Annotated in this window: 115 protein-coding genes, 3 tRNA genes, 3 pseudogenes and 1 riboswitch (1 of these 122 running past the window's edge); of the genes and pseudogenes, 37 read left to right on the forward strand and 84 right to left on the reverse strand. The window is 47.4% G+C overall.

Annotation, left to right across the window (positions count from 1 at the left end; translation table 11 throughout):
• A partial coding sequence (locus tag INF29_RS00005; protein ID WP_193483986.1) for an IS3 family transposase occupies positions 1-454 on the forward strand: 454 nt, incomplete at its 5' end.
• A gap of 348 nt (positions 455-802) precedes the next feature.
• Here INF29_RS00005 and INF29_RS00010 read toward each other — a convergent pair.
• The 6 genes from INF29_RS00010 to INF29_RS00035 form a co-directional block, all read right to left on the reverse strand.
• Positions 803-1,111 carry a DUF6809 family protein gene (locus INF29_RS00010; RefSeq protein ID WP_193483987.1) on the reverse strand — a complete coding sequence of 103 codons (309 nt, stop codon included), beginning with the start codon at positions 1,109-1,111 and terminating at the stop codon, positions 803-805.
• A 228-nt stretch (positions 1,112-1,339) separates the two neighbouring features.
• Complete coding sequence (rlmH, locus tag INF29_RS00015) at positions 1,340-1,819, reverse strand: 23S rRNA (pseudouridine(1915)-N(3))-methyltransferase RlmH (protein WP_022364248.1); 480 nt, start codon at positions 1,817-1,819, stop codon at positions 1,340-1,342.
• Between the two features lie 13 nt (positions 1,820-1,832).
• Positions 1,833-2,621 (reverse strand): MBL fold metallo-hydrolase, encoded by a 789-nt coding sequence (locus tag INF29_RS00020; RefSeq protein ID WP_072847943.1) that lies wholly within the window; start codon positions 2,619-2,621, stop codon positions 1,833-1,835.
• A gap of 86 nt (positions 2,622-2,707) precedes the next feature.
• A complete protein-coding gene (locus INF29_RS00025; RefSeq protein WP_087988605.1) occupies positions 2,708-3,967 on the reverse strand; it encodes a UDP-N-acetylglucosamine 1-carboxyvinyltransferase in 1,260 nt (419 codons plus the stop codon).
• A gap of 159 nt (positions 3,968-4,126) precedes the next feature.
• Positions 4,127-4,840, reverse strand: a complete 714-nt coding sequence (locus tag INF29_RS00030; RefSeq protein ID WP_087988559.1) for an SDR family NAD(P)-dependent oxidoreductase — start codon at positions 4,838-4,840, stop codon at positions 4,127-4,129.
• Positions 4,841-4,987: 147 nt separating this feature from the next.
• The gene (locus tag INF29_RS00035; protein WP_207728090.1) at positions 4,988-7,618 is read right to left on the reverse strand and encodes a calcium-translocating P-type ATPase, PMCA-type; all 2,631 of its coding nucleotides are present in this window, start codon (positions 7,616-7,618) and stop codon (positions 4,988-4,990) included.
• 108 nt (positions 7,619-7,726) lie between these two features.
• On the opposite strand from INF29_RS00035, the gene INF29_RS00040 reads away from it, so the two are divergent.
• The 3 genes from INF29_RS00040 to INF29_RS00050 all read left to right on the forward strand — a co-directional run bounded on the left by INF29_RS00040 (position 7,727) and on the right by INF29_RS00050 (position 8,925).
• The gene (locus tag INF29_RS00040; RefSeq protein ID WP_193483988.1) at positions 7,727-8,314 is read left to right on the forward strand and encodes an MntP/YtaF family protein; all 588 of its coding nucleotides are present in this window, start codon (positions 7,727-7,729) and stop codon (positions 8,312-8,314) included.
• A gap of 81 nt (positions 8,315-8,395) precedes the next feature.
• A complete protein-coding gene (locus INF29_RS00045) occupies positions 8,396-8,650 on the forward strand; it encodes a hypothetical protein (RefSeq protein WP_087988556.1) in 255 nt (84 codons plus the stop codon).
• Positions 8,647-8,925: a hypothetical protein gene (locus tag INF29_RS00050; RefSeq protein ID WP_022364254.1), complete on the forward strand. Its 279-nt coding sequence runs from the start codon at positions 8,647-8,649 to the stop codon at positions 8,923-8,925. Before INF29_RS00045 ends, INF29_RS00050 begins: the two co-directional genes overlap by 4 nt.
• A 125-nt stretch (positions 8,926-9,050) precedes the next feature.
• Here INF29_RS00050 and INF29_RS00055 read toward each other — a convergent pair whose 3' ends face one another.
• The 3 genes from INF29_RS00055 to recD2 form a co-directional block, all read right to left on the reverse strand.
• Positions 9,051-10,535 (reverse strand): DUF1846 domain-containing protein, encoded by a 1,485-nt coding sequence (locus tag INF29_RS00055; RefSeq protein ID WP_072847949.1) that lies wholly within the window; start codon positions 10,533-10,535, stop codon positions 9,051-9,053.
• Positions 10,536-10,678: 143 nt separating this feature from the next.
• Entirely contained in the window at positions 10,679-11,434 is a 756-nt protein-coding gene (locus INF29_RS00060; RefSeq protein ID WP_193483989.1) for a ComF family protein, read from the reverse strand.
• On the reverse strand, positions 11,431-13,677 hold the full coding sequence (gene recD2 / locus INF29_RS00065; RefSeq protein WP_193483990.1) for an SF1B family DNA helicase RecD2: 2,247 nt from the start codon (positions 13,675-13,677) through the stop codon (positions 11,431-11,433). Before recD2 ends, INF29_RS00060 begins: the two co-directional genes overlap by 4 nt.
• 153 nt (positions 13,678-13,830) lie before the next feature.
• Here recD2 and INF29_RS00070 point away from each other — a divergent pair, with 153 nt between their 5' ends.
• The 10 genes and pseudogenes from INF29_RS00070 (at position 13,831) to INF29_RS00120 (ending at position 22,159) form a co-directional block, all read left to right on the forward strand.
• Entirely contained in the window at positions 13,831-14,412 is a 582-nt protein-coding gene (locus INF29_RS00070) for a TetR/AcrR family transcriptional regulator (RefSeq protein WP_193483991.1), read from the forward strand.
• Entirely contained in the window at positions 14,409-15,263 is an 855-nt protein-coding gene (locus INF29_RS14985; RefSeq protein WP_330608222.1) for a DUF2871 domain-containing protein, read from the forward strand. The genes INF29_RS00070 and INF29_RS14985 overlap by 4 nt, the downstream gene beginning before the upstream one ends.
• An 81-nt stretch (positions 15,264-15,344) precedes the next feature.
• Positions 15,345-15,995: pseudogene (locus tag INF29_RS15180) on the forward strand (hypothetical protein); the annotation flags it as partial.
• Between the two features lie 141 nt (positions 15,996-16,136).
• Positions 16,137-16,685: a biotin transporter BioY gene (locus INF29_RS15185; protein ID WP_072847955.1), complete on the forward strand. Its 549-nt coding sequence runs from the start codon at positions 16,137-16,139 to the stop codon at positions 16,683-16,685.
• Between the two features lie 5 nt (positions 16,686-16,690).
• Positions 16,691-17,734 (forward strand): biotin synthase BioB, encoded by a 1,044-nt coding sequence (gene bioB, locus INF29_RS00095; protein WP_193483992.1) that lies wholly within the window; start codon positions 16,691-16,693, stop codon positions 17,732-17,734.
• Positions 17,652-18,377 carry a dethiobiotin synthase gene (gene bioD, locus INF29_RS00100; protein WP_193483993.1) on the forward strand — a complete coding sequence of 242 codons (726 nt, stop codon included), beginning with the start codon at positions 17,652-17,654 and terminating at the stop codon, positions 18,375-18,377. The genes bioB and bioD overlap by 83 nt, the downstream gene beginning before the upstream one ends.
• Positions 18,350-19,552: an adenosylmethionine--8-amino-7-oxononanoate transaminase gene (bioA, locus tag INF29_RS00105; protein ID WP_193483994.1), complete on the forward strand. Its 1,203-nt coding sequence runs from the start codon at positions 18,350-18,352 to the stop codon at positions 19,550-19,552. The genes bioD and bioA overlap by 28 nt, the downstream gene beginning before the upstream one ends.
• A 67-nt stretch (positions 19,553-19,619) precedes the next feature.
• The gene (locus INF29_RS00110; RefSeq protein WP_193483995.1) at positions 19,620-20,201 is read left to right on the forward strand and encodes a helix-turn-helix domain-containing protein; all 582 of its coding nucleotides are present in this window, start codon (positions 19,620-19,622) and stop codon (positions 20,199-20,201) included.
• 319 nt (positions 20,202-20,520) lie between these two features.
• Positions 20,521-21,555, forward strand: a complete 1,035-nt coding sequence (locus tag INF29_RS00115; RefSeq protein WP_193483996.1) for an ABC transporter ATP-binding protein — start codon at positions 20,521-20,523, stop codon at positions 21,553-21,555.
• Positions 21,556-21,571: 16 nt separating this feature from the next.
• Entirely contained in the window at positions 21,572-22,159 is a 588-nt protein-coding gene (locus tag INF29_RS00120; RefSeq protein ID WP_193483997.1) for a hypothetical protein, read from the forward strand.
• A 67-nt stretch (positions 22,160-22,226) separates the two neighbouring features.
• On the opposite strand, the gene bilS is transcribed toward INF29_RS00120, so the two are convergent.
• From bilS to INF29_RS00155, 7 genes are all read right to left on the reverse strand, one after another.
• Positions 22,227-22,715 carry a flavodoxin family protein BilS gene (bilS, locus tag INF29_RS00125; protein WP_193483998.1) on the reverse strand — a complete coding sequence of 163 codons (489 nt, stop codon included), beginning with the start codon at positions 22,713-22,715 and terminating at the stop codon, positions 22,227-22,229.
• Position 22,716: 1 nt separating this feature from the next.
• The gene (bilR, locus tag INF29_RS00130) at positions 22,717-23,826 is read right to left on the reverse strand and encodes a bilirubin reductase (RefSeq protein ID WP_193483999.1); all 1,110 of its coding nucleotides are present in this window, start codon (positions 23,824-23,826) and stop codon (positions 22,717-22,719) included.
• Positions 23,819-24,247, reverse strand: a complete 429-nt coding sequence (gene bilQ / locus INF29_RS00135) for a bilirubin utilization transcriptional regulator BilQ (protein ID WP_193484000.1) — start codon at positions 24,245-24,247, stop codon at positions 23,819-23,821. Before bilQ ends, bilR begins: the two co-directional genes overlap by 8 nt.
• Before the next feature lie 117 nt (positions 24,248-24,364).
• Positions 24,365-25,231 (reverse strand): hypothetical protein, encoded by an 867-nt coding sequence (locus INF29_RS00140; protein ID WP_193484001.1) that lies wholly within the window; start codon positions 25,229-25,231, stop codon positions 24,365-24,367.
• Positions 25,232-25,591: 360 nt separating this feature from the next.
• Entirely contained in the window at positions 25,592-26,764 is a 1,173-nt protein-coding gene (gene metK / locus INF29_RS00145) for a methionine adenosyltransferase (protein WP_087988540.1), read from the reverse strand.
• 97 nt (positions 26,765-26,861) lie between these two features.
• A riboswitch (SAM riboswitch) is annotated at positions 26,862-26,961 on the reverse strand.
• Between the two features lie 149 nt (positions 26,962-27,110).
• Positions 27,111-27,611 (reverse strand): DNA-deoxyinosine glycosylase, encoded by a 501-nt coding sequence (locus INF29_RS00150; RefSeq protein ID WP_193484002.1) that lies wholly within the window; start codon positions 27,609-27,611, stop codon positions 27,111-27,113.
• Between the two features lie 143 nt (positions 27,612-27,754).
• On the reverse strand, positions 27,755-29,392 hold the full coding sequence (locus INF29_RS00155) for an FAD-dependent oxidoreductase (RefSeq protein ID WP_330608224.1): 1,638 nt from the start codon (positions 29,390-29,392) through the stop codon (positions 27,755-27,757).
• Positions 29,393-29,755: 363 nt separating this feature from the next.
• On the opposite strand from INF29_RS00155, the gene INF29_RS00160 reads away from it, so the two are divergent.
• The 3 genes from INF29_RS00160 (at position 29,756) to INF29_RS00170 (ending at position 33,131) form a co-directional block, all read left to right on the forward strand.
• Positions 29,756-30,691: a copper amine oxidase N-terminal domain-containing protein gene (locus INF29_RS00160; protein ID WP_193484003.1), complete on the forward strand. Its 936-nt coding sequence runs from the start codon at positions 29,756-29,758 to the stop codon at positions 30,689-30,691.
• Positions 30,692-30,886: 195 nt separating this feature from the next.
• Positions 30,887-31,663, forward strand: a complete 777-nt coding sequence (locus INF29_RS00165; protein WP_054329041.1) for an EFR1 family ferrodoxin — start codon at positions 30,887-30,889, stop codon at positions 31,661-31,663.
• A gap of 4 nt (positions 31,664-31,667) precedes the next feature.
• Positions 31,668-33,131 carry a polysaccharide deacetylase family protein gene (locus INF29_RS00170; RefSeq protein WP_193484004.1) on the forward strand — a complete coding sequence of 488 codons (1,464 nt, stop codon included), beginning with the start codon at positions 31,668-31,670 and terminating at the stop codon, positions 33,129-33,131.
• 53 nt (positions 33,132-33,184) lie between these two features.
• Here the strand turns inward: INF29_RS00170 and INF29_RS00175 are convergent, their stop codons facing one another.
• The gene (locus tag INF29_RS00175) at positions 33,185-33,577 is read right to left on the reverse strand and encodes a metal-dependent transcriptional regulator (protein WP_072848075.1); all 393 of its coding nucleotides are present in this window, start codon (positions 33,575-33,577) and stop codon (positions 33,185-33,187) included.
• Between the two features lie 430 nt (positions 33,578-34,007).
• On the opposite strand from INF29_RS00175, the gene INF29_RS00180 reads away from it, so the two are divergent.
• Positions 34,008-34,727: a DNA alkylation repair protein gene (locus INF29_RS00180; protein ID WP_193484005.1), complete on the forward strand. Its 720-nt coding sequence runs from the start codon at positions 34,008-34,010 to the stop codon at positions 34,725-34,727.
• A 140-nt stretch (positions 34,728-34,867) separates the two neighbouring features.
• Positions 34,868-35,290 carry a hypothetical protein gene (locus INF29_RS00185; protein ID WP_193484006.1) on the forward strand — a complete coding sequence of 141 codons (423 nt, stop codon included), beginning with the start codon at positions 34,868-34,870 and terminating at the stop codon, positions 35,288-35,290.
• A gap of 279 nt (positions 35,291-35,569) precedes the next feature.
• Here the strand turns inward: INF29_RS00185 and INF29_RS00190 are convergent, their stop codons facing one another.
• Together INF29_RS00190 and INF29_RS00195 are read right to left on the reverse strand one after the other, a co-directional pair.
• Positions 35,570-38,104, reverse strand: a complete 2,535-nt coding sequence (locus INF29_RS00190) for a heavy metal translocating P-type ATPase (protein ID WP_193484007.1) — start codon at positions 38,102-38,104, stop codon at positions 35,570-35,572.
• A gap of 12 nt (positions 38,105-38,116) precedes the next feature.
• Positions 38,117-38,380, reverse strand: coding sequence for a metal-sensing transcriptional repressor (locus INF29_RS00195; RefSeq protein WP_072847985.1), 264 nt, complete (start codon positions 38,378-38,380; stop codon positions 38,117-38,119).
• A 160-nt stretch (positions 38,381-38,540) separates the two neighbouring features.
• On the opposite strand from INF29_RS00195, the gene INF29_RS00200 reads away from it, so the two are divergent.
• The 3 genes from INF29_RS00200 (at position 38,541) to ppk1 (ending at position 42,205) form a co-directional block, all read left to right on the forward strand.
• Positions 38,541-39,017, forward strand: coding sequence for a pyridoxamine 5'-phosphate oxidase family protein (locus INF29_RS00200; RefSeq protein WP_193484008.1), 477 nt, complete (start codon positions 38,541-38,543; stop codon positions 39,015-39,017).
• Between the two features lie 163 nt (positions 39,018-39,180).
• Positions 39,181-40,104 carry a Ppx/GppA phosphatase family protein gene (locus INF29_RS00205; RefSeq protein ID WP_193484009.1) on the forward strand — a complete coding sequence of 308 codons (924 nt, stop codon included), beginning with the start codon at positions 39,181-39,183 and terminating at the stop codon, positions 40,102-40,104.
• The gene (ppk1, locus tag INF29_RS00210) at positions 40,094-42,205 is read left to right on the forward strand and encodes a polyphosphate kinase 1 (RefSeq protein ID WP_193484010.1); all 2,112 of its coding nucleotides are present in this window, start codon (positions 40,094-40,096) and stop codon (positions 42,203-42,205) included. Before INF29_RS00205 ends, ppk1 begins: the two co-directional genes overlap by 11 nt.
• A gap of 120 nt (positions 42,206-42,325) precedes the next feature.
• Here the strand turns inward: ppk1 and dusB are convergent, their stop codons facing one another.
• The 23 genes from dusB to INF29_RS00325 form a co-directional block, all read right to left on the reverse strand.
• On the reverse strand, positions 42,326-43,288 hold the full coding sequence (gene dusB / locus INF29_RS00215; protein ID WP_087988527.1) for a tRNA dihydrouridine synthase DusB: 963 nt from the start codon (positions 43,286-43,288) through the stop codon (positions 42,326-42,328).
• Between the two features lie 113 nt (positions 43,289-43,401).
• A complete protein-coding gene (locus INF29_RS00220; protein WP_072847990.1) occupies positions 43,402-44,169 on the reverse strand; it encodes a type III pantothenate kinase in 768 nt (255 codons plus the stop codon).
• A gap of 19 nt (positions 44,170-44,188) precedes the next feature.
• Complete coding sequence (locus INF29_RS00225) at positions 44,189-44,965, reverse strand: type III pantothenate kinase (RefSeq protein ID WP_072847991.1); 777 nt, start codon at positions 44,963-44,965, stop codon at positions 44,189-44,191.
• Between the two features lie 94 nt (positions 44,966-45,059).
• Positions 45,060-45,704, reverse strand: a complete 645-nt coding sequence (locus INF29_RS00230) for an ECF transporter S component (RefSeq protein ID WP_243184047.1) — start codon at positions 45,702-45,704, stop codon at positions 45,060-45,062.
• Positions 45,705-45,923: 219 nt separating this feature from the next.
• Positions 45,924-46,298 carry a DUF6145 family protein gene (locus tag INF29_RS00235; RefSeq protein WP_072847992.1) on the reverse strand — a complete coding sequence of 125 codons (375 nt, stop codon included), beginning with the start codon at positions 46,296-46,298 and terminating at the stop codon, positions 45,924-45,926.
• A complete protein-coding gene (locus INF29_RS00240; RefSeq protein WP_193484011.1) occupies positions 46,298-47,266 on the reverse strand; it encodes a biotin--[acetyl-CoA-carboxylase] ligase in 969 nt (322 codons plus the stop codon). Before INF29_RS00240 ends, INF29_RS00235 begins: the two co-directional genes overlap by 1 nt.
• Before the next feature lie 101 nt (positions 47,267-47,367).
• Positions 47,368-47,769, reverse strand: coding sequence for a thioesterase family protein (locus tag INF29_RS00245; RefSeq protein ID WP_022254215.1), 402 nt, complete (start codon positions 47,767-47,769; stop codon positions 47,368-47,370).
• A 17-nt stretch (positions 47,770-47,786) separates the two neighbouring features.
• Positions 47,787-49,757, reverse strand: coding sequence for an ATP-dependent zinc metalloprotease FtsH (ftsH, locus tag INF29_RS00250; RefSeq protein WP_143710717.1), 1,971 nt, complete (start codon positions 49,755-49,757; stop codon positions 47,787-47,789).
• A 261-nt stretch (positions 49,758-50,018) separates the two neighbouring features.
• A complete protein-coding gene (hpt, locus tag INF29_RS00255; RefSeq protein ID WP_054329029.1) occupies positions 50,019-50,549 on the reverse strand; it encodes a hypoxanthine phosphoribosyltransferase in 531 nt (176 codons plus the stop codon).
• Positions 50,533-51,906, reverse strand: coding sequence for a tRNA lysidine(34) synthetase TilS (tilS, locus tag INF29_RS00260; RefSeq protein WP_193484012.1), 1,374 nt, complete (start codon positions 51,904-51,906; stop codon positions 50,533-50,535). Before tilS ends, hpt begins: the two co-directional genes overlap by 17 nt.
• A gap of 103 nt (positions 51,907-52,009) precedes the next feature.
• The gene (locus tag INF29_RS00265; protein WP_193484013.1) at positions 52,010-54,400 is read right to left on the reverse strand and encodes a SpoIIE family protein phosphatase; all 2,391 of its coding nucleotides are present in this window, start codon (positions 54,398-54,400) and stop codon (positions 52,010-52,012) included.
• Between the two features lie 124 nt (positions 54,401-54,524).
• Positions 54,525-54,791 (reverse strand): helix-hairpin-helix domain-containing protein, encoded by a 267-nt coding sequence (locus tag INF29_RS00270; protein WP_087988521.1) that lies wholly within the window; start codon positions 54,789-54,791, stop codon positions 54,525-54,527.
• A 9-nt stretch (positions 54,792-54,800) separates the two neighbouring features.
• Positions 54,801-55,793 (reverse strand): ATP-binding protein, encoded by a 993-nt coding sequence (locus INF29_RS00275; RefSeq protein WP_193484014.1) that lies wholly within the window; start codon positions 55,791-55,793, stop codon positions 54,801-54,803.
• Between the two features lie 15 nt (positions 55,794-55,808).
• Positions 55,809-56,747, reverse strand: a complete 939-nt coding sequence (locus INF29_RS00280; RefSeq protein ID WP_193484015.1) for a DnaD domain protein — start codon at positions 56,745-56,747, stop codon at positions 55,809-55,811.
• Between the two features lie 253 nt (positions 56,748-57,000).
• A complete protein-coding gene (locus INF29_RS00285; protein ID WP_087988518.1) occupies positions 57,001-58,041 on the reverse strand; it encodes an MraY family glycosyltransferase in 1,041 nt (346 codons plus the stop codon).
• A gap of 50 nt (positions 58,042-58,091) precedes the next feature.
• Positions 58,092-58,718, reverse strand: coding sequence for a uracil phosphoribosyltransferase (gene upp, locus INF29_RS00290; RefSeq protein ID WP_193484016.1), 627 nt, complete (start codon positions 58,716-58,718; stop codon positions 58,092-58,094).
• Between the two features lie 14 nt (positions 58,719-58,732).
• Complete coding sequence (gene rpiB, locus INF29_RS00295) at positions 58,733-59,161, reverse strand: ribose 5-phosphate isomerase B (RefSeq protein WP_022254205.1); 429 nt, start codon at positions 59,159-59,161, stop codon at positions 58,733-58,735.
• Positions 59,158-60,219: an L-threonylcarbamoyladenylate synthase gene (locus INF29_RS00300; protein ID WP_193484017.1), complete on the reverse strand. Its 1,062-nt coding sequence runs from the start codon at positions 60,217-60,219 to the stop codon at positions 59,158-59,160. The genes rpiB and INF29_RS00300 overlap by 4 nt, the downstream gene beginning before the upstream one ends.
• A gap of 4 nt (positions 60,220-60,223) precedes the next feature.
• A complete protein-coding gene (locus INF29_RS00305; protein ID WP_193484018.1) occupies positions 60,224-60,724 on the reverse strand; it encodes an SEC-C metal-binding domain-containing protein in 501 nt (166 codons plus the stop codon).
• 344 nt (positions 60,725-61,068) lie between these two features.
• A complete protein-coding gene (locus INF29_RS00310) occupies positions 61,069-61,479 on the reverse strand; it encodes an adenine nucleotide alpha hydrolase family protein (protein WP_087988515.1) in 411 nt (136 codons plus the stop codon).
• 486 nt (positions 61,480-61,965) lie between these two features.
• Positions 61,966-62,457, reverse strand: a complete 492-nt coding sequence (locus INF29_RS00315) for a cellulose binding domain-containing protein (protein WP_193484019.1) — start codon at positions 62,455-62,457, stop codon at positions 61,966-61,968.
• 27 nt (positions 62,458-62,484) lie between these two features.
• Positions 62,485-63,267: a peptidylprolyl isomerase gene (locus INF29_RS00320; RefSeq protein WP_243184048.1), complete on the reverse strand. Its 783-nt coding sequence runs from the start codon at positions 63,265-63,267 to the stop codon at positions 62,485-62,487.
• Positions 63,268-63,361: 94 nt separating this feature from the next.
• Positions 63,362-64,420 (reverse strand): undecaprenyldiphospho-muramoylpentapeptide beta-N-acetylglucosaminyltransferase, encoded by a 1,059-nt coding sequence (locus tag INF29_RS00325; protein ID WP_087988513.1) that lies wholly within the window; start codon positions 64,418-64,420, stop codon positions 63,362-63,364.
• Between the two features lie 169 nt (positions 64,421-64,589).
• Between INF29_RS00325 and INF29_RS00330 the strand changes: the two genes are divergently transcribed.
• The 3 genes from INF29_RS00330 to INF29_RS00340 all read left to right on the forward strand — a co-directional run bounded on the left by INF29_RS00330 (position 64,590) and on the right by INF29_RS00340 (position 66,342).
• The gene (locus INF29_RS00330) at positions 64,590-65,099 is read left to right on the forward strand and encodes a ferritin-like domain-containing protein (protein WP_193484020.1); all 510 of its coding nucleotides are present in this window, start codon (positions 64,590-64,592) and stop codon (positions 65,097-65,099) included.
• A gap of 72 nt (positions 65,100-65,171) precedes the next feature.
• Positions 65,172-65,582 (forward strand): HIT family protein, encoded by a 411-nt coding sequence (locus INF29_RS00335; RefSeq protein ID WP_072848006.1) that lies wholly within the window; start codon positions 65,172-65,174, stop codon positions 65,580-65,582.
• Between the two features lie 244 nt (positions 65,583-65,826).
• A complete protein-coding gene (locus tag INF29_RS00340; RefSeq protein ID WP_072848007.1) occupies positions 65,827-66,342 on the forward strand; it encodes a CarD family transcriptional regulator in 516 nt (171 codons plus the stop codon).
• Positions 66,343-66,380: 38 nt separating this feature from the next.
• Here INF29_RS00340 and INF29_RS00345 read toward each other — a convergent pair.
• The 12 genes and pseudogenes from INF29_RS00345 to INF29_RS00400 form a co-directional block, all read right to left on the reverse strand.
• A tRNA-Leu gene (locus tag INF29_RS00345) sits at positions 66,381-66,465 on the reverse strand.
• A gap of 63 nt (positions 66,466-66,528) precedes the next feature.
• The gene (locus tag INF29_RS00350) at positions 66,529-67,182 is read right to left on the reverse strand and encodes a DUF3267 domain-containing protein (RefSeq protein ID WP_193484021.1); all 654 of its coding nucleotides are present in this window, start codon (positions 67,180-67,182) and stop codon (positions 66,529-66,531) included.
• Positions 67,143-67,577 carry a hypothetical protein gene (locus INF29_RS00355; protein ID WP_193484022.1) on the reverse strand — a complete coding sequence of 145 codons (435 nt, stop codon included), beginning with the start codon at positions 67,575-67,577 and terminating at the stop codon, positions 67,143-67,145. The genes INF29_RS00350 and INF29_RS00355 overlap by 40 nt, the downstream gene beginning before the upstream one ends.
• Entirely contained in the window at positions 67,571-67,852 is a 282-nt protein-coding gene (locus tag INF29_RS00360; protein ID WP_193484023.1) for a hypothetical protein, read from the reverse strand. The genes INF29_RS00355 and INF29_RS00360 overlap by 7 nt, the downstream gene beginning before the upstream one ends.
• Before the next feature lie 102 nt (positions 67,853-67,954).
• A complete protein-coding gene (locus INF29_RS00365) occupies positions 67,955-68,233 on the reverse strand; it encodes a hypothetical protein (RefSeq protein WP_193484024.1) in 279 nt (92 codons plus the stop codon).
• A 77-nt stretch (positions 68,234-68,310) separates the two neighbouring features.
• Positions 68,311-68,395, reverse strand: a tRNA-Leu gene (locus INF29_RS00370).
• Between the two features lie 189 nt (positions 68,396-68,584).
• Positions 68,585-70,051, reverse strand: a complete 1,467-nt coding sequence (locus INF29_RS00375) for a recombinase family protein (protein ID WP_193484025.1) — start codon at positions 70,049-70,051, stop codon at positions 68,585-68,587.
• Positions 70,048-70,401 carry a helix-turn-helix domain-containing protein gene (locus INF29_RS00380; protein WP_193484026.1) on the reverse strand — a complete coding sequence of 118 codons (354 nt, stop codon included), beginning with the start codon at positions 70,399-70,401 and terminating at the stop codon, positions 70,048-70,050. Before INF29_RS00380 ends, INF29_RS00375 begins: the two co-directional genes overlap by 4 nt.
• A gap of 688 nt (positions 70,402-71,089) precedes the next feature.
• A pseudogene (locus tag INF29_RS00385) lies at positions 71,090-72,339 on the reverse strand (MFS transporter).
• A 343-nt stretch (positions 72,340-72,682) separates the two neighbouring features.
• Complete coding sequence (locus tag INF29_RS00390; protein WP_193484027.1) at positions 72,683-73,408, reverse strand: class I SAM-dependent DNA methyltransferase; 726 nt, start codon at positions 73,406-73,408, stop codon at positions 72,683-72,685.
• A 92-nt stretch (positions 73,409-73,500) separates the two neighbouring features.
• The gene (locus INF29_RS00395) at positions 73,501-73,797 is read right to left on the reverse strand and encodes a nuclear transport factor 2 family protein (protein ID WP_330608226.1); all 297 of its coding nucleotides are present in this window, start codon (positions 73,795-73,797) and stop codon (positions 73,501-73,503) included.
• Positions 73,766-74,620, reverse strand: coding sequence for a helix-turn-helix domain-containing protein (locus tag INF29_RS00400; protein ID WP_193484028.1), 855 nt, complete (start codon positions 74,618-74,620; stop codon positions 73,766-73,768). The genes INF29_RS00395 and INF29_RS00400 overlap by 32 nt, the downstream gene beginning before the upstream one ends.
• A 298-nt stretch (positions 74,621-74,918) precedes the next feature.
• Between INF29_RS00400 and INF29_RS00405 the strand changes: the two genes are divergently transcribed.
• The 3 genes and pseudogenes from INF29_RS00405 (at position 74,919) to mobV (ending at position 76,964) form a co-directional block, all read left to right on the forward strand.
• The gene (locus INF29_RS00405; RefSeq protein WP_193484029.1) at positions 74,919-75,329 is read left to right on the forward strand and encodes a cysteine-rich VLP domain-containing protein; all 411 of its coding nucleotides are present in this window, start codon (positions 74,919-74,921) and stop codon (positions 75,327-75,329) included.
• A gap of 109 nt (positions 75,330-75,438) precedes the next feature.
• Positions 75,439-75,835: pseudogene (locus INF29_RS00410) on the forward strand (replication initiator protein A).
• A gap of 187 nt (positions 75,836-76,022) precedes the next feature.
• Positions 76,023-76,964 (forward strand): MobV family relaxase, encoded by a 942-nt coding sequence (mobV, locus tag INF29_RS00415; protein ID WP_193484030.1) that lies wholly within the window; start codon positions 76,023-76,025, stop codon positions 76,962-76,964.
• A 347-nt stretch (positions 76,965-77,311) separates the two neighbouring features.
• Here the strand turns inward: mobV and INF29_RS00420 are convergent.
• From INF29_RS00420 to INF29_RS00455, 8 genes are all read right to left on the reverse strand, one after another.
• Positions 77,312-77,399, reverse strand: a tRNA-Leu gene (locus INF29_RS00420).
• An 89-nt stretch (positions 77,400-77,488) separates the two neighbouring features.
• Positions 77,489-78,073 (reverse strand): lysine exporter LysO family protein, encoded by a 585-nt coding sequence (locus INF29_RS00425; protein ID WP_191343903.1) that lies wholly within the window; start codon positions 78,071-78,073, stop codon positions 77,489-77,491.
• Positions 78,070-78,351, reverse strand: a complete 282-nt coding sequence (locus tag INF29_RS00430) for a LysO family transporter (protein WP_072848013.1) — start codon at positions 78,349-78,351, stop codon at positions 78,070-78,072. The genes INF29_RS00425 and INF29_RS00430 overlap by 4 nt, the downstream gene beginning before the upstream one ends.
• A 5-nt stretch (positions 78,352-78,356) precedes the next feature.
• Complete coding sequence (ltaE, locus tag INF29_RS00435) at positions 78,357-79,388, reverse strand: low-specificity L-threonine aldolase (protein ID WP_087988506.1); 1,032 nt, start codon at positions 79,386-79,388, stop codon at positions 78,357-78,359.
• Positions 79,389-79,393: 5 nt separating this feature from the next.
• Positions 79,394-81,022: an ABC-F family ATP-binding cassette domain-containing protein gene (locus tag INF29_RS00440; RefSeq protein ID WP_087988505.1), complete on the reverse strand. Its 1,629-nt coding sequence runs from the start codon at positions 81,020-81,022 to the stop codon at positions 79,394-79,396.
• 175 nt (positions 81,023-81,197) lie between these two features.
• Positions 81,198-82,079, reverse strand: coding sequence for a BAR domain-containing protein (locus INF29_RS00445; protein ID WP_193484031.1), 882 nt, complete (start codon positions 82,077-82,079; stop codon positions 81,198-81,200).
• A gap of 259 nt (positions 82,080-82,338) precedes the next feature.
• A complete protein-coding gene (locus tag INF29_RS00450; protein WP_193484032.1) occupies positions 82,339-83,199 on the reverse strand; it encodes a DUF58 domain-containing protein in 861 nt (286 codons plus the stop codon).
• Position 83,200: 1 nt separating this feature from the next.
• Entirely contained in the window at positions 83,201-84,163 is a 963-nt protein-coding gene (locus INF29_RS00455) for an AAA family ATPase (RefSeq protein ID WP_193484033.1), read from the reverse strand.
• Between the two features lie 318 nt (positions 84,164-84,481).
• Between INF29_RS00455 and INF29_RS00460 the strand changes: the two genes are divergently transcribed.
• Positions 84,482-85,744: an AI-2E family transporter gene (locus tag INF29_RS00460; protein ID WP_072848019.1), complete on the forward strand. Its 1,263-nt coding sequence runs from the start codon at positions 84,482-84,484 to the stop codon at positions 85,742-85,744.
• A 95-nt stretch (positions 85,745-85,839) separates the two neighbouring features.
• Entirely contained in the window at positions 85,840-86,724 is an 885-nt protein-coding gene (locus tag INF29_RS00465) for a CPBP family intramembrane glutamic endopeptidase (protein ID WP_193484034.1), read from the forward strand.
• A gap of 211 nt (positions 86,725-86,935) precedes the next feature.
• Here INF29_RS00465 and INF29_RS00470 read toward each other — a convergent pair whose 3' ends face one another.
• Both INF29_RS00470 and INF29_RS00475 read right to left on the reverse strand, forming a co-directional pair.
• Positions 86,936-88,519, reverse strand: a complete 1,584-nt coding sequence (locus INF29_RS00470) for a permease prefix domain 1-containing protein (protein WP_193484035.1) — start codon at positions 88,517-88,519, stop codon at positions 86,936-86,938.
• Positions 88,506-88,844, reverse strand: coding sequence for a PadR family transcriptional regulator (locus INF29_RS00475; RefSeq protein ID WP_072848022.1), 339 nt, complete (start codon positions 88,842-88,844; stop codon positions 88,506-88,508). Before INF29_RS00475 ends, INF29_RS00470 begins: the two co-directional genes overlap by 14 nt.
• A gap of 135 nt (positions 88,845-88,979) precedes the next feature.
• On the opposite strand from INF29_RS00475, the gene INF29_RS00480 reads away from it, so the two are divergent.
• On the forward strand, positions 88,980-89,333 hold the full coding sequence (locus tag INF29_RS00480; protein WP_193484036.1) for a TIGR04076 family protein: 354 nt from the start codon (positions 88,980-88,982) through the stop codon (positions 89,331-89,333).
• A gap of 18 nt (positions 89,334-89,351) precedes the next feature.
• The gene (locus INF29_RS00485; protein ID WP_072848024.1) at positions 89,352-89,588 is read left to right on the forward strand and encodes a putative signal transducing protein; all 237 of its coding nucleotides are present in this window, start codon (positions 89,352-89,354) and stop codon (positions 89,586-89,588) included.
• A 220-nt stretch (positions 89,589-89,808) separates the two neighbouring features.
• On the opposite strand, the gene trmB is transcribed toward INF29_RS00485, so the two are convergent.
• From trmB to INF29_RS00500, 3 genes are all read right to left on the reverse strand, one after another.
• On the reverse strand, positions 89,809-90,465 hold the full coding sequence (trmB, locus tag INF29_RS00490) for a tRNA (guanosine(46)-N7)-methyltransferase TrmB (protein ID WP_072848025.1): 657 nt from the start codon (positions 90,463-90,465) through the stop codon (positions 89,809-89,811).
• An 82-nt stretch (positions 90,466-90,547) separates the two neighbouring features.
• Positions 90,548-91,786, reverse strand: a complete 1,239-nt coding sequence (locus INF29_RS00495) for a hypothetical protein (RefSeq protein ID WP_193484037.1) — start codon at positions 91,784-91,786, stop codon at positions 90,548-90,550.
• Positions 91,787-91,934: 148 nt separating this feature from the next.
• The gene (locus INF29_RS00500) at positions 91,935-92,399 is read right to left on the reverse strand and encodes a CYTH domain-containing protein (protein WP_193484038.1); all 465 of its coding nucleotides are present in this window, start codon (positions 92,397-92,399) and stop codon (positions 91,935-91,937) included.
• Positions 92,400-92,572: 173 nt separating this feature from the next.
• Here INF29_RS00500 and INF29_RS00505 point away from each other — a divergent pair, with 173 nt between their 5' ends.
• Positions 92,573-93,121 carry a DJ-1 family glyoxalase III gene (locus INF29_RS00505; RefSeq protein WP_072848028.1) on the forward strand — a complete coding sequence of 183 codons (549 nt, stop codon included), beginning with the start codon at positions 92,573-92,575 and terminating at the stop codon, positions 93,119-93,121.
• Here the strand turns inward: INF29_RS00505 and INF29_RS00510 are convergent.
• Positions 93,096-93,515 carry a hypothetical protein gene (locus INF29_RS00510; protein ID WP_193484039.1) on the reverse strand — a complete coding sequence of 140 codons (420 nt, stop codon included), beginning with the start codon at positions 93,513-93,515 and terminating at the stop codon, positions 93,096-93,098. The two genes, INF29_RS00505 and INF29_RS00510, sit on opposite strands and share 26 nt — an antisense overlap.
• Before the next feature lie 81 nt (positions 93,516-93,596).
• Between INF29_RS00510 and INF29_RS00515 the strand changes: the two genes are divergently transcribed.
• Entirely contained in the window at positions 93,597-94,118 is a 522-nt protein-coding gene (locus INF29_RS00515) for a DUF6648 family protein (protein ID WP_084730494.1), read from the forward strand.
• A 412-nt stretch (positions 94,119-94,530) separates the two neighbouring features.
• Here INF29_RS00515 and spo0A read toward each other — a convergent pair whose 3' ends face one another.
• From spo0A to INF29_RS00540, 5 genes are all read right to left on the reverse strand, one after another.
• A complete protein-coding gene (gene spo0A, locus INF29_RS00520; RefSeq protein WP_330397805.1) occupies positions 94,531-95,499 on the reverse strand; it encodes a sporulation transcription factor Spo0A in 969 nt (322 codons plus the stop codon).
• Positions 95,500-95,942: 443 nt separating this feature from the next.
• A complete protein-coding gene (locus tag INF29_RS00525) occupies positions 95,943-96,824 on the reverse strand; it encodes a DMT family transporter (RefSeq protein WP_193484040.1) in 882 nt (293 codons plus the stop codon).
• A 10-nt stretch (positions 96,825-96,834) separates the two neighbouring features.
• Entirely contained in the window at positions 96,835-97,101 is a 267-nt protein-coding gene (locus INF29_RS00530) for a metal-sensing transcriptional repressor (protein WP_054328990.1), read from the reverse strand.
• Positions 97,102-97,221: 120 nt separating this feature from the next.
• Entirely contained in the window at positions 97,222-98,100 is an 879-nt protein-coding gene (rsmA, locus tag INF29_RS00535) for a 16S rRNA (adenine(1518)-N(6)/adenine(1519)-N(6))-dimethyltransferase RsmA (RefSeq protein ID WP_147569953.1), read from the reverse strand.
• A gap of 15 nt (positions 98,101-98,115) precedes the next feature.
• Complete coding sequence (locus INF29_RS00540; RefSeq protein ID WP_242970036.1) at positions 98,116-98,616, reverse strand: COG2426 family protein; 501 nt, start codon at positions 98,614-98,616, stop codon at positions 98,116-98,118.
• 204 nt (positions 98,617-98,820) lie between these two features.
• On the opposite strand from INF29_RS00540, the gene INF29_RS00545 reads away from it, so the two are divergent.
• A complete protein-coding gene (locus tag INF29_RS00545) occupies positions 98,821-99,684 on the forward strand; it encodes a MurR/RpiR family transcriptional regulator (RefSeq protein WP_022254183.1) in 864 nt (287 codons plus the stop codon).
• A 111-nt stretch (positions 99,685-99,795) separates the two neighbouring features.
• Here INF29_RS00545 and INF29_RS00550 read toward each other — a convergent pair whose 3' ends face one another.
• The 8 genes from INF29_RS00550 to yycF form a co-directional block, all read right to left on the reverse strand.
• Positions 99,796-100,080 carry a Nif11-like leader peptide family natural product precursor gene (locus INF29_RS00550; RefSeq protein WP_022254184.1) on the reverse strand — a complete coding sequence of 95 codons (285 nt, stop codon included), beginning with the start codon at positions 100,078-100,080 and terminating at the stop codon, positions 99,796-99,798.
• A 63-nt stretch (positions 100,081-100,143) separates the two neighbouring features.
• The gene (gene feoB / locus INF29_RS00555) at positions 100,144-102,171 is read right to left on the reverse strand and encodes a ferrous iron transport protein B (RefSeq protein ID WP_243184049.1); all 2,028 of its coding nucleotides are present in this window, start codon (positions 102,169-102,171) and stop codon (positions 100,144-100,146) included.
• Positions 102,172-102,173: 2 nt separating this feature from the next.
• Positions 102,174-102,398: a FeoA family protein gene (locus INF29_RS00560; protein ID WP_087988492.1), complete on the reverse strand. Its 225-nt coding sequence runs from the start codon at positions 102,396-102,398 to the stop codon at positions 102,174-102,176.
• A 111-nt stretch (positions 102,399-102,509) separates the two neighbouring features.
• Entirely contained in the window at positions 102,510-103,370 is an 861-nt protein-coding gene (gene yycI / locus INF29_RS00565) for a two-component system regulatory protein YycI (protein ID WP_193484042.1), read from the reverse strand.
• 26 nt (positions 103,371-103,396) lie between these two features.
• Entirely contained in the window at positions 103,397-104,851 is a 1,455-nt protein-coding gene (locus tag INF29_RS00570; protein ID WP_193484043.1) for a hypothetical protein, read from the reverse strand.
• 42 nt (positions 104,852-104,893) lie between these two features.
• Positions 104,894-105,325 carry a hypothetical protein gene (locus tag INF29_RS00575; protein WP_087988489.1) on the reverse strand — a complete coding sequence of 144 codons (432 nt, stop codon included), beginning with the start codon at positions 105,323-105,325 and terminating at the stop codon, positions 104,894-104,896.
• A gap of 144 nt (positions 105,326-105,469) precedes the next feature.
• Positions 105,470-107,272: an ATP-binding protein gene (locus tag INF29_RS00580; RefSeq protein WP_143158914.1), complete on the reverse strand. Its 1,803-nt coding sequence runs from the start codon at positions 107,270-107,272 to the stop codon at positions 105,470-105,472.
• 15 nt (positions 107,273-107,287) lie between these two features.
• A complete protein-coding gene (gene yycF, locus INF29_RS00585) occupies positions 107,288-107,992 on the reverse strand; it encodes a response regulator YycF (RefSeq protein WP_022365475.1) in 705 nt (234 codons plus the stop codon).
• Between the two features lie 206 nt (positions 107,993-108,198).
• On the opposite strand from yycF, the gene INF29_RS00590 reads away from it, so the two are divergent.
• Positions 108,199-109,176 carry a membrane lipoprotein lipid attachment site-containing protein gene (locus INF29_RS00590; protein WP_193484044.1) on the forward strand — a complete coding sequence of 326 codons (978 nt, stop codon included), beginning with the start codon at positions 108,199-108,201 and terminating at the stop codon, positions 109,174-109,176.
• Between the two features lie 35 nt (positions 109,177-109,211).
• Positions 109,212-110,273, forward strand: coding sequence for a hypothetical protein (locus INF29_RS00595; RefSeq protein ID WP_193484045.1), 1,062 nt, complete (start codon positions 109,212-109,214; stop codon positions 110,271-110,273).
• Between the two features lie 223 nt (positions 110,274-110,496).
• Here INF29_RS00595 and INF29_RS00600 read toward each other — a convergent pair whose 3' ends face one another.
• From INF29_RS00600 to INF29_RS00610, 3 genes are all read right to left on the reverse strand, one after another.
• Positions 110,497-111,834: a glucose-6-phosphate isomerase gene (locus INF29_RS00600; RefSeq protein ID WP_191343884.1), complete on the reverse strand. Its 1,338-nt coding sequence runs from the start codon at positions 111,832-111,834 to the stop codon at positions 110,497-110,499.
• Between the two features lie 47 nt (positions 111,835-111,881).
• On the reverse strand, positions 111,882-112,991 hold the full coding sequence (locus tag INF29_RS00605) for a G5 domain-containing protein (protein WP_072848043.1): 1,110 nt from the start codon (positions 112,989-112,991) through the stop codon (positions 111,882-111,884).
• A 187-nt stretch (positions 112,992-113,178) separates the two neighbouring features.
• Positions 113,179-115,343, reverse strand: the 3' portion of a protein-coding gene (locus INF29_RS00610) for an acyl-CoA dehydratase activase-related protein (RefSeq protein ID WP_193484061.1). It continues 2,113 nt past the right edge of the window; the window shows 2,165 of its 4,278 coding nt (coding positions 2,114-4,278); the start codon falls outside the window, past its right edge; its stop codon occupies positions 113,179-113,181.

Genomic DNA, 115,343 nt, shown 5'->3' on the forward strand with positions numbered 1-115,343 from the left:
CAGTCTGTTCGGGCAAAAACTGTATCTGTCCGCCCTTCTGGATTTACACAGCAGTTATCTGATCAGCTATACCATTTCAGAGCGTCCTGTTCTAAGTATGGTAACGGGTATGCTGGATAAGGCTTTTGAAAACCTTCCCAATGGAACAGGTTTGATTCTCCATTCCGATCAAGGATGGCAGTACCAAAACAAATATTACCGCCAAATGCTCAAACAAAAAGGAATCCGGCAAAGTATGAGCCGAAAGGGTAACTGTCTGGACAATGCTGTCATGGAAAATTTCTTTGGATTGCTCAAGAGCGAACTTCTCTATCTTCAACAGTTTCAATCTATGGAACATTTCAAGCAGGAACTGGTGGAATATTTAGATTATTATAATAACCATCGAATCAAAGCAAAGTTAAAGGGCTTGCCACCTGCAATTTACAGACAACAAGCCCTTCTGGCTTCTTAAACAATTTTAATTTGAAAATATTGTCTAACTTTTTGGGTTCAGTTCATCATATAAAAGATTTCAGCTTTTTTGTTTCACAAAGGTTTGATTGGGTCTGTTTTCTTGCAGAGAAACTGTGCGACCGGAATCCTAAAATCAAAAGGATTCCAGATATTCTATTTTTGATGTGGATTGTTTTCCACAAAATCAGGCAGTATCTCGGAAAACAGCTGTCTTTCCACAGGAATCCGGCAGTAAAATCAGACAAAACGCACCTTTTTTCTACTCTCACGAAAAAGTTATCCACATTTCCACATTTCATGCTGTGGAAAACACAATTTTTTATGTGGATAATATCCACTGTGTTGTTTATAACTCTGTGGAAATCTGGGGAGGAAACTTCTCCTTTGCTGGCGGAGAAAGGACTTCTATCATGATCCCTGCCCCCAGACGAAACCCCTTGATGAAACTTTCTGCCATTTCCAATGGAAACAACGCCAATTGTTCATCCATGACTTCCTCCAGTTCTTTCCGCTGTTCTTCCGTCAAGGTGCGCCGCAGAGATTCATAATGGCGCAGATGCTCCTGACGCTTGGCACGACAGTCTGTCAATGTGGGGGTAAACTGTTCCCATGGGGCAATTTCCCCGTCGTAGAGTTGATGTAAAATGGATTTCATGATATTCCCTCCCTATGCAGCATTTTCTAAATCCATTTTATCAATATGCATTTTCTTTGTATATCACAAGTTTTATATTACATTTTATAATATATTTTTGATTATAAATTCAAATGACCAATAACCTCATTTTTTCCAAAATAAAAACAGAGTCTGCGTTTCCACAAACTCTGCTCCATTCTTTTCGCCCCTCGTCAAAGGCTTGAATGAAATGAGCCTTTGACGAAATTATTTATGATAAGGTTCTTTCCGGTTAATCCGCTCTGCCCGATAAATCTGTTCCAGCAAAATCACCCGCATCATCTGATGGGGGAATGTCATGGCAGAAAAACTCAGGGCAAAGTCTGCCCGTTTCATGACCTCTTTAGACAATCCCAGAGAACCGCCGATAACAAAAGCCATATGGCTCACACCGCCAACGGCTTTCTTTGCCATAAAGTCTGCCAGACCTTCAGAAGTCAATCCTTTTCCCTCAATGGCAAGGGCTACCACAAAGGCGTCATCCTTAATGGCTTTCAGGATGCGCTCCCCTTCTTTTTTCTTCACTTCTTCTTCCTGTGCCGGGCTCATGGTTTCCGGCGCTTTCTCGTCGGGCAGTTCCACGATTTCCAGTTTATGATAGCGGCTTAAGCGCTTGCTGTATTCCGCGATGGCGTCCTGCCAGTATTTTTCTTTCAGCTTGCCCACGCAAACAATGGTAATCCGCATGGCTTCTCCCTCCTCAAATGGTGACTTTTGCCCCGTTGGAATTTCTGGCAGCCATATCCATTTTCAATGCGCCGCCCAGTTTGATGCGGTTTTGCTCCAGAATTTCTGCCACCGTTTCATAAGCAAGGTAGGGGCTGTTATTTTCTTCGCTCAAATGTCCCAGAAATATATGTTTCATTTTTCCGCTCATGATTTCCGCCAAAAGTGCGCCTGCGGTACGGTTGGACAGATGCCCTCTTTCCCCCAGAATACGCTGTTTCAGATTCCAGGGATACCGCCCTTTTTTCACCATTTCCTCATCATGGTTGGATTCCAGAAGCAAAATATCGCTGTCGGTAATATTCTCCCGAATGGTATCTGTCACATGTCCAATGTCTGTAGCCACAGTGATTTTCTTTTCTCCCGCAAAAACGCTGTAGCCCACTGGTGCTGCCGCGTCATGGGGAATGGCAAAGGGTTTCACACACAGATCATTGATGACGCAAGGCTCCCCTTCGTATACAAAACGCTTATTGCGTGGGGCAATCTTGCCCAGGCTGCCTTCCATGGCGTCCCACGTTTCCATGGTGGCATAGATGGGAACGTCAAACTTTCTAGAAAATACCCCTGCTCCCTTCACATGGTCAATATGCTCATGGGTGATGAACAAAGCATCAATCTGGTCACCGGTGAGGGACAGTTTTTCCAGCCCTTCCAGTATCCGTTTGCCGCTGACGCCTGCATCAATGAGAATTTTCGTATGTTCTGTGCCCATAAAGATGCTGTTGCCGCTGCTGCCGCTGGCAATGGTACAAAAATCCAAGGGATTCCCCTCCTTTCCAAAATATTCCATAAAAACAGCCGCAAAAGTTCCGCCTTCCGCTCCCTCTTACGGCTGTCAAAAAGTTCTTATGCTTTCACACGGGTGATATTTGCGCCCAGTGCATTGAATTTATGTTCGACTTCTTCATAACCTCTGTCGATGTATTTCACGCCGTCAATGACGCTTTCGCCTTCTGCTGCCAGTGCTGCCAGAATCATGGCTGCCCCTGCACGCAGGTCTGTGGCTGTCACATTTGCCCCATGGAAACGGGGAATGCCGTCAATGCGGGCAACTCTGCCGTCGATCTGCACCTGTGCGCCCATCTTCCGCAGTTCGTCGATGTACTGATAACGGTTGTCCCATACGTTTTCTGTAATAACGCTCTGTCCCTGACAAACGCTCAGCAGTGCCGCAATCTGGGGCTGCAGGTCTGTGGGGAAACCGGGATAACTCATGGTCTTGACATTTGCGCAGTGCAAAGGTCTGTTTGCTGTAACGCGGATGGAATCGTCATGTTCCTCGATGGTCACGTTCATTTCATCCAGCTTTGCTGTCAGAGAATCCATGTGCTTGGGAATGATGTTCTTCACCAGCACATCGCCGCCGGTAATGGCTGCAGCAATCATGTATGTTCCTGCCTCAATCTGGTCAGGAATGATGGTATACTGTGCGCCATGGAGTTTTTCCACACCTTTGATACGGATCACATCTGTACCAGCGCCTTTGATATTGGCACCCATCATGTTCAAATAGTTTGCAGTATCTACAACATGGGGTTCTTTTGCCGCGTTTTCAATGGTTGTCACGCCTTCTGCCATGGAAGCAGCCAGCATGATATTGATGGTAGCGCCTACACTTACCTGGTCCATATAAATAGATGTGCCCACCAGTCTGTCTGCATAAGCACGAACCATGCCGTTGCCTTCTTCTACCGTTGCACCCAGTGCACGGAAGCCTTTCAGATGCAGGTCAATGGGTCTGACACCAAAGTTGCAGCCGCCGGGCAGCGCAACTTCCGCTTTTTTGTATCTGGCAAGCATGGCTCCCAGGAAATAATAAGAAGCTCTGATCTTCTGTACTTCTTCAAAAGTGGCACAATGGGCTGTTCCCTTATCACAGTCGATTTTCAATGTATGCCCATTATCCAAATAGGTGCATGTGCCACCCAGTTTTTCGATGGTGTGACAGAGATTGTTCACATCCTCAATGCGGGGCAGGTTTTCCAATACACTGACGCCCTCTGCCATGATAGCTGCGGGAATCACTGCAACAGCCGCGTTTTTGGCACCGCTGATGTTGACTTCCCCTACAAGACGTTTACGTCCCTGTACAATCAATTTATCCATAAACAACATTCATCCTTCCAAATCATTCGCCAAAGGACTTTCTAAATTTCGCCTTAACATTCAGATTATATCACGAAACACCCCTACTGCAAAGCTTTTTTTGCTTTGTTTCGGGCTTTTGCGCCTTTAAAATCCTTTGTCCGCCCAAAAAGGACAAATTCATTCCACATAAATCATTCTCTTGGTCATGCCGCCGTCTACCACCAGATTGATGCCGTTGATAAAATCACTTTCTGCTGCCGCCAAAAACAGACATGCCCGCAGAATGTCGGCAGGTTTCCCCACCCGTCCAGAGGGATGCTGTTTATGGTCTGCTTCCGTCAAAGCGTCATAATCTCCCGTTTCAATCCAGCCGGGGCTGATGGCGTTCACTGTCACCGCCGTATCCGACAAAGATACACAGAGGCTGTTGGTAAGAGAAACCACGCCGCCTTTGGATGCGCCGTAAGCCTCCCATCCCGCTTCGTTCTGGTGCCATCTGGTAGATGCGATGTTGATGATTCTGCCGTAATCCGCCCCTTCATTGGCACGAAGGAAATTTTGACAGCACAAAAAAGTCCCCCGCAGGTTCGTATGAATCACGTTGTCGAATTCCGCTGCTGTCAATTCCCATGGGGATTTCTGCAAATGACTGATGGCGCCGCAGTTCACCAGCACATCAATGACGCCGTACTTCTGCCGCGCATGTTCAAAAAACTGTTTTATGTCTGTTTCCTGCCGTAAATCCATGGGCAGGTATACGATGTTTTCTCCTGTAAAATCCGCTGTTTCGGGCAAGTCCGTAGCAATGACAAAATACCCTGCCGCCGCAAAGCCTTCCGCCAGCGCATGTCCGATGCCGCCTGTGGCTCCCGTAATAACTGCCTGCTTCATGGGAACCCCCTCCTCTCTATACAGTTTCATTATACAACAAAAGAAAGGCGGCAAAAAGGCAAAATTCTGCCAAAGTGTCTTGGCAAAAATTGACACGTCTTTACGCAAAGAAATACCCAGCTCTGCCAAGCCGGGTATTTCTGAAGTTTATTTCTGTTTTGGATGCCATACAGCTTTTTCCAGTTCCACCAAAGGCAAAGGTGCCAGCGCAAGAGCCGCTGTCAACAGCCATTGTTCCCCATTCAGGGGCACCACCTGAAAAACACCAGCCAGCGGCGGCATCATAATCACAACGCACTGCAAAGCTACCCCCACCACAAACGCCATAAGAAGCCACTTGTTAGAGCAGAAAGGCAGTTTCCCCAGAGAGCCTTCTCCCCGCATATTGAAAGCATGTACCAACTGAGAAAGAGAAAGTACCGCAAAAGCCATGGTACGCCCTACGGCATAGCCATTCTCCTGATCGAAATACACATGCCCAATGCCGAAAGCCAGCAACGCCAAAACGCCAATCATAACCCCTTCTAGCAGGATTCTGCCGCCAAGTCCATCCCCAAACAAACTGCCCGTATTTTTCCGCGGCGGGCGTTCCATGATGTTTTCCTCTGCTGGCTCCATGCCAAGGGCAATGGCAGGCAGGGAGTCCGTCACCAGATTCACCCACAAAAGCTGGATGGGCAAAAGAGGTGCTGCCCAGCCCAAGAGCATTGCCACAAAGATCGTCAAAATCTCCCCGATATTGCTGGAAAGGAGGAAATGGACAGCTTTGCGGATATTGTCGTAAATGCCACGTCCTTCCCGTACCGCTTCCACAATGGTGGCAAAGTTATCGTCCGTCAAAATCAGGTCTGACGCACCTTTTGCCACTTCTGTACCGCTTTTGCCCATGGCACAGCCGATGTCTGCCGTTTTTAGTGCCGGTGCATCGTTGACGCCGTCCCCTGTCATGGCAACCACATTACCCCGTTTCTGAAATGCTTGCACAATGCGGACTTTATGCTCCGGTGCCACTCTGGCAAAGACCGTGCAGGTTTCCGCCGCCGTTTCCAGTTCCTTGTCGCTCATTTTGTCTAGTTCCGCCCCTGTGACAGCGCAATCCCCTTTCTGGTAGATACCCAATTCCCGACCGATGGCTTCTGCCGTCAGCACATGGTCACCTGTAATCATGACAGGACGGATGCCTGCCTGTCTGCAAAGATGTACCGCCTCTTTCACTTCCGGTCTGGGCGGGTCTACCATGCCTGCCATGCCCGCAAAAACCAGATTCCGCTCCAAAGCTTCTTCTGTCAAAGGGGGTTTTTCCGACCACTGCCGAAACGCCACTGCCACCACACGCAATGCCTGTGCCGCCATTTCCCCATTGACCATCCTTGCCATGCTTTTTCGCCTATCGTCAAAGGGAACCTGTCCACTGCCCTCCATGCAGAAGCCACATTTTTCCAGCAGAATATCCGGCGCGCCTTTTGTGACAGAAATCCAGCCATCCTCTGTCTTATGAAGGGTAGTCATGCGCTTTCTCGCCGAAGAAAAAGGAATTTCTCCCACCCTTGGCATGTCCCGCCGGAGGGCGGCAAAGTCAATGCCCATGCTTTGTGCGTATTCCCCAAGGGCTTTTTCCGTCGGTTCCCCCTGCAAATTCCCATCAGACACATTGCAGTCATTGCAGAGGGCAAAAAGATTTGCCACCGTTTCCCGCAAGTCCTCATTCTTCGGTTCTCTATGGCTGTAATCTGTCCATGTAGTGACCTGCATACGATTTTGGGTCAATGTACCCGTTTTGTCAGAGCAAATGACCTGCGCGCCGCCCAATGTTTCCACTGCCGACAGCCGCCGGACAATGGTATGTTTTTCCGACATACGGGATGTGCCCATAGCCAATACGATGGTCACAATGGCAGGCAGCCCTTCAGGAATGGCTGCCACCGCCAAGCTCACTGCCGTCATAAACATGGAAAAAGGCGGTTTCTCCTGCAAAATCCCCATGCAAAAGATAAGCGCACAGATTGCCAGAGCCCCAATGCCCAGCTGTTTTCCTGTCTGTTCCAGTTTCTTCTGCAAAGGCGTCATACTGTCAGATGTATGGGAAAGCATAGCGGCAATGCGCCCCATTTCCGTATCCATGCCCGTTGCTGTCACCAGCACTTTTCCTTTGCCATAAACCACATAACCTCCAGCGAGCACCATATTTTTCCGGTCACCTGTTGCCGTTTCTTCAGGCAAGCCGCCTACTGATGTTTTTTCTACAGGCAGTGCTTCCCCTGTCAGGGCGCTTTCTTCTGTTTTCAGACTGCGGCTTTCCACCACACGTCCATCAGCACAAACAGCGTCCCCTGTTTCCAGCAGCAGCAAATCCCCCGGCACCACTTCCGCCGCCGAAATTTCCCGCACAATGCCGTCCCGAATGACACGGGCATGGGGTGCTGCCATTTTCTTCAGGGCTTCCAGCGCCTTTTCCGCTTTGCTTTCCTGAAAAAGCCCCAATGCGGCGTTGAGCACCACAATTCCCAGAATCATCACCGCATCCAGCACATCATTTTCTCCGCTCAACCTAGAAATGACCACAGACACCACTGCCGCTCCCAACAGCAGCAATATCATAAAGTCATCAAACTGTGCCAGGAACCGCCAGAACAGACTTTTTTTGCCGTCCGTTTCCGCCAGTTCATTCCTGCCTTTTTGCGCCAGCCGCTCCGCCGCCATTTGGGAAGTCAATCCCTGTTTCTCGTCTGTTTCCAGACGACGTGCCGCTTCTTTCGTTTCCATTTGCCACCAATTCATATCCTCACCCGTTTCTCTCGTTGTCTTTGGTTGTCCTGCTTTTCCATTCTATGCGCCTATGACCAAAAACATGACTGCGGCATATCATAGCCACAGGAGGTGTTTCCCATGATTCTTTCCTTTCTGCTGGCACTTTCTCTCAGTCTGGACGCACTAGGCGCAGGTATGGCATGTGGACTGAGGCGAATTTCCCTGCCTATTTTCTCCCGCATCGTTTTGGGGTTGGAAACGGCTGGGCTGTTATTTCTTTTTCTCAAAGCAGGTACCTTTCTGGCTGCCTGTCTGCCGCCCCACTGGGCAGAACGAGGGGCAGCGTTATTTCTGGTGGGCTTTGGTCTATTTCTCTTGCTTCAAGGCTGCCGCAAACAGACAGACAGCCCCTCTCCCCTGAAATTTCTGCGCAGTCCTTCCCAATGTGACACGGACGGTTCTGCAGTGCTGGAAGCCGGAGAAGCTTTGCTGTTAGGTCTGGTGCTTTCTGCCGATGCCTGCGGCGTTGGGCTTAGTGCTGCTGCGGCAGGTTTTTCCGTATATTGGCTGCCTTTTTTCGCTGCTCTTTTACAGACATTTTTCCTTTCCGTGGGCGCAGGCGCAGGAAAACGGCTTATGGAAGCGGCACCCATGGCGGAAAACCGCTATACCCTTTTGTCCGGCGGCATTTTCCTTGCTATGGGGCTGCTGCGGCTGTACTGGTAGTCAGACATTTATTCTTTTCATTTTGGAAGAAATATGCTATGATGGAAAAAAGCGTAAGGACGGCAAACAGGAGGCGATGACATGTTCACATCTTTCAACAGCGTGGAACTGATCACAGTTTCTTCACTGGAAGAACAGACCAAGCTGCGGAATCTGCTGACCCAAGGGGGCGTGGAACACATGGTGTCAGTGAAAGATCCCCATCAGACCAGCGGTTTTTTTCCTGTGCCTGATCCCGAAACCATGATGACACAGCCCATGGCTTATACTTTTTATGTGCATAAAAAACAATTGCAGCAGGCAATTTCTCTGCTGGAACAGGAGGGGTTTGTATGATTAACGTATTCAACAGAAAAGAAGTCTGTATCACTTACGACATGGCAGAACAGGCACGTGTAAGAGATATTTTGAAACAAAACAACATTGAGTATGATCTGGACACCAAGCGCATTGAATCTCCGTTGGGTGGACAAAGCCTCATCAGCTCATCCACTTCCCCTCTGGGCGCTCAGGTCAGTGTCAACAGCGACATGAGCAATCGCTGTCTGGAACACAAAGTATATGTCAAAAAATCTGACTATGAACTTGCGAAAAAATTGATTGAAAAATAAGCATACAAATGCCGGATGTTCCTTTCGGAATATCCGGCATCTTTTATATAACAGAAAAGCCGAAAATCTCTGCATCAACAGAAATTTTCGGCTCTTTTTTATTTTTTGAAATAGACTGTGACAGATTAACCGTGGAACAGCTTTTTGGTCTGATAAATGGGTTCACAGGTCAGGTTCACACCCAGTTTCTGGAACACATTTTCATCTACCGCGGAAAGGATAACGGAAGAATGGACTTCGCAGCATTTCAGTTTTTCCAGCTGCTGCATCGCCAGTTCCGCTTTTTCATCTGTTGCAGCACAGATGCACAGGGCGATCAGAATTTCGTCTGTGTGCAGTCTGGGGTTATGGTTGCCCAGATGGGACACTTTCAAATGCTGGATGGGTTCGATGATGGTGGGAGAAATCAGCTTCACATCGTGATCCAGATTTGCCAGTTTCTTCAGTGCGTTCAGCAGCATGGCAGAAGACGCGCCCAAGAGAGAGCTTGTCTTGCCGGTAACGATGGTGCCGTCAGGCAGTTCGATGGCTGCCGCAGGTGCGCCGGTTTCTTCGGCTCTTTTCATGGCTGCTGCCGCTACGGGACGGTTGTCCACGCCAGTGCCTGCCTGTTTCATCAGCAGTTCCAGTTTATAGATGGATTCTTCGCCGCCGTTGCCTTTTCTCTGTTCACACAGGGCTTTGTAATATCGGCGGATGATTTCATTTCTGGAGGCTTCTTTGACTGCTTCATCATCGATGATGCAGTTGCCTACCATGTTTACGCCCATGTCTGTGGGGGATTTATAGGGAGATTCCCCGTAAATCTTTTCAAACATAGCGTTCAGTACAGGGAATACCTCTACATCACGGTTATAGTTGACAGTGGTTTCGCCGTAAGCTTCCAGATGGAAGGGGTCGATCATATTCATGTCGTTCAGGTCAACGGTAGCCGCTTCATAAGCCAGGTTGACAGGGTGCTGCAAAGGTACATTCCAGATGGGGAATGTTTCGAATTTCGCATAGCCAGCCTTGATGCCACGTTTATTTTCATGGTACAGCTGGGACAGACAAACTGCCATTTTGCCGCTGCCGGGACCGGGTGCTGTTACAACCACCAGAGAATGTTCTGTTTCGATATATTCGTTTTTGCCGAAGCCGTCTTCACTAACGATGAGGGGCACATTGCTGGGGTAGCCGGGAATGGTGTAATGACGATACACCTTCAGACCCAGATTTTCCAGTTTCCGCTGATAAGCCACTGCGCTTTCCTGACCGTTAAACTGTGTCAGTACCACGCTGCCCACATACAGACCGTAGCCGCGGAAAGCGTCGATGAGGCGCAGTACGTCCATGTCGTAGGTAATGCCCAAGTCGCCGCGGACTTTGTTCTTTTCAATATCACCGGCATTGATGACCAGAACGATTTCTACGTCCTCTTTCACCTGCACCAGCATGTTGATCTTACTATCCGGCTTAAAGCCCGGCAGTACCCGGGAAGCGTGATAGTCGTCGAAAAGCTTGCCGCCGAACTCCAGATAAAGTTTGCCGCCAAACTGTCCGATTCTTTCTTTGATGCGTGTTGACTGCATCTGCAAATATTTGTCGTTATCAAATCCAATCCGTACCATTTTTTAATCTCCCAAATCTATTGTCACATCCGTTAACTGTTTCATTTACGGTACAAAATTATACTATTTTTTTTCACGATTTACAAAGGAAACCTTGATTTTTTTCGAAAATCTCCCACTTGCATGAAAACTTTTGTCATTTCTTAGGTTTTTTCTATGGAATTCTGTTCAAAATCCTCCTCTTTGCAGACTACCGATAAGCAGTATATACGAACCTCCGCCGCTCCTGCCCGCAAAAGGGTACGTGTACACTCCTGTAGTGTGGTGCCTGTGGTGAAGATATCATCCAGCAGCAAAACATGTTTTCCTGCAATGACATCTTTCTTTGCCACGCCAAATACGTTCTTCAGGTTTTCTTTTCGCTGTGCCGCCTTCAGACTGTTTTGGGGCAAAGTATCCACAAGTCTTTCCAATACACCGGGCACATGATGCATTCCCGTTTCTTTCGCCAGTCCTTCGCAAAGAATTTCTGCCTGATTGAATCCGCGAAACCGCAGTTTATTGACATGGAGCGGTACTTCCGTCAGCACATCTGCCCATGTTGCCCAGCCAGGATGCTCCTGCAAAAGATATTCCGCCATCAAATGACTGAGCCGCTCCCCTTCATGGCGATACCCATGAAACTTAAAAGCGGCAATCTCCTCCTGCATGGTTTCATAGGAAAATGCCGCTGTGCCCGCTGTAAAAAGAAAATCCTTATGGCGGCACCGATGGCAAAGAACGTCATTGTCCACAGGTCTGCCGCAGATACGGCATTTTTCTCCTGTGAGAAAAGGCGGGTTCGCCAGACAATCGGGGCACAACAGCCGTTCTTCTTTCTCCAAAGGCAAAAGACTGCCGCATACAGCGCATCTTGGCGGAAAGAGAAATTCCTTCAGGGTTTCTTTCACACTTCTCATTCTCCCGCCTCCGCCATAAAGTCATAAAGATTCCGTATCCGCTGGGCAAGACCTGTATACCGTCCCACTTCTCTGTCGTTGTTTACCATGGCGGAAATGGTTTCCTGTATGCCCACCAGCACCACCAGAGTTTTGGCACGGGTCACCGCTGTATAAAGCAGGTTCCTTGTCATGAGCATAGGCGGACCGCTGTGAACAGGAATGATGACAACAGGATACTCACTGCCCTGAGATTTATGGATGGTGATGGCATAAGCCAGTTCCAGTTCTTCCAGCTGGGAATAATCGTAATCCACCACTTTTCCATCATCGAAAACCACCTGCATGGTTTCGTTTGCATCATCGATCTCTCTTATCATACCCGCATCGCCGTTAAATATGCCTACGCCTTCATCACAGCGTTTTCCCATGGCGTTATACATGCGCCAAGCAATATTATAGTTATTTTTGATCTGCATGACCTTGTCCCCTTCTCGGAAGACAATCTGGCGGAATTCTTTTTCCGCCCGTTCCTTAGAAGGCGGATTCAAAGCCGCCTGCAAAACAGTGTTGAGATTCTGCACACCCAAAACGCCTTTGCGCATGGGCGTCAGCACCTGCATATCTCTAAGACCGTCGCAGCCTGTAAACTTGGGCAAACGAGTCAGTACCAAATCCCGGATGGTACGCACCACATCTTCCCCGAAAGCTCTTTTCACAAAAAAGAAATCTGTGCCATTTTCATTGAGGACAGGGTCGTCCCCTCTGTTGATGCGGTGAGCATTCATAATGATGGCGCTTTCCTGTGCCTGACGGAAAATATGCTCCAGTCTGACTACTTTCAGCCGTTCACTGCGAATCATGTCTTTCAGTACATTGCCGGGGCCAACGGAAGGAAGCTGGTCCACGTCCCCTACGAAAATCAGACGGGTTCCCGGTGCCACCGCCCGCAGCAGGGCATGCATGAGCATAATATCCACCATGGAGGTTTCGTCAATGATGATGACATCCGCTTCAATGGGATTTTCCTCGTTTCGATCAAAGGTCTGTCTGCGGACATCTTCTCCCAAAAAGGTGCTTTCCAGCATACGGTGAATGGTCTGGGCTTCTACACCTGTGGCTTCGCTCATGCGCTTTGCCGCTCGTCCTGTGGGCGCCGCCAGCACTACCTCACAGCCCTCGTCTTTTAACAATCGCAGAATGGTATTGATGGTGGTGGTTTTCCCGGTACCGGGGCCGCCGGTGATAATGAGAACACCGCAGCTCATGGCTTCCAGCACTGCCGCACGCTGTTCTTCCGCCAAAATGACACCTGTTTTCTTTTCCATGCGGGCAATCTCATTGGCAACACCTTCCATATTGGTGCACATATACTCCTGGGAAAGTTCCAGCAGCCGTTTTGCCACTGCCATTTCCGCATAAAAATAAGTATTCAGGTATACGCTGTCCACACCGTTCATGGTTTCCTGCCAAATTTGGCTGTCCACCTGCAATTCCCGGATAGCGTTTTCCACATGGTCGGGATGGAGCTGCAACAATTCTTTTGCCTGCTCCATAAGGCTTTCTTTAGGCAGATAGCAATCCCCGTTGGATGCCGCATTGGTGAGGATATATTTCACTGCCGCCTTCACCCGATTGGGGTCGTCAGGGGAAATGCCTGCCGATGCTGCCATTTTATCCGCCATACGGAAGCCAATGCCCCAGATGTCGTCTGCCAGCCGATAAGGGTTATGCTTCACCACTTCAAAAGTACGGGATTTATATTTCTTATAAATCCGCATGGCATAAGTAGGGGAAACGTCAAATTCCTGCAAAAACAGCATAGCTTTCCGCAGTTCATGCTGTTCCCGGAAAACATCGGAAATCCGCTGGGCTTTTTCATAAGTCAGCCCTTTGATTTCCGCCAGCTGTTCCGGCTTTTCCTCAATGACATAAAAAGAGGCTTCTCCAAAACGGTCTACAATTTTCTTTGCAATCTTCGGACCAATGCCTTTGATGAGTCCAGAAGATAAATATTTTTCAATTCCGGCGCAGGTGGTAGGCATGGATTTTTCATAGCTAGTCACTTGAATCTGTCTGCCATAGAGGGGATGGATGGACCAATGCCCGGTAATCTCCAGACTTTCCCCAGCGTGAATCTGGGGCACAATGCCCACGCAGGTCACCTCGTCATCCTCTGTTTCCAGCGCAAAAACCGTATAGCCGTTGTCGGCATTTTGATAAATGATGCTTTCTACTTCGCCTGTGATACGGATTTCATCCATGTCCTTCCCTCCTTTGCCGCACAATATAAAAAGTATAGCACATTCTCCATAAAAAGAGAACAGCCGTTCCCAAAATTCCCCCGAAGCCTTGACAAAATCCAAAAATCATGTAAAATGAACATTGTTCAACTTGAAAAGAAAAGGAGGGATTTCATGCACCCAAATGTAACTTCCAAAGAAAAACTGCTCCTTGCCGCCAAAGAACTGGCAAAAACAGAGGGGCTTTCCGCTTTGCAGATGCGTTCACTGGCTTCTGCCGCAGGTGTTGCCGTTGGTTCCGTTTATAATTATTTTCCCAACAAAAACGCCCTGCTGACAGCAGTGGTTGCCAGCATCTGGTTTGATATGTTCCATAATGACACCGAAGCAAATACTGGGAATATGGGCTTTTGTGATGCTGTTTCCCATTTGTTTTCTCAGATACAGAAAGGTATTTCCGCGTATTCAGACTTTTTTGCCGCCCATCGGGTGATTTTCGATGAGGGAGAAAAAGAAAACGCCCTGAAGCTGCGGGAAAACACTTTCTCTCATATTGAAAAAAATCTGCTGAACGCGCTGGAAACCGACCCGCGTATTCGCCCCGATGCCTTTGACGGCAGTCTGACACAAAAAGCGCTGGTATCCTTTACATTCACCCACCTGCTGGCACTGTGGAGCAGTGGCGCAAAAGACTGCGATACCCTCATTACCATTCTTTCCAAACTGCTTTATGGAAATCAGAAGGTGCGTCCATGATACCTAAAAAATACTTATTGCTGCTGGCTGGGCTTGTCTGGGGTGCGGCTGGTTTCAACATCCTGCGGCTTGGGCTGCTGGCTTATGTTGGATTGGTGAAACCCTTGTATCTGCTTCTGTCTGCTGCCGTTTTCGTGATTTTTCAGAAAATGGTATTCGGCAAACTGGTACAAAAACACACTGCCCGCATCCTTGCCTATGACGCGCCAAAAGTCTGGTTCTGGCACTTTTTTGACAGGAAATCCTTCCTCATCATGGCGTTTATGATGACCATGGGCATTTCCCTGCGGAAATTTTCACTGGTGCCCATGGACTTCATTGCTTTTTTCTATACTAGTTTGGGGGCATCCCTGCTGCTAGCCGGGATACTGTTCCTGCGGCAATTTTTCCTGACACTGACTGACAACACAAAGGAGGTTTTCCATATGGATTTTCAAAAACTGATTTCTACTTCTTTCCGCTATGCCATTGCTGGGCTGGCATGCGGCGTATTTTACCGTGAATTTACAAAGTTTAACGCTTTTACAGGCAAAACCACACTGGCATTCACCCATCTGCATTTTCTGGTCATGGGTACACTGCTGTTTCTGATTCTGGCAGCCATTGCTCTTCATACAGATTTGGCGGAACAGGCGCGTTTCCAGCAGTTCCGCAAGGTCTATGCCGTTGCCCTGCCTTTTATGGTTGTCATGTTCTTTGTCCGCGGCATCCTGCAGGTATTGCAGACACCCCTTTCCACAGGGGCAAACGCTGCCATTTCCGGCATCGCGGGTATTTCCCATATCCTTATGACAGCCGCGCTGGTGCTGCTGTTCCTGGCTCTGCGCCGCTGCACACCAAAAAAGGCATAAGCATGAAACCCACTTCTTTGAAGTGGGTTCCTTTTGAAAATAACTTGAACAACGTTCATATTCATGAACAGGAGGTTTTTTATGCAGGCAATCATGGAAACTTTATTCGATATATTCTATCTCACCAGCGTCATCACACTAGGTATTCTCATGGCGAGCAGAAAACAGGCTCAAAAGCAATATCGCCTCTTTGGCATCATGGCAATTTTACTGGGCTTTGGTGATGCCTTCCATCTCATTCCCAGAGCCTTTGCCCTTTGGACAACGGGGCTGGAAAACCACGCCTTTTCTCTGGGCATGGGCAAACTGATTACATCCATCACCATGACCATCTTTTATGTGATTCTCTACCATGTCTGGCGGATGCGCTACCACATTACAGAGAAAAAAGGGCTGACTGCCATCATTTATATTTTGGCGTTTCTCCGCATTATCCTCTGTCTTTGCCCTCAGAACGCATGGACAAGCCCTGCCGCGCCTTTATCCTGGGGCATTTACCGAAACATCCCCTTCACCATCATGGGGATTCTCATCATCATCCTGTTTTATCAAAGCACCCGTCAGCATCATGACAATTCCTTCAAAAATATGTGGCTGACCATACTGCTTAGTTTCGGATTTTATATCCCTGTGGTGTTGTTTGCCGATACCATCCCGCTCATGGGTATGCTGATGATTCCCAAAACACTGGCATACCTCTGGACTATCTGGATCGGGTATCAGACCATGAAAAAAAGAGGCTTAATCTCTAACAGACCATATTCTTTGGTCTGTTTTTTTATTCCGATTGTAAACCATTATTATTTAATATTGTTGACAATAAAATTTCCCAGTGCTATATTGAAACACAAAATTTGCAAAGGTGGTGTTTCTTTGACTCTCACAAAAACGAAAACGCAAATCCTCTGCGCCCTTTTTGCGGCGCTCATTGCCATTGGGGCGTTTCTTCGGGTACCGGTGCCGCTGGTGCCTTTCACCCTGCAATTTCTCTTCACCACTCTGGCAGGACTTCTTTTAGGGAAAAAAGCCGGCAGTGCCGCCGTGTGGCTTTATGTACTGCTGGGGCTTGTGGGACTGCCCATATTTGCAGAAGGCGGCGGCATTTCCTACATCTTCAAGCCTACCTTCGGCTATCTCATCGGCTTTGGTCTGGGCGCTTATGTGACAGGCTTTCTCACCGAACAAAATACCTCCTATAAACAGCTCATTCTGGCAAACTTTGCCGGACTGTTGGTGGTATATCTTTGCGGCATGGCTTATTACGCTGCCATCAGCGCTTTTTACCTCCACAACCCCATTGGATTATTCCCCTTGTTCCTCTACTGCTTTTTGCTGGCAGTGCCCGGGGACATTGTCCTTTGCGTTGTTGCGGCAATACTGGCAAAGCGGCTCATTCCCATTTTCAGATACGACAGGAGATGAATTTCATGGATACATTGGAAACATTGACACAACAGGTCATGAGCGGACACAAAGTCACCAAAGAAGAAGCCCTCTGGCTTTCTAAACAACCCTTAGAACCTCTGTGCAGACAGGCAGACAAGATTCGCCGTCATTTCTGCCAAAACACCTTTGACCTGTGCACCATCATCAACGGCAAAAGCGGCAGATGCAGTGAAAACTGCAAGTTCTGCGCCCAATCTGCCCACAACCACACAGACGCAGACACTTACCCCCTGCTTTCCAAAGAAGAAATCCTCGCAGATGCCAAAAAACAGGCGGCGCAAGGGGTTTTGCGGTATTCCATCGTCACTGCTGGAAAAACTCTTTCTGACAAAGAAATCGACAGCATGTGCGACACTATTCGGCAAATCCGGCAAGAAACCACCCTCTCCATCTGTGTTTCCTTCGGTCTTTTGACAGAATCCCAGTTTCGCAGACTGAAAGAGGCAGGTGTAAGCCGTGTCCACAACAATCTGGAAACATCGGAAAAACATTTCCCCAACATCTGCACCACCCATACTTTTGCCGACAAAGTGTCTGCTATTCAAGCGGCACAACGGGCAGGGCTTACCGTATGCAGCGGCGGCATCATGGGCATGGGCGAAACCATGGCAGACCGCATCGACATGGCACTTTCTCTCCGAGATTTGGGTATCACCAGCGTTCCCGTTAACGTGTTGAATCCCATCCCCGGCACGCCTTTTGGGGAATATCCCACTTTGTCAGAAGAAGAAGTCCTGCGGATACTTGCCCTTTACCGCTTCCTTTTGCCTGCCGCTTCCATCCGTATGGCTGGTGGACGAGGACTTTTACCAGATGGGGGAAAAAGCTGTTTCCTCTCCGGCGCCAATGCCGCCATTACCGGGGACATGCTCACCACCGCAGGCATTACGGTACAAACGGATTTACAAATGCTCACAAAACTTGGATACGAGGTGAAACTGGATGAAACAGCTAATGATCATCGGCACAGATACGGACGTAGGCAAAACTTACGTCAGTGGGCTGATATTGAAAAAACTCCATGAAAACGGCAAAAAAGCCGCTTATTTCAAAGCAGCCATGAGTGGCAATATCCGTCTTTCTGATGGTTCCCTTTTACCCGGTGACGCGGACTTTGTGAAAACCACTTCTGGCATTTCCCAGTCCCTTGAGGATATGTGCCCTTATGTATACGAAACTGCCGTTTCTCCTCATCTGGCGGCACAGATAGAAGGAAATCCCATCGAATGGGAAACGATACAAGAAACATACGATACCCTTTGCGGCACATACGACTTCGTCACTGTGGAAGGCTCCGGCGGCATCCTCTGTCCCCTGCGTCATGACGAAACTACTTCTTTTTCTCTGGCGAACTTTGTCCTGTCCCAGCATCTTTCCTGTCTTTTGGTGGCGGATGCAGGACTTGGCACGCTGAACCATGTAGGCTTGACGGCGGCATATTTGAAAAGCCAGAACATCCCCTTGCAGGGCATTATCCTGAACCGCTTCCAGACAGGAAATCTCTTGCATGAGGACAACAAGGGCATGTGCAAAATCATGACAGGCGTTCCCGTCATTGCCTGCATCCCAGAAGGAGCCGCAGACCTGCCCATTTCCATTGAAACCCTAGTATCCCTTTATACAGAAAGGAAGGAAAACCTATGCTCTGGTATCCCTACACACAAATGAAAACCATGGAGCCGCCCATTGAGATTCTGGATGCCAAAGGCGTCTGGCTTTACACAAATGAGGGAAAACTCATTGACTCCATTTCCTCCTGGTGGAGCGTCATCCATGGCTACAGCCATCCGAAGCTAAACGAAGCCATCCTGTCACAGGTACCCCATTTTTCCCATATCATGCTGGGCGGTCTGACCCACAAGCCCGTACAGGAACTTTCAGAAAAACTGGCAAGCTGGCTTCCCGGCAGTCTGAACCACTGCTTTTTCTCCGACTCCGGCAGTGTTGCAGTAGAAGTTGCTCTAAAAATGGCATTGCAGTATTACATCAATCAGGATGACACCCAGCGCACCATGGTCTTGGCACTGGAACACGCCTACCACGGGGACACCTTCAAAACCATGGAGATAGGCGATGACCCGGATTATCACTTTGTGCTGAACGCCTACGGCAAAAGCCCCCATGTGGTACATATCCCAACCACTATAGACGCCCTGGAACAGGCTTTTGCCAAATATCATCAGAAACTGAACTGCATGATCGTGGAACCCCTTTTGCAGGGAGCCGGCGGTATGCGCATGTATGATATTTCCTTTCTGGAACGTGCCAGAGAGCTTTGTGACCAGTATGGTGTGCTTCTCATTTTTGACGAGGTTGCCACAGGTTTTGGCAGAACAGGACACCGCTTTGTTGCTGATGTGGTAGAGCCGGACATTTTGGTGCTGGGAAAAGCATTGACAGGCGGCTATCTGGGACACGCTGTCACCGTTGCCAATGACAAAGTTTTTTCCGCTTTTTATGACGATAATCCTGACCATGCCCTTATGCATGGGCCAACATTTATGGGAAACGCCTTGGCTTGTCGGGTAGCATTGGCTTCTATTTCCTTATTTGAGGAAGAACATACCATGGAGAAAATCCATCGCATTGAGGAAATCACCCGCCTTGAAATGGCAGGCTTCACAGACCCACGCATCTGGGAAATCCGCATCATGGGAGCCTGTGTTTGTATCGAAGTATCTGACTCTGCTGTTTTGGAAGGCTATACCGCCTTTGCCCGTGAGCGAGGGGTTTTCAGCAGACCTTTTCTTTCTTATCTCTATGCCATGGTGCCCTACGTCATTTCTGAAGCAGAACTGGTGCAGGTGTTAGACACCATGAAAGCATGGTTCCGTCAAAACTGACTCTACGCTGCGGCGGTTGACCTCTCCTGCCTTTCTGGTATCATATAGGACAGGAGGTGCATCCAATATGGATACGGAAAAAATCGGCGCACTGCTGCGGCAGCTGCGTCTGGAGAGAGGCATGACACAAAAAGAAGCAGCCCTTGCGCTGCAAATCAGCGACAAGACCATTTCCAAGTGGGAACGCGGGCTGGGATGTCCGGACATTTCCATGCTGCCGTCCCTTTCCGCACTGTTTGGGGTACCCATCGAAAAACTGCTGGCAGGCAATCTGCCAACATCATTTCTGGAGGGAAACATGAAAAAATCGAAATATTTTGTCTGTCCTCACTGCGGCAATCTGACTTTAACCACAGGGGACGCTTCCATTACCTGCTGCGGACGCAGTCTGGAACCCATGACAGCCAAAAAGGCTGAGGAAAGTGAAAAATTCCATGTAGAAGTCATTGAAAACGACTGGTTCCTCACCACAGACCACCCCATGGAAAAAGAAAACTACATCTCTTTTGTGGCATTTGCAACGGGAGATAAAGTGCAGCTCTACAAGCAATATCCCGAATGGGACTTGCAGCTACGGATTCCCAAACGTGGGCATGGCACCTTATTCTGGTACAGCACCACAAAGGGATTTTTCTATCAATATCTTTAAAAGAAAAACAGCTGGAATCTATACAAAGGATATGGATTCCAGCTGTTTTCATTTCATCAGAATGACCACAGTATTCCGTTTTTATGACATTATGCATCCAATATACAGTCTTTTTTCTGTACATATCTCTCTCACCTTGTAAAATCAAAGATTTTTCCCTTTCTTTTTGTCCCTTCGCACTTCAAAATATACACCTTTAAAGAATCTTAAACAAAAATTACGACTTCATAAATAGGAAAAATAGAAAAACTATATTATATTAGTGTCCAGTTAATATTTGCCATTACGGAAACAAGAAAATAAAAAAGGCGGGAATCTCATGGAATATATTTTACAAACGAACAATCTGTCGAAAGTATATGGAACAAAAACAGTCTTAAATGATGTCAGCATTCACGTACCAAAGGGCTCTATTTACGGTCTGGTGAGAAAAAACGGCGCAGGAAAAACGACGCTGATGCGTATCATCTGCGGTCTGACACAGCAAAGCGCAGGCAATTACACATTATTGGGAAAATCAAATGATGATTCTGCACGCAACCGCATGGGGATACTCATTGAAAAACCTGGTATTTACGAACACATGACAGCAACAGAAAACCTTCGTTACTTCTCTCTGCTCTTTGGCATTCCTTCTCCTGATTATGACAAAATTTTGAAAATGGTGGGCTTGCAAAACGCAGGCAAAAAGAAAGCCCGTACATTTTCTCTTGGTATGAAGCAGCGTCTGGGCATTGCCATTGCGCTGTTAGGCAATCCTGACTTCCTGATTTTGGACGAGCCTATTAACGGTCTGGATCCGGAAGGCGTATACGAAATGCGTAAAATGCTGGAGGAATTAAATCAGAAGCACGGGATCACCATTCTCATTGCCAGCCACATTTTAAGCGAACTGTATAAGCTGGCAACAAACTACGCCATCATTGACGGCGGACGTCTGATCGATGAATTCAGTAAAGAAACATTGGAAGACGCATGCAGCAGCAGTGTCCAGATTTCCGTGGAACCTGCTAGTATGCAGGACGCAAAGACATTGATCGCGTCCCGTTATCCTGATGTGCGCTGTGAAGTCCTTTCCAATCACAGCCTGCGTCTGCATGAAAAAATGAATCTGGCTGATCTGAACCAGTACCTGGTGGAAAATAAAGTGCGTGTATGCGGTTTGGGCGCAAACGATGAAGATATGGAAAAATTCTTTGTAGAAAAACTTTCAAGGGGAAAGCTGTATGACAAATTTAATTCGTGGACATATTTATCAATTAAAAAAGGATCGCTTCTTTTACGGATGTCTTGGGATCGGGCTGATTTTCCTGGCTGTCTCCATCCGGATTTTCCTGTTGGGCTTTACGTCTGACACGGGAATGACCAGTATGATGCAGACATTCCTTGGCGGCGATATGGTTCTTTATGCATTTATGGTACTGGCAGCCAATATCATTGCAGAGGTTTATCGTTCCGGCGCCATGAAGAACATCGTCGGACGAGGCATTTCAAAGAAGAACTACTATTTATCTATGGTCTTTACCATTTCCGGCACATACGTACTGGTGATGCTGGTGCTGTCCATTTTTATGGGCATATTCGCCATGAGCAAATACGGTATGGGGACCCTTGAATACCCTGCATATTTTGCTCTTTCTATCGTAGCAAAAATTCTTTTTGTCATGGCACATATCAGTTTTGCCGTTACCATGGCTGTTCTGACACAGAATGTTATCACAGGCGCTATTTTCGGTTTCCTTGTGCCCTATATCCCGCAGGCTGTGGAAATGGTCCTTGGCATCTTTAAGATTCATATCAGCCTGGACTTTATCAAGCTTTCTGCACACATGCCTTCTGTTTATGAAGCATCCAATCAGTTATCCACATTTCTGCCCTGCTTCCTTGTAGCAGGCGGTTATCTGGTTTTATCTTTCCTCATTGGTTTCCAGCGTTTGAAAGGTCAGGATATCAAATAATCAAATCATACAGAAAGCCAAAAAGACTTGTTGACTGCACATACAGTCAACAAGCCTTTTTTATGTATCATGCCAAATCCTGCACCAATTTTGTCAATGCCGTTAAATCATCCTCATTGGGGTGAGCCAATGCTTTCTGGAAATTTTCCAGCATCATATCCCGTTTAGGAGATGGCTCCATGGCCGCGTAGCGTTCCCGTACCACATCAGGCATTTTCCCCTGCCACATGAATGTACCAATGATTTCACAAGAAGCAGGCACATTTGTCCGTACCCGTTCCAAAATCTGTGTAAAGTACGCCGCACTGCCGCCAAAACCAGCGGTGCCGAAAAGGAATACCTTTTTGTTTTCCAGTGTCTGCAAAAATTCACCCATCTGGCTGTCACAGGTACCTTTATCTGTCCAGAATCCCGCAAAAATCACATCTGCGGAATTTGCTGCAACATGAGGCGCGCCGCAGTAGACACAATCCAATGTGGGCAGTGTCTGACGAATGGCTTCTGCCAGTTTTCCTGTATTTCCTGTTCTGCTGCTGTAACAAATGGCATATTTCATATCATTTTCCGCCTTTCTCATAAATACAATGGGTACCTTCATGGCGCATCATGCCGCCCAGACAATCTTTATTGCAGCGGACACACCGTCTGATTTCTTTTTCTCGTCCTGATAAAACTTTTTCCGGCCACTGAGGGTCTGCCAGAAGCTGACGGCTCATGGCAGCACAGTCGATTCTGCCTGTTTTCAGCTGTTCTTCCACAAAAGCCGGACTGGTCAATCCGCCTACGCCGCAGACCGGCAGGTTTGTATACTGTTTCACGGTATCGCAGAACCCCAGAAAACAGCCTTCTTCATGAAAATATGGGTGGTTTGCAGGAGGAATGGTATCAGACAAAGAAGCGTGGTTTGCCAGTGATACATGGAAACTGTCTGCCCCTGCCTTCTCCAGCATGGGAACCACTGTTTTCAATTCATCCTCTGTAAATCCTGCTTTGCCGTATCTGGGCTGTTCCATACGGACTGCCAGTTTCACATCAATGGGCATATCCGGCAAGGCTTTCCGCACGGCTTCCACAGCTTCCACCAGGAATCTTGCCCTGTTTTCCAGAGAACCGCCATAGCTGTCTGTCCGCTGGTTGAACAGGGGAGAAGCAAAACTGCCGCACATTCTGTCTCCATGGACCTGCATCACATCAAAGCCAGCTTTCTTTGCCAGCACTGCCGCATCCCCAAACGCATTGATGATGCCGCGTACCTTTTCCACAGGCATATTGGTAATATATGGTCCCACAAGGTCGTTAATCATCTGCCGCAAATCATCCTGAGAAAGTTTCCCTGCCTTCACCTGAGGCGCATACTGCCGCAGTGCCCCGAAATCTGTATCATCCTGATGGAGCTGGGCACAGATTTTACAGCCATACTTATGGGCTGTTTCCGCCAGTTTCTCATAAAAAGCAAAGCCGCTTTCTGTATAAAGGTTGTTTCCAAAGGGCATGGACAGCACCGGCACATCACCGATGATAATCATGCCGCAACCGCCGGCAGCAATCTTTTCGATTCGCTCCAAATAAGCATCATTAGGCACTCCCAATGTGGTAGGCGCAAAAACAATGCGGTTTTTCAAAGTCACATTTCCCAATTTCACAGGGCTCCCAATGGTTTCATACATGACGCATCTGCCTCCTTTCGGCAGCGATTTTTTTCATGGTTCCCATGAGCTCCGCTTTCTGGGACGGTGTCAAATCTTTCAGAACTTCTTTGTCCCACTTGGCAAAAAGGTCATAGCTGGTACGGAATACCTTTTCCCCTTCTTCTGTGAGCGTCACCATTCTGGCTCTGCGGTCAGCAGGATTTCTTTCCTGCACCAGAAAACCTTTTTCCTCCAGCTTTGCCAACGTTCTGGCGCAATAGCCCGCATCCATATGAAGGGCTTCCGTCAGCTCTTTGGGAGAACACTGGGGATGTTTTCCCGCATACAAAATAAAAAACAGCAATCCCTGTGTCAGACCCATTTCCTGCAATTTTTCGTTGCAGAATTCCGTGAAGTCTTTCCGCAGAGAAGTGATGAGATATGCAAATGTATCAAACATACAAACACTCCTTTCATTTACTTGACTTTGTCAAGTATATGTTATTTATCTGACTTTGTCAAGTATTTTGCCATAAAAAACGGAAACTTCCTTTTTCGGAAAGTTTCCGTCTGTTTTTTATCCAAAATAATATCCAATGGCAAGAAGGTCTGCATCATCAGCTTCCACTTTCTGAATGGCTTCCACATAGGAGCCATTTCCAGCGTCCCCGCTGCCAGTTTTGCAGTAAACATCTCCGGTGCTTTTTTCCACCAGAATATAGGGCAGATTTTCCATGCCTTCGAACAGGTAATATCCCGCAATAACATCTTCCGACACATGCAGCGCGTCAATTTCTGCCGCCAGCTTCTTGGTGATTTTCGGGTCAATGGGTATATCCTCATGGACATAACCCTGTTCCTGCTGGGCTTCCAGACAGGATGTGAGGACTTCTTTCGCCTTTTCCAATCCTTCTTCCTCTGTCAATTCTGTTTCCCGGAAATCTACACTGATGAGGGGATTCTCCAAAGGCATAACACCTTTTCGCATATATGTCACTTCTGCCCCCAACGCCTCGGAAACATCCCGGAGGGGCAGCATTTTGCTGGTATCCAATGTGCTTTCCTTACTGCTGACAGTCAGCTTCTGATTGCCTCTAACCAGCAAAAGACCGTTACCTTCTTCCCGCAGTTCAAATCCCATATCGTTGATGAGCACCCACAAGGGCACATAAGCCGTATCCTTTGCAATGAGTACAGGCGCATCCACATATTTTCCATCACACAGAAGGAAAACATGCTTCTCCCCTTCTTTCAAATAAAAGAGAGGTTCCTCCTCCACGGTAAAGCCATACTTCCAATCACCGGATGCATAGTCCTCGTCCGTATTGTCTATGGTGCATCTATATTCCGGCGGAGAAAGTTCTTCCTGCTCCGCCCCAAAAACAGGAGTCTGCCAAAGCATGATACAGGACAATAAAGCCGCAAAGCATCTTTTCTTTTTCATGGGGCATCCTCCTTTCCTTGTATTTTCGCACAATATCCTAGTATCATTTTCTCTTTTTCAGGCGAAAAAAACAAGGCGAATCCCATGAAATATATTGACATTTCTTTTAACTTTTTATTACAAAAGTTCATAAATAGAAAAAACCTGCGCAAAAAAGCAAATTTCCCTTAAGAAAACATTGGGTTTCCTTTTTCTTGATTTCTTAAGGGGAATTGCGACGGCTATCTTCAGAAGAAAACATATCAAATAAAAGCTTATAAAAATAAGCAAGCTGGAATCCTCTATATCATAAGGATTTCAGCTTGCTTTGTTTTCTTATGAAGATGCCTCTAACGCAGGTTCTTTACATATTTTTCAAAATCAGATCTGGAATACGTCTGTTTTGTCTGTCTTTTCCCAAGGCAGATCCAGGTCTGTTCTGCCGAAATGACCATAAGCTGCAACCTGTTTGTAGATAGGTCTCAGCAGATCGAAGTTCTTGATGATCGCAGCGGGACGCAGGTCGAAGTTGCGCTGTACCAGTTCTGTGATCTTATCATCGGAGATTTTGCCTGTACCGAATGTATTTACCAGAATGGAAACAGGTTTTGCAACGCCGATAGCGTAAGCCAGCTGTACTTCACATTTGCTTGCAATGCCGCTTGCAACGATGTTTTTCGCAACGTATCTTGCTGCGTAGCATGCGGAACGGTCTACCTTTGTGGGGTCTTTGCCGCTGAATGCACCGCCGCCGTGAGCAGCGTAACCGCCGTAGGTATCAACAATGATCTTTCTGCCTGTCAGACCGCTGTCACCCTGAGGACCGCCAATAACGAATCTGCCTGTGGGGTTGATGTAGTATTTTGTGTTTTCATCCAGCAGGTTTGCATCGATAACTTTCTTTACAACGTGTTCGATGATGTCTGCACGAATCTGTTCCTGTGTTGCTTCGGGGTCATGCTGTGTGGAAACAACAACTGTATCAACACGAACGGGTTTGTCGTCTACATATTCTACTGTTACCTGTGCTTTACCATCGGGACGCAGATAAGACAGTGTGCCGTTTTTACGTACTTCTGCCAGTCTTTTTGTCAGTCTGTGGCTCAGAGAGATGGGCAGGGGCATCAGTTCTTCTGTTTCGTCACAAGCAAAACCGAACATCATACCCTGGTCGCCAGCGCCTGTATCAAATTCGCTGTCGTCTTCGCCTGTTTTGTTTTCCAGGGCTTTGTCTACACCCAGAGCGATGTCAGGAGACTGACCGTGGATGGATGTGATCACGGAGCACGTGTCGCAGTCAAAACCATATTTTGCACGGTCATAACCAATCTGACGCAAGGTATCGCGAACGATGCCTTCTACATCAACATAAGCGCTTGTGGTGATTTCACCCATTACGAAAATGATACCTGTTGTGGTGCATGTTTCGCAGGCAACTCTTGCTTTCGGGTCTTTTGCCAGGATTGTGTCCAGAATGGCGTCGGAGATCTGGTCACAGATCTTGTCGGGATGTCCTTCTGTTACGGACTCAGATGTGAATAATCTTCTGCTCATAATTTCCTCCAGTTTGTTTTTTGTATTATCAAGTTTCAGTCGTTCTTTGGGACGCTGTAAAAGGCATAAAAAAAAAGCCGCAGGGCTTTCTCATTCTTACTCATCTTCCGCAAAACTGCGGGGGAATTGGCACCGATGCGTTTCCGCCGGTTGCCGGGTGTCACAGGGCCCTGTCCCTCAACCACTCTTGATAAGTTTCCTTATTGACTTCTGTGGTATTGTAGCAGGTTCTGCCCTGTCTGTCAATGTTTTTGGCGCAAAAATCCCAGTAAAATCGTACACTTTTCCGATATTGTATAATTTTTCCCGAAATTCCGCGCCCTTTCCATGCAAAACGCCCATAGGATTATCCCAGATATGGCTCCATAGCTTCCCGCCATGCTTCTTCCAAACGGCTCAAAGACCATGCCGCATTGGCTGGGCTGGTGGAAGGCAGTTTCACGGCAGAGATACCTGTCTTTGGAAAAAGGTATTTCCGATATAATTTTTCCGCTGTTGCGCCATTTGCAAAAATGGGGATATTCCCTGTTTGCTCCAGAATGGGTGTCAAATCCACAGGCACTACATCTTTGATGGAGCTGTCACTGCTGCCAACGATGGTGCATCTCTCCACCACATCATAAAGGGCAATGCCGTGGCGCAGGAGCATTTCTGTTTTTTCTTCCTTTGTCACAGGGGTTTCCTCGCCGCAAAGGATGGCAATGAGTTTCCAGAAACGATTCTGAGGATGTCCATAATAAAAGTCGTTTTCTCTGGATTTTACAGAAGGTACTGTGCCCAGAATGAGCAAACGGCTGTTTTTGTCGAAAATAGGCGGAAAGGTATGCTGTACGGTGATGGGTTCCATGGATGATTCTCCTTTGCTTACTTTTGCTTTATGATACGGCTTTTCCTATGAAAAGGCAAGCAAAAGCACATCTATCCTTATAAAAACAGGGCAGTCAGAACCCTTTGATTCCAACTACCCTTCTTTTCTATAAGATAGGTTCATTATTTTCCTTTCACAGGAAGTTCATTGAACCACAGACCGCCTTCTACCACGGTAGTATCGGTATAGCCGAAATATTTCAATCTCTGCTGGAGCATATAAGCACGTTTGCTCTTTGTGCAGATGATCATCAGTTTTTCGTCTTTGTCTACATCTTCCAAAGGTCCATGTACCTGTGCCACATCCACAAATTTTGCATTGGGGATGGATGGTGCCTGTGCCGCATCCAGCACGCGGTATCCTTCGCCTCTGTTTTCCATATATTCCGCAGGAGTCATGGATTCCAGATCCCCATTCATTTTGTTCAGCAGGATATTCACTGCCGCTACAAAAGGATGGATGGCTGTGGAGAAAGGAGGCGCATAAGCCAAATCCAGATTTTCCAGCTGTTCCAGTGTCGCACCCAAGGAAATGGCTGTCACACCGATATCTACCATTTTATCTACAGCGCCGGGACCCATAACCTGAATGCCCAGCAGTTTCTTTGTATTCTTGTCCACAATGAGTTTTGTGATGAAGTTATCCGCACCGGGGTAGTAGTGAGCTTTATCGTCATTGACTGCCACAACGGTTTCCACATCATAACCTGCCGCTCTGGCTGCCGCCTCATTGAGCCCTGTTCTGGCTGCATTGAGTCCGGGCAGTTTCACAACAGCTGTCCCCAGCACGCCAGCAAATTCTTTTTCTCTGCCAGCCAGCACTTCTGCCAGCACACGTCCTTCCATATTTGCCGCGGAGCCCATGGGCGCCCACGCGCTGTTACCTGTCAAACGGTTGGATACCACCGCACAGTCCCCAGCGGCGTAAACATCCGGCAGATTTGTCCGCAGAGATTTATCTACCAGAATGGCGCCGTTTTTGGCAAATTCCAGACCGGTTTCTTTCAAAAATGCAGTGTTGGGACGGATGCCCAGAGAAAGCACTACCACATCCGCAGGGATCAGCCCCTTGTCTGTCTGTACGCCTTCTGCTTTTTCACTGCCTGTGATACCTTCCATTTTTGTGGAAGTGGAAACATGGATACCGACCTTTTCCAGATGTCTTGTGCCATAAGCGGCAAATTCCGGGTCAAAACCGGGCATCACCTGAGGTGCCATATCCATAACAGTTACATCTAAGCCCTGTTCCAGCAGGTTTTCCGCTACTTCCAGACCGATGAAGCCGCCGCCGGCAACAACAGCTGTTTTTGCGCCGCTGGCTTTCACATAATTTTTCAGACCTTCCGCATCATCAGGAGTGCGCATGGTAAATACGCCTTTCAGATTGACCCCCTGCAAAGGTGGAACGATGGAGGAAGCCCCTGTGGAGATGACACATGCGTCATAAGGATAAACTTCTTCTTCGCCTGTTGCCAGATTTTTCGCTGTTACAGTCTTTCCCGCCGCATCCAGTTTCACCGCTTCTCTGCCTGTCAAAACCTTTGCCCCTGTGAGGGCCGCGAATTTTTCCGGTGTATTGACAATAATCTTTTCCCGATCTGTGATGACATCCCCTACATAATAAGGAAGACCACAGCCAGCGTAAGAAATATCTGCATCTTTGGTGAGGATCAGCACTTCCGTATCAAAGCGCAGACGTTTCAGTTTCGCCGCTACCTTTGTACCTGCTGCCACACCGCCTAAAATCAAAACACGCATCATAATCCATTCCTCCAATCCCATTGATCTGTCGTTTTCTTGGATTCAGTATAGTCCTTTTCCCACCATTCCTTCCGTAACTAAGTCACAGGAAATAACCGCAAATTTTCGCCCATATGGCACGAAATATGCATAAAATGATTTTTTCAGTGCTGAAAATCATATTTTTTCTTTGGCAAAAACCCTGGATTTACGGGCTTTTTTCCCATTGTTCACGTTATTTTTTCGATTTTTCAAAAATTTTTTCAAAAACTTTGGAACTTTTCAAAAAAAGCTCCCGTCTGAATAAGCGTAACAAACAATCAACAAAAAAAACAACGCAAAAAACGAAACATACATTTTTTTGATTAACAGGAGGAATTCACTATGAAAAAGAATCTGAACAAAGTATTGGCACTGACACTGGCATTCACTGTTGTAGGCAGCACAGCTGCATACGCAGAAGTGATGAAAGGCGAAGCAACAGCAACACCCGTTCCCATCAGCGCAGAAGCTGACGATCAGGCAGAAGTATCCGCTTATATCAGCAACACAGGCAAAATCACAGAAGTAGCTGACACAGAAGACGGCAACAAAGTATTCACCATGTACAACGAAAACGGCGGTCTGCGTTTTGTAGTAGCACCCACAACAACCATCGTTGACAGAGAAACAGGCAGCGTGATCACAGCTGACAAACTGACAGAAGGTATGGAAGTTGCAGTCATCTACAGCGCAATGGCACCCATGGGCATGAGCATGCCTCCTTACATGGGTCAGGTAACAGCAGTGGTTGCAAACGCTGACAAAGGCTCCATCTCCGTTGGTCACTTCAACGATGACCTGCTCAACGAAAAAGACCTGCTGCAGCTGAACATTTCCGAAGATACTACCATCCTGACAACTCTGGGTACAAAAAGCATCCTGAGCGCTGACGATGTAAAAGGCAAAGATGCTGTTGTATTCTACGACATTACAACAAGAAGCATCCCCGCACAGACAAATCCTTCTCTGGTACTGCTGCTGGAAGAAAGAGAAGCTGCAACAGAAGATACTGAAGAAGCTGCTGTTGATACAAGATCCGTAGAAGCACCTGAAATGGTAGCACTGCGTGACGCTGCAGAAGCAAAAGGCTACAGCGTAAAATGGCAGGGCAAAACAGCTCCCGTTGTACTGGAAAAAGACGGTATGACCGCACAGATCACACTGGGCAGCACAACATATGTTGTAGAAGGCGACATGGCAATGACATCTTCCGCTGCTGCTGAACTGACAGACGGCGTACTGTACGTATCCGCTGACGTTGTGGAAAACCTGAAATAATGACCCCTCCTCCCATTGGGAGATGTAAAGAAGCCATACTTCCTTTAGGGAGGTATGGCTTCTTTTTGCGTCATGGAAATTTGTTTCGAAAAATAATGAAAAACTTTAATAAATTCGCAAAACTATCCACACAAAAATATGATATGATAATACTATCTTAAAAAAACATCAATACCGATCGGGGAGGTTATTTATATGGTTTTTTATTTTTCCGGCACCGGAAATTCCTATCATGTAGCGAAAAAACTGGCTGAAGGTCTTGGCGAGAAAATGATCGACATGGCAAGAGCCACAAGAGAAGATGCTTACGAATATACCCTGAAAAAAGGGGAAAAACTGGGCTTTGTGTTCCCTGTTCACGCTTGGGCGCCACCCCAGATGGTAGAGCAGTTCGTTCAGCGTCTGGAACTGTATTATGAAGAAGATGTTTACACCTATGCTGTCTGCACCTGCGGGCAGTCTGCCGGGGAAACCATGTCCATTCTGGAGGCTTCTCTGGAGGCAAACGATCTTTCTCTGGACAGCGGCTATTCCGTGATCATGCCCGATAACTATGCCGTATTGTTCAAAGCGCCTTCACCGGAAACCCAAAGACATCTGCTCCGTCAGGCAGACGAAATCGTACAGCTTATCCTGCGGGCAGTAAAACTGGAACGGAAAGACTTCTTCCGTGTGAAAAAAGGCAAAGGCGGCACATTCCTCAGCAATGTGGTGAACCCTCTGTTCCGCCGTTTTGCCACCAAAACAAAACCCTTCTATCCCACTGTGGACTGCATCGGCTGCGGCATCTGCGCCTATGTCTGTCCTTCCGGCTGCATCAAAATGACAGCAGGGGTTCCCGTTTGGGAAGAAGACCATTGCTACATGTGCATGTCCTGTTTGCAGCACTGTCCCAGACAGGCCATCCAGTATGGCAGACGCACCGCAAACAAAGGACGTTATCTGCACCCCGATTACCGCAAAAAGGAGTGATCCCATGAAAAAACATAGATTTCTGGCAGCTTTCACCGCCTGCACCCTGCTGGTGCTGACCGCTTTTGGCTCCTTTACGGAAGCCGCCGCTGCGGACAGCCGCACAGCAGCCCTGACCACCCAGGCAGAAAGCTACTTCAATTTCCATAAGGATACCCAGCACTGGGGCGAAACAAAGACATACGTCAGCGCAAAAGAACCTTTCTCCTATGCTGTGCAGTATCCTGTGACAAATCAGGCAGCTTTGGATGAGCAAATCATCAAAACCCTGAAAACAAAGGCCGATGCTTTTGAAACCGCCTATACCAAAGCGGCAGAAGAAAAAGCTGAGGAAAAAACACCCAGCAAATACACAGGCACCCTCATCATTGGCTATGATTCCTACATCACCAAAGACAACATTGCCAGTGTATCGTTTCTGGAAACACGGAAAATCGACGGTGCCTATACAGAACCGGCATCCTGGAGCACATATCTGTTTGATGCCACAACAGGCAAAGCACTGACAGCCGCGGACATTTTCCGAGATTCCTACCGTGAGAAAGCATCCGCTTATACACTGGATTACTTTCAGAAACACGAAACCTACGGCAAGCAGCTTTTCGGCAATTACAAAGCCCTTCTGGCGCCGGAAAGCGATGTGTTCAGCACATTTGCTCTGACTGACGACAGCGTGATTTTCTACATTGATAAATATGAGATTCTTCCCGGCAAGTGTGGTGCCATCCGACTGGAAATCCCCAGAGAGGTGTTCAAAGGTTCCTTCCTGACAGACCCTGAGGAAGTTCCACCCGTTGTGGAAGAACCTGCCCAGCCTGAGGGAACCACAGAAGAAACCGGACGGGTCATTGACCCCAACAAGCCCATGGTGGCATTGACTTATGACGACGGTCCTTCTCCTACAGCCACCAACGCCATTCTGGATGTGCTGGAAAAATACAACGCAGTGGCTACCTTCTATGATGTGGGCTATCGTGTGGCACAGTATCCCGATGTGGTGAAACGGGAAGCAGCCCTGGGCTGTGAAGTAGGTAGTCATTCCTATGACCACAAGGATTTCAAAAAACTTTCTGCATCCCAGATTCAGGCAGACGTGAAACAGGTCAATGCAGCCTTCGCCAAAGCAGGCGTGAAACCTACCTCTTTCCGTCCTCCTTACGGCAACACAAACGCCACCGTACAGGCAAATGTTCCCCTGCCCATCGTCACATGGTCTGTGGATACACTGGACTGGAAGACACGGAATGTGGACAGCATCCTGAAAGAAGTGAAAGCAGCAGGCAATCTGGACGGCAAAGTCATCCTGATGCACGGCATCTATGACACCACCGCACAGGCAACGGCAAAACTGGTGCCTATGTTGCAGGAACAGGGCTACCAGCTGGTGACCGTTTCCGAGCTGATTCAATACAAACACAACGAAACACCAAAAGCTGGAAAACTTTACGGCTATTCTTATTTCCAGTAAATCTACATAAAAAGGCGTTCTGCGGAAATTCTCCGCGGAACGCTTTTTCTGCTTTAAGATTCTTTTTGTTTGATTTCGTCCAGACTTTCCTGATGATGGCGCTTCATGCAGGCGAAGGTTTCCTCGCTGATGATATGCTCCATCCGGCAAGCATCTTCCAGGGCTGTTTTTTCCGAAACGCCGATGCGCATGAGGGACGCAGCAATGACACAGTGCCGTTCATAGGTGGCTTCTGCCACTTTTCTGCCTGCTTCTGTCAAGGCGATTTTGCTGCGGTCTGTGACGGTGATATAACCTTCTGCCCGCAGTTTCTTCATGGCATTGCTGACACTGGGCTTGCTGAATCCCAATTCTGTGGCAATGTCGATGGCGCGGACGTAGCCTGTTTTCTGCTGCAAAATATATATGGTTTCCAGGTAATTTTCCATGGATTCTCTTGTTTTAATCATTTTCTCACCCCAAAGTTAAACTTGTTTCTATGGTAACAGAGTTTTCCCAAAGATACAACTGCAAATACAAAACTTTCGGTTTTCACAAAAAATTTTACACTTTCCATTGACAATTTACGGAAAATATTGCATCATAAAGATACGTATACAGGCATCATACACCTGTATATCAAAAATGCTTGTTTCTGCGCAATATCGTCCTCTCCTGACGGTTTTGCGTATTGAATCAAACTTTTCATCTCTTCATGTCATTGTCCCTCCGTACATGGAAAACTCCCCCCAATTCCGTTTTTCATGTATTGACAATGACAGCCCTTTCAAAGGAGACGGCAGTTTCCCCCCAAAACAAACTGCCGTCTTTTTTGTTGTCTGAAAATGCATTTTTGAACCAAATTTTTACATATTTATAGAAACAGGAAGTGATTTTATGCATGCGATGCCGGAGCGCTGGACACCGGAAACCTACAACGATTTTCTTGCGGAATTGAAACAGGAGGCAGACGAAGCCTACCGCCTGTTTAACGAAAAACTGCTGGCTTCTGAACTGCCCACTCTGGGACTGCGACTGCCTTTTCTGCGCAAAACGGCAAAAGCCATTGCCAAAGGCGACCCCAGAGGATTTTTGGCTGTCTGCGGCAAAACATACCACGAAGAACGGCTTCTTTACGGGCTGGTGGCTGCGGAACTGCCTTACGCGGACTTTCTGCCCCACAGCGATAAAATGGCAAAATATCTTGTGGAAAACTGGGCAATCTGCGATACCTTCTGTTCTTCTCTGAAAAAGGTACTGTCCTACAAAGCCGACAAAGCCCATTATTTCCGCTACATCTCCGTGTATCTGTCCTCCCTGAATCCATGGACCGTACGGGTGTGGCTCATCGTCATGCTCCACCATTATCTGACTCCCACCACCATCAATACGGTTCTGACACGTACGCTGGCAGTGGACTCAGACTTCTATTATGTCCGCATGGCACAGGCATGGCTTCTGGCAGAAGCATGGGTGAAATTCCCCGAAGAAACAAAGAAAGCTGTCCTTGCCGCCAATTTAGACCCTTGGGTATTCCGTAAATTCGTACAAAAAGCACGGGAATCCAGACGGGTTTCTGATGAGGACAAGGAGTATCTGAAAAGCCTGCTTCCATAAAAACAAAAAGCTTGTATTTTCAGCTTGTTGCTGAAAATACAGGCTTTTTTTGATGCACTTTCCCCATTGACATTTTTCTTTTTTGTTTCGTACACTGACCTTATCTATGAGATATTGATTTCGGAAAGGAGGCTGGGAATATGAACGGACTTCGCAATCAGCCTTGGTATCCCCTTTTGCCATTGGTTCCCATCCATATTCTGGCTTACCTCTGCAATTTCACAAACTGCTTCTTCAACGCCACGCCTACATTCTTTGGCGTTGGCTTCAGCCTTCTTTATGTGGGACTGTGCTTTTATCTGCTGTTCCGTTTTCGGCAAAACACTTTCTGGCTGAAATTCTATGCCATTTTTTCATTGATGTTTTTTGCCAGTCTTTGCGTTTCTTATCTGGAGATTTCCTTTGGAAATGTGGACAGCATCGCCTTTGTCCTTTCCCTGCTGTTTGTGCCTGCCTATTACGGACTGACAGGGATTCTTTATCTGGAAATCATGGTTCCCTGCCTGCTTCTGCTGGAAGGGCTGCTTTGCCTGTATTTTCTCCATAAAAGAAAAAGCATATAAAAAAGGAAATCTTCTATAATCAGAAGATTTTCTCGAACTGTCAAAAAACTACATTTTACACTTTTTTCAAGAATGCGGAAGGGCTTGGGAAACGAAGCGTTTCCCAACTGGAATCCACAGTCGGAATTCACTTCCGACGAGAAAAAGCAGGAATTTCAAGGCTTTTTAGCCGATGGAATTCCTGCTTTATACTTCTGTCTACTCGTCAAAGGCTTGAATGAAATGAGCCTTTGACGATAGGGTTTCGGCTTTTTCGACACCCTAGATTTCCTTTTTTCTTTACTGAATATCTACCACTTCGTAGCCTGCGTCTGTAACAGTCTGCACCAGTGTTTCATCGCTGACCTCTTTAGACAGTGTCACCGTTGCGCTTTTGCCTTCCAGACTTACTTCCGCTGTTACGCCTTCCAGATCGTTCAGGGCTTTTTCCACTCTGCCTGTGCAGTGATTACACATCATACCTTCGATTTTCAATACTTTTTTCATACCAATTTCCTCCTTATGTGTTGGTTCTTTTTGTATATCTTCTTTCGGCAAAGCCGTTGTTGTCTTCGCGTATTTCGGGCGGAAGAGCCGCAATCTAAGAGCATTCCCCACTACAAAAGCGGAGCTGAAACTCATGGCCGCAGCCGCAAACATGGGATTCAGTTTCCATTCCAGCAGAGGATAGAAGACCCCAGCCGCCAGAGGGATACCGCAGGCATTATAGAAAAATGCCCAGAACAGATTTTCTTTGATATTGCGGATGGTGGCATGACTCAGTTCAATAGCTGTCACCGCATCCATGAGGTCGCTTTTCATTAAGATAATATCCGCGGATTCCATGGCAACGTCTGTACCTGCACCAATGGCAACACCTACGTCCGCACGCATGAGGGCAGGAGCGTCGTTGATACCGTCGCCAATCATGGCAACTTTTTTGCCCTGTTCCTGCAAACGGCGCACTTCCCGTTCCTTATCCTGAGGCAAAACTTCCGCAATGACCTGAATATCTAATTCCTTGGCAATGGCTTGTGCTGTCCGTTTGTTGTCCCCTGTGAGCATGACCACTTCAATGCCCATCTGATGGAACGCGTCCACAGCGGCTTTGCTGGTAGGCTTCAAGGTATCCGCCAGTGCCACAATGCCCAGAAATGTTTCATTTTCCGCAAAGAACAGAGGGGTTTTTCCCGCTTCTGCCAGTTCCACGGCTTTTGCTTCCCATTCTCCCAGCTGGATACCTCTTTCCTGCATCATTTTCAGGTTCCCAGCCAGAATATGTTTTCCTGCCACATCGGCTTCCACGCCTTGCCCTGCCGTTGCGGTGAGGTTTTCCGCCTTTTCAAAAGCTACTTCTTTTTCTTTGGCATAAGCAACGATGGCTTCTGCCAAGGGATGCTCCGAAAGGGCTTCCACTGCCGCCGCCTGTTTCAGCAGACGGTTTCGCAGAATACCTTTTGCCAGCACCACATCAGTGACAACGGGCTTGCCTTCTGTCAGAGTCCCTGTTTTATCCAGCACCACCGTCTGCACCTGATGGGCAATTTCCAGACTTTCGGCGGATTTTACCAGAATACCATATTCAGCGCCTTTGCCTGTTCCTACCATGATAGCCGTCGGTGTTGCCAGACCCAAAGCACAGGGGCAGGAAATGACAAGCACCGCAATACCGATGGACAACGCAAAGGAGAAAGGCTGATTTCCAGCCACAAACCAGATGACTGCCGCCAGAACAGCAATGGTAATAACCACGGGCACAAATACACCGCTGACTTTATCTGCCAGTTTGGCGATGGGTGCTTTGGATGCCCCTGCTTCTTCTACCAATGCGATGATCTGGGACAAAGTGGTGTCTTTGCCGACTCTTGTAGCCGTCATGCGGAAATAACCGCTTTTGTTGACAGTCGCACCGATAACTGTATCGCCCACCTGTTTTTCCACAGGGATACTTTCCCCTGTGATGGCGCTTTCATCCACTGCGGAAAAGCCTTCCATGATTTTACCGTCTACGGGAATCCGCTGTCCCGGTTTTACGATGATGGTATCCCCTGTCACCACTTCTTCCACAGGGATTTCCTGTTCCACGCCATCCCGCAGGACTGTAGCTGTTTTCGGTGCCAAGTCCATGAGTTTGCTGATGGCTTCAGAAGTTTTCCCTTTGGAACGGGTTTCCATATATTTTCCCACGGTAATGAGGGTCAAAATCATAGCGGCAGATTCAAAATACAGCTCCATACCGTAATGATGAGCTGTCATCAAATCCCCATGCCCCATAGCATAAGCCATAGAATAAATGGCAAATACGCTGTAGACCACAGAGGCGGCGGAACCCAGTGCAATGAGGGAATCCATGTTCGGCGCGCGGTTCCACAAAGCTTTAAAGCCTACCACATAATATTTCTTGTTGATGATGAGGACGGGAATGGTCAAGAACAGCTGTGTCAAAGCGAAAATCATGACATTTTCGTCCCCCAGCAAAATGGCAGGCAATGGTGCCCCCATCATATGTCCCATGGAGATATAGAACAAGGGAATCAGAAAACAAAAAGATGCGATAAGCCGCCGTTTCATGTGGTGCATTTCTTCCGCTGCCACATTTTTCGGCGCTTCCTGCGTTTTGGTTTCTCCCTGTACCGATGCGCCATAACCGCCGCTTTCTACCGCATGGATAATATCTGTGGTACCAAGGGCGTTATCGTCATACTCCACCACCATACTGTTCTGGAGCAGGTTTACGTTGACACACTGGACACCTTCCAGCTTGCTGACGCTTTTCTCCACATGGGCAGAGCAGGCAGAACAGGTCATACCCGTCACGTCAAATTTTTGTTTCATGGCATTTCCTCCTTATTTCAGTATTTTGCCCAGCATAGCCACCAGTTCATCTACCTTTTCTTCTTTTTCGGCATCGGTGGTGGCTGCTACCACACAGCCCTTTAAATGGGCTGTCAAAATTTCTTTATTGGCTTTATTGAGAATGGCTTCCACTGCCATAAGCTGCTGGGAAATGTCCATACAGTAGCGGTCATCCTCCACCATTTTCAAAATCCCATCCAGCTGTCCTCTGGCTGTTTTCAGCAATTTCGTAATCTTATCTTTATCTGCACGCATGGTAACACACCTTTCCCTCTTTATACCCTCCCCCCTAGGGGGGTATCCTTTCTGAGGACAGTATATCATACCAAAATGGTAGGTGCAATACCTTTTTGATATTTTTCTTTCTTTTTTCCCATACAGTTGTATAATGGATAGAAAAAAGGAGGTAATACATATGTCTACAAAAAACACACCTTTACGCAGAAAAGACCGCTTGAGAACACAGGAAGAAGCCAGAGCCATTATGGAAAGCTGTGACTTTGCCGTATTATCCACCACAGACAATGAAAACATGCCTTATGGCGTACCTGTTTCCGTAGTTCTGGAGGAAAATCACCTCTATTTCCACTGTGCCAAAGCCGGTCGGAAACTGGAAAATATCCAGCAAAATCCCCATGTTTGCCTGACTTTTGCCAAATTACGTCTGGTAGATGGCGAAAATTTCACCACACGTTATGAAAGCGTCATTGCCGAAGGCACCGCTGCCATTATAGAGGAAGAAACAGAAAAACGCCATGCCCTCCAGCTTCTCTGCCGCCGTTACACCCAGCACAGCGACGAAGAAATCGACGCATACATCCAGCATTACTTTGCCCAGACAGGGGTCGTGCGGATAGATTTGGAAAGCATTTGTGCAAAAGCAAAAATTTAACATTTTCGAAGGCTGAAAAATGAAGGATTTAACATTTCATCGCAACATATTTTCCACAGATTTCTTATAGATTTTACATAGATTTAACAGAAATAAAGTAGCAGACTTAACAAATCAAAGGCAAAATAATAGTGAAAAAAGTAGAAAACGAGGGGAATTTAATTTGTACGCAGTTATTGACATTGGCTCCAACACCATCCGTTTGGTGCTTTATAAAATCGAAAACAATCAAATCAAATCATTGCTCAACAAAAAAAGCCCTGCCGGTCTGGCAGGTTATATCAATAAAGACCGCTGCCTGAAAAAAAGCGGTATTCGTAAGGCTGTTGCAGTCCTTTCCGAATTTAAGGAAATTCTGGATCATATGACCATTCAGGAAGTTTTTCCCTTTGCCACCGCTTCCCTGCGCAACATCAACAACGCACCGGAAGTGCTGGAAGCCATTCGGGAAAACTGCGGCTTTGAAGTGCGCATCCTTTCCGGCGAAGAAGAAGCTATCTTCGACTATTACGGCGCACTGCAGGCCATGGAAATGGACAAAGGTCTGCTGACCGACATCGGCGGCGGCAGTACCGAGCTGGTATTCTATCAGGATCACGCCATCCAGCGGGCAACTTCTCTGCCTATGGGCTCTTTGAACCTGTACCAGCAGTATGTAAAAAATCACCTCATTGCGAAAAAATCCGAATTACAGCAGATTCAGAAAGAAGTGCGCAAAAAATTACAGGAATTACCGCCTCAGAAAGCGGTCATTTCCGACCTGTGCGCCATCGGCGGTTCTGCCCGTGCGGCAATGCAGATGGTGCAGGCTGTTTCCAAAAAGAAAAAGGAACAGCCCCTCCCTTATTACGATCCTGCCTGTCTGAAAGCCATTCTGGACAGTGCATGTGATACACCCGATATTTTTATCAAACAACTGCTGAAAACCGCGCCTGACCGTATCCATACGTTCCTGCCCGGTATTACAGTTTTATATACCATTGCTGAGTTTTACAACATCTCCCGCATTACCACCATCAACTATGGTGTCCGGGAAGGTTATTTGTACTATTTGTTAGAACAGAGGGGGAAAATCCATGGGCGCTAAAAAATATCCGTTCACTCAAAACCGTGAACTTTCTTGGCTGCGGTTCAATGACCGTGTCCTTAGTGAAGCCATGGATGAAACCCTGCCTTTGCTGGAAAGATTGAAGTTTATCTCCATCTTCACCAGCAATTTGGATGAATTTTTTATGATCCGTGTGGGCAGCCTTTTTGACATGATGCATGTCAAAGCCCATGCCATCGACAACAAATCCGGTATGACCCCCAAAGAACAGCTGGAACACATTTACCGCGCTGTGCGTCCCCTTTGCGAAAAGCGGGATAAACTCTTTGGCAGTATTCAATTGCAGCTTCGCGCCCATGGCGTTTCTCACCTTGCCTATGAAGAACTGGAATCTGTGGAACAGAAATATGTGAAGCAGTACTTCAAATCTTCCGTCTTGCCTATCTTATCTCCGCAGATTGTGGATACCCACCATCCGTTTCCACATCTGCAAAATAAAGTCATCCATGTATGCGCGATGCTGAAATTCAAAAGCAAACAGGTCTTTGCCGTCATTCCCGTGCCTCAGGCACTGCCTGAAGTTTTGTTCCTGCCGGGAATCGACGTGCGTTACATCCGTATGGAAGACATCATACTGGAATTTATGGACCAAGTTTTCGATAACTACACCGTCGATGAAAAGGTTTGTATCTGCATCACCAGAAACGCGGATATCAACCCCGACGATGAAGCCTTTGACGTAGGCAGCGACTTTCGGAAAAAAATGAAGAAAGTGCTGGGACAGCGGCGGCGGCTGGCGCCTGTGCGTATGGAGATCTCCCATTCTATCAGCGAACATTTCATCTCCTATCTTTGTGAACATCTGACACTGACACCTGCCATGATTTACACCACATCCGCCCCTATGACCATGGGATATGTATTCTCCCTGGCGGATAAGCTCACCGACACCAAGCGGAAAGCGTTGACCTACCCTGTTTTTAAACCACAGTATCCTGCCCGCATCCACAAAAACGAAAGCATTTTGCGGCAGGTGCAGAAAAAAGACATCCTGCTTTCCTATCCCTTTGAAAGTATGGAGCCTTTCCTGCAAATGATCAAGGAAGCATCCAATGACCCTACGGTCATTTCCATTAAAATTACCATTTACCGTCTGGCTAGAAAAACCAAACTGGTGGAATATCTCTGCAACGCGGCGGAAAACGGTAAGGACGTTACCGTCCTCATCGAGCTGCGGGCACGTTTTGACGAGCAGAACAACATCGACTGGTCTGAACGTCTGGAGGAAGCCGGATGCACCATTATTTACGGCTTTGAGGACTACAAAGTCCATTCCAAACTTTGCCTCATCACCAAAAAAGAGCGGGGCGAAATCCAGTACATCACCCAGATTGGTACCGGCAACTACAACGAGAAAACGGCTGAAATGTACACAGACCTTTCTCTGCTGACAGCCAATCAGGAAATCGGTCAGGATGCCAATATTTTCTTCCAGAACATGGGCATCGGCAACCTCATGGGCAGCTACAAAAACCTGCTGGTTGCCCCTGTGAGCCTGAAAACCTCTGTCATGCGCCTCATTGACGAGGAAATCGCCAAAGGAAATGACGGACGCATTTTCCTGAAGCTCAATTCCCTGACGGACATTGACATCATCGAAAAGCTGAAAGAAGCCTCCTGTGCAGGGGTGCAGATTCAGATGATGATCCGCGGCATCTGCTGCTTACTGCCGCAGGTTCCCGGCATGACAGAAAACATCCGTGTGTTCAACGTGGTAGGACGTTATCTGGAACATTCCCGTATCTACTGCTTCGGCAGCGGCAAAAACGAGAAAATGTATATTTCCTCCGCCGACTTTATGACCAGAAACACGGAACGCCGTGTGGAAGTGGCAGCACCCGTTTATGACCCGGACATTCAGGCACAGATCCACAATGTCATGGATGCAGCCAAATCCGATAACGTGAAAGCGCGTATCCTCTGTGCCGACGGGGAATACATCAAGAAACCCTTTACTGGCACTGCCGTTGACAGCCAGCAGCTTTTGATGCAGCAGGCACAACAGCAACAGACAACTCCATCCGAACTGCCGCAGAAAGAAGGCTTTTTCTCCCGTCTGCGCCATCGGATTTTCAAATAGACAACATCTCCCTATCTTCGGGCAATGTGATTTCATCGCTGCACATTGCCGTATATACCAAAAAAGACGTGAACTTGAGGAATCTCTTGTCCACGTCTTTTCTTATTTCTTTTGCATTGCTTATTTGCCTGCCAGATATGCACGCAGCAGTTCTTCCATGGCTTCATAGCTTTCCATGAAGTTCATTTTCCCACGAAGCTCAGAAGCACCGGGCAGTCCTTTCATATACCAAGCCATGTGCTTGCGCATTTCTCTAACGCCGATATACTCCCCTTTGTAGTCAATGAGCATACGGGCATGGCGCAGGGCTTTCTCCACCCGTTCTTCTGCTGTAGGCTCCGGCAGAAGCTCTCCTGTTTCCAGATAATGAATGATGCGCTTAAACAGCCAAGGGTTCCCCTGAGCGCCTCTGCCTACCATAATGGCATCACAGCCTGTATAGTCCAGCAGTGCCTTAGCATCCTGAGGTGTAAACACATCCCCATTGCCAATAACGGGAATGGAAACGGCTTCTTTCACCTGACGAATAATATCCCAGTCGGCTTTGCCGCTGTAATACTGTTCTCTGGTGCGTCCATGGACTGCTACCGCCGCTGCGCCGTTGGCTTCTGCGATTTTCGCAACTTCCACAGCGTTGATATGGTCGTCGTCAAAGCCTTTACGGAATTTGATGGTAACAGGCTTCTTCTGGCTTTCCACCAGAGATTTTACAATCTGCCCCACCAGTTCCGGTGTCTTTGTAATGGCGCTGCCTTCCCCGTTTTTGACGATTTTCGGCGCAGGGCAGCCCATATTCACATCAATGATATCAAAGGGGTAAGGCTCGATTTTCTTGCCCATTTCCCCCAGAATTTTCGGGTCAGAACCGAAAAGCTGAATGGCTGTGGGGCGTTCTGCCTCCTCTACCTGCAACAGTTCTGTGGTGTTTTTGTTGTTATATAAAATGCCTTTTGCGCTGACCATTTCGGAATACACCAGACCGCAGCCCATTTCCTTGCAGAGCAAACGAAAAGGCAGGTCTGTGACCCCAGCCATGGGCGCCAGAAAAACATTGTTGTCCAATGTCACATTTCCAATTTTCATTTTCTTCCTCCAACATGCGATTTCTGCCCACTTTTCGGGCTTTTCCTATCCTATCATATCAGAAAAAAACAGGCAAGACCTGAAAACAAAATTTCTGTCTGCCTGTTTTGGATTTACTTGTTTTTGTGATACAGAATTTTCAGACCTTTCAGTGTCAGAACAGGGTCCAATACATCGAAAATCTTACGGTCAGGGTCGATGACTCTTGCCAGACCGCCTGTGGCAATGACCTTCATATCCGGCATATTCAGCTCTTTTTTCAGCTGGTCAATGATATAAATGGTCTGTCCAATATGCCCCAGCACCAGACCTGCCTGAATACTGCCCACTGTGTTTTTCACAATGATGGACTTTGGCTTTTTGATTTCAATCTTCGGCAGCTGTGCCGCACGCTGTGTCAATGCATCTGCGCAGACAGAAATGCCCGGTGTGATGAGACCTGTGATAAATTCGGATTTTTCATTCAGTACGTCAAAGGTATTGGCTGTGCCGTAGTCAATGACCACTGCAGGACCGCCATAAATTTCATTGACTGCCACCAGATTAACGATACGGTCTGCCCCAACGCCTTTGGGGTTGTCACGTTTAACAGAAATGCCTGTTTTCATGCCTGCACTGACAATCATAGGCTCAATATGGAAATATTTCCGAATGCCCTGTGTCAGAGAATACATGATATCCGGCACAACAGAAGAAATGATGACCGCGTCAATGCTGCTTGCCTTTACATCGGAAGCGTCAAAGAGGGAATGGATAAAGATACCCGTTTCGTCTGCAGTTCTGACACCGGCTGTTGCCATACGCCAGCACTTAATAAGTTTATCCCCGCGGTATACCCCCAAAACATAGTTGGTATTCCCTACATCAATTACCAAAAGCATGTATATTTCCTCCTAAAAATCATCTTCTGTTCCGATTCTTTTCATAAAGCAGGCGCAAGCCCTGCAATGCCAGAACCGGGTCGTATACATCGAAGATTTCTTCGTTTTCATCAATGACTTTCGCCAGACCGCCTGTAGCGATGACTTTCATATTCGGCAGATTCAATTTGTCCTTAATCTGCTGAATGATATAAATGGTCTCACCAATATGCCCCAGCACCAGACCTGCCTGAATACTGTCCACTGTATTTTTCGTAATCAGTGTTTCAGGACGTTTGATTTCAATCTTCGGCAGCTGAGCCGCTCTTCTTGTCAGAGCGTCTGCGCAAATCTGCACGCCGGGTGCAGTGATGCCTGTGAGAAATTCACCTTTTTCACTGACAACGTCAAAAGTTGTGGCTGTGCTGTAATCCACCACAATGGCAGGACCGCCGTAGAGTTCATAAGCCGCTACGAGATTGACGATACGGTCTGTCCCCATTTCCTTAGGGTTTTCCATCCGCAGATTGATGCCTGTTTTCATGCCGGCACGAACCACCATAGGCTCTCTCTGCAAATATTTTCGAATGCCGCTCAACAGGGAATACATTACGTTTGGCACTACGGAAGATACCACAACGGCGTCGATTTCAGAAATATCCATACCGGAGTGGACAAACAGCATCCGCAGCAGCATACCTGTTTCATCGGAAGTACGGCTGCTGAGGGTGGAAAGCCGCCAGTTTGCCACCAGCTTGTCCCCGTCAAAGACGCCCAATGTGCTGTTGGTATTGCTTACATCAATGACTAAAATCATGCTTGATCTCCTCTGCTCAAAAAAATACCTTTCTCAAAAAACGGCACGGGAACCCGTTCCCGCGCCGTAAAAACATCATTTCTATTTCTTTCTCTTAAGCCCGTCTTTTATGTACGGCTTTGCTCAGAGCCTTGGAAACGATACCGCCTGCAACACAGCTTGCGGGCATTTCCAACGCACCGTTGACACCTACGAACAGTACCACAAATACCAGAGGGTTTACATTGCCGAAAGTCTGGTTCAGACCCTGAATGTAATCTGTGTTCCAGAACAGCAGAACCAGTGTGCCCATGAAGAACAGGGTGTTCAGGAACGCTGCCAGAAAACCGCCTGCAAAATAACTGAAGGTATTGGTACGATCTACTTTATGGATCAGCTGGAACAAAACACCGGTAAGCCAGCCCATGAGTGCACGGGTAGGTACACATACCAAGAAGGTGTACAGGGGACTGATGCTGAACAATGCGCTGGTGAAAGCGCTGGGTGCTGTCAGTACCTGATAAAAGCTGGTTGCGCCAAAGACAAGTCCCAGCCACAGCCCTGCTTTGGGACCGATGATCATGGCACCGATGGCTACAGGGATCATCATCAGGGAAATGGAAAGCCCCAATGTACGGAAGTATCCCAAAGGTGTAAAGGACATGACAATCAGAATCGCTGTCATCAGACCAATGCTGGTCAGTTCGCCAACAGACATCTTGCTTTTGGCTACGGGTTTGTTTACAACTGTTTCGCTCATATGTATTTGCTCCTTTCATTCTCATTCTTATAAGATATAAGATGATATGGAAAATAGTAACCGTTCCGCGTTTCAGCACAGACGCAGTATATTTGCCCTCCTATGGGACATAACATCTTCGGCTGTTTTCCTGCCGTTTCGCGTAACCACCATACATTATAACAGCAAATGAAAGGATTGCAACGTTTTTTTGCAATTTTTTGTTATTTTTTATACAAACTATTTATTTCCAGTTTCTTTTTCTGCCTTTTTCAGCAATTCTTCCTTAATCTTTTCCCCTTCTTCTGTGAAATATACCGCATACCACAGTTCCAGCGCTTTCAAAAGTTCCTTTTTTTCCCGCTGAAGGCGTTTGATTTCCAATTCCGCACCAATATCGTCAAAATCGAAATCGTCCTCCTGCTTCACAGTTTCAAAATACAGTTCCCCGTCTTCATTGAATCCCATCAAAAAGGTACAGCCCAGTTTCTGCGCCAATACCACACAAATGACCCGCACTTCTTCCTGAATGCTCTCGGGGAGGGCCTGAAACTCCGGCTCCAAAAAATATTTCTGTTCTGCATAACTGGCTGCCGCCAATACTTTTCTTTCCATTAAATCACTCCTCGAATGGACACTTCTCCTGAAAATACCACTTCTTCTTTCCCGTTATCCGCCCGACGCACCAGCAGTTCTCCTTCCGGTGTAATGTCTAAAGCTTCAGCGAAAAACGGCTCTCTGCCCAGCACATGGACTTCCTTGCCCAATGTGATGCAGTGTTTCCGATAATCCTCCAGCATGGCAGCAAAACTGCCTGTCCGCAGGAAGGTTTCATAATGCTCCTCCAGCCGCTCCAGCACCTTATGCACCAGACGGCGGCGGGAAACGGTCTTACCGCATTCCAAATACAGACTGGTGGCAATCTCCGCGATTTCCGGCGGAAAAGATGCTGTGTTCACATTGATGCCGATACCGGGAATGACAAAATGCACCTCGCTCATTTCGCAGTCCATTTCCGTCAAAATCCCCACAGCCTTTTTGCCGTTGATGAGAATATCATTGGGCCATTTGATACCAGCAGAAAGACCTGTTTCCGCTTCAATGGCCTCTGCTGTTGCCAGCCCGCACAAAAGAGTCAGCACAGATGCCTCCGTCGGTGCAATCTGGGGACGCAGCACCAGACTCATCCAGATGCCTGTACCCAAAGGGGATTCCCACACTTTTCCCCGTCTGCCGCGGCCTGCTGTCTGTTTTTCTGCCACCACCAAGGTGCCTTCCGGCGCACCTTCCAGTGCCAATTCTCTGGCACGGTTGTTTGTGGTGTCTGTTTCTTCATAGAAATAAATGGACTGTCCCATGGTCTTTGTTTTCAGTCCCTGTTCCAGTTCCCGTTTGTTGTACATGGTTTCAGGATTGGTGAGTCGGTATCCCCGATTTGTCACCGCCTCGATTTCATAGCCTTCCTCCCGGAGCTTCTTAATGCCTTTCCACACTGCTGCACGGGTGATGGAAAGCTCTCTGCCGATGTCCTCTCCCGAAAGGAACCCTTCCTGTCGCCGGAGCAATTCCAAAATGCGATACATATCCATGCCTCCTTTCCGACTGTAAAACTGCCATAACTGCAAACGTCAGGAGGGGGTTCCTCCTGACGTTTTTATGTCGCTTTGTTTTTATCCGCAGCTTCTTATTTTTTTCCTTTTTCGTTTACACGGCTCAGGAATTTTTTCAGGTCGATGATGGCACGGCCATGTGTACCTTCACAGATTTTGTCTACTTCGTCATAAGCTTTTACAGCGAATGTCAGCAGTTTGCCGTTTACTTCTGTCAGTTCTGTAACCACACGTACTTTCATGCCTACAGGTGTTGCTGCCAGATGTTTGAAATCAAAAGTTGTACCAACTGTTTCCCAGCCATCGGGCAGGAAAGGTGCGACTGTGCCGATTGCTGTGCCTTCGATCCAGCTCAGCAGCTTAGGAGAAGCGAATACGGGCACTTTGTCATTACCGAAATGAGAAGCTGTATCGCTTTCTTCCACGATGTATTCTCTTTCATAGGTCATGCCGGGTACGATGTTGTTAAATTCCATTGTAAATATCCCCTTTCTTATGCTTGTGTGGTTGTATCTTCCTCTGCCGCAGCAGATGTAGTTTCTGTGGTTTCTGTTGCTTCTGTAGTTTCTGTTGCTTCCCCTTCAACGGGTTCTTCTGTCTGGTTTGCCAGACCCAGGATTTCCGCTCTCACATCCGCATCAAAGAGTTTGCGGAATTCGTCGCCGGTCACTTTTTCTTTTTCTACCAGCAGTTTTGCGGATGCATGAAGCACTTCCATGTTTTCCTGCAGGATGCGGATAGCTTCGTTATAAGCTCCCATGACGATGCGTTTCACTTCTTCGTCGATGGTGGTTGCAACGGCTTCACCGTAGTTACGGGTGTGACCCCAATCTCTGCCGATGAACACTTCGTTGCTGTCTTCCCCAAACTGGATAGGACCCAGAATCTCACTCATACCGTAACGGGTTACCATGCCTCTTGCCATGGCTGTGGCACGTTCGATATCGTTGGAAGCGCCTGTGGTGATGTCTTTGATGACCAGCGCCTCTGCCGCACGTCCGCCCAGCAGGCTGATGATTTCCTGTTCCATATACAGCTTTGTCATATACATCTTATCCTCACCGGGCAGTGGCATGGTGTAACCGCCAGCCATACCTGTAGGGATGATGGAAATGCTGTGAACAGGGTCCAGTTCGCTGAGAACTTCAAACAGAATCGCATGACCGCTTTCGTGGTATGCGGTGATATATTTTTCCTTGTCGGAAATGACTCTTGTTTTCTTTTCGGTCCCCACACCGATTTTGATGAGGGCTTTCTGCAAGGATTCCATGTCGATGGCTTTCTTGCCGTCTCTTGCAGAAAGGAGCGCCGCTTCATTCAAAAGGTTTGCCAGATCCGCACCGGTAAAGCCTGCTGTGGTCTGTGCCACAACTTTCAGGTCAACTTCAGGTGCCAGGGGTTTGCCTTTGGAATGTACACGCAGAATGGCTTCTCTGCCCTTTACGTCGGGACGGCCAACATAAACCTGACGGTCGAAACGACCGGGACGCAGCAACGCAGGGTCCAGAATATCTGCACGGTTGGTTGCTGCAATGATGATCACGCTTTCGTTGATGCCGAAACCGTCCATTTCAACCAGCAGCTGGTTCAATGTCTGTTCTCTTTCGTCGTGACCGCCGCCAAGACCTGCGCCTCTGCGACGACCCACGGCATCGATTTCGTCGATGAATACGATACTGGGTGCATTTTTCTTTGCCTGATCGAACAGGTCACGAACACGGGATGCACCTACGCCGACGAACATTTCTACGAAGTCGGAACCGGAAATGGAGAAGAAAGGCACGCCTGCTTCCCCTGCAACTGCTTTTGCCAGCAGTGTTTTACCAGTACCCGGAGGACCCACCAGCAAAACGCCTTTGGGGATTCTTGCGCCCAGGTCTGTAAATTTCTTGGGGTTGCGGAGGAACTGCACCAGTTCTTCCAGTTCGGCTTTTTCTTCGTCACAACCAGCAACATTATCGAATGTCACTTTGTTTTTGTCGTCTACACCGCTCATTTTGGCTTTGCTCTTGCCGAAGGAGGCCATTTTGCCGCCGCCTCCCTGCATTCTGCCCATGAGCACTACAAAGAGCACAACCATGACGATCATCATGATCAAAGAAGGCAGGATTGCAGAAAGCATATTGCTGGGTGCATTGGGTGTCACAATCTGGATGTCGCTGCCCTCTGCAGGCATCTGGCTCACTTCTTCCATGAGCACATCCACGCTGGGCACGTTCACTGTCATTTTGGTACCGTCATCCAGCACAGCTGTAGCAGTGCCATAGTTAGATACTTCTTTGCTCTTAGTAACTTCAATGGTTTTGACATTATCCTGATCCAGTTCACTGATCAGATCACTGTAATTATAGACCTTCGTTTCTTCCGCAGGCTGCATCAATCCTTTGCCGCTGAAGGCCAAAGCAGCTAAGATGATTACAAAAATCAACACATATAAGCCTGCTGACTGCCAATATTTTTTCAAAGGCTTCCCTCCTAAAATGCTTAATTTTTTTGTTGACGCTGTCCAAATGAGCCAGCATATCAATTTATAATTCTAGCACATCTTCCGCCAAAAGGCAATGTTCCTTTTGGGAAAGAATTCGTAAAAAAAGCCGATTTTTCCTATGCCTGTCCAAAATCTGCCTTTTCTTAAAATTCCATGAGAAACGGCTCTTTCCTGCCAAATAGAAAAGCACGGAATTTCCGCCTTTCTGACAGAAAAATCCGCGCTTTTTATTTTTGATTATTCTTCTTCGAAATGTACCACGCCTACGTAGTCCAGGTTTCTGTATTTCTGTGCATAGTCCAGACCATAGCCCACAACGAAAGCATCGGGGATGGTGAAGCCTACGTAATCCACAGGAACTTCTGTCACACGACGATCGGGTTTGTCCAGCAGTGTGCAGAGTTTCAGTTTCTTAGGATTTCTCTGGATCAGCAGTGTGCGCAGTTTGCTCAGTGTTCTGCCGCTGTCGATGATGTCTTCTACCAGCAGTACGTTTTTGCCTGTGATGTCTTCATCCAGGTCGCGCAGGATTTTGATATGACCGCTGCTTTCTGTACCGTCGCCGTAGCTGGATACATCCATAAAGTTCATGGTAACAGGCATTTTCATTTTCTTAGCCAGTTCTACCAGTGTCACAACGCCGCCTTTGAGGACGCATACCATTTCCACCTGTTCATCGCCAAATTCTTCGTATACTTCCTGAGCGATCTCTTCCAGGCGTTTGGTGATTTCTTCCGCTGTGAACATGACTTCAATTCTTTCTTTCATTGTGATGAGCCTCCGTAATTCGAATCCATACATATTGTGTCGTTTGGGCGTCAGGAGCAAATTTTGCCGATGTCCGTCCGCCGTAAATCCAGACGATGTCCCTGCCGCAGGCAATGAGAGGGATGCTGCCCCTTTCATCCGCCGGGATCTTCTCGTCGATGAAAAGCGATTTCAGTTTTTTGGTGCCGCCGGGCAAAGTGATCTGATCCCCTGCTTTTCGGGTACGGCAGCACAAGTCCTGTGTTATTTTATCATAATCAAAGACGTTCGTACAGCCATCAAGGGGAATTTCTTCCCTTTTTCCTGAAAAAACGCCGCTTTCCACCAAAAGCTCCGCCTCCTGCACAAAAACGTCCGTCCCCCAAGGGATAGCATAGGAAAATCCTGCCTGTTTCTTTTCCGCTCTGCCAAAAATCAGCCTGTCATACTGCCGATATACGGTAAGTCCTCCTGCCGTTTTCACGGAAGTGCCGCTCTGTTTTGCAAGCAGGCTTTCCACATCCTGCAAATGCACATGGGAAATATTTTTGCTGCTGCCCAGCATATCTGCCATGGCGTACCGCAGGACACGCATCCGCAAAGCAGGGTGGAGGGCAGAAAGTTTCTCACAGGACAACGTAACGGGATGTTCACTCTGTTTTGTCTCTGCATAAGCTGCCTTTGCCGCCTGTTCCAGAAAATCACTGTCCGCTGCCAGAAGTGCTGCTGTTTCTGCCAGATGCGCCGTACTGCCGCTGTGGACTTCCTCCAGCAAAGGCAATACCTCATGACGGATTTTATTCCGAGTATATGCCGTGTCTTTGTTGGTGCTGTCCTCCTGATACAGGAGCCCGTTTTCTTTGCAGTAGGCTTCGATTTCCTTCCGGCTGCAAAAAAGCAACGGGCGGATGATGTTTCCTCTCACTGGTGCCATACCCGTTAAACCAAGAAGCCCCGTACCTCTGCAAAGACGCATGAGCAAGGTTTCCGCTTGATCGTTTGCATGGTGGGCAACAGCGATCTGCCCATTTTCTCCTGCTAATTTTGAAAAAGTTTCGTACCGCAGGATTCTGCCCATTTCTTCGGTGCTTCTGCCCTGTTTTCTGGCTTCTGCTGCCACATCAAAGGAAACCACCTGACAAGACACGCCAAGGGATTGAGCAAAGTTCATAGCAAAAGCCGCATCTCTATCTGCTTCTGCGCCTCGCAGACCATGATGAATGTGAACCGCCTGCAACTCCCATCCATAGTGAGGTGCTAACCGCCGCAATATATGGAGCAGGCACACGGAGTCCGCACCGCCGGACAGCCCTACAATAACTCTGCCGCCTTTTGCCATATGATATTCTTCTATGGTACGCCGCACCTGTTCCAGCATATTCCTCGCCGCCTTTCTGTGAAAACTTTACACGAAAACCGCCCTGCCGTCAATGAAAATCCAAAAAGGCGCAAAACCACAGCCTGTGATTCCACGCCTTTTCTCACGCAATTTTCTTCCAGAATCTTGCCGCCTGCACCGTCATGTCGTCCGGCTCTTTCTGACAATGCTTCTGCGCCGCCTGTAATATAAAATCCGCCGCGTCTTGGGGATTTGCAAAGCCCTGCGGCAAAAATTTCTCCTCCAGCCATTGAGCTGTCTGCCGCTCTCCTCCAAAAGCATCGGTGATGCCGTCAGTCAAAAGGAGAATCAAGTCCCCATCCTTCAGACGCATGTCGTTTTTCTCCACACGCACCTGTTCCAGTATCCCCGCAGGCAAAGTATGGGCATAAACGGAAATGACCCGATTTCCCCGGCAAATAAAAGAAGCCACCGCTCCCAGCTTGATGAACTCCGCCTGTCCATCATAAAGGTCAATGCTGCAAATATCCAGCGTAGCATAATTTTCCTCGGCACGCCGCAGAAGCAAAGCGGAATTGATGAGCTGTACCGCCAATTCTCTGGAAAATCCTGCCGCCGCAAACTGTTCCAAAAGTTCAATGGCAGCCTTGCTTTCTGCCGCCGCTTTTTCTCCTGTGCCCATACCGTCAGATACCGCCAAAAGAGCCGTTCCTCTTTCGCTTTCCAGAAAAGAAGATGCGTCGCCGCAGGGCTTGCCCATTTCTCCTGCCGCAAAAGCCGTTGCCGCCGTCAACGCAAAAACAGGAGCTTCCACGAAGGTCAGCACACAGCCTTCTCCTTCCAGATGGCATACATTTTCATCCACCTGTTCCATCTGCCGCCCCAGCGTCTTCCGCACCACAGGCAGGATAGCTTCCCGACAAATACCTCTGCCGTTGCACCCCCGCACCACCAGCCGCACCTGTTTGCCTCTGCCGCCTTTCTCCTCGGTGACCTGTACTTCCCGTACACGGATGCCTGCTTTCCGCAGGGCAAGGGTGAGGCTTTCCTGTAAATTCTCCAGAATGATGCAACCTGTATCCATCTGTCCCGTCAGTTCCTCCAGAATACCGCCTACAGCGTCCAACTGCTGTCCCACCAGATTCCGGCACTCCTGTAATCTGCCTGCCCAGACCAAGTCTTGCCGGTACCGTTCATAGACAGTGCATACCGTTTGGGCAAAGGCTTCTTTTCGTGGACACATTTCCTGAAACCATGGTGGAAGCTGTTCCGTAGTGACCCGTCCTGCCCCATCACAGCAGGACAAGGCGGAAAATGTCATGCTGTAAGTGCGATACACTTCCTCATCCCAGCAATAATGTGCCATGCCGCAGCTTTGGCAGACCTTCTCTGCCACCGTATCCACCAAGGCGGAAATTTCCTGTTTTCTCGTTTCTTCTTCGCCGCCGAATACCTTCGCCAGACCATGAAAAGCCTTCCCAAAGCCCCGCAGACGTTCCTCCGCCATTTCCCGCATCTGAGTATAGCGGTCTTTTGCCGCGTTTGCCTGCCAAAGTCCACCAGCCCCTGTCAGTATCTTTTTCGGCAGAAACAAAAACACCAAAGCACCGGCTCCCAGCCAAAGAAGCTGTTCCTTATTTTCAAATACAGGCTCGCCGTAAAAACTGAACAGCACCGCCGTCATCCAGAAAGCCAGCCCAGCGAACAGCATTCCAACATCTTTCAGGCATCCAGCCAACAATCCACCTAACGCCAGCACCGCAAAAAGTGGCAGATTCCCGACACCGCAGACAAAAAGCAGAAAACCCATAAGGGCACCTGCCGCCGCGCCGCCGCCAACACCTTCCCGCCATGCGGCAATGAGCAAAAACAACGCCGTCAGCACAGGAAAAAGCCTGTCCTGCAAAAAAGGCAGTTCCATCTGTGCCGCACCCGTCAAAGCGCCGCCCAGTATCAGAAGCACCGATAAGGTTTCCTCCCGGCTCCACACCGCCGTTCGTTTCGGAGCAAACAGCACCCCTGCCCCTTTCTGCACCAACAGGGAAATGCCAAGCACCATGGCACTTTCCACCCCTGCCACCACAAAATAAAATGTCAGTCCGCCTTGCCCAACGGCGTAAAAGCATCCGCCCAACGCCACGGCAAAGGCACCTAACAGGGCTTTTTTCAGGGTTTCTTCTGCTGTGACAAAACGACCCAATGTCAAATGAATGAGTGTTGCCGCCAAAAGCACCGCTCCATGCTTCAATGCCACACCATTTCCCATGCCGCCTAGTGCCGCCGCTGACAGTGCCAGCCAAAATACCCGACCACTGCCGAGAAACACCGTCAATATGCTCATGGCAAGGGGATGTAAAATCTGCAATACTTCGCCGCCGCTCCAAAGATACACCATCGCCCATAAGGTGCCGTATCTTCCTGCCTGTGCCAGAGAAGTTTTCTGTTTCGCCTTAGGTGTAGGCGCAGGACGCAGGGCTTTCCCCAAAGGGGGCAATTTCTGTTCCGTTTCCAGTAAAATTTCCGTTTTTTCCATGTCTCTTTCCCTCCATAGCCATAGTTTACGGAAATATGCCTGTTTTTTTTGGCGAAACCTGTCTTTATCGTCCTGTTTTTTCCGACAAAAAAAGCCGTCCTTATTTCCTAAGAACGACTTTCTGTTATCTTTCCGGGTATGGGTGGTCTTTCCAGTACCACCATTTCAATTTTTCCGGGTCTTTCTCCTCATTTTCCGCATAGTAGACCGCCAATCGCCATACGTACAGGGCGCAGGGGTCCACCCGAAAGCCCTTAGCAGCACAATCTTTTTCATAAATTTCCTGAGGGTCTTTTCCTTTCAGGTCTGCAATGGTATGGATGCCCTGCTGTTCCAGATAGGACGCCATTTTCGGTCCTACGCCGGGAATCTGGCACAACTCACTTTTCATGGCAATCCCTCACTTTCGGAATTTCTTCACCACACGAATATCATCCCCGAAGAATTTCAGCACTTTATACTCCCGCAGACGGGAAGTGATACGGTCTGAATACTGATTGGTGATGTCCTCAGGGTTCAGGTTTGTGGAAATGATAACGGATTTATTCTTCAATTTCCGGTCATTGATGAGACGGAACAGTTCCGACGCTGTAAAGAGGGTAGCAAACTCTGTGCCCAAGTCGTCGATGATGAGCAGGTCTGCCTCCAGCAATTCCTTGTCCCATTCTTCTTTCTCCGCGTCTTCATCCTTGGAAAAGCGGATTTCTTCCAGTTTGCGGAACAGCTGCCCTGCCGTCAGGTACAGCACCACATAGCCCTGATCCAGCAGTTCCTTAGCAATACAACTGCACAGGAATGTTTTTCCCAAGCCTGTTGCGCCGTAAAGGAGGAGGTTCTGTCCCCCATCTGCGAAGCTTTCCACAAAAGCCAGCGCCTGCCGCAAAATCTGCATGGCGTTTTCTCTGGGAGAAATACCTTCTTTTTTGGAAACCTGCTCACTGTAGAGCCGCACATCAAAATGGTCGAAATTTTCCACTTTCACAATATCCCGCACATTGGACTGGTCATAGAGCTTGTCCATGACCTTCTGTTTTAGACAGGTGCAGGGCACGTTATCCACATAGCCTGTGTCCTTGCAGGTTTCGCAAACATATTCCAGCTCCATATCTGCCGGAGTCAAGCCGATGCTTTCCAATAACATCCGCCGTTCTGTCTGCAATTCTTTCTGTTTTGCCCGCATTTCCACCAGGGCATCCTGCATATCGCCAGGCTTCAAAAGCACCAGTTTTGCGGTCTGTACCCCCAGCATGGAAAGGGTTTCGTCGATTTCCCGCACACGGGGCAAACGGCGGTAGATTTCTTCTTTCCGCTGGCGGAGTTTTGCCGCCTGTTCTGTCCGCAGAGCGTCATATTCCCGCAGGATTTCTTTATAAATCTGTGTTCTGGTTGCCAAAATTTCTCACCTGCCTTACCATTCTCGTTGTTTTTCCCGTTCCAATCGTTCCAGTTCGTTATAGTCCCATTCCCGCTGGGTGTAGTTGATGAAACGATTCTGTCTTTGAGGCGCTGTCTGTCTGGGCTGCTCGGAAGCCTTCTGCTGGGCGCGTTTTGCTGCAAAGGCTTCATCCAGCTTGGCAATATCCTCCTGACTTTTCACCCCTGCCTGATGCCACTCACGCAAAATCTTATCCGCATAGGCAAAGCTGACGCCGCCGGTACGCATGATGGTACGCTCGCAAGCCGTTACCACCACATCCAAGGGTAGTTTATACTCTCGCAGCCATTTTTTCATATACGTTTCTTCTTCCGGCGCAGGCAGACGTTTTCCCTGACCGAAAGCACGCATGATGGCGCCATAGCCCTCCTTGCGCATCTGCAAATATTCCTCCACGGCTTCCAGAGAATCCAAGCCTTCCTCTGCCCAGCCCATGGCTACTTTTTCGATATAATGCATCCCCCGTTTGCCACGGGAAACGCAATAAGTCAAGAGCAAATCAATGACTTCCAAAGGCAGTCCCAGCCAGTCATAAAAGCTGAACAGGGTCGCCATATCGCCGCTGGAAAGGGTCTTGCCCAATTTCTGCTGAGCAGACTGGAACAGCCGCTTCACATCCTCCCGTTTCAGATAACAGGACAATTCCGCAGGGGAATACTGGGGGCGTTCTGATGGGATGGCTTTTGACTGGGACACCTGCGCCGCTTCTTTTGCGAAACAGTCCCGTTCCTCCCAATACCGCCATGCTTTCAGCACATCGCTTTCCAGTATTTCCAGTTTTTCCGCGATTTCTGCTGCCGAAGTCTTGCCTTCTGCCGCTTTTGTCATCAAAAAGACGGACACATACAGCGGGGGCGCTTTTGGCACTTCTTTTTCGATAAAATCTTTCAGAATACGGATTTCCTCCGCCATATCTCTCCCTCCTTTTCTCTACGTATACAGGGTTATTATACTACAAAACCCTTCCCTTCACAATAAAAGAGGAACCTGCTCAGCAAGTTCCCATTCAGAAAACATTGTCTTTCTTTTTCCGATTTCTGAATGGGAACTGCGATGGCTTTCTTCAGAAGAAAACATATCCCATCAAATCTCATCACAACAAGAAAGCTGAAATCCTCTGATTTCAGCTTTCTTTGTTTTCTTATGAAGAAGCCCCTAAAGGGCATCACTGATTTTTATTTTTGATGTGGGCATTGAAATAGTAAATGATGAAACTCAGTACCACCACTGTCAGCAAAGCCACCACGAAGATACGGGAGTCTTTGACGGCAATGAAGATGGCAAGCAGTCCCAGAAAAATACTAATGGCGTACATGATGAGTACGGCCTTTTTCTGACTGAAACCATGGTCGATGAGTTTATGGTGCAGATGCCCCCTGTCTGCCTGCATGATGGGCTGATGTTTCGCCATACGACGAAGCATGGCAAAAATGGTATCAAAAATAGGCAGACCAATACAGAAAATACTTACTACCAGCGCCAGCAGGGCATAGCCTTTGAACACGCCCAGAATACTGGTTACTGCCAGCACAAAGCCCAAAAATGTGGAGCCTGTATCCCCCATGAAAATTTCCGCAGGGTTAAAGTTACGGGGCAAAAAGCCCAGACACGCACCAGCCAAAGCCGCAGTCAGCACCACCGCTGTGGTGGTACCTGTCATGATGCACAGCACCATAAGGCTCAGGGCCGCAATGCCTGTTACCCCTGCCGCCAGACCGTCCAGACCGTCGATAAGGTTTACGGCGTTGGTAACCCCAACGATCCACACCAGCGTAATGGGAATACTTAATTTCTGCAATGTTGCCGTTACAGGCCACAGTACAATCTGAATCTGTGTGCCAGAGAAAATCACGATCAGCGCCGCTACAATCTGTACACAGAATTTCAGTTTTGCCGGCAGGTCTTTCATATCGTCGATCATGCCCAGCACCGCAATGATGCCAGCGCCTACGATAAAGCCCACAAACTGTTTGGGGCTCATGCTGCGGTCAAAGAAATAGACCATGAGCACGGTAACGAGAAAGCCCAGCACAATGGCAACGCCGCCCATACGAGGCATGGGTTTTTTATGTACCCCTCTGTCTTTGGGATAGTCAATGGCGCCCACTTTTGCGGAAAGCCATTTTGCGAAAGGTGTTGTCACCAGCGTAATGGCAAAAGCGCAGGCAAAAGCCGCAATATATAACAACCAGTTATGCTCTACCAAAAAAATTCACTCCTAACCCTTTCGGCAAGCGCCGAAAAAAGGAACCCAGTTTATTTCGTACCGAAAATACGGTCACCGGCGTCCCCCAGACCCGGCACAATATAGCCATGGTCATTCAGACATGTATCATAAGCCGCTGCGTAGATATCTACATCAGGATGGGCTTCCTGTATCTTTTTCACGCCTTCGGGCGCAGCCAGAATACACAGGAAAATGATTTTCTTTACGCCTTTATCCTTCAAAAATCCGATGGCAGCTTCCGCTGTACCGCCTGTTGCCAGCATGGGATCTGTCAGAAAAACGGTTCTTTCTTCCACATCGGCAGGCAGTTTGCAGTAATATTCCACAGGCAGCAGTGTATTGGGGTCACGATACAGACCAATATGACCGATCTTTGCTGTGGGCATAAGCCGCAGCAGACCTTCTGTCATGCCGATACCTGCACGAAGAATAGGCACAATGGCAAGTTTTGTGTCGATGGTGCGGCACTGTGCCACATCCACCGGTGTCTGTACCTGGATTTCTTTCAAGGGCAGGTCTCTGGTAGCTTCATAGGAAAGGAGCATGGCTACTTCGCCGATGATTTCACGAAATTCCTTTGCGCCAGTTTCTGCATCACGCAGCATTGCCATTTTGCTCTGGATCAGCGGATGTTCCGATACGAATAATTTACTCATGGATTTCCCCTTTCTCAATCTTCGATCTGTTTGATTCTTCTGATATGGCGTTCATCATTGGAAAAAGGTGTTTCCAAGAATGCTTTTACGATCTCCAGTGCCAGACCAGGACCTGTCACACGTGCGCCCATAGCCAGAATGTTGGCATCGTTATGTTCTCTGGTTGCTTTTGCGGAGAACACATCGCCGCACAGTGCTGCACGGATGCCTTTGACTTTGTTTGCCACAATGGAGATACCGATGCCTGTGCCGCAGATGAGGATGCCTTTTTCACATTCGCCGTCTGCTACCGCATGGGCAACCAGTTTGCCATATACGGGATAATCCACGGATTCTTCGGAGAATGTACCGTAATTTTTATAAGGAATATTGTTTGCGTCTAAATAAGCGATGACTTCCTTCATCAGAGGGAAACCGCCGTGGTCACAACCAAGTGCTATCATTTTTCTTCTCCTTTCGCTTCAATGAAACGGTAACCGGCAGACTTCTGGAGCCGGTTCATGATTGCCAGCCCTTCCCCTTCCAGCGGGAATACTTCCGCGTATACCGTATCTGCTTCCAAGAAATCGAATTTGCGCAATACTTTAAACAGATTGGCGCCCACTTCCTCCAGATTTTTCCGACTGCCTACAGACAGGACAATGTCCGCTGTATAGCCGTCTTTGGATTCCTCTGTGGCAAGCACGCCGACTTTTTTCCCTGCTGCTTTTTCCTGTGCCGTCAGGGCATTGATCTTCGCCTGAACCCCTTCTCCACGCACCAGATACACTTCCGCTCTGGGGGAATAATGGGTATACTTCATACCGGGGGCTTTGGGACGCAGTCCTTCCTGGGGTTTCTGCAAAATGGCAGGGTCTACGGTCACTTCGCCCACAAAAGGCTCCATCATTTCCTTTGTGATGGCACCGGGACGCAGAATCATCGGAGGGGTCACGGAAACATCCACAATGGTGGATTCCAGTCCCCATTCTGCCGCGCCGCCATCGAGAATCATGTCAATCTTCCCATCCAGATCGAAAGCCACATGGGACGCCCTTGTGGGGCTGGGCTTGCCGGATGCGTTGGCACTGGGTGCCGCAATGGGCAGACCTGCCGCACGGATCAGCGCCATGGCAACAGGATGTGAGGGAAAGCGCACCGCTACCGTATCCAGTCCGCCAGTGACGGAATCAGGCACAATATCCGTTTTTGGGAAAATCATGGTCAATGGACCCGGCCAGAAAGCATCCATAAGTTTCTGCGCCGCCGCAGGAATCTCCCGCACAATGGGACGCAATTCACTGATTTGGGAGATATGCAGGATCAAAGGATTGTCGGAAGGACGACCTTTTGCCAGATAAATGCCTTTGCAGGCTTCACTGTCCAGACCGTTGCCTCCCAAACCATAAACCGTTTCTGTTGGGAAAGCAACCAGACCGCCTCTTTTGAGGATTTCAGCGCCTTCTGCGATGATGTCTGCATCGGGCTGCAGGGGGTCAACCTTGCGCAAAATGGTTTTCATAATCTTACAGGTTTGCTCCGCAGCATTTTTTGTATTTTTTGCCGCTGCCGCAAGGGCAAGGGTCATTGCGTCCGATTTTTTCGCCTTTGACGATGGTTCTGGAGCGTTTCTGTTCCAGTGTCAGACGTTTTCTTGCGTCTGCGTCAAAGATGCCGTCCCACTGGGGCAGCTGATACAGGTGTTCTGCATGGTATTCTACCATTTTCTTGAACAGACGTTCAAAGTCGATGTCCAGCACGATAGCTGTATCTTCTTCCAGTGTTGTCATTTCGTAAGGTGTAGGCAGTACATCGTTGATGCCATCCACGAAAGCCACGATTTCTTCTGTGGTCATGGAGAAACGTTCTGCCAGTTCTTTCACAGTACCTTCCAGCTTTGTCAGCTTATTTGCCAGAATATATTCATAGATGTGCTGTTCCTTGGGCAGGTATTCATCCCAAATCGCATCCACACTTCTGCCTTCTTTGGAAAATGCTTTTTCCATCCAGCTTTCATACAAACTCATATCATTTCTCTCCTTTAACTTTATCATCCATTCTTTCGCAAAAAACTTGCTCTTTGCAATCATAATATAATTTTGCCTGATTTGCAACAAAAAATAGCAATTCCGCCTCTGTGGCTCCTAAAAATCCGCAAAAAAACACAGGTACACTGTAAGGGGCATCTTCAGAAGAAAACAAAAAAAGCTGAAATTCTTATCATAACAGAGGATTTCAGCTTTCTTATTTTATGGAGATATTGGATATGTTTTCTTCTGAAGACAGCCGTCGCAATTTCCCTTAAGAAATCAAGAAAAAAATGCAATGTTTTCTTAAGGAGAATTTGCTTAAGCATCCTGTGTTTTTTCGGTCATACTGCCGCAGCAGCCAATTCTCTTTCGGAAAGCAAGCAGGTGCCCGGCGGCAAAAGTGCCGCAATCCGCTCCAGCAATTCTTTCCAGATGGATTTTTTCTCTTTTTTCACCGGCGGCTCCAGCAGCACGCCTGTGATGTCTTTTTCTCTGGCAAAGCGGCTGATGTAGGCTGCCACGTCCTGCTCACAGCACAGGCAGACCTGCCCGCCCAGCCGGCACCCATAATCAGCCAGCCGCTGCATTTCGTACATTTCTCCGCTTTCCAGTATATTTTCGCCCTGCGCTACATGCAAGATGTATAAATCCCCGTTGCCTGCCTTTGCGGCATCTTTGGCCAGTTCCATGAATCTTTTGGATTCTTTCCCCGCCGTTACCAGCACCAGTATGTTTTCTTTTTTTGTTTTCATGAAGGTTGCCTCCTTACATCATTCGCCAGTTTCCCTGTATGGCGAAAATTTTGTTTTTCAAAAGCTACCATACACTCCATGTTTATCATAACCCATAAATCTTAGAAAACACCGATGGTTTCTCTTAATTCTTTCTTACAAAACAAAAGAGAGGACTGGCTTTTGCCAAATCCTCTCTCAGGGTGTCGTCAAAGGCTCATTTCATGGGGACCTTTGACGAGTAGACAGAAGTATAAAGCCGAAGTTCCATCAGCTAAATGCCTTGAAACTCCGGCTTTTCCTCGTCAGAAGTGAATTCCGACTGCGGATTCCATTTGGGGAACCCCACACCGCAAGAGATGCGGACAGCCATTTATGGCTGGCATTTGCGAAGCAAATGTGTTGACCCTTTTGTTCCCCAACCCCTTCCGCGTTCTTGAAAAAGTGTAAAACTTAGTTTTTCTTCAGTCTGAGATAGAATCGGCTTTTGCCATATCCTCTCTGCTTTTATTCTTCTGTCAGGGTATCATCCTGCAAAGATTCGTCATCTAACTGGTTCTGTACATCGCTGTCATCCAGCACATCTTCTGTATCACTTGTCACATCTTCCGCAGGCATGTGTGTCACAGAGGGAGTACCATTTTCCAGTGTAAATGTAATGGTGTCGCCGTCTTCCAGCACAACATTGTCCCAAATCTGTTCTGTACCGTCTGTGAATGTCATCTGCACCTGCCAGCCGTTTTCCACCGCAGGCACCATACCATTCAGGGTAACAGGGACGGAAAAACCGTTTTTCCATTCGGATTCCTTCAGCATATTATCTGTCCAATCGTCTTCTTCTGTGGGACGAATTTTCAGGGCAGATGCGCCTTCCCCTGTTTCATTGATGAAAGTCATGTTGTAGGAAACTTCCTGCTGGGGCACTTCTTCTTTCCCACAGCCGGCAAAAGCCGCAACAGCACACATCAATGTCAATACCAAAACCAGTTTTTTTCTCATATTCCAAATCCTCATTTCTATCTTTCTTTATTCTGCTGTGTAGGGTTCAAATGTGATGCTGTTGATGATCACATCTTCCAGTGGTTTGGAATTTTCATCCACATCCACAGCAGCAATGGCATCCACTACATCCATTCCTTCAATGACCTGACCGAAAATGGTATAAGGGTTGCCGTAAACATATTCCAAATGCACTGCGCCGCCATGTTCCCGATAATAATCCATGACGCTTTCGGGATAGAGCTGGCTGAGTGTATAAAATTCATCGCCAATGGTAACGCCCATTTCTTCTTCGTTGTTGTCACGAGCATCTTCCAGGGCTTTCAGATAATCCTCTGTGACAGTCTTTGCCTGCACAATGAAGAACTGGCTGCCGTTGGTGTTGGGTCCTCTGTTTGCCATGGCAACAGCGCCGTTATAAAAATGCAGGTTCGGGGAAACTTCATCCTCGAAGTCCTCTCCCCAGCAACTTTCACCGCCAGTGCCTGTGCCTGTCGGGTCGCCAGTCTGAATCATAAAGTCCTCAATGACACGATGAAATGTGAGTCCGTCATAGTAGCCGTCCTTTGCCAGTGTTTTGAAGTTTTCCACTGCCTTCGGTGCTTCTTCGGGGAAGAAACGCATTTTTACCACGCCTTTGGAAGTGTCGATCACAGCGATTTCTTCACCTTCTTCGGGCATCTGCGCCTGCAGATTCACATATTCTGCTGTAGATTCTGTATCAGTTTCTGCATTTGTTTCATTGCCGCATCCTGCTGCTGTGAACATCAGAAGTCCTGCCAGAATCAAACTGATATATTTTTTCATCATTGTTTTCCTCCTGCCTGCTTTTTTCATCTCATACATGAGAAATATTGTATTACACGCAAAAAGTCTGTGTCAATTTGTTTTTCTTAAATGTTTATTAAAATTGGCGAATCAGGGACATGACTGCTTCCACGCCGTTATTCTGGGTACTCTTTTCCATGGCTGCAATATAGGTTTCCCTGTTTGCATAAAGTTCACGCACTTTTTCTTCCATGGTTTCCGCTGTCAGTTCTTCTTCCGGCAGCACCATGGCAAAGCCCTGTTTTTCGTAGGACGCAGCATTCAAAATCTGGTCGCCGCGGCTTGCCTTTGCGGAAAGAGGAATCAGCAGATGGGGCTTTTTCAGTGCCAAAAACTCGGAAATGGAGTTGCTGCCCGCACGAGCAATGATGACATCTGTCGCCGCAAACAGGTCTGCCAGTTCATCGGTGACATATTCAAACTGACGGTATCCCTTTGTGCCTTCCAGACTTTCTTCCTTATGACCTTTACCGCAAAGGTGGATGATGTCAAAATCCTTCAGCAAAGAAGGCAGACTTTCCCGCAGAGCGTCGTTGAGTTTCACAGCCCCCAGAGAGCCGCCCATCTGCAACAGAACAGGCTTTGTACCGTCAAAACCGCAGATTTCCAGACCTTTCTGTCTGTCGCCTTTGAACAGTTCCGCACGGATAGGTGTTCCCGTGTGGATACCTTTTTCCTTAGGAACATATTTCAGTGTTTCCGGGAATGTGGTGCAGACTGTTTTCGCAAAAGGCATCGCGATTTTGTTTGCCAGACCTGGTGTGATATCAGATTCGTGGATGATAACAGGAATCTTGTTTTTCTTTGCCCCCAGCACTACAGGCACTGCCACAAAGCCCCCTTTGGAGAATACCAAATCGGGTTTCAGCTTTTTCAGCAGTTTGGTGGCTTCGCTGACGCCTTTCACCACACGGAACATATCGGTGATGTTCTGTCTGGACAGATAACGGCGCAGTTTCCCTGTGGGGATGCTGTAATAAGGCACGCCTTCCGCCTCAATGAGTTTCTTTTCAATGCCGTTTTCGGAGCCGATATACAAAACTTCCCAGCCTTCCTGCCGCAGCAAAGGCAGGATTGCCAGATTGGGCGTCACATGGCCCGCTGTGCCGCCGCCTGTCAATACGATTCGTTTCATAGAGATTCACCCCTGTAATATACTATTTTTCACCGTTTCCTATCATAACAGAAAAAATGGGCAACTGCCAGAAGATTTCTGTTTTTTCTGAAAAAAAGGCGATTTTATGCAAGTCCCACCTTTCTTGTGCATAGATATGATAGAAAAAAAGCAAAGGAGACTGACGAACATGTACCCATATAATCGCAATACTCATTATTTTCAGCGGCAAAGCCTGACAGCGAGAGAAGCCAAAGACCCTGCCATTGCAGAACTGGCAGAGGACGATCGTCTGCTGGCACTGCTGAAAGTTGCCGCAGAGGAAACCGCCCAGCTTGCGAACCGCTACCGCCGGTTACTGACGGAAGCCCCTGTCCTCTCCCCCTCTGCCGATATGCTCAAATCCATGTATCTGGACGAGAAAAAGCATCTGAAAAACCTGCGGGAAGCCCTGTTTCTCATTACGGGAGAAACACCGGAAACCCCCAACGAGAGCCAGACACCATCCACACTGGAAGTCATCGACCCCAAAACTTATCTGGAGGAAACCCTTATGCAGGAACTGGATGCGGCAGATTTCTACCGGAATTTCTTTCTGGCAGTGCCTGACGGTGCCCTTCGTGACCTGTTTTTCGAGATTCTCACAGATAAGCAGAGCCATGCCAACGCATTGACCTATCTGTTCAGCAAATATTTTTGAACAAAAATCTGTGCAATCTCCTTCCTTTCGTGCTATACTGATAGCAAATCACATACGAAAGGATGAATACTTATGAGCGACTGTATTTTCTGTAAAATCGTGTCGGGGGAATTTGGCTCCGCCACTATATATGAAAACGATGAATTTAAGGTAATTCTGGACCGTTTCCCTGCCAACGAAGGTCATGTGCTGATTCTGGTGAAGGAACACGTTGCCAACATCTTTGAAATCGATCCGGACAAAGCCGGCAGACTGTTCCGTCTGGCTGCCATCATTGCCAGAGAAATGAAAGCAAGACTGGGCTTTGACCACATGAACGTGATGCAGAACAACGGCACCGTTGCCGGTCAGACTGTATTCCATTTCCATCTGCACCTGATTCCTCGTTATGAAAACGACGGCATCACCATTGCATACAAACCCATGGATCTGACAGACGAACAGATCGAAGACATGCGCAAAAAACTGGAAATGAGCCTGTAAACAGACACAAAAACCCCTTTCTTTTGAAAGGGGTTTTTTTATGCCTTTTTTGCGAAAAATTCACCAACAACCCCTAGAACTTCTGCACAAAACCTGCTTTTCGCCCCCTGCGCATCCTTCACAAAAATGCGTTTTTGCCCCATTTCTCCTTTGATTTTGGGCAAAAAACAGTGATACACTGAATACGAAGGGTTTTTCTGGGAAATCCTAAAAACAGCACAGGAAAAGCGAAAGGAGTGTTTTCATGTATCGAAAAGATCAGTTGGTTTTTTATGGTAATACAGGCGTATGCCGCGTAGCAGACGTTGCGCCCCTTCCCCAGCAAAAAGATGGCCGCCTATACTACACCCTGATTCCGCTTTTCTCCCCCTTTTCTGAAACCATCCACGTTTCCGTTTCCACCCGGGCATTCATGCGTCCCGTCATTTCTGCTGCTGAGGCAAAAAGCTATCTGGACAACATCAGCCACATCTCCGCGGAGCCTTTCCGCAGCCGGGACCACAAAGAAACAGCCAATCACTACAGCGAAATGCTGAACACCCACGACTGTATGCAGTATTTGCAGTTAATGAAATCCCTTTATCAGAAAATCGAAGAAAACGCCCGTGTGGGAAAACACATTTCGCAAACAGAACAGCGGTATCTGAAACAGGCGGAATGCCTTCTTTATGGGGAACTGGCGGCAGCTCTTGGCAAAGAACCGGGAGAAATCCGCACAGAAGTACAGCAGCGTTTTGCAGAAGAAAAGCAACTGGCGTAAAAAAAGACCATCGTTTCTACGATGGTCTTTTTTCTGGATGCGGATGACAGGACTTGAACCTGCACGGACGTAATGTCCACTAGAACCTGAATCTAGCGCGTCTGCCAATTCCGCCACATCCGCATATGCTTTTTTGAACTCGCTTGACTATCATACTATAAAACAGGTTCTTTGTCAACAACTTTTTTAAACTTTTGAAAAAGTTCTTTCAAAAATTACCAAACCCGCCTCATAAGGGTGATCCAGAAACCGCACCTCTCCTTTAGAACCGCGAAAACGAAATAACTTCCAAAGAATGGTCAAATCGCCGCCAGCCGCTAGAATCATCAGGGCACTCAGCCAAAACAAAGGCAAGTTTCCCCCAAAAATAGCCGCAATTGCCGGCAGAATCCCCAGCAGCACACAAGGCATGACCCCGCCAATGGCATACTGTCCCTTTGTCAATTCCTCCTGACAGGTGCAGTACGGTGTCAAAGAGTTCCACATGATGCCAAAGGAAATGGATTTCCATTTATTTTTTGCGAAAAAAGACCAGAACAGACCATGGATGGCTTCATGAACCACAAGGAGCAGGAAAAACAACACCAGCACCCCCAGCAGCATGGGGCTGGAAATGGAACCATGCCCATTTTTCCAGACAAAAACTGCCCAAAGCACCAACACAATGGGCAAAGCCAGCACCAACGCCATAACATTGGCATAAACCGCAGAAATAGTCAGGTCATGGGCTTCAAAGCCTTCTGCTTCCAATGCGGCTTTTTTCTCTAGGAACATTTCCTTCCGCTTCTGTTCTGCCGCTGTCAGTTTTCTTTCTTTTTCCTGTTGTTTTCTTCGATCCATGCTATCCGTGCCTCCCGATGGCTTTTCCCCATGCATTCCACTTCTTCGAGCTGTTGCTGAAAACATTTTGCCAGCTTTTCATTGCCCAATTTTTTGCATAAGTCCCGACCATAAGCCAGCATTTCCTTTTCCTGTTCGTATGTCTTTTCGTCGGCATTGTGGATAATCCAAGTATGCCCTTCCTCTCCGTAAATGAAAAGAAAGCCCATGAGCACATCTTTTTCATATACCAGTACAAACTGAGGGAATCCCGTTTCTTTGGAACGAGAAAGTGCTTCCAGCAATTCCTGCCGTTCTTCTTTTGTATCCACGGCACAGCCGATCTTCTTACCTTCCCGCAAAAAAACCTTGATTTCGTCTTTTGTCATTTCACGCATATTCCGAAAAGTCAGCATTTCTTCTCCTCCTCATCCTCCACAGGTGTACCGCAGAACTTGCAGTGCCCCCCATGGAACAGGACATAAGGGTCCAGCAAATTATAACAGACCCTGCATCTGCCATAACGGAGCATCACATAAATCACCATGATCACACTAAAGAATGCCGCGCCAAAGCAAAGCTTATCCCAATTTCCATACTGCAATATACCGCAAAGTATCGCCAAAATCAAAAACACCACTGCCAACGTCAACCACATCTTATATTTTTTCCGCAGTTTCTTCCATGTCATGGCAATCCCCCCTTTTTTTCATCATAGCATAAGTATGGAAGAAAAGCCATCTTCTAAACAAAAAACGGACATTTCCTGTCATGGAAACATCCGCTCTTTGATTTATTTCTTAGGTGGTACAGAGGAATTCATGTGAAGATCTCCCCGGCAGTAGGGGCAGAATTTCCCCTGATAAATGTCATGGATAGGCAATCGTCTGCCACAGTGACAGCAAACCCCATGGCGAAAATAAATAAACGCCGCCGCCGCAATGAAGGCAATGCCAATCCACATCAGTGGGCTTTTTCCAGAATAATCCCCTGTAAAAATCGTATAGATGACGCAGAACAAACCGATCAAACAACAAAAACGCATCCATCTTCTGGTTCTGTCCAAACTCATTTTCTTTCCTCCTAATCTGTCCTTTGAAAGCCTGAGATAAAAAAAGAGACCACTGCTTCTGCAATGGCCTTTTCAGATGCGGATGACAGGACTTGAACCTGCACGGACGTAATGTCCACTAGAACCTGAATCTAGCGCGTCTGCCAATTCCGCCACATCCGCATATTGTACTTTTTTCTGTACATGTTTTTCTTTGCTTAGTTAGAATACTATAAATTTATCTTCTTGTCAACACTTTTTGCTAAAAAATTTTCAAGTATTTTGTATATCATGCAAAACCGGGACAAAAACGTCTATTGCAGGTTGTTTCTCGTCCCACCGAAAACAAAAAAAATGACTTGCATTTGCAAGTCATTTTTTCTTGGATGCACCGAATGAGGATAAATCCGAACCCTCAACATCTGCCAGAGTGATAGTCTTGGAACCATCCTTATAGTTGAAAGTAAGGATTATCTTGTCCTCATAAAGATACACCGCATTTACAAAGCTGTCGATCAGCCTTTGCCGCTGTTCCCGCTTTGTCACATCAAACTTGCGGAAACGGTAAATGAAAAATGCTATCTGTTCTCTTGTAAGCAGGGGTTTGTGCATTTCTTCCTGCAAAATGCTGACTTCAAGCTGGCTTTTTGTTTCTTCCAACTCGTCCAGCCTTTGCTTGGTGGATGGGGTAAAAATCCCTGCTTGAATAGCGTTGAGCATATTGTTAATACCTTTTTCCGTTTCTGCAAGCTGTTTTTTCAAAAGTGGCAGGTCGGTGCTTTCTTTCTTCTGCAACTCCATCAGCGTATCAATCAGCCGCTCCATGACTTCATCATTCATAATTGCTTTCATGGTATAATTGACAACCAAATCTTCAATCCAGTCTTTCTTGACCGCTTTCTTGTCACAGAGCTTCTTTTTCTTAGTATTCACACAGCGATAATAACGGTGTACTTTCATTGTATGGCTTGTGCCGCTTTCTCCCACCATGAAAGAGCCGCATTTCCCACAGTACAGCTTCGTTGTCAAAAGGTAATCATCCTCGGCTTTGTGACGGGCAGGAGCTTTTTTGTTCTTTGCCAGCCGTTCCTGTACCCGTTCAAACAACTCTTTCGGGACAATCGCCGGAATACCGTCCTCCTTGACTACATCACGATAGCTGTATTCTCCCATGTAACGGCGGTTCTTTAGCAGGTGGTTCATAATATTCAATGTGATTTTCCCGCCACGAATGGAACGCATACCCCGGCTGTTTAACAGATTGACAAGTTCCTGCATGGTCGCACCCTCGCTGTACTTTGTAAACATTTCCAGTACCACCGGGGCGGTCTTGGGGTCGATTTGATAAAACTGCTGTTCGTCAATGTAATATCCCATCGGGACAGTACCGCCATTGTATTTACATTTCAGCGCATTGTCAGTCAGACCTCGAATAACCTTTTCAGAAAGTTCCGCAGAGTAGTATTCTGCATAGCCCTCCAGCATAGCTTCCAGAATAATTCCCTCGCTGCCCTCGGAGATATTTTCCCTTGCGGAAATGACTTTCACACCGTTCTTTTTCAAGAGATTTTTGTAGCGTGCGCTATCATAACGGTTTCGTGCAAAGCGGTCTAATTTCCAGACAAGGACAACATCAAACAAGCCCTTTGCGCTGTCTTTAATCATCTTCTGAAATTCAGGGCGGTTGTCCGTTTTTGCTGATAAAGCCCGGTCAATGTATGTTCCTAAAATCGTGATACCGTTTCGTTCTGCATAATCCTTACATTCTCGCAACTGCCCCTCAATACTTTCTTCTCGTTGATTATCGGAAGAATAGCGGGCGTAGATCACACCTTTCATTTATCCACCTCCATCATTTGAAGAAGCGTCTGCTTTAACTTTTTACTCATTGGCGATTGCGGGTCAAAACACATTTCAATAAACTGCCGCATTTCCTCACTGCCCGTTGCAATTTTAGGGCGGTATTCGTACAGCTTGCCTTGGGGCTTATCCGTCCGGGCAAACAGGTAATCCATAGACACATCAAAATAATCTGCATACTTCACAAGCGTTTCCAAAGACGGAGCAGATTGTCCCTGTTCATAGCGGTTAATGCTGGACTGTTTTACTCCCAGCAAATCCGCCATCTTTACCTGTGACAGTTTCACGCTCTCCCGCAATATCCGCAGACGTTCTCCCAATTCTTTCATAGCTGCGACCTCCCTGTTTTCTCTGTGCTTATTATAACATTTATGCGTTTTATTTTCAATCCGCAATAAGCATAATTATTATGATAAATGCTCGCATAAAGAGCAGAGGAAACAGGGAATGCAGCACCAAAATAAGCGGTCAATCTGACTGTGATGTTACAGCAGACTGAAACCGCTTATTTTTGCGTTTTGCGGGGAATGTGGGTACACATGACCGCAAAACAGGGTTTCCAAAGGGTATCCCTTTGGCACACGACTTTGCTTGCAAAGTGTAGTGTGTTATACGCTCTGTCGGCGTTGCTGCGAAAATGAAGTTGCCGGGGGAGGGCAAGTACATTTGAAGTAGCAAGAAAACAGGGCTGTGGTTGCATGGCGTAAAGCCGCAAATACAGGGCTGGTTTCAGCAGCAGACAGGGCGTATAGGAAAGCCCCCGTCCATCGTCCCACGTCGGACTTCGGGACAAAATGTCCCGAACTTGTGGACACACTCACGAAAAAGCGGGTGGGTTTTTCTCTCAAAATTGAAATGGGCGGGAAGCCATTTTAAGGGCTTTCCCGCCTTGATTGCCTATCAGCAAAGGTAGGCGAAACTGTCAACGGCGGCGCATTTATGCGCCGTTCATCTTGACCGTTGACTGGATCGGCTGGCTTTGCGATTTCCCATCACTTTAATAAATGCGTTTTCTTCTCAATCGTCGCTTTTACGAGCAAAACTGTTTTGGGATTGACAATCAACATTTCGTAAAACTGGCAATACGAAAACCAAAACGGCAACCGCAATAATCCCTATTCCACAAAGTAAAAACCATTTTTCCACACCAATTCGTTCTGCAAAAATACCGGAACACAGCAAACCCAGCGGCATGGCAAAGGACATCACGCTTCCGAGCAATGAGAAAACCCGTCCCAGATATTCTGGTGGAAGCTGCTCTTGAAACAAGGCGTTTTGTACTCCGTAAAATGGAGAAGTTAATCCCATGACTGTACAACAAATTACAAATATAAAAACGCATTGGTGGGCAGCAAACCGGAAATCGCAATGCTTACCCCCATCACAAGAACCGATAGACCGATTGAAAAAATCCGGTTCTTGAATCCACCCCAAACGCTGAGCAAAATTCCCCCTGCAAGCATACCGCCTGCAAAAGCAATTTCTGCTATGGACGCATGGGTAGGTGTTCCACGAAAGTATCCCATGCTCATTAAAGGGTACAATGCACTGATAGGCATAAAGAAAAACATATATGCCGTTCCAATCCAAAGTAATGCGAACAAACCCTTGTTTTTCTTTAACTCAAAATATCCCTCCTTCATATCCCGGAAAAAGCTGTTTTGGCTTTCGCCTGGGCATATTGGCGGATTTGGAATCGACAGAACCGCAACAACGCCGCAAGCCAGAACTGCGCCGATAATATCCAATAGAATAATCGTGCTTAATGACCAGACACTATATAAGAAAGCGGCAGCGGCTGGGCTGATCAGGGACACGGCGGCCTGCATGGTCTGATTATAACCGGCACATTTGGTTAGCTGGTCTTGCGGAACCATAAGCGGTGTAACTGCGCTGGACGCAGGAGAATGAAAAGCGTTGCCGATACTTCTGACAAATAAGACCAGCATAATGAGCCATATGGGCAGTTCCATAAACACTGAAACGACTGCCAGAAATCCTCCTGTTGCGGCAATCATAAGGTCTGCTCCGATCATCACTCCTTTGCGGCTATGGCGATCCACAAAAGTCCCTGCAAAGGGGCCAATCACAGCTTGAGGAAGAAAGCCCATCAAGGTTGCAATGGATAAGACCATAGCGGAATTTGTTTTTGCTGTGAGATAGAATATAATGGACATTTGCAAAATCCCACTTGTAATGAGAGAAACGCTCTGTCCCGCCAGCATAGTAAAATACTTCTTTTTCCAAAATTTAGTTTCTGTTGTCATATCAATACCTCCTGTTTTTGTCACATACTCTTTTCTGCGCAACAAAAAGCAGATATATGCTCCACTATGGGCATATACCTGCATAACAAAAGGCACGACAAGAAATACTCTATGACAATCATTGTCATAAAGGATTGACCTACGTGTTTCTCTGTACGCACGACAAAAAAGCCCATCACATGGAATGAAAAACCGACTTTTTGTTGTTTATTAGCGTACAAAAATTAACACACGTAAGCCTCCTTTCAACTTCAAACTGATTGTCAGAATATCATATAACAGATAGATTGTCAATCAGTTTGAAAAATTTTTGAAGTGGATTGGTTTGTTTATAACTGAAAATCTAATTTCTTTGAACTTGCAGGGAATGGAATGCTCCGCTTACTTTTTTAGCCCTAACAATTATAATATCTGGAATTTCCTTGTTAAAATAGCATTCTTCATAAAAACCATCAATTACAAAACCAGTGTCAAAACACATATTAAAAATATCCTGCAAAGAACGATGATAGTAACATTGCTTTTGTGGTTGTCCTTCAATCGCAATATCGTAGTAGCTGTGTGGTGTCATGTATTTATCTGTCAGTGTAACAAAGCACGGATGCTGTGTTGCAAATACAAAAACTCCATTATCCTCAATCAAATTGTAAACAGCGGTAAAAAGCGGCTTAATATCGGTAATATCCATGACCGCCATATTTGAAACCGCTTTTGTGAACATCCTGTTTCTTTTTAACGTCTTCATACTGATTTCATTAGTGGCATCTGCTACGTAAAATTCAATTCTATCAGTATTGTGTTTTCTTCGTTTCTTTGCCAGTTCAATCATTTTTTCACCATAATCAAAGCCAACAACTGAAATGCCTTTTTCAGCAAGATATGCCGAATAGTTTCCGTTTCCACACGCAATATCTAAAATATAATCTGAGGAATTGGGATTTAGAAGTTCTGTGACCTTTGGACGGACCACGTTTCTGTGAAAATCATTTGATTCATCACCCATTGTATAATCCCAAAATTCAGCATTTTGATCCCATATCATTTTACTTTCTTCTTTTGAGTATCGCATAATTCCTCCTTCAATTAGAAGTTTTCTATCTATTCAATAGGCAAATTATGTTGTTTCAAAAAGGAAAGTTTATCCCAGTAACCTCTTTGAAATTAAATTTTCCCGTTCACAACATGGAAAAATCCGCAGCCTCTTAATCCTAATGGGTCTCTCCATTCTAAAATTGCCCACTGCCCATCTTCAAATATATTTTCTACAATGGCTGTCATATCAGCTGTGGTAAATTCTGTTGTGAACATTTCTCTGATTGCCTCTATCCCAATCACCGGTTCATTTGTTACCTGATGATTGGTTGCGTTATCATGGTACAGACTCACGATTGCCTCAACATCGTGGTCGTTAAAAGCATCTACCCATTTACATACTACTTCTTTTGGTCGTAACATCATGATTTCCTCCATCTATCTTTGTTTCCTTGCCTGCCAGTTCAATCATTTTCTTCGCCAACTGCTGGAACTGCCCGGCAGTTTCCTCGTCCATCGGAAGAAGCTGCCCGACCCGTCCGGCAATCATAGCGGTCACATCATCCATAGAAAGCGGCTCCTGCTGGTGGTTTTTCATGGCTTCCTGCATAGTTTGGAACATGGCAGCGGTAATGGTTTCTCCCGGCTGCTCGCCGCTGTCCATCTCTTTCTTAATGTCCCGCAGGATAGCAAGGAACACATTCTTGATTTTCTCAATCTCTGCTTCATGGTCGCCCATTTTCTGTGCGTTCAAGAACTGCAAGTCCTGTCTTGCTTCTGCCCGGTGTTCCGGGTGTTCTTTCATCAGATCAGACAGGGAAGCCGTTGCCATTTCAATAAGCTGGTTTCGTGCCATAATGCCCTTTGCCGCTGTGTCCTGAAAATAAATCCGTATCAAATCTATCAGTTTCGGGAAGTTCCTGTGTTCCAGCAAGCGATTTAGGATTTGCACATCCACAGCACCCGTCACAAGCCCTTTGACTGCTCCCTCGGACAAGCCCAGCTCGGATATATCATAGCTTTTGCGGACGCTGATATTGGATAGCCCCAGTATATAGTCGGTGGACACCTTAAATTCCTTTGCCACACCAATGAGAATATCGCTGCTGACTGTCCTTGTTTCGCCGCTGACAATGCGGCTCAGCTGGGAAGCGGAAACGCCGATCTTCTCTGCAAGTTCTTTTTGTTTGATTTTGTTTCCGTTGCATAGGTCAGAAATCCTCTGTCCGGGTGTTCCGGGTAAAGCCATAGTATGCACCTCCTCCGTATAACTCTATTATACAGCAAAATTGCAAAAATGCAATTTTAAAAGTGTAAACTTCACAGAAATGCAATTCTCGCAAAATTCCGAGGATTGCATTTTTTTCGTGTAGACTTAGGGTAGTTCATCGATGAGCTGCACCTTGAAAACAGAATGACCGTCCGAAAAAGGAATATTTCTCCCGGCGAAGTATCGCATTTGCGTACCAACGGAGAACACACGCCGCAGAAATGGGGCAGGAAGCCTTTTCGGGGAAAACGGCAATCAGACAAAGCGGAGGACACACATGGAAAACAATCTCAAAAAGCTGCCGCCGTTGGAGCGCAAGCCGGACGGCTCTCTGTACCGCATGACCCCAGCACAGCGGAAACGGGCAAACGCCTTGATTCGCCGGGAATGTTGCAGCTATGACAGCGGCAACTGCATTGTGCTGGATGATGGCGATACCTGTATCTGTCCGCAGACGATTTCTTTCTCGGTCTGCTGCAAGCATTTCCGCTGGGCTGTCCTGCCGCTGGATCGGACGCTGGAAGCAGAGATTTTCCGGGATAAGGACACAAAACGGTGTATTGTCTGCCGGAGAGCTTTTGTTCCCGGCTCTAATCGGGCGAAATACTGCCCGGATTGTGCCGTCAGCGTTCACAGGCGGCAGAAAGCAGAAAGTGAACGGAAAAGGAGGGCGTGCGTGGACAATTAGGGGCGAAAAAATCCTGTATTTATGGGGCTTTCCGAACACCAAACCAGGGCAGGTGGTATTCTTTATCGCTAACTCTCAAAACAGGGCTTCTAATTGTCCATAAGACACTATGACGAAGTTTATCTATCACTACCAACAGGAACGGGCGCAGAGCTTCACCCAGCTTCCCAATTTCCTGTTTGAAGCACCAACCTATCAGCCATTATCCAATGAAGCAAAGCTGCTGTACGCCTTTATCCTGCGCCGGGCAGACCTATCCCGCAAAAATGGATGGGCTGACGAGTACGGACGGATTTACCTGTACTATCCCATCTGTGAGGTAGTGGGCCTGCTTCACTGTGGGCGGCAAAAGGCAGTCAACACCCTGCGGGAATTACAGTATGCAGAGCTGATCGACATCAAGAAACAGGGCTGTGGAAAACCCAACCGCATTTACCCAAAATCCTATGAGGGCAGTTCCAATCTCTGACTTCTTGAATTTCCATTTTGGTACGCCGGAGAGCTGAAAACCGTACTTGACGAGTACAAAAATCAGCCCTCTTGGAGTACCGAAATCGGACGGTATAGAAATACAGAGATTAAAATGATTTATTTATATCGATTCCATTCCAATCCTATCAGAGCTATTTGGGGCGGGATTTTCCTTGTGGAAAACCCCGGGAACGGAAGGGAAAGGAACGAGGAAAGGAGTTTATGGCACAACACGCAATTTTGCGATTTGAAAAGCACAAGGGCAACCCGGCAAGACCGCTGGAAGCCCATCACGAAAGGCAAAAGGAACAGTACGCCAGCAATCCCGACATTGACACCAGCCGGAGCAAGTACAATTTCCACATTGTCAAGCCGGAGGGCAGGTACTACCACTTTATACAGAACCGTATTGAACAGGCAGGCTGCCGTACCCGTAAGGACAGTACTCGGTTTGTCGATACGCTGATTACCGCCAGCCCGGAGTTTTTCAAGGGCAACCCCCCAAAGGAGATACAGGCGTTTTTTCAGAGGGCGGCTGACTTCCTCATTAACCGGGTAGGCAAAGAAAATATCGTGTCGGCGGTGGTACACATGGACGAAAAAACACCCCATCTGCATTTGGTCTTTGTTCCACTGACGCAGGACAACCGGCTGTGTGCAAAGGAGATTATTGGGAACAGAGCCAACCTCACAAAGTGGCAGGACGATTTTCACGCCTATATGGTGGAGAAATATCCAGACTTGGAGCGTGGAGAAAGTGCCAGCAAGACAGGCAGGAAGCATATTCCCACCCGGCTGTTCAAGCAGGCGGTCAATCTCTCCAAACAGGCAAGAGCTATTGAAGCCACGCTGGACGGCATTACCCCGTTCAATGCAGGGAAGAAGAAAGAGGAAGCCCTCTCCATGCTGAAAAAGTGGTTTCCCCAGATGGAGAATTTCTCCGGGCAGCTCAAAAAATACAAGGTCACGATAAGTGACCTGTTAGCTGAAAATGAAAAGCTGGAAGCAAGAGCCAGAGCCAGTGAAAACGGCAAGATGAAAGACCGTATGGAACGGGCGAAGCTGGAAAGCGAACTACAGAACATTCAGAAACTTGTTGACCGTATCCCGCCGGAGGTGCTGGCGGAATTGAAACGGCAACAGCGACACACAAAGGAAAGGTGATTGATTATAAGCAGATTTTTACGCCGCCCCTATGCGGCATTGTACCTTGACAACTGAATAAAGAAAGGCGAGCTATGGCAGAAAAGCACTCGGACAAAATCCCACAGTATGAGATAAATGCCCTTGCCCGGTGCTTGCTTCCCGAAATTCAGAAATTCTTTGCCAGCCCGGAGGGGCAGAAAGAATTTGAAGAATGGAAAGCACAGAGGGCAAAGGAAGCAGAACAACATAAAAGCGTATAACAAAAGCGGCGGTATCGTTATGATACCGCCGCTTTTGCTTTAGCATAGATATACTAAAAATCCGAATCCGTCCCCGATTGGAACCGGGTTCGGATTATCATGGTCTGGTGCGGATGACAGGACTTGAACCTGCACGGGCGTAATGCCCACTAGAACCTGAATCTAGCGCGTCTGCCAATTCCGCCACATCCGCATATCTGGTTTTGTGTCTTGCTGTTTTCAGCTGACTTGGATATCATAATACAAAACCAGAACTTTGTCAACACTTTTTTTTCAAATTTTTTAACAGAACAGCGGAACCAGCACCGGCATAGCCAATGTGCAGATGACACCGCTGACGAAAGCCAGTATGGCTGTCTTACTGTCTGTATACTTACTCAACAGGGGCAATGTGGTATCCATAGCCGTTGCGCCTGCGGGGGCAATGGCTGTATAGACGTTTCTGCCTGCCAGCACAGGCACCAGCAGAAATGTCAACACTTCCCGGAACACATTGGACAGGAAGGAAATGGTACCGCCAATGGGATTGCCTGCCTCTGTCATGAGGATACCGGACAGGCTGTACCAACCCAAACCGGAAGTGATGGCAAGACCTTCCTTTACATCCATACGCAGAATCATAGCGCAAACTGCGCCCCCTGCCAGAGAGCCCAGAATGACCCCCAGAGGAATCACCAGTATCCGCAGACCCATCCGGCGAATCTGCCCAAATACTTCCCGGTTCACGCCCATATCAATGCCCACGGAAAAAAGCAGAATCAACAGCATATAAGAAGATGCCGTATCCAGAAAGCCGCTGACGCCCTCCGGCATGACGACACCTGCGCCGATGCCCAGCACAAGGGCAATGAGAATCGCTTTGCTCATTCATTTGCCCCCTTCCGCAAAAACACCTTTGTCAGCAGATACACCACCACAATGGAGCCAATCACCGCCAAAACCGCATACAACAAAGCCTTGCCGCCCAAAGACGGCAAAGCCTGTATGATGTCACCATTTCTGCCGATGCTGACGCCCATACAGAATATGAGCAGCATCAGCCAAACAGTTTGCAGTTTGGCGTTGATCTTCAGTCCTTTTTCTTTGAGGATGCCGCGGAAGCCCACAACAAACCCCAAAGCCAGTACAATAAATATCTTCGCCATAAGTCTTATACCTGTTTCATCAGATCGACCACTTTGTCGATTTCTTCTCTTGTTACATATTTATGGGTAGCAAAACGCATGATGCCGTTATCTTCACCGTTGATGATAACATCATGTTTTGCCATATAGTCCACCAGTTCCGCGGAGGACAGAGGATAATCTTTCAAACGGAAAAATACCATATTAATCTGCTGTCTTTCTTTATAAACTTCCAGACCTTTCACACCGCAAAGGGCTTCTGCCATGTATTTTGCATTGTCATGGTCTTCCTGCAGGCGTTTGCTCATGACATTCAGGGCGATTTTGCCTGCTGCCGCAAGGATACCTACCTGACGCATACCGCCGCCGATGATTTTACGTTTTCTTCTGGCAACGGCAATAAATTCCTTGCTGCCCACCAGTACAGAGCCTACAGGTGCGCACAGACCTTTAGACAGGCAAACGGAAACGCTGTCCGCATACTGCGCGATTTCTTTTGCTTCTACACCCAAAACGGTAGCTGCGTTGAAAATACGTGCGCCGTCCAGATGGATAGGCAGGTGGTATTTGTCAGCCAGTTCTCTCACGTTCTTCATGTATTCCAGACTTCTTACCTGACCGTCGGAATCGGCATTTTCATAGGTAATCAGTGCTGTTTTGGGCTGATGGATGTCCTCAGGGTCTTTGCGGATATATTTTTCGATGATATCCAGAGGCATTTCCCCACCCACATTCTGAACAGTACGCAGCTGTGCACCTGCGATGATAGCAGCCGCCCCTGCTTCATGGGCTACGATATGGCAGTTATCAGGCAGAATCACTTCTTCCCCACGGTTCACATGGGTAAACAGTGCCAGCTGATTGCTCATCACGCCGCTGGGTACAAACAGACCAGCTTCCTTGCCCATGATTTCCGCTGCCAGCGCTTCCAGTTCGTTTACAGTCTGGTCATCGCCATAAACGTCATCGCCCACAACAGCTTCATACATGGCTTTCCGCATTTCCTCGGTGGGCACCGTTACGGTGTCGCTTCTCAAGTCGATTTTTCCGTTAATCATTCTGATTACGCCTCCCCGGTCATTTTTTCTCTGATTGCGTCGATTTCTTCACTTTCAATGTATTCGTCAAAGGTCATCTGTCTGTCGATGATGCCGCCAGGCAGAATCTCGATGATTCTGTTTGCAATGGTCTGTGTGAACTGATGGTCATGGGAATCGAACAGCAGTGTGCCTTTGTATTCCATAAGACCTTCGTTCAGTGCGGTGATGGATTCCAGATCCAGATGGTTAGTGGGTTCATCCAGAATCATAACGTTTGCGCCGCTCATCATCATTTTACACAGCATACAGCGTACTCTTTCCCCACCGGAAAGCACGTTTGCTTCTTTCAGGGCTTCTTCGCCGCTGAAGAGCATTCTGCCCAGCCAGCCACGGATATCCGCGTCATACTGTTCCCCTTCTTTTGCGAAAGGACGCAGCCATTCAATCAAAGAATCATGGCAGCCGTCGAAGTATTCCGCATTGTCTTTGGGGAAGTAAGCTGTCTTTGTGGTAATACCCCATTTGAAAGTACCTTCATCGGGTTCCAGCTCACCCATGAGGATACGGAACAGTGTAGTTCTTGCAATTTCGTCTTTGCCTACGAAAGCAACTTTGTCATTAGGACGAATCATAAAGCTTACGTTATCCAGCACTTTTTTGCCATCAATGGTCTTGGACAGACCTTCTACCAGCAGTACGTCATTGCCCACTTCTCTATCCTGTTTGAAGCTGCAGAAAGGATATCTTCTGGAAGAAGGTTTGATGGTATCCATCTGCAGGTTATCCAGCAGTTTTTTACGGCTGGTTGCCTGTTTTGCTTTGGAAGCGTTAGCGCTGAAACGCTGGATAAATTCCTGCAATTCTTTGATTTTCTGTTCCACACGTTTGTTCTGGTCTTTCAACTGACGCTGGGTCATCTGTGTATAGCTGTACCAGAAATCGTAGTTACCAACGAACATGGTGATTTTGCCATAGTCGATGTCGGCGATGTTGGTACAAATCTTATTCAGGAAATGTCTGTCGTGGGATACGACAATCACGGTATTTTCAAAGTCCATCAGGAAGTTTTCCAGCCATTTGATGGCGTGCAGATCCAGATGGTTGGTAGGTTCGTCCAGCAGCAGAATGTCAGGATTGCCGAAGAGCGCCTGTGCCAGCAGGACTTTCACTTTCTGAGTACCAGTCAGTTCTTTCATTTTTACATAATGGAATTCATTGGTAACACCCAGACCATTCAGCAGGATTTCCGCGTTGGATTCGGCAGACCAGCCGTCCAGCTCCGCAAATTCCCCTTCCAGTTCGGAAACCTTGATGCCGTCTTCATCGGAAAAGTCCTCTTTTGCGTAAAGGGCTTCTTTTTCCTTCATAATGTCATAGAGACGTTTGTGACCATACAGAACAGTTTCCACAACCTCAAATTCGTCGAACATGAAGTGGTCCTGTTTCAGTACTGCCATACGTTCGCCGGGGGTGATGAATACAGAACCTTTGTTGGGTTCCAGTTCCCCTGCCAGTATTTTCAAAAATGTGGACTTGCCGGCACCGTTGGCACCAATGAGTCCGTAGCAGTTGCCTTTGGTAAAGTTGATGTTCACATCATTGAACAGTACGCGTCCGCCGTACTGTAAGCTTACACCTTGTGCTGCGATCATGTTTGTTTTTCTCCTTTTCTCTGTTCTTTTTGACTCAAATCTTTCCTATTATAGCGCATCTGCCCCGCAAAATATAGCCCAAATCCATGATTTTTGCATTTTTGCAGGATTTTTGCCCCAAAAAAAGACGGTCATGTATGTTTTTTCATACACAACCGTTGAAAATCTTTTTTTCTTACGCCGCATCACTTTCGTTCATGCTGGTGATTTCCTGTTCATAATTGATGGCGCCCTGAGCTTCTGTTGGAATTTCGATGGACTGCACACCATTGAGATCGGAAATATCCATGGTCACACCGTATTCCTGTACGGTAATGCCTGCGCTGTCTGCCTGCAATTCTTTCAGTACATTGTTTGTCACTGTCTGCAATGCATTGCCCAGATCCATATGACAGGATACTGCTTCGCCTGTATCTTCTTTGAATACGAAGGTCACAGGAACATCTGCCACGCCTTCATAATAATTTTCCGCGATGCCGCTCATACCAGCCAGCTGCAGCAGTTTTCCGCCTTCCACAACGGCATATACATCCGCTGCCGGCAATGTGCCCTGCAGTGTCACCTGTTTGTTTTCTCTTGCTGTTTCCTGCCAGCCAGATGTATGCTGCAGGAGTGTGATCATATTTTCCCGCACATCATAAATCTGTACGGAATCCAGTGCCGCATCTTTTTCCAAAGACATTTCTGTCCACTGGTTGTTATAATTCATAAACAGATTCACATTGGTATCTTCCGCTTCCAGATACCGCTGTGTGGAATAACTCTGTCCGCCTGCAGCGTTCAGGGTCTCTGTGATCTGCATACAGAAAGGTTCCTTGATCTGGGAAACCGTTACTTCTGTGCTGTCATTGCTGCCCTGCATATTGGAAACCACATTGACCGCGCCTTTATAACTGCTCGCTTCTTCCAAGCTCTGGAGCGCCGCTGTTGCATATTCTGCGGGAGTCATTCCCGTCTGCGTTGTATTCTCCGCATTTTCGGGTGTTCCGCAAGCTGCCAGACAAACAACCGCAGTGGCAGCCAAACAGATTTTTGCTGCTCTGAAAAAGTTCTTCATTTCCTAACCCCCTATCCTACGCAATTTCTGCATGGGTATCCTTTCTGTTTTTATTGTAGCGAAAAACAGTTTTCATTGCAAGGGGAATGCCAATGTTTCAGAAAAATATAAGAATTTCGCTTCTTTCTTGTAAGATTTCCTCCACTGACCCTCTGTTCTTCCCCTGAGAACTACCCCTTTGCTCCACTTTTTCCTTTTCCAAAATTTCAAAAAAAGACTGCCCAATCCCCCCGGAAAGACAGTCTTTTTTTATTCCGTTCTATCTCATCATCTCGTATAACACCCTTAACAGGTCTTCATCTTCACAAACGTGAGCGAAAACAGCATCCCTGCGGCTGCAAAATTCCCGGAGGGCTGCCCGTTGTTTCATGAGGGCTTTTTTGTACGCAGCTGCCATGGCTTCGTTCAGCTCCAGATCTCTGGTTTCTCCCGTTTCCGCATCCACCAGACGAACAGCGCCGCCAACTTTCGGTTCTTCCTCCTCCTTAGAAAGAACCTGTACCAGCAAAACCTCCTGTTTTTTCTGCTGGAGCAGCTTCACCGTATCTTCGATGCCATTGTCTGTCATAAAATCGGAAATCACAACGGCAATGCCACGCCGCAAAGGACCGCATCCCATGGCTGCGGACAAAGGCGCAGTCCCCCCGACTGCTTCCAGTTTGTCCAGAAAATCCACGGTTTCCAGAAAACGTCCCTTTTGTGCCAGATTCCGCTTCTGTGCCCGGAGGGTATCCCCAAAGGCAAACAGATGCACCTGATCGCCGCCGCAAAGACCTACATAGGCAAAAGATGCCGCCAGTTTCTTTGCCGCTAGAAATTTTCCATCCTGTTCCATGGAACGGCTGCAATCCAAAAATACATGGACAGAAGCCTGTTTTTCCTCCAAAAACAGCTTCAGATACAGTTTGCCGAAACGGGCAAAACCATTCCAGTCTACCCGCCGCAAATCGTCTCCGGCAGCATATTCCCGGTAATCAGAAAATTCCAGAGAGCTGCCCTTTGCCATGGAACGTCTGGCGCCGCTGTAACCGTCTGTGGAAAGGCGGTGTTTCAAGCGGATTGCCATTTCTTTCAGCCGTTTCAAATATTCTTTTGTCAGTGCTTCCCTGAGTGTTTCCATTTCAATACAACGCCTCTATAATTTCGTCGGGAGTTTTTCCCTCTGCCATGCCTTCAAAGTTCAGGAAAATACGATGTCTGAGGGCAGGTTTTGCCGCCTGCTTGATGTCCTCATAAGCCACATGATAGCGTCCTGCCAGCAGGGCAAAAATTCTTGCCGCCTGCAAAACTGCCTGGGCACCTCGAGGGCTTGCCCCATAACGCACATACTGCCGCACCACTTCCGGCGCTTCGGGATTTTCCGGATGGGTTTTCAAAATCAAATCCATCAGATATTCCGCTACGGGTTCCGCTATAGGCACCTGCTGAGCAATTTCCCGCATCTGAAGGAGTCTTTTGCCGTCCATAACCTTGGATGCCCGATGAACTTTGCCGTCGGTGGTGGAAAGGACGATCTTCATCAATTCCTCTTTATTTGGGAAAGCCACATCCAGCTTGAACAGGAAACGGTCCATCTGGGCTTCCGGCAGCGGATATGTGCCTTCTGTTTCCAGTGGGTTCTGGGTTGCCAGCACAAAAAACGGTTCTTCCAGACGGTATGTCTGACTGCCGCCAGTGACCGTATGTTCCTGCATGGCTTCCAGCAGTGCTGACTGGGTCTTTGGTGTGGCGCGGTTGATTTCGTCTGCCAGCACCAGATTGGCAAAGATAGGACCTTTGCGGAATACAAAGGACATATTGCCATTTTCTTCCCGGTTCATGACCGTTGTGCCCGTTACATCGGCAGGCATCAAGTCCGGCGTGAACTGGATTCTGGAAAAATGCAGGTCAACAGCGTCCCCCACGGCTTTGACCAGCTGTGTTTTCCCCAGACCCGGCATGCCTTCCAGCAGCACGTTGCCCCCCGCAACCATTGCTGTCAGCACATTCCTGACCAGTTCTTTCTGTCCGATGATCACGCTGCCAATCTCTTCTTCCACCCGAAAAAAATCTGACGCAAATTGCTGAATCTTTTCTTCTTCCATGGTTTTTCCGCCTTTCTGACCGATTTTTCTTTATTATAAACAGCAAAAAAATCCCCGTCAACGCGCTGGGAAAAACGTAATCTTTTCGGCGGAAAAAATTATGTTTTTCTTAAACTTCTGCCCTTGTTCCCGCTTTGGTTTCCATATATAATCGTTATCATGTGGAAAAAAGATGGAGAAAATCCCATTTTTCTCTCACATTCCCCCACCATCGCAGACGCTTCCGAAAATTTTTACAAAAACCATATGGCACATTCCATAAAATCATAGTATAGTAGGATAGAATGGAATCACGAAATATAAAGGAGCGCAACAACATTGAAAAAATGGGATTGGAAAAAAACAGATCAACCTTATTTTAAAATTGCTGTATATGTGTTCGCGGTACTGGCAGCCACAGTGCTTTTTGAAAAAGTTGCAGGCAACCTGCCCAGCATCAGCAATACCATACATACATTTCTTACAGTGACACAGGGTCTGTGTCTGCCGTTTCTCATGGGCTTTATGATTGCCTATGTCATGAATCCCTTCATCAATTTCTTTGAACGGCATACCATGAAGAATAACTCTTTTTTCCAGCGGCATCCACGGGTGACCCGTGCGGTTGCCATTACGCTGATCTACACACTGGTCATTGGCGGCATCATCTGGATCGCCATTTATCTGGTGCCAGAGATCAAAACATCTGTCGTCAGCTTCGCAAAACAGCTTCCTGTTTATACGGCAACACTGAACCAGAAGATCGAAGATTTGTTCATGCAGGTGGATTTCATCGACGGGGAAGATGTAAACAACATCATCAACCGACTGCTGACACCGGTTCTGGGTGTTTCCGAAAACTTGCAGGCAGGCAGCGGCGAATTGGCATTCCTTCAGGATTCCGACGGAATTTCCAAAATGCTGACCACATTCATCGGCAATGTCTTTACCATGGGACGTTTCGTATTCAATCTGATCATGGCCATCTTCATTGCCTTTTACATGCTCTTTGACAAAGAAAACTTTCTGCGCCAGCTGCGGAAAGTCATCTACGCTCTGACTTCCGAAAAAACAGCAAATCGTATTTTCTATAACGGCAGCCGTATCCACAATATCTTCCAGAGCTTCATCGTTGGCAAAGCCCTGGACTCCCTGATCATCGGCATTCTGGCGTTCATTGGTCTGACCCTCATCAAAGCTCCTCTGGTTTTGGTGCTGAGTCTGATCATCGGCGTGACCAACATGATCCCTTATTTCGGACCATTTCTGGGGGGCATTCCCGCAGTCATCATCACACTGCTCATCAGCCCCATCCATGGGGTATGGGTCGGTCTGTTCATTCTTGCTTTGCAGCAGTTTGACGGCAACTTCCTGGGACCCAAGATTCTGGGGAACTCTCTGGACATCAGCCCCCTGTGGATCATCCTTGCCGTTGTGGTAGGCGGTGCTGTCATGGGACCTTTAGGCATGTTTATCGGGGTACCCATTTTTGCTACTATCAAAATGTTCTGTACGGATTATATCAACCGCAAATATGACAAAAAATATAAGACTGCGGCAGCCATCGGTACATCTGATGCAGAGCAGGAATCGGAAAGCTGAGCTTTGCAGACAACACAAATGGAACATGGAACTTTCGGGCGGGGAAAGGGCCTCTTTTCCCTGCGCCGGAAGTTTTTTATTTAAGGAGGAATTTTATGGCACGACGCACAAACCAATACTTTTTGTTCGTATTTCTCTTCTTCATGCTTGGCTCTACCATACTGGAGCTTTTGCTGATAAACTTTCTGGCTCTGCCTTCAGACTTGGCAAACATCATCCTACAGTTTTTGGTATTCATTCCCATGCTGGTCATCTATGTAAAGACAGAGAAGGTTTCGGTGAAGGAATGTTTTTCCCTCAGACCGCTGAACTGGAAAAATGCACTGCTCTGCCTTGGCATCGCTTATTGCGCACTGCCTTTCATTTCCATGATTGTGGTGCTCACATCTCCCCTCCAACCTAATCTGGTAGAGCAAGCCATGGGAGAACTCAACGACAGTTCACTCTTTTCTATGCTGTTTGTCATTGCCGTACAACCCGCTGTTTTTGAAGAATTGCTCTTCCGCGGTGCTGCCCTTCACGGCTATCGAAGTTTAGGTGCAAAAAAAGCGCTGCTGATGAGCGCCCTCATGTTTGCTATGCTGCACATGAATCTCCAGCAGGCATTATACGCCTTTCTGCTGGGTGCCATCTTCGCGTTTATGGTACAGCGTACCGGCTCCATCTTTGCCTCTATGCTGCCCCATTTTCTCATCAACGCATTAAACTGTGTTGCTGCCACCGCCCAGACACCCCAGCAAGGTGTTGTGGAGGAACTTTCTTTCACCCAGGAATTGTTGAGCACAGGTCTGCAATGTTTGATCTTCCTGCCTTTCCTGGCACTGCTCATGTATCTGTTCCTGCGGCGCAACCCTGCACCAGCGCCTGCTTTACCAGCAGATACAGATGCACCCAAAGAAAAGATATTCACAGCTTCCTTCTGGATCATTGTGGCAATCTTCATTTTCTTTGGTGTTCTGCCAAATCTTTATTGGAACTAAAAAAAGAGAGAATGCTTTAGTGGCATCTTCATAAGAAAACAAAGCAAGCTGAAATCCTTATGATATAGAGGATTCCAGCTTGCTTATTTTTTATGATTTTATTTGATATGTTTTCTTCTGAAGATAGCCGTCACAATTTTCCTTAAGAAATCGAGGAAAAGGAAAACCAATGTTTTCTTAAGAGGAATTTGCTTTAACATTCTCTCTTTTTTTATGCCGCTGCCAAATCTTTATCCCGTACGCCTTCACCCCGACGGAATACGGAACAGAGCAACCCTATAAGCAAAGCGTTAATACACAGCACTGTATTGCCATAGCTCACCAAAGGCAGAGCATAAGGTGCCACCAACATAAATCCCAGATTATAAGCCGTAAAGAATACGGTCTGCATAAGCAGCACCAACCAGATGGAAAGGGCTGTCATTCGTCCAAAAGCACTCCGCTGCTTTCGTATTTGCCCCAAAGACAGCAGAAAAAACAGTGCAAATACTGCCAACACCAGTGCCACCGCCAGTTTTCCATAGGCAAAACCCAGTCTGGACAGCAAAATGTCATTGCTGAACAAGTCCTGCCTTTGAGAAAGCACAAGCCGTACGCTCATTGCCATTTCGTTCTGAGGAAGGGTTCCACTACCCAGCCAACGACAGTTTTCCCAGATATTTTCCACCAGATATCTGAAATAACCGCCTTCAAATTCCCCGCCTGCCATCCGCGCAACAGCAAAGCTCAGACGAAATCGCATGGCAGGTATCCCAAGCATTGCCAGTGTTCCTGCTCCAATGCCTGCCCCCGTTGTCAAAGCCAGCAATCGTTTTCCCTTCTGTTTTCCCATGGAAAACCAATCTGCACCCAATGCCACAGCAAATGCACCATAGGCAGAGATAGAAAAAATCAACACCATAGAAATTTTTCCGAAAGAAAACAGCAGCGCAGCCAATACTGCCATTGCCACCCAGCAAAGCCAGTATCCTCTTACCTTTCTGCCTCTCATGAAAAAGAGTACGGAAAGAAAAGGCAAAGGCGCCAGCAAAGCAATCCCGGTCAAGGCATAAGCGTAATCAAAAAAGAAAAATACGCTCTCTCCGCCGCTTTTCTCTACAAAAGGAACCAACAAAATCAGCATTGCCAGAAATAACAGAATCACCCATTTTGCTTTTCTTGCCAGCAGGGTAAAATCCAGAAAATAGGCTGCTCCAAACAACGCCGCAGCCAAAAGCACCGGCACTGCCATATCCACACCAAAAGATACCTCATCAATGGTCAATCGGCAGAACAGTCCCATAGATAACAATACCGCAGCCACCAATACCATCTGCCATTGGGGCTTTGCACGATGGGTTCTGTCCAGCGCCATACCTACCGCAATGCCGTCACCCATTTCCTCCACAGTGCGTTTTTCCGCTGCTTCCTCCGACAATCCTTCCGCCAGAAAGGCTTCTTTCTGCAAAAGCAAATGGTCTGTGAGTTCCTCTGCCACTGCTTTTCTGGTCTGTTTCCAGCGAATCTGGTCACAGACCGTATCCACATAGTTCTGCATTTCAGAAGAAGAAAGCAGTTGTGTTTCTTCCGCCTTTTCTTCGCTCTCCATTTTTTCCAGAATCAAAGAAATTTCTGTTTCCTCTGCCTCTTTTTGTTCTGCCACTGTCATGCCAGCTGCCTTCCATGCTTTCCGGCATTCCGCCAGATAGCTGCGAAATCTGTCTGCCATTTCCTCCCGCATAATGTCTTTTTCCGACAGTGTTTCCGCAGACAGCCATGCTTTCCATCTGCTCCATATCTTTTTAAATCCCTGCACAACAAGCACCCCCATTCAATACCTTGTGCACTGCCGCCGCATAGGCGTTCCACCGTTCCGTCTGTTTTGCCAGTTCCCCCTTGCCTGCTTCTGTCAGACGATAATACTTTCTGGTGCGCCCTTCTGCCGCTTTCTCATAGGATGTGACAAAACCTTCTTTTTCCAGCCCATGGAGTATGGGATAAAGGGTTCCTGCCTTCAATCGGAAGGTGTCGTCAGAGCGAGCCGCCAGCGTTTCAATCATTTCGTAGCCATACATGTCCTTTTCTTCCAGCAATTTCAAAATCAAGACAGATGTATTGCCTACGCCTTTTTCCTGTGCCATCTTTTCACCTCCATATATAGATTATCTATATAATATATCGACAATCTATATATGTCAATATACGGAAATTGAAAAAGCATCAAAAGATATGGTATAATCAGAAAAACATCTGCAAACCTCAAAAGGAGGGATTTTATGAATCAAGTCAAAATCACTGTTCTGAAAACCACACTGGATGAAGAACTTGCTGCTCAATACGGCGCACCGGGGCTTACCGCTTGTCCCATGATGGAGGCAGGACAGATTTTCTACGCCGATTACGCCAAACCCGAAGGCTTTTGCGACGAAGCATGGAAAGCCATTTACCAATATGTTTTCGCTCTTGCCCATGGTGCCGGAAAAGATGTATTCTATTTCGGCGACTGGATTCGTCAGCCCGGCGTTGCCATCTGTTCCTGCAACGATGGTCTGCGGCCTGTAATTTTCAAACTGGAGGCTACAGACCTGCCTGCCAAACTCTCTTATGATCCCATACCCCGAAAAGCCTGAAGCAAAAGGAGGAGCACTATGGTTCGAATGACAAAATGCATCACTGTATCCACCGCAGCGGAAAAAGAACGTATCCTCAATCTTCTGGTAGAAAACAATATCCCTTACCGCGTCAAAATGGACAACGTCAACCAAAGCATGACCTTCAGCGGCTTTGGCGGCGTCAATTCCGTAAAAATCTCTTATACCTTTTATGTGAAAAAAGATCAGGTGGATGAAGCCCTTTTTCTGATCCGAGGGGGCACACTTTCCTAATAGAAAAAGCACGAAATCTCTTAGGGGCATCTTCATAAGAAAACAGAGAAAGCCAAAACCCTTATGATACAAAGGATTTTGGCTTTCTTATTTTTTATTAACATTTTTGTTATGTTTTCTTATGAAGACAGCCGTCGCAATTCCCCTTAAGAAATCAATGAAAAGAAAAATCAATGTTTTCTTAAGGGGAATTTGCTTTAGATTTCGTGCTTTTTTAATCTCAGTCTTTTTTCTGTTCTTCTTCCATACCGTAACGAGCTTCCAGACGATAAATAGGCATACCCTGAGAAGAGAATTTTTCTTCATACTCTGTCATGATATTGCCTTCGTAGTCACTGTTGTGCAGGTCTAAGGAAATGTTGGACAGTTTCCAGTTATCGGCGCAGAATTCATTGAGGGAGAACTCAAAGAGATTCCGATTGTCGGTTTTGAAGAAGATTTCCCCTTTGTCACCGAAGGCTTCCCGATAGCTCTGCAAATAGCCTCTGTAAGTCAGGCGGCGTTTATACTGCCGTTTTTTTGGCCATGGGTCGCTGAAATTCAGATACAGACGCTGGAATTCTCCTACTTCAAAGAAGTCGGACAGTTTTTTCGCATCATCCCATACCAGCGCCAGATTGGGCAGTTCCTCTGTAGTGCGTCTTGCCGCCACTGCCACAACACTCAGATTCCGTTCAATGCCCACAAAATTGATATGGGGATATGCTTCGGCATTTTTGCGGATGAAGCCGCCTTTGCCGCAGCCGATTTCCACATAAATGGGATTGTCATTGCCAAAATATTCCCGCCATTTGCCTTTCAGTGCTTCGGCGTTTTTCATCACATGGTCGTTCTGGGCAAGTTCTTCCTCTGCCCAAGGTTTTTTCCGTATTCTCATGATGTTGCTCCTTTTTTTCAGATTCGCATTGTATTTATCATACTATCGAAACGAAAATTCCGCAACGGTTTTTTGGAAGTTCCTAGCGGGAAAGCAGCCCAATCCAGTAACCCATGTCCTTTTGTCCCGGCAAAGGACGAAATTCTGTAAAGCCCAGCCCTTCTGCCCGGCGGCGGGCACTGCTGTCATAGCTGTCCGGCAGACCTATCTCCATGCCGTCTTTCCCTTCATGGAGGATGAGATGCCCATAGCGATGATAACACAGCAGGAAAAAGAAATCCCGCTGGCGCTGAGAAGGAATTTCCCCAAAATAAAGAAGTTCTTTCAGAGAAATACAAATCCACGGCGTTCCATCACCAAAAGGCGTCATGCGGCGGTTATTCGCAAAGAAATCCCATGCCACCTCTGTTTTGGGCTCCTGTTCTTCTGTTTTCTCACATTCCTCTGCCTTTTGGGTTTCTGTATGTAAAGCTTCTTCCTGTTTTTCCTCTGGCACTGGTTCATCCGCTTCCACCCAAGAAACCCGCTCCTGCTCTTTGGGCAGTTCTTCCTTCTTGATAATCTCTATGGGAACCTCTCGATAGTCCTCTCCGTTCTTTGCGGCTTCCACAGACTTTTTCCCCAGTATCCTTGCGCTTTCCTCCGCCGTCAAAATACCCATTTCCTCCAGTTCCGCCATTTCCTGACGGAATTTTTTCAGCAATCCGCGGAAATTCCCATGATAGGAAAAATCCGGTTCTTCCTTTTCTGCTGCTGCCTGCTGGGGGATTTCCCGTTGTTCTTCTTTTCTTTCCCCTTTCGCTTCCGGCTCTTTCTGAGGTAATTCGATAACCTTGGCTTTTTCCTCCACAACGGGGCGTTCCAGCACAGCTGTTTCCGCCGCCTGCAACACAGGTTCCTCCTCCAAAGGAGAAAACAGCGCCTGCCACTGCCGCTTTTCCCCTACATAAGCAGTCAAGGGCGCAGACAGGGTGTTTCCCGTTTCCGTTGTCACGGTAACGCCAAATAAATCCTCAACAGTATAACCGCTGCCCAATGCATCCGGGTCAAAATCCCATGCCATTTCTCCGTGCCCCTGTTTGTTCACAGCCAATTCACCGCAGGAAATCCCTTTACATTCTCCATCCTTTGCCAAAAGTCCATAGACCTGATACTGACCATGGATAAGAGGGCGCAGTCCTTCCACCGCCACCGTCAGTTTTCCCTGTCCGTTTTTGATTTCCAGAATACAGCTGCCCCAAGGTCCCCGACTGCCCATGCCATAGCCTGCCGTTTCCTGCCGCAGCATCAGATACACTTTATCATATCGCCGTTGATACACGTTTCTTCTCCCCTTTGCTTGTCTTTCCGATACAGTCTATGCTGGGGAAAAAGAAAAAAGAACGTAAAAAAAGCAGCCTCCCTTAAGAAAACATTGTTGTCTTGATTTCTTAAGGGAAACTGCTCAGGCTGTATAAACAGCCGTTTTTTCATTCCTGTTCTTCCGGTATGCCATATAAAGACAGACTGGTATTTTTATACCGATGGTCAAAGGAAACATCTTTCCCAAACCAGTAGGGCGGTTCATAAGCTTCCGCTTCTTCCAGCGTAGGAAATTCCACTTCCGTGGTCATAAGCCCTGTCAGCTTTCCTTCGTACACATCCACTTCCGCTGTCAAACCATCCTCCAACGGCACCAGATACCGCACTTTTTCCACAGCGGGGCTTTCTGCCTTTGTCAGCAGATGGTCGTACTCCTCCTTGGTGATTTCTAACTCAAACTCCTCTTTCGCCAGCAGTCCTTTTCCCTTTACGGTCAGGATATAACTGTCATCCCACTGCCGCAGACGAATGGTGGGGGACATGCTGATATAGCACTGGGATATTTTCCGCGCAGGAAAATCCGCCAGAGAAAAAGGCACTTCCTTGGTCAAAAACTTCCGTTCGATTTCCATAACACGCCTCCTTTTCCCTTAGGATACCCGCTTCAAAACCTGCTGTCAATCCATTTGAGATGCCCTTCTTTTTGTTCCATTGAAAAAAAGCAAAAAAACGCATATAATAAAATCAGTAAACAATCATCACAACATTTGGCTATGCCAAAAACAGTAACGGAGGTGTTTTTCACATGAAAAAAGCATTGGTTTTTCTGGCAGACGGCTTCGAAGAAATGGAAGCTGTGACACCATTGGACTTTATGCGCAGAGCAGGCTTAGACGCAAAATTTGTTTCTCTTGCGGGCACACTGTCTGTAACAGGTTCCCACGGGGTTACTTATCGTGCGGACATGCTCTTTGACGAAAAAGTGGCATCTGAAGCAGATATGCTGATTCTGCCCGGCGGACTGCCCGGCGCACAGAATCTGCAGGACAACGAAGCATTGGGCAAACTCCTGCTGAAATTCCACGAAGAAGGCAAATTCGTCTGCGCTATCTGTGCCGCTCCCATGGTACTGGGACATCTGGGTATTTTGCAGGGCAAAAAAGCCACCATTTATCCCGGCATGGAAGACCGCCTCATCGGTGCAACACCCGTTGCTGACAAAGTATGCCGCGACGGCAATGTCATCACTGGCAAAGGTCCCGGCGCAGCCATGACTTTCGCCATCACACTGGTAGAAGCACTGGCTGGCAAAGAAGTAGCTGACAAACTTAGAACCAGTACTGTGTACGACTAAGATCAATGGCAGAAAACAGACGGGACAGGCTTTTCCCCTGACAGGGATTGAGTCCCGTCTCCTTTGCCGCTTGCTCCACCTGCTCCAAGTCTAAGTCATAGATGTAGGAAATCTGTGCCGGTGTATAGGCAGCAGGCAAGCCGCAGCTGAGTTCCCGCTGAAACATCCGGCAAATGACGCTGTCACCCTTTTGGAGCAGTGAAAGGAACTGGCTCCGTGTGATGCCCCTGACAAGGGCTGTTTCCAGCAGACCTTCCGCCTGTTCTTTTGATAATTGCAGGCAGGAAAGCATCTGCGTCAGATCATAAGGCTCCTGTCCGGTTTTCAGTATCAGGTCTGCCATGGTCAGGCGGGACATGATTTCCCGCTCATAATACTCCAAAAATGTTGCCATAAAACCCTCCCCTTTTTTGTCCATTGTAACAGGACAGGAAGGGTCACACCATAGGGAATGGCTGGGAAAGAGGTTGGATTCATGAATGCCATACAAAAATATTTCAAATACCGCCAAAGTTTGATCGACCAATATGCCAAGGGCGATATGACCAAACGGGAATATTTGCAGCGCAATTACGAAGCCGTCATCTATGGCGACATCGGCCCCTTTCGTAACATGGATACTTTGGAAAAAGCGTTGTTCAACTATCAGTATTACAACGCGCTGGCAAAGGAAATGAAAACCGTCAGCACTACCCGTGACATGGATTATGAACTGAAACGGGATTATATGGAAAAGAGCAATTACTATTACAGCAAAAAAGACAAAGCCACCCTGACTGCCCTGCGGATGCTGGACTATAAAGGGGTAGTGGCTTATTTCATCAAGATTCGCAGCAAATTTCTCAAAGGAAAGCTCTTTGAAATCGTCATTGAGGAAGAAGGCATCATCCTCCACTCCACCAGCACACTCATCTTAAAGTGTTTGCGGGAAGAAGGGGTATTTCAGGAGGAAAGTCGGAAATCCGTCATTGACGATTATGTGAATCGGAGATATTAAGCAGAAAAAAAGCCTTTGCAAATTCTCTGCAAAGGCTGTAAGATAATCTTAGAAAAGGGTTACCGCTTGTGGAAGGGCGGTCAGTCCCGTTTTTGCTTGGAAGACCGTCTAACTTCGCAGGTCAATGGCTGCTTCATCAGAAAACGAAGAATGCTGAAATTCTTATAACACGAAGGATTTCAGCTTTTTTATTTACCCAGATTCTATACAATACGTTTTCTGCTGAAGTCAGCTACCGAGGTCATTTTTTATTTCTTCTTGTTTTGAAACAAGGAAATCACTCCAATGATTCCCAAACAAAATCAGGGTGGATTCTTCCCGAATCCACCCTGATTTTTGTATGGAGGCATTATGTGGAACAAGCTCTGCTGCCCCAAGGGAATAAGACAGCAGACAAGGCATTTCCCCTTGTTCAGCCGGCTTTCTGCTCCAGGCGCAGTCTGTCGGCAATGAGGGCAATAAACTCACTGTTTGTAGGTTTGCCCTTATGGTTGTTTACGGTATAACCGAATAATTCATGGATGACTTCCACTTTTCCCCGATTCCAAGCCACTTCAATGGCATGGCGGATGGCACGTTCCACCCGACTGGGTGTGGTGTTGCACTTTTTGGCAATGGAAGGATACAGTTCCTTTGTGATGTAATTGAGAACATCCATATCATTGACACTCATCATGATGGCTTCCCGCATATAATGATACCCACGAATGTGGGCAGGCACACCGATTTCATGGAGAATGTTGGTAACTCTCGTTTCCAGATCCACTGTTCCCTGTGCCGCCGGTGCCGCTGCCGCAAATACACTGCCCGCCGGTTTTACTGCTGGCTGTTCCTGCATGAGCTGGCGGATGCGCTGGCTCAGGGCTTCCAGGTCAAAGGGCTTCATCATGTAATACCCTACGCCCAATTCCATGGCACGCTGCACCACTTTATCCTGACTGAGTGCTGACAAAATGATGGTGATGGGCTGGTGCATATCCGGGTTTTTCTGGAGTCTTTCCAGCACCCCAATGCCATCCAGTCTGGGCATGATGCCGTCAATGACTGCCACATCGGGACGGTATTCCCGAATCTTGTTCATGGCGTCAATGCCATCCATGGCAACGGCTACCACCTGCATATCTTCCTGCTTCTGCAAATAATTCACGACAATATCACAAAAATCCTTATTATCATCGGCTAACAGCACTTTTATTTTCATTTGGCTCAAAATCAATCCCTCCGCTTTGTAGTTTGCTGCATGAATATGACAAACATTCTTGCTTTTGGGTTGATTATAGTACAGTATACATGCCGTGACAATACGGTTTCGGCAGACAAATCCCGACGGAAAATCCGCCATTTTTTCGGCTTTTTCCTCGATTTTTGCGACAAAGCACATTTCCTGTCAGCCTATGGAGGACACTGTCGGATTTCATGGTGAATTTTGGGAAAGACCGCAGGATTTTGGCTTGCCGAAAGGGCTTTCTTTTTGTCGGGTGCTGTTGGATTTGTTGAAAAATCAAAGATATGGTAGAAATTTTCTTTCACCTCCACCATATATAGTCAACTTCTTTTTCACACAAAAAAGGGAGAGAAAAAGCAACTTCCCCTTAAGAAAACATTGATTTTCCTTTTCCTTGATTTCTTAAGGGGAATTGCGATGGCTGTCTTCATAAGAAAACATAACAACTAAAATCTTCATAAAATAAGAAAGCCAAAATCCTTTGTAATCATAAGGATTTTGGCTTTCTTTGTTTTCTTACGAAGATGCCCCTAAATTCTCTCCCCTGCTTTTCCACATGCAGCCTTTGTCATTTTATTGCGATTCCGACAAAATTCCTTTTATTTCTCCGCGGCGTTGTCCGTAGAGGCAAAATATGTCCCCACCGCCATAATCAGCAGGGCGATAAAAAAGGATATTGACGGTTTTTCCCGAAAAATCACCAAAGAAAGGGCTGTTGCCATAAAAGGCGCCAATGCGTAATAGGCGCTTGTTTTGGCTGCCCCCAGATACCGCTGGGCATAGATATAAAAGAAAATACTCAAGCCATAGGCAACAAATCCCAGCAGCAAGGTACACACCCCATACACCAAAGGCAATGCGCTTTCCCCAAGGCAAAATGCCAGCACCAACGACCCCAGACCGGAGCCAAAGCCTTTGATGACAACAATCTCCAGCGGGTCTTTATGGGAAATCATACGGGTACAGTTGTTTTCCAGCCCCCAGCACACGCAAGCCAGCAATACGAATATGGAGCCATAGGAAAATGTAAAGCTGGTCACATCCTCCACAGAAAGGATGGCGCTGGAGATGGTCACCAGAACGATTGCCAGCCAAAGCCGTCTGGAAATGGCTTCCCGAAAAATAAAAAGGGCAATAAGTGCAGTAGCAACGATTTCGAAATTATTGAGTAAAGAAGCATTTGCTGCCGTGGTCATGGTCAAGCCAACCATGAGGAAAATGGGTGCGGCAATATCCAGCACAACCATTCCCACGGTGTAAGGCATGTCTTTTTTGGTCAAAGGGGCTTCTTTCTTCCCTTTTCCTGTCATACGCTGGACAAGACGCACCACTGCCAATCCCATGCCTGCCCCCAGATACAGCAGGGCTGCCATCATGGTCGGCGGCACTTCTTCCAACAGCAATTTAGACACAGGAGCATTAAGAGCATAAAGCCCCGCCGCCAGAATTGCCCAGAAAATAGCTGTTTTTTGCGATGTCATAGCAATCCCCTCATTTCATGAACTGGTCGATGGCTGCCGACAAATCCTCCAGCGCTTTTTTATCCCCGGTTTCCACAGCCTCCACAATACAATGATTGATATGGTCTTTCAGAATGATTTTTCCTGTATTGTTCAGGGCAGACTTCACAGCTGCCAGCTGAATCAGCACCTGACTGCAATCCTGTCCTTCCTCCACCATTTTTTTCACCGCTTCCAGATGTCCAATGGCTCTGGAAAGACGGTTGAGCACTTGTTTGGTATCGTGATGATGTGCCATATTCTCCCTCCTTTATATCCCCCCTAGGGGGATATTTTTAGTATAGCACGTTCCTATCAAAATACAATACATTTCCTTTTTTGAACAAAAAAGCTCTGACTTTCGTCAGAGCATATCTATTTACTGATTCTGTTTTGCTTCAAAAACTGCGTCTGTCAGTTTGGCAAAATCCTCAATGGACAATGCTTCCCCTCTGACACGAGGGTCCCAACCCAAAGAAGTGAGAATTTCTGTCCATTCTTCCTTGGAAAAGCCCAGATTCCCCTGATTGAACAGACAGTTCAGCAGTGTTTTCCGACGCTGTCCAAAGGCGCATTTCACCAGATGGAAGAACAGTTCTTCATCTTTTGCGGCAATTTTCCGCTCCGGCAGCACTTTCAGTGTGATGACTGCGGAAGCTACCTTGGGACGGGGCATAAAGCAGGAAGGCTGCACGATCATATCCAGATGGGCGTCACAGTAATACTGTACCGCAATGGACAGAGCGCCGTATTCCTTATCCCCAGGACCTGCCTGCATCCGTTCCGCTACTTCTTTCTGTACCATAACGGTGATGGTGTCCACTTTCCGCTCATTTTCCAGCAAATCCATAATGATGGGTGTGGTGATGTAATAAGGCAGGTTTGCCACCACTTTGATGGGGCGGTCGTTATTTTTCTCCCGAATGATGGCGTCAATATCTGTTTTCAGGATATCCTGATTGCGAACTTCGATGTTGTCATAATCTGCCAGTGTTTTAGACAGAATGGGAATCAGGTTGCTGTCGATTTCAATGGCAACCACTTCTCTGGCGTGTTCTGCCAATACCTGTGTCAAACTGCCGATACCGGGACCGATTTCCAGCACACAGTCCTCTTTTGTGACACCGGCACATTCTGCGATATTATCCAGAATGTTGCTGTCAATGAGGAAGTTCTGACCGAAATTCTTTTTGAAGTAAAAGCCGTTTTCCTCAATGATCTGTTTGGTTCTGGAAGGTGTTGAAATACGTTCTGCCATGTTCTCTCCCCCTTCTTACAGTCCCAGACTGCCCAGCAGACCGAAGGACAGTACAGATACGATGATGCCAGCTGTCAAAACCCCTGCCATGATAACGGGGAATGTCTTTTTGGGGTCCATGCCCAACAACGCGCTGATGAGAGCACCCATCCATGCACCAGTACCGGGCAACGGCACTGCAACAAAGAGGAATACGCCCCAATAAGCGTATTTACGAATCTGCTCACTTTTCTGATCCGCTCTGCGTTCACACCATTCCACTACTTTGCGCATGGGCGTCTTTTTCAGTACCTTGAAAATATACCGGATGAACAGCAGGATAAAAGGAATGGGCAAGATATTGCCAATATATGCGATGATGAATGTGGGCAGCCATTCCATATTCATAGCAAAGCCCGCAATGATGCCGCCGCGCAGCTCCAGAATGGGCAGCAGGGAAACCAGAAATACAATCCATTCCCGCGCCAGCGTACCTTCAAATGTTGTTACAAACCAATTTGCAATTGTTTCTGCCAAATAATCTCCTCCTAAACGAAATTTTCCAATTCATACATTGCCTTATTATATACGAAAACCTGCCGCCTTACAACATTTTGGACAAAGGCGAATGTATATTTTTTGAAAATTTACGGCTTTTTTACTTTTTCTATTGAAAAGGGCTGGGGAGTGTGAGAAAATGGGGCTACATAGTATATGCAAGAAATGGAAAAGAGGGAGACTATGACAGAAGAACTACGGGCGCAGCTTATGGGCGTAAAGCTGACAAAAAAAGAAAAACTCATTGCTGAGTTTATTCTGGATAATTTTGCAGAAGCATGTTTCATCACATCGACGGAAATCGCAAGACGCCTGCAGGTCAGCGACTCCTCTGTCATTCGCTTCACCCGCACTTTAGGGTATACAGGCTTCATGGATTTCCAGCGGAGCATCCGCAAAACCTATACAGAACGCATCAACAGCGTTTCCGACAACATCACCATTCCGTCTGAAAGACTGAAACTGAGTATCGGCAAGCTGGATCAGAGCGACATCATGGAAAGCTATTTTTCCAATGTACTGCAAAACCTGAAATCCTGCGTCAACCAGAACGATTCCCTGTCCTTCGAACGGGCTGCAGGGCTCATTACAGGCAGCAAACGGAAATTCATCGTCACATCCCGTGCAAACTCCTGCGTGGGGGATATGCTGCTTCTGCTGCTGAAGCATCTGCTGCCGGATGTTTACGAAACATCCCACCCTGCCCTCAACGTTATCGACCATCTTTGCGACATTACGGAAAATGACTGTATCGTTGCCGTCAGCTTCCCCCGTTATTCGGAAATGGACTTGCTGGCAGCCCAGATGGCTTATGAAGCCGGCGCAAAGATTGTCCTCATTACAGACAAAGCAAGCTCCCCTCTGGCAAAGTATGCCACACAGCTTCTTACCGTTAGCGTAGACAGTAATACCTTCTTCAACTCCTACGTTGCGGTGCTGTTCACCATTGAACTGCTGTGCTCCTTCATCAGTAAAAAAATGGGGTATTCCACAGAAGCAAAATTGCAGCTCATCGACAAATATCTGTCTAAGGTTGGGCTGTTCTAATGACCTTTCACAAGGAAACATCAGAAATAGAAAGCCGGCGTTTCATGGACTAAATGTCTTGAAACGCCGGCTATTTTCATTTGCATTGTCTTCTTCTCTGAGAGCAATTTGTTATGCGTTTTTCAGTGCATCCAAAGACGCGAAAAACAAATCGTATGCATCTTCCCAGCCATCCAGGGGATAACTTGCGCCGCCATTGCAGCTTTTGAGCAGATTGGAGGTATACTCCTCCCCTTCTCCGAACAATTCCCCTACGGTAATGGGAAAGCCTTTTTCCGTTGCCAATGTGCACAGCGCCAGTGCCGGGTCTGCTTCCTTTCTGGTCGCTTCCAGAGCAGCCAGCAAAGCAGGGTCCGCTTTTGCCATCTCCAGTAATTTCCATAAATTTTCGTTCATTTCTGCCACCGCCTTCTTTTGTTCCTTTTCAAGTACTCAGTATAGCACATTTTTTCCAAAAAATTAAGTCAAACCAAAGAAACAGAACAAACCGTGAACAGCGGCACACAGACAAATCCCAATGATCGTTGGCAGCAGGAAAGAAATCGCCGTCCATTTCCGGCTGCCCGTTTCCTTGCGGATGGTCAGCAGTGTGGTAGCGCAGGGGAAATGGTTCAGGGAAAACAGTATAGCACAGACAGCCGTCGTCCAAGTCCAGCCGTTTGCCGCCAGCATTGCCCCTGTCTGGCTGCCCCCTTCCACTAACATGCCGCTTTGACTGTAAAACATCAGCAGGATGGGCAGCACAATCTCATTGGCAGGCAGTCCCAGCAGAAACGCCAGTAAAATAGGACCGGAAAGCCCCATAATTCCTCCCAGCGGTTCCAGAAACAGGGCAATCTGTGTCAGCAATGTGCCATCCCCTATCTGAATCCGCTGGAGTAACCAAATGACTGCCCCTGCCGGTGCTGCCGCTGTGATGGCACGCCCCAGCACAAAAATGGTTCTGTCCAGCAAACTTCTCACAAGCACCTGCCCAATCTGCGGACGGCGAAAAGGCGGCAATTCCAGTACAAAAGCAGAAGGCATCCCTTTCAGCACTGTTCGGCTCAAAAAGAAGGAAACCAACAGCGTCATGCCCACAGAAAGCCCAATGACCACAAACAGGGCAAAACCAGACATCCACGGCTTTCCCACTGATAAGAACACAGCTATCAACAGCAAAATCGTTGGAAACCGCCCATTACAAGGCACAAAGTTATTGGTCAGTATGGCAATGAGCCGTTCTCTGGGGGAATCAATGATACGGCACGCCGTGACCCCTGCGGCATTGCAGCCAAAGCCCATACAAAGTGTCAACGCCTGTTTGCCGTGAGCCCCTGCCCGACGGAACAGCCCATCCAGCTGAAACGCAATCCGCGGCAGCAGACCACAATCCTCCAGCAGGGTAAACATAGGAAAAAAGATAGCCATAGGCGGCAGCATCACAGAAACCACCCAGCTGACCGTCAAGAACACCCCATCCATGAGGAGGCTTTCCAGCCAAACAGGGCTTGACTCCAGCGCACTGCGGCAAGTTGCCCCCAGCTTGGTAAAAACGGACATGAGCATTTGAGAAGGCACATTGGCTCCTACCGCCGTAATCCAGAACACCAACGCCAGCAAAAGCAGCATCAACGGCACTCCAGTCCGTTTCCGCAAAAACAGTTTATCCATCTGTGCCGTTGTATCCCCTTTTCCTTCGTTCTTCTTGCAGACAGCAGCCGTCAGGGTTTCTGCCCGTTTCTGAAAACAAAGAGAACGCTCTTTTCGATAAACAGCAAGGGCTTCTTCCTCCCCTGCAAAATACCCATTGCATTTAGTTCTCCATTGGCGCAGTTCTTCGCCAACTTCTTCTGACAAAACATCCTCCTCTTTTTGCCAAAGAAAATCCAGTAGGAGCGGTCTGTTTTTGCTTTCCGGCAGGAGATTCTCTCCTTCTGCCAGCAATTTTATAAAATCCTCCGGCAAAGCCTTATGAAAAGGCGTATGGCGCACATGTGGTTCCTGCTCCATGACTTTCTCCAAAGCCGCTGTCAAATCTGACAACCCTCTTCCCGTTCTGGCAGCCGTTTTCACCACGGGAACACCTGTCAAATCTGACAGCTTTTTGTCATCAATAGAAATCCCCTTTTTCTCCGCTTCGTCTGCCAGATTCAGACACAGCACACAGCGGGGCATCAATTCCATGACCTGCAAAGCCAAAGGCAGGTGACGTTCCAAAGCGGAGGCATCCACCACCACAGCCACAGCGTCCGCATCACCGAAAGCCAGAAAATCCCGGGCACAGGCTTCTTCCGCACCGGCAGAAAAGAGAGAATAAATTCCCGGCAGGTCTACCAGAACCGCCTCTTTCTCTCCCAACCAAAACCGTCCCTCTGCCCTGCCTACGGTCTTTCCAGACCAGTTGCCTGTATGCTGTTTCAGTCCCGTCAAGGCATTGAACAGGGTACTTTTTCCTGTGTTAGGATTGCCTGCCAGAGCGATACAGGGTCTTTTTTCCTCACCCATCCTCATTCCACCGCCTTCACCTGAATTTGTGCCGCATCGCTGTCCCGAAGGGCAATGCGGGTCTGTTTTACATGATACAGGCGTGTGCCGCCCCAAGGGCATGTATACAAAGGCACCACCTGACTTTCTTCACAAAAACCCAAGTCCAGCAGACGCAGCAGATGGCTTTCCACCACCTGACAGCTCTGCCCCAGAGGGACTTCTGACAAAAGCATGCTTCCCTCCATATTCCCACCTCCCGGAAAAATCCTGTTATGCACAATATATGCCCAGCATAAGGGGGTGTGCCTGTACAAAAAAACAGACCTGCGTTTTCTTATATCGCAAGTCTGTCTGTTTTATTCTTCATTGATAAGTTTGCAAATATAGGCGTTGATGATGTATGGTTCCGCCTGTTCCATGAGATAAATGCGGTAACAAGGCACCGCGTAAAGCATGCCTTCCTTGGTCTGGTTTTCTTTATCCGACAGGTCGTAGCCAAGCTCCATACGGTTCACTGTCACAGCCCCTTCCGGCTGGTTTTTCCGCAGTTCCCGCATGAATGTGAGCAACGCTTCATCGGCATAGAAAATATCCTTTTTCTCGCCGTTATAACCCACCACAGGGCAATAAACAAACTGCACCTGATAAATGCCTGCCTGAGATACAAACACCCGGAAGTAATTGGAAAATACGATGGTATCGTCATACTTCTCATAGAACACCACACAGTAGCCTTCCTCTGTTTCCAAAAGGTCATAGGAAACAAATTCCCCAAATATTTTCTCTTTGCCGTCCATGTATTCCTCTGCCTTTTTCAAGGCATCTCCTCGGCTCAATTCACCTTTCCCTTTTTCCACCTGAGGAAATGTGAGAGTGCCGTGGGCGCCTTCCACCGTCAACTCTGACGAAGAAGTACGATATACGGTCGTGGTCTGACTGGGGACAACGGTGGTCTTTTCTCCGTCAAAAAATGCCCGTTCCAGATCTTCTTTGGTATATGTGGGCACCATACATTCCAGACGGCTCATGGGTTCTGTTTCCGTGATGAGGTCTGTATACATGGTAATGCCGTTTTTGGAAAGCACTTCAAAAATCGCCTTTTCCTGAGAAGCAGTCATGGCGCTCTCCCGGTTCTGCTGATAGTTAAGCACCGCCAGACAGGCGTTCAATATCACCAGCAGCACAACAACAAACTTTTTCGCTTTTTGCCACTCCATAGACTGCCTCCTTTCTTTTCAGATTTTCAGGAATTGGTGGATGCATTAACCACAGTTTCCGGTTCTGTTTCTGTCACTGCCGTTTGCTCCGGCAAAGTACTGTCTGTTTCAATGAGGAATATCCGGTCGTAAAGATTTACAAACCACTGCAAACGGATGCCTTCTGTCCGGTCTGCAAAATATCCCAGCGCAATATTCTTCACATCTGCAATTTCCCGCTGTTCCACCGTTTCCTGATACAGACGGTTAGCCGCGTCCAGCGCATCGATGAACTGCACATCCAGACTGGCGTCTTTTGCACCGGATGCCTCATAATTCACTGCATAGCGGCGGTATTTCTTAACGGAATTGTTGCTGACCGTCACTTCAATGGCATGCTTCATGCCAATTTCCTGCTGCACGCTTTCCGACAGATATACAGGCAATCCATTTACGGCGTAATCGAAGTAATAAACTGTTTCATTGCCGCTTCCGCCAATATCTGCCAAATATACATCCGTCTGCAATGAAGCGTCATTGGTCATAAAATTGCAGCTGATCTGATAGCCATCCAAAAGGGCTGTTTTCGGACCATCGCTGCCGTAATTTTCGTAGTTATAGTATTCCAGCATCCGGCTGCCCGGGTTATAACGGAGCACCACAGAGCTGTCACTGAATACAAAATTTCCGTTTTCATCCCGCTGGCTCCAGTCCACGGAGAAATTACGGAAAAATCGTTCTGCCGTATTTTCCAGCAGCACACGGCTCACAGCGCCATCCTGCTCAAAGGCAGGCACCTGCCGCAAGGTATCATACTGATAGGGCAATTCCGCCCACTGGGGCAGGAACAGATTCCGCCTAAGGACAGCAGAACTGGTTTTCTGCCCGGTGGAAATATAAACCATTTCCCCTTCCGGTTCTGCCTGCAATGCCTCAAAAAGTATGGGAGCCGATTTGCTTTTCATGGCACGGTAAACCACGCAGTCGTTGGTCTGGGAATTGACAAAATACGCCTTGCTTTCCTCCCCTGTACGCCTTGCGGGCACAATGGTGATATAGTCAAAGCTATCCAAATCCTGACCATTTTTCAGACTGCGCATGCCCTCCAGATAATCATCCATATTAATCATAAAATCATACTGCATGACAATACATTTGTTCTGCAGCATTTCTTTCCAGTCGGCTTTTTCCAATTCCGTGCTCTCGCCGATGTTTTCCGCCAGTATTTCCTGCAAAACGTCGTTGGCTTTTTCCAGCATGTCACTGCTGCCAACTTTGTCAGGATAGTATACGGAAAAATTGGATGCTCCATCCCCTACGGCATATCTGGTTGCCAGCAGCGCATTGCTTTCTGACGCCTCATCCGTAGCAGAAATGGATTCTTTTACTGCACGAAAAAAGTTATGGCCTGCTGTTCCTTCAAGCCATAACTCTCCTGTCTGATACACAGCGGCTATGACCAGAACAACAATGATAACATTTGTAATCCTGTTTCTTTTCATTCGATCTCACCGCTTCTTTATGAATTTATATTTTTGCGCTCCTTAGTACAGACCGGGCAGCGCGATCATGTTTTGCAGATCTTTTTTCAGCTGATTGGGCAGGCGCTTGATCACAACTGTGTAAGACGCTTCATCGTACCCAGCTTTATCCGCCGTCAGTGTCACATAGTTATAACCCATTTCCAGTCCAACGGTAGCTGCGAAGATTCCCATGGAACCTACAGTCACTTCCTGTGCGCTTACAACGCTCATATCCCCGTTGGCGTCTTTACAGCTGACAGATACAGAAACCTTTGTATTGGGTTTCGCTTCGCCGTAGATGGTGCGGCTGCTGTCAAATGTAGATTCTGTTTCTTCCTGGTACAGGTCGATACCGCTGCTGACAGTGATGGGAGTTACCTCTGCGGCAAATGCACTGACGGGAGAAAAGCACAGAAGTCCTGCCAAAACCAAGCCAAACAATCTTTTTTTCATCTCCGTCACCTCCTTACCGTCTACTCGTATTTTTCACTGCCATTATTATACAGCAAGAATATTACAGTTCTGTTACAGTGCCCTTACAGTTTTTTAACACCTGATTTTTCCAGTTACTGCGGTGTCGTTTCGGGAAAAATCCTGTCATTCTGTGGGACCGCCTGTTTTGAATTCGTGTTCGTACTCCAGTTCTGGACGTTCTTTGGGGAACCACATGGTCATAGTCGTGCCTTTGCCATACTCACTTTCTGCCGTCAGGCGACCCTTATGGCTTTCCATGATTTCCTTGGCAATGGCAAGCCCCAGACCGGTGCCGCCCATAGCACGGCTTCTGGCTTTGTCCACACGATAGAAACGCTCGAAAATACGAGGCAGGTCTTCTCTGGTGATGCCCATACCTGTATCTTTGACGGAAATTTTGTAATATTTCTCGTCCTCGGTGATGAAGATACGGATTTTTGCCTGCTCTAAGCTGTATTTGATGGCGTTTGTCACAATGTTGTTGACGACCTGACCCACACGATCTCTGTCGCCGTAAATGATGACAGGATGGTCGCAAGGCTCAAAGGTCAGTTCCTGATGTTTCGCTTCCGCATGAATCTTGCTCTGGCGAACGGTAGTCATGAGGAATTCGTTCATTTCGATTTCCGTAATATTCAGGCGCACCTGCTTATTGTCAAAACGGGAAAGCTGCAACAGATCCCGTACCAGGAACGCCATACGGTCGGATTCGCTGTCGATGATGGACAAGAATTCCATGGCTGTTTCCCTGTCGTCCAGTGCCCCTTCCATAAGGGTTTCCGTATAACTCTTGACCGTAGTCAAAGGCGTACGCAGTTCGTGGGAAACGTTTGCCACAAATTCTTTCCGCATGTCGTCCAGTTTTTTCTGTTCTGTAACATCCTGCAATACCACCACAACGCCTTCCATTTCTTTTTTGGGGTTGTAGTGAGGAGAGAATGTGGCGTGAATAAACTGCTTATCCACAGGGAATGTGACTGCCTTGGAAAGCTCATCCCCCATATCCAAATATACACCGGTGCTGATATCAAAGGCACGGATAAAATGGGAAAAATCCATATCCATCTTATCCACCTTCAGCATTTCCTCCGCTGCCGTATTGGCAAGCATCAGCTCGCCATCCTTGGCAAAGGAGATAACACCGTCGCTCATGTTATGCAAAATGATTTCCATACGGTTTTTCTCTTTGGAGATTTCCGACATGGTCTTTCTCAGTTCCGCTGCCATGTAGTTGAAACTGCTGGTAAGCTGCCCAATTTCGTCATTGCTGCGGACTTTCAGACTCTGATTCAGCTTCCCTTCCGCCATGTTCTTTGCCCCTCTGGTCAGTGCCAGAATAGGTCCTGTCAAGGTCTGGGCAAAGACATAACCCATGATAGCCGCCAGAAACAGGGCGATGGATACTGCCACAATGATGATCTTCGTGGTTTCGTTGAGGCTGCTCTGCATATCGCTGGCATCCAAACGGGTATACACGATATATTCCACATTGCCGTTTTCATCTGTCACAGGCAGGGCATAGCTCATCCATTCCTTCAGCAGACCAAAGGAGTCCGTGCTTTTCTTGCCGGAAGAGAATGTGGCTGTGCCATTCATGCCGGCAATGACTGCCTGATCTGTATACTGGGTAAAAGGCGCTTTGGGCGATGTGGTAGACGCAATGGTCTCCCCTTCGGCGTTCAGCACATTCCCCTGAATACCCATGGCATTGGTTACTGTTGCCTGCAAGTCTTCCTGAAAGCTGTCCGCATCCCCTGCATCAATGACCTGCTCCACGATCTTTTCCGCGTAGATCTCCAGCTGCTGTCTTGATTTATTTATTTCGATATTCCTGAGGCTCAGCAGGATATATGTCCCGCTGACGATCATCACAATGAGCACCAGCCCCAGATACATCGCGATCAATTTCCATTTTATGCTGCGCAATGATCCCACTCCGTTTTAATCACAATCAAAATAATAACCAACACCCCGTTTGGTGAGGATATAGGCAGGTTTGCCGGGATCGTCCTCGATTTTTTCCCGCAGACGGCGCACAGTCACGTCAACAGTACGAACATCCCCGAAATACTCATAACCCCATACCTTCTCCAGCAGGGTTTCTCTGGAAAACACCTGTCCTTTCTGCTGTGCCAGAAACTTCAAAAGCTCAAATTCACGCAGTGTCAGGTCGATGGTCTTACCATCTTTTTTCACTTCGTAGCGGTCAAGGTTCAAAGACAGCTTTCCGTAAGGAGATGCTTTCTCGTCAGATGCTGCCATGCCTGCTGCTTCCTGAAGGGCAGCCACTTTCCGCAGGTTCGCTTTCACCCGCGCCATGAGCTCCCGCACACCAAAAGGCTTTGTTACATAGTCGTCTGCGCCCATTTCCAGCCCCAGAACCTTGTCCACTTCTTCGGCTCTGGCTGTGAGCATAATGATAGGCGTATGTTTTTTCTCTCTGATTTTACGGCAAGCCTCATACCCGTCCATTTTGGGCATCATAATGTCCAACAGAATCAGATCGGGATTCTCCTCAAAGGTCTTTCTGACCCCTTCTTCCCCGTCCGATGCCGTAATGACCTGATACCCCTCTTTTTTCAGGTTAAAGGCAATGATATCTACAATATTTTTTTCATCGTCAACAATCAAAACTTTTCTGTCCATAGCTTCGATTCCCCCTTCAGAATCAAAATTTTCCCTTTCAAAAAATTATACTAAATTTTGAAGGAAATGTAAACCAATCCTCTTTTTTGAACGAAAGATACGGCAGTTTTGTTCCAGATTGCCCCGTTATCAGACAAGTATACATAGCTTTCTGTAGTTTCCTATGATAGACTGGAAAAAAGGGCATATTTAAAGGGGGAATGGATATGAAAAGATTGATTGTATTACTGCTGTTTGTGCTGGCACTTTCCGGCTGCGGGCGGGAAATGTGGCTCAAAGGCGAGGTCATCGGGCGGGAAACCGATGAAAATGGAAACCTGACAGCCATTGTTACAGAAACCGAATCCCATGGAACCGTTCGCTTTCTCTTTGCGGAAGACACCGTCGTGGATCAGCTCAATGGAGAAATTACCGTGGAGGATTTTCTCACAAACGATGCTGTATATCCTGTTGTTTCCGTCTACGCCGACGCCAATACCAAAACATTCGGTTCTTATGAAGGGGAGGAAATCCCCGGCTATACTGCCCTTCTCATCCATCTGGAAGGCGGTTATAAATCAAATACCAAAGTCCTTGCTGACGGCACCACATTGCACATTGTGGAAAAAGAAGGAGAAAACCAGTATGAACTGGAAGATGGCACACTGCTCCTCACAGAATCTCAGTCCACAGCTTCCGTTCTGCAAAAACTGAAACTGGAGCCTTTGTATGACCTTTCCGAACTGTTGGAACAGGCTTATGCCGCATACAAAGAAACAGAAAATCCCAGTGATTTTTATCCATATGCTGTTTCGCAGACAACCTCTCTGACAGCTTCCAATGAGGAACTCTATTATCTTGAAACAAAAGTCAGACTTTCTACGTATATAAACAACACAACTTCCAACTCCGTAGGACTGGCAGTGGACAGAGAAACAGAAATTCCCATTCCCACTGCGAAACTGTTCACCTGTCCGGAAAATGAAATCGGCACAAGGCTTCTGGCACTGGCAGACCTGTCTGACGCAGACAGAGCCGCCATGGAATCCGCTTTCCAACTGGAAAATGTGATATTCGTGGGCGATTCCATCCGCATCAAATTCCCGGAAAACAGCCTTTCTGCCTATCCCGAAGGTCGCATTGTTGCCATCGAAGATACAGAAGGCATCCATGCCCTTCTCCATGACTGGGCGATTCCCGAATAGGAGAAGCGCATTTTCCGACAAAGGGGGATCATAACATGAAAAAAACTGTAATATTACTGTTCCTTTGCCTGTTGGCGCTGACTTCCTGCGGAGCACGCACTGTAAACGCCCATGGAAAAATCATTGCCAGAGAAACAGACGAAAATGGCAGGCTTGTTTCTGTTGTAGCGGATACGGAAACCAACGGCACCATCCGCCTCATCCTCATGGAAAACACCCATCTGGATGTTCCCGCTTCTTTTTCCGAAGAAGACTTCCTGATGGATGACAGCCTGTATCCCTTCATCTCCACGGTCTATAACGCACGGACGGGGAAAAACGATACCTACGAAAATAAAAAAATCCGTTGCTATGAAGCGGAATTGATCGATATGGATATTGAGAAAAACAGCACTCCCGCCTCCACCGTCACGCTGTCTGACGGCACAGAACTGCGGGTATATGCTGACAGCGACCACACACTATACACCTTAGCAAACGGTACAGACCTTTTGCGGGAAAACCATCCCCAGTCACCAGAAAATGTCATGGCAGTAGGGAAGAAAAACATCAACAATCTGGATGAAAGCGCAAAATCCGCTGTTCTTTCCTACTATGAAGAACGAGGACGCCTTTATGACATTATGGAAGAACTGGAAAAAGCTTATGCCATCTACCAGCAGAGTCAGAACAAAGAAAACTTCTCCTGTATGCTGTTGGAGCAGAGTGTTTCTCCTGCGGCAGCCAACGACAGGCTCCTATTTTTCCAGACTTCCCTGCACCTGCCTTTGGCAGAAAAAACCTTTACCGAGCGTAATCAGTGCGAAGTCTTTGACCGCAAAACAGGCGCCTATATTCCCATAGAAAACCTGTTCACCTGTCCTCCCGAGGAATTGGGCAATCAGCTTTTGGAACTGGGAACCGTGTCCGAGGCTGATCGAGCGGATATGGAAGCCGCTTTCCAACCAGAATATATCGTCTTTATGGATAATTCCTTATGTATTGACTTTCCCGCAGGCAGTCTAACCAATCATAAAGAACAGTATATCGTCCCGCTCAAATATACCTCAGACCTGCGCGCATTGATGCAAGACTGGGCGATTCCCGACGAAAGATAAGGAAAAAGCACATAACAAAAGCAGTTTCCCCTTAAGAACACATTATTTTTCCTTTTCCTTGAGTTCTTAAGGGGAATTGCGACGGCTTTCTTCAGCAGAAAACATACCGAATCATTCCAAATAAAAAAGCTGAAATCTTTTATCATTGTAAAGATTTCAGCTTTTATGTTTTCTTATAAAGAAGCCCCTAAATGTTCTGTGCTTTTCTTACTGAAAAATCTAATCAGCCGTTCAGACGTTTTTCCAGTTCTTCTTTCATATCTTCGTAACCGGGTTTGCCCAGCAGTGCGAACATATTCTTTTTGTATGCTTCTACACCGGGCTGGTTGAAGGGGTTTACATCCAGCATATAGCCGCTGATGCCCACTGCTTTTTCAAAGAAGTAAACCAGTGCGCCGAAGTGCCAAGCGTCCATACGATCCATTTCGATAACCATGTTAGGTACGCCGCCGTCCATGTGTGCCAACATAGTGCCTGCAAAAGCTTTGCTGTTTACAAACTGCATTTCTTTGCCTTTCAGGAAGTTCAGACCATCCAGGTCTTCTGCATCGAAAGGTACCAGCACTGTGCTCTTAGGTTCTTTGCACCACATAACGGTTTCAAAGAAATAGCGGCTGCCTTCCTGGATGAACTGACCGATGGAGTGCAGGTCTGTGGAGAAGTTTGCAGCTACAGGGAAAATACCTTTGCCGTCTTTGCCTTCGCTTTCTGCGTAAAGCTGTTTATACCATTCGCCGAAAGAAACCATGTGAGGTTCATAGTTTGCCAGGATTTCCACTGTTTTGCCGTTGCGGTAGAAGAAATTTCTTGCTGCCGCATACTGATAGCAGGGGTTTTCCATGATGTCAGGGTTGCTGTAAGCTTCTCTTGCCCACTGTGCACCTTCCATAACTTTGTCGATGTCTACGCCTGCCACTGCCATAGCCAGCATGCCTACGGCTGTCAGAACAGTGAATCTGCCGCCGATGTCATCGGGGATGACGAATGTTTCATAGCCTTCTGTGTTGCACATGGTTTTCAGTGCGCCTCTGGCTCTGTCTGTTGTTGCGTAAATACGTTCTGCTGCGCCTTCTTTGCCATATTTGTTTTCCAGCAGCTGTTTGAAGATACGGAAAGCGATGGCAGGTTCTGTGGTAGTACCGGATTTGGAAATCACGTTTACAGAGAAATCTCTGTCACCCAGAATACCCAGAATGTCGCTCAGATAAGCGGAGCTGATGTTGTTGCCCACGAAATAGATGTCGGGGGTTGTTTTCTTTTTGTCTTCGTTGTAAAAAGGTGTTTTGATGAAGTCCAGAGCGGTTCTGGTGCCCAGATAAGAGCCGCCGATACCGATAACAATCAGTACTTCACTCTGTTTCTGAATTTTTTCCGCTGCTTTTTTGATGCGGGCAAATTCTTCTTTGTCGTAGTCTACGGGCCAATCTACCCAGCCTACGAAATCGTTGCCTTTGCCTGTTTTTTCATGGAGCGCTGTGTGACATGCTTTCACTTCTTCTGCCATTGCAGCAAAGTCCTGTTTTGTCACAGCATCGCCTTTGACTGAAAATGTAATGCTCATCTTTGGTTCCTCCTCTTTATTATGTTGTCCCCATATTTTCATTTATATTACTGCGTCCCTTTCAAAATGATTTCGTTGACAGGTTCCTGAATGACTTCTTTGGAAACTTCTTTTTCCTCTGTCACAAAACCATTGACGCGTGTAATCTGAATGGTGCTTTTTTTCTGACCGTCCTTGCCCTGCTGGATTACCCGCTGATAGCTGGCAGGCTTGGTGTCGTCATACTGTGTTTCATACTGCTTGGGTTCCACACTGGTCAGCACCTGTGTTTCCACAGATTTGACGGAAACCATAGGCTTCTGTTCGGTAACATTCAATGTCTCACCGATGACAACCGCATCTTTTGCGCTGGGATTCATTTCATACAGTTCTTCCAATGTCATATCAAATTCTGCCGCAATACTGCCTGCCCGATCCCCTGTTTTTACGGTATAGGTCGTGGTGACAGGTGTGGTGCTGGTCAGTTTTGCCACTGCGTCATCCACAGACAGGATTTCCGCAGAATCCACGAACTGATTTTCCACGGTCACATTTTCCACAAAGGAAATTTCTGCATTGGAATTTTCGTCCTGAGGCAGATAAGGTTCTTTCAGCTTATCCTGTACCTGCTGGGCTTCCTCCGCCGTTGCCAGAGGCGCCACTGCACCGCCGTCTACAAAGATCACAGACGCTTCCACTTTATAAGTGACTGCATTGCGCAGTTTTGGCATCAGATATTCCATGGTGCAGATATCTTTTTTCCGGTCACCAGACACATGAAGCTTTTCCGCCCGGATCTCCTCATTGACTTGTACATTGGTACCCACTGTAGTTGCCAGCTGGGCTTCCAGATTGGTCTTGATTTCTTCGGCGGAAATGGATGTGGTACTCAAAATACCCATGCTTTCCTCGCCCACAAACACTTCCGTACCATTTTTATGAAAAAACGCAAAAAACAGGATCAAAACAACGATGACCGCAACGCCAATTCCGGCTTTTTTCGGTGTAAGCTGCATATTCTTACGGGCTTTATTGCCTTTCTGCCCGCCGGATTTTCGGCTGCGCTGTGTTTTTTGTCTGCCTTTTTTTCCTCGATTTCTTTCCACATCGGCACCGGCTTTTCCGCTGTAAGCAACGCGTTCCTCACGCTTTGGGAACAGCTCCGTTTTTTTCGCCATTGGGCTTTCGCCTCCCTTCGGTCTGCAAAAAAATATGTCGATACATCTTTTATTTTATGCCATTGGGAAACGGATTGCAAGAAAAAAACAGCAGAGTTCTTCACAAAGGGCAGTTTCTGTACGCAAAAAAGCCGGAAATTTCCACAAATCGGAATTTCCGGCTTTCTGTTTACACTTGATACAGCCCTTAGTCTTCTTTTACGGAGAAAGCTGCTTTTGTTACGGAGTGACGTTCTTTCAGAGCGTCTGTTCTGCCTGCTGCCAGATTCTTTTCTGCAGAGGACAGCATCAGTTTGATACGGTTGAGCTGGTTGACTTCACTTGCGCCCGGATCGTAGTCGATGGCTACGATATTGGAGATGGGATACTGTTTACGCAGTTCCTTGATAACGCCTTTGCCCACAACGTGGTTAGGCAGACAGCCGAAGGGCTGTGTGCAGACGATATTGGGTACGCCGCTGTGAATCAGTTCGATCATTTCCGCTGTCAGGAACCAGCCTTCACCAGTCTGGTTGCACAGGGAAACCACTTTCTTCGCATATTCGCCCAAAGTACGGATATCTTCGGGACGGTCGAAGCGTTTGCTCTTTTCCAGTGCTTTCATCAAAGGTTTCTGATACCATTCGATGACTTTTGCCAGTGCGTTGGCAATGATTCTGCCTTTTCTGGTGCCGCCCAGATATTTTTCTTTCTGGGTTGCGTTATAACAGCAGTACAGACCGAATGTCAAGAGGTCAGGCACAACAGCTTCTGCGCCTTCTCTTTCCAGCAGGTTTACCAGATCGTTGTTGGCTGTGGGATGGAATTTTACCAGAATTTCCCCTACCACACCAACACGAGGTTTCTTCATATCTTCGTAGATTTCCAGATTTTCGAAATCACGAATGATGCCTTCGATATTGCTGCAGAATGTCTTTCTGTCTGCACGCAGGATATCTTTTTTGACTTTTTCATTCCATTTTTCGTACAGTGCGTTTGCGGAGCCTTTTACCTTTTCATAAGGACGGGTGCGGTAAAGCACACGCATGAAGGTATCGCCGTAAACCAGTGCCTGCATGGCTCTGTGGAGCAGTGCGGGTTCATATTTGAAGCCGGGGTTCTTTTCCAGACCTGCAGGGTTGATGGAGATGACAGGGATGTTAGGCATACCTGCGTTTTCCAGTGCTTTACGGATGAAAGCGATGTAGTTTGTAGCACGGCAGCCGCCGCCAGTCTGAGAAATCAGCAGAGCGGTACGGTTCAGGTCGTAGTTACCGGACAGCAGACCGTTCATCAGCTGACCAATGGTGATCAGTGCAGGATAACATGCGTCGTTGTTTACGTATTTCAGACCTGCGTCGATGGCATCTTTATCCATAGCTGCCATGACTTCCAGATTGTAGCCGCATTTACGGAAAGCGGGTTCCAGAATGTCAAAGTGGATAGGAGACATCTGAGGACACAGGATGGTGTAATCCTTCCGCATTTCTTTTGTAAAGAGTACACGTTTCAGAGAAGCGTCGCCTTTTCTCAGTTTTACGTTCTTTTCTTTTCTGTCTTCGATGGCAGCGATCAAAGAACGGATACGGATTCTGGCTGCACCCAGGTTGTTTACTTCGTCGATTTTCAGTGCTGTGTAAATTTTGCCTGCTGCTGTCAAAATGGCTTTGACTTCGTCCGTTGTAACAGCATCCAGACCACAACCGAAGGAGTTCAGCTGAACATATTCGATATTTTCCTGTTTCTTAACGAAAGCTGCAGCTTCGTACAGACGGGAGTGGTAAGTCCACTGGTCACGAACAACGGTAGGACGTTCCAGATGACCCATATGTGCCACACTGTCTTCTGTGAGAACAGCGATGTTGTAGCCTGCAATCAGTTCGGGAATACCGTGGTTGATTTCAGGGTCTACATGGTAAGGACGACCGCCCAGCACAATACCTGTCATGTTGTTGTCTTTCAGGTATTTCACGGTTTCTTCGCCTTTTTTGTGCATGTCATGACGGAAGTTTTCCCATTCTGCCCAGCCGGCTTCTACAGCGGCTTTGATTTCTTTTGCATCGCAGCCCATGGGAACGAATTCGTCTGTCATACGTTTGATGATGGTTTCAATCTTATCCAAAGAGAGGAAAGGATTCATGAACTTGATGTTCTTTTCTTTCAAATCCTCTACGTTGTTTTTGATATTTTCGTTATAAGATGCCACGATGGGGCAGTTATAGTTGTTGTCAGCTGCGCTGCTGTCCCGTCTTTCGTAAACGATACCGGGATAGAAGATGAAGTCTACGCCCTGTTCGATGAGGTACATGATATGACCGTGTACCAGTTTTGCGGGATAGCAAACGGATTCACTGGGGATGGATTCCATACCCT

The sequence above is a fragment of the Anaerotignum lactatifermentans genome (assembly GCF_014982935.1).
Classification (GTDB): Bacteria; Bacillota; Clostridia; order Lachnospirales; family Anaerotignaceae; genus Anaerotignum; species Anaerotignum lactatifermentans.

Coding starts and splice junctions, on each gene's coding strand:
- INF29_RS00010 (WP_193483987.1), bottom strand. CDS start 1,111: ATGAAATCCATTTTACATCAACTCTACGACGGGGAAATTGCCCCATGG.
- rlmH (WP_022364248.1), bottom strand. CDS start 1,819: ATGCGGATTACCATTGTTTGCGTGGGCAAGCTGAAAGAAAAATACTGG.
- INF29_RS00025 (WP_087988605.1), bottom strand. CDS start 3,967: ATGGATAAATTGATTGTACAGGGACGTAAACGTCTTGTAGGGGAAGTC.
- INF29_RS00030 (WP_087988559.1), bottom strand. CDS start 4,840: ATGAAGCAGGCAGTTATTACGGGAGCCACAGGCGGCATCGGACATGCG.
- INF29_RS00035 (WP_207728090.1), bottom strand. CDS start 7,618: ATGAATTGGTGGCAAATGGAAACGAAAGAAGCGGCACGTCGTCTGGAA.
- INF29_RS00040 (WP_193483988.1), top strand. CDS start 7,727: ATGATTCTTTCCTTTCTGCTGGCACTTTCTCTCAGTCTGGACGCACTA.
- INF29_RS00045 (WP_087988556.1), top strand. CDS start 8,396: ATGTTCACATCTTTCAACAGCGTGGAACTGATCACAGTTTCTTCACTG.
- INF29_RS00050 (WP_022364254.1), top strand. CDS start 8,647: ATGATTAACGTATTCAACAGAAAAGAAGTCTGTATCACTTACGACATG.
- INF29_RS00055 (WP_072847949.1), bottom strand. CDS start 10,535: ATGGTACGGATTGGATTTGATAACGACAAATATTTGCAGATGCAGTCA.
- INF29_RS00060 (WP_193483989.1), bottom strand. CDS start 11,434: ATGAGAAGTGTGAAAGAAACCCTGAAGGAATTTCTCTTTCCGCCAAGA.
- recD2 (WP_193483990.1), bottom strand. CDS start 13,677: ATGGATGAAATCCGTATCACAGGCGAAGTAGAAAGCATCATTTATCAA.
- INF29_RS00070 (WP_193483991.1), top strand. CDS start 13,831: ATGCACCCAAATGTAACTTCCAAAGAAAAACTGCTCCTTGCCGCCAAA.
- INF29_RS14985 (WP_330608222.1), top strand. CDS start 14,409: ATGATACCTAAAAAATACTTATTGCTGCTGGCTGGGCTTGTCTGGGGT.
- bioB (WP_193483992.1), top strand. CDS start 16,691: ATGGATACATTGGAAACATTGACACAACAGGTCATGAGCGGACACAAA.
- bioD (WP_193483993.1), top strand. CDS start 17,652: ATGAAACAGCTAATGATCATCGGCACAGATACGGACGTAGGCAAAACT.
- bioA (WP_193483994.1), top strand. CDS start 18,350: ATGCTCTGGTATCCCTACACACAAATGAAAACCATGGAGCCGCCCATT.
- INF29_RS00110 (WP_193483995.1), top strand. CDS start 19,620: ATGGATACGGAAAAAATCGGCGCACTGCTGCGGCAGCTGCGTCTGGAG.
- INF29_RS00115 (WP_193483996.1), top strand. CDS start 20,521: ATGGAATATATTTTACAAACGAACAATCTGTCGAAAGTATATGGAACA.
- INF29_RS00120 (WP_193483997.1), top strand. CDS start 21,572: ATGATGCAGACATTCCTTGGCGGCGATATGGTTCTTTATGCATTTATG.
- bilS (WP_193483998.1), bottom strand. CDS start 22,715: ATGAAATATGCCATTTGTTACAGCAGCAGAACAGGAAATACAGGAAAA.
- bilR (WP_193483999.1), bottom strand. CDS start 23,826: ATGTATGAAACCATTGGGAGCCCTGTGAAATTGGGAAATGTGACTTTG.
- bilQ (WP_193484000.1), bottom strand. CDS start 24,247: ATGTTTGATACATTTGCATATCTCATCACTTCTCTGCGGAAAGACTTC.
- INF29_RS00140 (WP_193484001.1), bottom strand. CDS start 25,231: ATGAAAAAGAAAAGATGCTTTGCGGCTTTATTGTCCTGTATCATGCTT.
- metK (WP_087988540.1), bottom strand. CDS start 26,764: ATGAGCAGAAGATTATTCACATCTGAGTCCGTAACAGAAGGACATCCC.
- INF29_RS00150 (WP_193484002.1), bottom strand. CDS start 27,611: ATGGAACCCATCACCGTACAGCATACCTTTCCGCCTATTTTCGACAAA.
- INF29_RS00155 (WP_330608224.1), bottom strand. CDS start 29,392: ATGATGCGTGTTTTGATTTTAGGCGGTGTGGCAGCAGGTACAAAGGTA.
- INF29_RS00160 (WP_193484003.1), top strand. CDS start 29,756: ATGAAAAAGAATCTGAACAAAGTATTGGCACTGACACTGGCATTCACT.
- INF29_RS00165 (WP_054329041.1), top strand. CDS start 30,887: ATGGTTTTTTATTTTTCCGGCACCGGAAATTCCTATCATGTAGCGAAA.
- INF29_RS00170 (WP_193484004.1), top strand. CDS start 31,668: ATGAAAAAACATAGATTTCTGGCAGCTTTCACCGCCTGCACCCTGCTG.
- INF29_RS00180 (WP_193484005.1), top strand. CDS start 34,008: ATGCATGCGATGCCGGAGCGCTGGACACCGGAAACCTACAACGATTTT.
- INF29_RS00185 (WP_193484006.1), top strand. CDS start 34,868: ATGAACGGACTTCGCAATCAGCCTTGGTATCCCCTTTTGCCATTGGTT.
- INF29_RS00190 (WP_193484007.1), bottom strand. CDS start 38,104: ATGAAACAAAAATTTGACGTGACGGGTATGACCTGTTCTGCCTGCTCT.
- INF29_RS00195 (WP_072847985.1), bottom strand. CDS start 38,380: ATGCGTGCAGATAAAGATAAGATTACGAAATTGCTGAAAACAGCCAGA.
- INF29_RS00200 (WP_193484008.1), top strand. CDS start 38,541: ATGTCTACAAAAAACACACCTTTACGCAGAAAAGACCGCTTGAGAACA.
- ppk1 (WP_193484010.1), top strand. CDS start 40,094: ATGGGCGCTAAAAAATATCCGTTCACTCAAAACCGTGAACTTTCTTGG.
- dusB (WP_087988527.1), bottom strand. CDS start 43,288: ATGAAAATTGGAAATGTGACATTGGACAACAATGTTTTTCTGGCGCCC.
- INF29_RS00220 (WP_072847990.1), bottom strand. CDS start 44,169: ATGCTTTTGGTAATTGATGTAGGGAATACCAACTATGTTTTGGGGGTA.
- INF29_RS00225 (WP_072847991.1), bottom strand. CDS start 44,965: ATGATTTTAGTCATTGATGTAAGCAATACCAACAGCACATTGGGCGTC.
- INF29_RS00230 (WP_243184047.1), bottom strand. CDS start 45,704: ATGAGCGAAACAGTTGTAAACAAACCCGTAGCCAAAAGCAAGATGTCT.
- INF29_RS00235 (WP_072847992.1), bottom strand. CDS start 46,298: ATGGAAAGAAAAGTATTGGCGGCAGCCAGTTATGCAGAACAGAAATAT.
- INF29_RS00240 (WP_193484011.1), bottom strand. CDS start 47,266: ATGTATCGCATTTTGGAATTGCTCCGGCGACAGGAAGGGTTCCTTTCG.
- INF29_RS00245 (WP_022254215.1), bottom strand. CDS start 47,769: ATGGAATTTAACAACATCGTACCCGGCATGACCTATGAAAGAGAATAC.
- hpt (WP_054329029.1), bottom strand. CDS start 50,549: ATGAAAGAAAGAATTGAAGTCATGTTCACAGCGGAAGAAATCACCAAA.
- tilS (WP_193484012.1), bottom strand. CDS start 51,906: ATGCTGGAACAGGTGCGGCGTACCATAGAAGAATATCATATGGCAAAA.
- INF29_RS00265 (WP_193484013.1), bottom strand. CDS start 54,400: ATGGAAAAAACGGAAATTTTACTGGAAACGGAACAGAAATTGCCCCCT.
- INF29_RS00270 (WP_087988521.1), bottom strand. CDS start 54,791: ATGAAAAGTGAGTTGTGCCAGATTCCCGGCGTAGGACCGAAAATGGCG.
- INF29_RS00280 (WP_193484015.1), bottom strand. CDS start 56,747: ATGGCGGAGGAAATCCGTATTCTGAAAGATTTTATCGAAAAAGAAGTG.
- upp (WP_193484016.1), bottom strand. CDS start 58,718: ATGAGTAAATTATTCGTATCGGAACATCCGCTGATCCAGAGCAAAATG.
- rpiB (WP_022254205.1), bottom strand. CDS start 59,161: ATGATAGCACTTGGTTGTGACCACGGCGGTTTCCCTCTGATGAAGGAA.
- INF29_RS00300 (WP_193484017.1), bottom strand. CDS start 60,219: ATGAAAACCATTTTGCGCAAGGTTGACCCCCTGCAGCCCGATGCAGAC.
- INF29_RS00305 (WP_193484018.1), bottom strand. CDS start 60,724: ATGAGTTTGTATGAAAGCTGGATGGAAAAAGCATTTTCCAAAGAAGGC.
- INF29_RS00310 (WP_087988515.1), bottom strand. CDS start 61,479: ATGAAAACAAAAAAAGAAAACATACTGGTGCTGGTAACGGCGGGGAAA.
- INF29_RS00315 (WP_193484019.1), bottom strand. CDS start 62,457: ATGAGAAAAAAACTGGTTTTGGTATTGACATTGATGTGTGCTGTTGCG.
- INF29_RS00320 (WP_243184048.1), bottom strand. CDS start 63,267: ATGATGAAAAAATATATCAGTTTGATTCTGGCAGGACTTCTGATGTTC.
- INF29_RS00325 (WP_087988513.1), bottom strand. CDS start 64,420: ATGAAACGAATCGTATTGACAGGCGGCGGCACAGCGGGCCATGTGACG.
- INF29_RS00330 (WP_193484020.1), top strand. CDS start 64,590: ATGTACCCATATAATCGCAATACTCATTATTTTCAGCGGCAAAGCCTG.
- INF29_RS00335 (WP_072848006.1), top strand. CDS start 65,172: ATGAGCGACTGTATTTTCTGTAAAATCGTGTCGGGGGAATTTGGCTCC.
- INF29_RS00340 (WP_072848007.1), top strand. CDS start 65,827: ATGTATCGAAAAGATCAGTTGGTTTTTTATGGTAATACAGGCGTATGC.
- INF29_RS00350 (WP_193484021.1), bottom strand. CDS start 67,182: ATGGATCGAAGAAAACAACAGGAAAAAGAAAGAAAACTGACAGCGGCA.
- INF29_RS00355 (WP_193484022.1), bottom strand. CDS start 67,577: ATGCTGACTTTTCGGAATATGCGTGAAATGACAAAAGACGAAATCAAG.
- INF29_RS00360 (WP_193484023.1), bottom strand. CDS start 67,852: ATGACATGGAAGAAACTGCGGAAAAAATATAAGATGTGGTTGACGTTG.
- INF29_RS00365 (WP_193484024.1), bottom strand. CDS start 68,233: ATGAGTTTGGACAGAACCAGAAGATGGATGCGTTTTTGTTGTTTGATC.
- INF29_RS00375 (WP_193484025.1), bottom strand. CDS start 70,051: ATGAAAGGTGTGATCTACGCCCGCTATTCTTCCGATAATCAACGAGAA.
- INF29_RS00380 (WP_193484026.1), bottom strand. CDS start 70,401: ATGAAAGAATTGGGAGAACGTCTGCGGATATTGCGGGAGAGCGTGAAA.
- INF29_RS00390 (WP_193484027.1), bottom strand. CDS start 73,408: ATGCGATACTCAAAAGAAGAAAGTAAAATGATATGGGATCAAAATGCT.
- INF29_RS00395 (WP_330608226.1), bottom strand. CDS start 73,797: ATGATGTTACGACCAAAAGAAGTAGTATGTAAATGGGTAGATGCTTTT.
- INF29_RS00400 (WP_193484028.1), bottom strand. CDS start 74,620: ATGGCTTTACCCGGAACACCCGGACAGAGGATTTCTGACCTATGCAAC.
- INF29_RS00405 (WP_193484029.1), top strand. CDS start 74,919: ATGGAAAACAATCTCAAAAAGCTGCCGCCGTTGGAGCGCAAGCCGGAC.
- mobV (WP_193484030.1), top strand. CDS start 76,023: ATGGCACAACACGCAATTTTGCGATTTGAAAAGCACAAGGGCAACCCG.
- INF29_RS00425 (WP_191343903.1), bottom strand. CDS start 78,073: ATGAGCAAAGCGATTCTCATTGCCCTTGTGCTGGGCATCGGCGCAGGT.
- INF29_RS00430 (WP_072848013.1), bottom strand. CDS start 78,351: ATGGCGAAGATATTTATTGTACTGGCTTTGGGGTTTGTTGTGGGCTTC.
- ltaE (WP_087988506.1), bottom strand. CDS start 79,388: ATGATTAACGGAAAAATCGACTTGAGAAGCGACACCGTAACGGTGCCC.
- INF29_RS00440 (WP_087988505.1), bottom strand. CDS start 81,022: ATGATCGCAGCACAAGGTGTAAGCTTACAGTACGGCGGACGCGTACTG.
- INF29_RS00445 (WP_193484031.1), bottom strand. CDS start 82,079: ATGAAGAACTTTTTCAGAGCAGCAAAAATCTGTTTGGCTGCCACTGCG.
- INF29_RS00450 (WP_193484032.1), bottom strand. CDS start 83,199: ATGGAAACACTCAGGGAAGCACTGACAAAAGAATATTTGAAACGGCTG.
- INF29_RS00455 (WP_193484033.1), bottom strand. CDS start 84,163: ATGGAAGAAGAAAAGATTCAGCAATTTGCGTCAGATTTTTTTCGGGTG.
- INF29_RS00465 (WP_193484034.1), top strand. CDS start 85,840: ATGGCACGACGCACAAACCAATACTTTTTGTTCGTATTTCTCTTCTTC.
- INF29_RS00475 (WP_072848022.1), bottom strand. CDS start 88,844: ATGGCACAGGAAAAAGGCGTAGGCAATACATCTGTCTTGATTTTGAAA.
- INF29_RS00480 (WP_193484036.1), top strand. CDS start 88,980: ATGAATCAAGTCAAAATCACTGTTCTGAAAACCACACTGGATGAAGAA.
- INF29_RS00485 (WP_072848024.1), top strand. CDS start 89,352: ATGGTTCGAATGACAAAATGCATCACTGTATCCACCGCAGCGGAAAAA.
- trmB (WP_072848025.1), bottom strand. CDS start 90,465: ATGAGAATACGGAAAAAACCTTGGGCAGAGGAAGAACTTGCCCAGAAC.
- INF29_RS00500 (WP_193484038.1), bottom strand. CDS start 92,399: ATGGAAATCGAACGGAAGTTTTTGACCAAGGAAGTGCCTTTTTCTCTG.
- INF29_RS00505 (WP_072848028.1), top strand. CDS start 92,573: ATGAAAAAAGCATTGGTTTTTCTGGCAGACGGCTTCGAAGAAATGGAA.
- INF29_RS00510 (WP_193484039.1), bottom strand. CDS start 93,515: ATGGCAACATTTTTGGAGTATTATGAGCGGGAAATCATGTCCCGCCTG.
- INF29_RS00515 (WP_084730494.1), top strand. CDS start 93,597: ATGAATGCCATACAAAAATATTTCAAATACCGCCAAAGTTTGATCGAC.
- spo0A (WP_330397805.1), bottom strand. CDS start 95,499: ATGTGCTTTGTCGCAAAAATCGAGGAAAAAGCCGAAAAAATGGCGGAT.
- INF29_RS00525 (WP_193484040.1), bottom strand. CDS start 96,824: ATGACATCGCAAAAAACAGCTATTTTCTGGGCAATTCTGGCGGCGGGG.
- INF29_RS00530 (WP_054328990.1), bottom strand. CDS start 97,101: ATGGCACATCATCACGATACCAAACAAGTGCTCAACCGTCTTTCCAGA.
- rsmA (WP_147569953.1), bottom strand. CDS start 98,100: ATGGCAGAACGTATTTCAACACCTTCCAGAACCAAACAGATCATTGAG.
- INF29_RS00545 (WP_022254183.1), top strand. CDS start 98,821: ATGACAGAAGAACTACGGGCGCAGCTTATGGGCGTAAAGCTGACAAAA.
- INF29_RS00550 (WP_022254184.1), bottom strand. CDS start 100,080: ATGAACGAAAATTTATGGAAATTACTGGAGATGGCAAAAGCGGACCCT.
- feoB (WP_243184049.1), bottom strand. CDS start 102,171: ATGGGTGAGGAAAAAAGACCCTGTATCGCTCTGGCAGGCAATCCTAAC.
- INF29_RS00560 (WP_087988492.1), bottom strand. CDS start 102,398: ATGGAGGGAAGCATGCTTTTGTCAGAAGTCCCTCTGGGGCAGAGCTGT.
- yycI (WP_193484042.1), bottom strand. CDS start 103,370: ATGGAGTGGCAAAAAGCGAAAAAGTTTGTTGTTGTGCTGCTGGTGATA.
- INF29_RS00570 (WP_193484043.1), bottom strand. CDS start 104,851: ATGAAAAGAAACAGGATTACAAATGTTATCATTGTTGTTCTGGTCATA.
- INF29_RS00575 (WP_087988489.1), bottom strand. CDS start 105,325: ATGAAAAAAAGATTGTTTGGCTTGGTTTTGGCAGGACTTCTGTGCTTT.
- yycF (WP_022365475.1), bottom strand. CDS start 107,992: ATGGACAGAAAAGTTTTGATTGTTGACGATGAAAAAAATATTGTAGAT.
- INF29_RS00590 (WP_193484044.1), top strand. CDS start 108,199: ATGAAAAGATTGATTGTATTACTGCTGTTTGTGCTGGCACTTTCCGGC.
- INF29_RS00595 (WP_193484045.1), top strand. CDS start 109,212: ATGAAAAAAACTGTAATATTACTGTTCCTTTGCCTGTTGGCGCTGACT.
- INF29_RS00600 (WP_191343884.1), bottom strand. CDS start 111,834: ATGAGCATTACATTTTCAGTCAAAGGCGATGCTGTGACAAAACAGGAC.
- INF29_RS00605 (WP_072848043.1), bottom strand. CDS start 112,991: ATGGCGAAAAAAACGGAGCTGTTCCCAAAGCGTGAGGAACGCGTTGCT.